The sequence below is a fragment of the Leptothrix mechoopdaensis (SeqCode) genome, from assembly GCF_053893855.1.
The window spans coordinates 3,921,835-4,034,426 of sequence record NZ_CM132699.1; the positions used below are offsets into that span (position 1 = coordinate 3,921,835).

98 protein-coding genes and 1 pseudogene (2 of these 99 only partly in view) are annotated in these 112,592 nt (G+C 70.4%); 47 read left to right on the forward strand and 52 right to left on the reverse strand.

The window, feature by feature from the left end; all coding sequences use genetic code 11:
* From ACWA7K_RS16975 to ACWA7K_RS16985, 3 genes are all read right to left on the reverse strand, one after another.
* Positions 1-580, reverse strand: partial view of an EAL domain-containing protein gene (locus tag ACWA7K_RS16975; RefSeq protein ID WP_456162581.1) — the beginning only. It extends 2,213 nt beyond the left edge of the window; 580 of the gene's 2,793 nt are visible here — the first part of the coding sequence; the start codon lies at positions 578-580; its stop codon lies off the left edge, out of view.
* A 97-nt stretch (positions 581-677) separates the two neighbouring features.
* Positions 678-1,091, reverse strand: coding sequence for a YkvA family protein (locus tag ACWA7K_RS16980; protein WP_456162582.1), 414 nt, complete (start codon positions 1,089-1,091; stop codon positions 678-680).
* A gap of 21 nt (positions 1,092-1,112) precedes the next feature.
* Complete coding sequence (locus ACWA7K_RS16985; RefSeq protein WP_456162583.1) at positions 1,113-1,700, reverse strand: DUF4337 domain-containing protein; 588 nt, start codon at positions 1,698-1,700, stop codon at positions 1,113-1,115.
* Between the two features lie 127 nt (positions 1,701-1,827).
* Between ACWA7K_RS16985 and ACWA7K_RS16990 the strand changes: the two genes are divergently transcribed.
* From ACWA7K_RS16990 to ACWA7K_RS17010, 5 genes are all read left to right on the forward strand, one after another.
* Positions 1,828-2,676 carry a M90 family metallopeptidase gene (locus ACWA7K_RS16990; RefSeq protein ID WP_456162584.1) on the forward strand — a complete coding sequence of 283 codons (849 nt, stop codon included), beginning with the start codon at positions 1,828-1,830 and terminating at the stop codon, positions 2,674-2,676.
* Positions 2,677-2,825: 149 nt separating this feature from the next.
* The gene (locus tag ACWA7K_RS16995) at positions 2,826-3,155 is read left to right on the forward strand and encodes a hypothetical protein (protein ID WP_456162585.1); all 330 of its coding nucleotides are present in this window, start codon (positions 2,826-2,828) and stop codon (positions 3,153-3,155) included.
* A gap of 858 nt (positions 3,156-4,013) precedes the next feature.
* A complete protein-coding gene (nirB, locus tag ACWA7K_RS17000) occupies positions 4,014-6,554 on the forward strand; it encodes a nitrite reductase large subunit NirB (protein ID WP_456162586.1) in 2,541 nt (846 codons plus the stop codon).
* A gap of 32 nt (positions 6,555-6,586) precedes the next feature.
* Positions 6,587-6,973: a nitrite reductase small subunit NirD gene (nirD, locus tag ACWA7K_RS17005; protein WP_456162587.1), complete on the forward strand. Its 387-nt coding sequence runs from the start codon at positions 6,587-6,589 to the stop codon at positions 6,971-6,973.
* A 93-nt stretch (positions 6,974-7,066) separates the two neighbouring features.
* Positions 7,067-8,410 carry a nitrate- and nitrite sensing domain-containing protein gene (locus ACWA7K_RS17010; RefSeq protein WP_456162588.1) on the forward strand — a complete coding sequence of 448 codons (1,344 nt, stop codon included), beginning with the start codon at positions 7,067-7,069 and terminating at the stop codon, positions 8,408-8,410.
* 38 nt (positions 8,411-8,448) lie between these two features.
* Here ACWA7K_RS17010 and ACWA7K_RS17015 read toward each other — a convergent pair whose 3' ends face one another.
* The 3 genes from ACWA7K_RS17015 to ACWA7K_RS17025 all read right to left on the reverse strand — a co-directional run bounded on the left by ACWA7K_RS17015 (position 8,449) and on the right by ACWA7K_RS17025 (position 11,447).
* Positions 8,449-9,666 (reverse strand): hypothetical protein, encoded by a 1,218-nt coding sequence (locus tag ACWA7K_RS17015; RefSeq protein ID WP_456162589.1) that lies wholly within the window; start codon positions 9,664-9,666, stop codon positions 8,449-8,451.
* A 96-nt stretch (positions 9,667-9,762) separates the two neighbouring features.
* Positions 9,763-10,215 carry an RbsD/FucU family protein gene (locus tag ACWA7K_RS17020; RefSeq protein ID WP_456162590.1) on the reverse strand — a complete coding sequence of 151 codons (453 nt, stop codon included), beginning with the start codon at positions 10,213-10,215 and terminating at the stop codon, positions 9,763-9,765.
* A 65-nt stretch (positions 10,216-10,280) separates the two neighbouring features.
* Positions 10,281-11,447 (reverse strand): DUF3883 domain-containing protein, encoded by a 1,167-nt coding sequence (locus ACWA7K_RS17025; protein WP_456162591.1) that lies wholly within the window; start codon positions 11,445-11,447, stop codon positions 10,281-10,283.
* Between the two features lie 185 nt (positions 11,448-11,632).
* Here ACWA7K_RS17025 and ACWA7K_RS17030 point away from each other — a divergent pair, with 185 nt between their 5' ends.
* Complete coding sequence (locus ACWA7K_RS17030; RefSeq protein WP_456162592.1) at positions 11,633-12,274, forward strand: DsbA family protein; 642 nt, start codon at positions 11,633-11,635, stop codon at positions 12,272-12,274.
* Between the two features lie 105 nt (positions 12,275-12,379).
* Here the strand turns inward: ACWA7K_RS17030 and gyrB are convergent, their stop codons facing one another.
* From gyrB to dnaA, 3 genes are all read right to left on the reverse strand, one after another.
* A complete protein-coding gene (gene gyrB, locus ACWA7K_RS17035) occupies positions 12,380-14,944 on the reverse strand; it encodes a DNA topoisomerase (ATP-hydrolyzing) subunit B (protein ID WP_456162593.1) in 2,565 nt (854 codons plus the stop codon).
* Positions 14,945-15,059: 115 nt separating this feature from the next.
* Positions 15,060-16,199 carry a DNA polymerase III subunit beta gene (dnaN, locus tag ACWA7K_RS17040; protein WP_456162594.1) on the reverse strand — a complete coding sequence of 380 codons (1,140 nt, stop codon included), beginning with the start codon at positions 16,197-16,199 and terminating at the stop codon, positions 15,060-15,062.
* A 138-nt stretch (positions 16,200-16,337) separates the two neighbouring features.
* Positions 16,338-17,936 carry a chromosomal replication initiator protein DnaA gene (gene dnaA, locus ACWA7K_RS17045; protein ID WP_456162595.1) on the reverse strand — a complete coding sequence of 533 codons (1,599 nt, stop codon included), beginning with the start codon at positions 17,934-17,936 and terminating at the stop codon, positions 16,338-16,340.
* 456 nt (positions 17,937-18,392) lie between these two features.
* Between dnaA and rpmH the strand changes: the two genes are divergently transcribed.
* The 5 genes from rpmH to mnmE all read left to right on the forward strand — a co-directional run bounded on the left by rpmH (position 18,393) and on the right by mnmE (position 22,867).
* Positions 18,393-18,527, forward strand: coding sequence for a 50S ribosomal protein L34 (rpmH, locus tag ACWA7K_RS17050; protein WP_305749678.1), 135 nt, complete (start codon positions 18,393-18,395; stop codon positions 18,525-18,527).
* Between the two features lie 56 nt (positions 18,528-18,583).
* Positions 18,584-19,021, forward strand: a complete 438-nt coding sequence (locus tag ACWA7K_RS17055; RefSeq protein WP_456162596.1) for a ribonuclease P protein component — start codon at positions 18,584-18,586, stop codon at positions 19,019-19,021.
* Positions 19,022-19,032: 11 nt separating this feature from the next.
* Positions 19,033-19,356, forward strand: a complete 324-nt coding sequence (gene yidD, locus ACWA7K_RS17060) for a membrane protein insertion efficiency factor YidD (RefSeq protein WP_456168850.1) — start codon at positions 19,033-19,035, stop codon at positions 19,354-19,356.
* A complete protein-coding gene (gene yidC, locus ACWA7K_RS17065) occupies positions 19,353-21,029 on the forward strand; it encodes a membrane protein insertase YidC (RefSeq protein WP_456162597.1) in 1,677 nt (558 codons plus the stop codon). Before yidD ends, yidC begins: the two co-directional genes overlap by 4 nt.
* 374 nt (positions 21,030-21,403) lie before the next feature.
* Complete coding sequence (gene mnmE / locus ACWA7K_RS17070) at positions 21,404-22,867, forward strand: tRNA uridine-5-carboxymethylaminomethyl(34) synthesis GTPase MnmE (protein ID WP_456162598.1); 1,464 nt, start codon at positions 21,404-21,406, stop codon at positions 22,865-22,867.
* Positions 22,868-23,144: 277 nt separating this feature from the next.
* Here the strand turns inward: mnmE and ACWA7K_RS17075 are convergent, their stop codons facing one another.
* Genes ACWA7K_RS17075 through cas3 form a run of 6 tightly spaced genes read right to left on the reverse strand, consistent with a single transcriptional unit; the run spans position 23,145 to position 30,854 of the window.
* A complete protein-coding gene (locus tag ACWA7K_RS17075; protein WP_456162599.1) occupies positions 23,145-23,978 on the reverse strand; it encodes a type I-E CRISPR-associated protein Cas6/Cse3/CasE in 834 nt (277 codons plus the stop codon).
* Entirely contained in the window at positions 23,975-24,697 is a 723-nt protein-coding gene (gene cas5e / locus ACWA7K_RS17080) for a type I-E CRISPR-associated protein Cas5/CasD (protein ID WP_456162600.1), read from the reverse strand. Before cas5e ends, ACWA7K_RS17075 begins: the two co-directional genes overlap by 4 nt.
* 1 nt (position 24,698) lies before the next feature.
* The gene (gene cas7e, locus ACWA7K_RS17085; RefSeq protein ID WP_456162601.1) at positions 24,699-25,892 is read right to left on the reverse strand and encodes a type I-E CRISPR-associated protein Cas7/Cse4/CasC; all 1,194 of its coding nucleotides are present in this window, start codon (positions 25,890-25,892) and stop codon (positions 24,699-24,701) included.
* A 54-nt stretch (positions 25,893-25,946) separates the two neighbouring features.
* Positions 25,947-26,489 (reverse strand): type I-E CRISPR-associated protein Cse2/CasB, encoded by a 543-nt coding sequence (locus ACWA7K_RS17090; RefSeq protein WP_456162602.1) that lies wholly within the window; start codon positions 26,487-26,489, stop codon positions 25,947-25,949.
* Positions 26,479-28,116, reverse strand: coding sequence for a type I-E CRISPR-associated protein Cse1/CasA (locus tag ACWA7K_RS17095; RefSeq protein ID WP_456162603.1), 1,638 nt, complete (start codon positions 28,114-28,116; stop codon positions 26,479-26,481). The genes ACWA7K_RS17090 and ACWA7K_RS17095 overlap by 11 nt, the downstream gene beginning before the upstream one ends.
* Positions 28,110-30,854, reverse strand: coding sequence for a CRISPR-associated helicase Cas3' (cas3, locus tag ACWA7K_RS17100; RefSeq protein ID WP_456162604.1), 2,745 nt, complete (start codon positions 30,852-30,854; stop codon positions 28,110-28,112). Before cas3 ends, ACWA7K_RS17095 begins: the two co-directional genes overlap by 7 nt.
* Before the next feature lie 210 nt (positions 30,855-31,064).
* On the opposite strand from cas3, the gene cas7g reads away from it, so the two are divergent.
* The 6 genes from cas7g (at position 31,065) to ACWA7K_RS17130 (ending at position 38,189) form a co-directional block, all read left to right on the forward strand.
* A complete protein-coding gene (gene cas7g, locus ACWA7K_RS17105; protein ID WP_456162605.1) occupies positions 31,065-32,246 on the forward strand; it encodes a type I-G CRISPR-associated RAMP protein Csb1/Cas7g in 1,182 nt (393 codons plus the stop codon).
* A gap of 7 nt (positions 32,247-32,253) precedes the next feature.
* The gene (gene csb2, locus ACWA7K_RS17110; RefSeq protein ID WP_456162606.1) at positions 32,254-33,663 is read left to right on the forward strand and encodes a type I-G CRISPR-associated protein Csb2; all 1,410 of its coding nucleotides are present in this window, start codon (positions 32,254-32,256) and stop codon (positions 33,661-33,663) included.
* Entirely contained in the window at positions 33,660-36,044 is a 2,385-nt protein-coding gene (locus ACWA7K_RS17115) for a hypothetical protein (protein WP_456162607.1), read from the forward strand. Before csb2 ends, ACWA7K_RS17115 begins: the two co-directional genes overlap by 4 nt.
* Positions 36,031-36,999, forward strand: a complete 969-nt coding sequence (locus tag ACWA7K_RS17120; RefSeq protein ID WP_456162608.1) for a type I-G CRISPR-associated protein, Cas3-extension family — start codon at positions 36,031-36,033, stop codon at positions 36,997-36,999. The genes ACWA7K_RS17115 and ACWA7K_RS17120 overlap by 14 nt, the downstream gene beginning before the upstream one ends.
* A 228-nt stretch (positions 37,000-37,227) precedes the next feature.
* On the forward strand, positions 37,228-37,695 hold the full coding sequence (locus tag ACWA7K_RS17125) for a Crp/Fnr family transcriptional regulator (protein WP_456162609.1): 468 nt from the start codon (positions 37,228-37,230) through the stop codon (positions 37,693-37,695).
* 107 nt (positions 37,696-37,802) lie between these two features.
* On the forward strand, positions 37,803-38,189 hold the full coding sequence (locus ACWA7K_RS17130; protein ID WP_456162610.1) for a 4a-hydroxytetrahydrobiopterin dehydratase: 387 nt from the start codon (positions 37,803-37,805) through the stop codon (positions 38,187-38,189).
* A 20-nt stretch (positions 38,190-38,209) separates the two neighbouring features.
* Here the strand turns inward: ACWA7K_RS17130 and ACWA7K_RS17135 are convergent, their stop codons facing one another.
* The gene (locus ACWA7K_RS17135; RefSeq protein WP_456162611.1) at positions 38,210-40,207 is read right to left on the reverse strand and encodes a monovalent cation:proton antiporter-2 (CPA2) family protein; all 1,998 of its coding nucleotides are present in this window, start codon (positions 40,205-40,207) and stop codon (positions 38,210-38,212) included.
* A gap of 134 nt (positions 40,208-40,341) precedes the next feature.
* Between ACWA7K_RS17135 and ACWA7K_RS17140 the strand changes: the two genes are divergently transcribed.
* The 4 genes from ACWA7K_RS17140 to ACWA7K_RS17155 all read left to right on the forward strand — a co-directional run bounded on the left by ACWA7K_RS17140 (position 40,342) and on the right by ACWA7K_RS17155 (position 43,446).
* On the forward strand, positions 40,342-41,289 hold the full coding sequence (locus ACWA7K_RS17140) for a KpsF/GutQ family sugar-phosphate isomerase (RefSeq protein ID WP_456168852.1): 948 nt from the start codon (positions 40,342-40,344) through the stop codon (positions 41,287-41,289).
* A gap of 116 nt (positions 41,290-41,405) precedes the next feature.
* On the forward strand, positions 41,406-41,936 hold the full coding sequence (locus tag ACWA7K_RS17145) for a KdsC family phosphatase (protein ID WP_456210471.1): 531 nt from the start codon (positions 41,406-41,408) through the stop codon (positions 41,934-41,936).
* 21 nt (positions 41,937-41,957) lie between these two features.
* Positions 41,958-42,662 carry an LPS export ABC transporter periplasmic protein LptC gene (gene lptC, locus ACWA7K_RS17150; protein WP_456162612.1) on the forward strand — a complete coding sequence of 235 codons (705 nt, stop codon included), beginning with the start codon at positions 41,958-41,960 and terminating at the stop codon, positions 42,660-42,662.
* On the forward strand, positions 42,634-43,446 hold the full coding sequence (locus ACWA7K_RS17155; protein WP_456162613.1) for an SDR family oxidoreductase: 813 nt from the start codon (positions 42,634-42,636) through the stop codon (positions 43,444-43,446). The genes lptC and ACWA7K_RS17155 overlap by 29 nt, the downstream gene beginning before the upstream one ends.
* A 106-nt stretch (positions 43,447-43,552) precedes the next feature.
* On the opposite strand, the gene ACWA7K_RS17160 is transcribed toward ACWA7K_RS17155, so the two are convergent.
* Positions 43,553-44,047: an RNA recognition motif domain-containing protein gene (locus ACWA7K_RS17160; RefSeq protein WP_456162614.1), complete on the reverse strand. Its 495-nt coding sequence runs from the start codon at positions 44,045-44,047 to the stop codon at positions 43,553-43,555.
* Positions 44,048-44,273: 226 nt separating this feature from the next.
* On the opposite strand from ACWA7K_RS17160, the gene ACWA7K_RS17165 reads away from it, so the two are divergent.
* From ACWA7K_RS17165 to ACWA7K_RS17175, 3 genes are all read left to right on the forward strand, one after another.
* Positions 44,274-44,915 (forward strand): MarC family protein, encoded by a 642-nt coding sequence (locus ACWA7K_RS17165; protein WP_456162615.1) that lies wholly within the window; start codon positions 44,274-44,276, stop codon positions 44,913-44,915.
* 41 nt (positions 44,916-44,956) lie between these two features.
* A complete protein-coding gene (locus ACWA7K_RS17170; protein WP_456162616.1) occupies positions 44,957-46,615 on the forward strand; it encodes a GMC family oxidoreductase in 1,659 nt (552 codons plus the stop codon).
* A gap of 342 nt (positions 46,616-46,957) precedes the next feature.
* Complete coding sequence (locus tag ACWA7K_RS17175; protein WP_456162617.1) at positions 46,958-47,719, forward strand: sulfite exporter TauE/SafE family protein; 762 nt, start codon at positions 46,958-46,960, stop codon at positions 47,717-47,719.
* Between the two features lie 21 nt (positions 47,720-47,740).
* Here ACWA7K_RS17175 and ACWA7K_RS17180 read toward each other — a convergent pair whose 3' ends face one another.
* From ACWA7K_RS17180 to ACWA7K_RS17200, 5 genes are all read right to left on the reverse strand, one after another.
* Positions 47,741-48,517 (reverse strand): MBL fold metallo-hydrolase, encoded by a 777-nt coding sequence (locus ACWA7K_RS17180; RefSeq protein ID WP_456162618.1) that lies wholly within the window; start codon positions 48,515-48,517, stop codon positions 47,741-47,743.
* A gap of 220 nt (positions 48,518-48,737) precedes the next feature.
* Positions 48,738-49,427 (reverse strand): FHA domain-containing protein, encoded by a 690-nt coding sequence (locus tag ACWA7K_RS17185; RefSeq protein WP_456162619.1) that lies wholly within the window; start codon positions 49,425-49,427, stop codon positions 48,738-48,740.
* A gap of 41 nt (positions 49,428-49,468) precedes the next feature.
* Complete coding sequence (locus ACWA7K_RS17190; protein WP_456162620.1) at positions 49,469-50,275, reverse strand: Stp1/IreP family PP2C-type Ser/Thr phosphatase; 807 nt, start codon at positions 50,273-50,275, stop codon at positions 49,469-49,471.
* 31 nt (positions 50,276-50,306) lie between these two features.
* Positions 50,307-51,296 (reverse strand): serine/threonine-protein kinase, encoded by a 990-nt coding sequence (locus tag ACWA7K_RS17195; RefSeq protein WP_456162621.1) that lies wholly within the window; start codon positions 51,294-51,296, stop codon positions 50,307-50,309.
* 27 nt (positions 51,297-51,323) lie between these two features.
* The gene (locus tag ACWA7K_RS17200) at positions 51,324-52,043 is read right to left on the reverse strand and encodes a TerC family protein (RefSeq protein WP_456162622.1); all 720 of its coding nucleotides are present in this window, start codon (positions 52,041-52,043) and stop codon (positions 51,324-51,326) included.
* Between the two features lie 361 nt (positions 52,044-52,404).
* Here ACWA7K_RS17200 and ACWA7K_RS17205 point away from each other — a divergent pair, with 361 nt between their 5' ends.
* Complete coding sequence (locus ACWA7K_RS17205; protein ID WP_456168856.1) at positions 52,405-52,785, forward strand: SWIB/MDM2 domain-containing protein; 381 nt, start codon at positions 52,405-52,407, stop codon at positions 52,783-52,785.
* Between the two features lie 89 nt (positions 52,786-52,874).
* Here ACWA7K_RS17205 and argC read toward each other — a convergent pair whose 3' ends face one another.
* The gene (gene argC, locus ACWA7K_RS17210) at positions 52,875-53,807 is read right to left on the reverse strand and encodes an N-acetyl-gamma-glutamyl-phosphate reductase (RefSeq protein ID WP_456162623.1); all 933 of its coding nucleotides are present in this window, start codon (positions 53,805-53,807) and stop codon (positions 52,875-52,877) included.
* A gap of 52 nt (positions 53,808-53,859) precedes the next feature.
* Between argC and ACWA7K_RS17215 the strand changes: the two genes are divergently transcribed.
* The 5 genes from ACWA7K_RS17215 to ACWA7K_RS17235 all read left to right on the forward strand — a co-directional run bounded on the left by ACWA7K_RS17215 (position 53,860) and on the right by ACWA7K_RS17235 (position 60,565).
* Entirely contained in the window at positions 53,860-54,453 is a 594-nt protein-coding gene (locus tag ACWA7K_RS17215) for an RBBP9/YdeN family alpha/beta hydrolase (protein ID WP_456162624.1), read from the forward strand.
* Positions 54,454-54,471: 18 nt separating this feature from the next.
* A complete protein-coding gene (locus ACWA7K_RS17220) occupies positions 54,472-55,380 on the forward strand; it encodes a ParB/RepB/Spo0J family partition protein (RefSeq protein WP_456162625.1) in 909 nt (302 codons plus the stop codon).
* A 332-nt stretch (positions 55,381-55,712) separates the two neighbouring features.
* Entirely contained in the window at positions 55,713-57,635 is a 1,923-nt protein-coding gene (locus tag ACWA7K_RS17225; protein ID WP_456162626.1) for a PrkA family serine protein kinase, read from the forward strand.
* A gap of 36 nt (positions 57,636-57,671) precedes the next feature.
* A complete protein-coding gene (locus ACWA7K_RS17230) occupies positions 57,672-58,961 on the forward strand; it encodes a YeaH/YhbH family protein (RefSeq protein ID WP_456162627.1) in 1,290 nt (429 codons plus the stop codon).
* A gap of 20 nt (positions 58,962-58,981) precedes the next feature.
* Positions 58,982-60,565: a SpoVR family protein gene (locus tag ACWA7K_RS17235; RefSeq protein WP_456168857.1), complete on the forward strand. Its 1,584-nt coding sequence runs from the start codon at positions 58,982-58,984 to the stop codon at positions 60,563-60,565.
* A gap of 13 nt (positions 60,566-60,578) precedes the next feature.
* On the opposite strand, the gene ACWA7K_RS17240 is transcribed toward ACWA7K_RS17235, so the two are convergent.
* Positions 60,579-62,000, reverse strand: a complete 1,422-nt coding sequence (locus ACWA7K_RS17240) for an FAD-binding oxidoreductase (RefSeq protein WP_456162628.1) — start codon at positions 61,998-62,000, stop codon at positions 60,579-60,581.
* Between the two features lie 87 nt (positions 62,001-62,087).
* Here ACWA7K_RS17240 and ACWA7K_RS17245 point away from each other — a divergent pair, with 87 nt between their 5' ends.
* Positions 62,088-62,786, forward strand: a complete 699-nt coding sequence (locus tag ACWA7K_RS17245) for a Crp/Fnr family transcriptional regulator (RefSeq protein WP_456162629.1) — start codon at positions 62,088-62,090, stop codon at positions 62,784-62,786.
* 23 nt (positions 62,787-62,809) lie between these two features.
* On the opposite strand, the gene fusA is transcribed toward ACWA7K_RS17245, so the two are convergent.
* Complete coding sequence (gene fusA / locus ACWA7K_RS17250) at positions 62,810-64,918, reverse strand: elongation factor G (protein ID WP_456162630.1); 2,109 nt, start codon at positions 64,916-64,918, stop codon at positions 62,810-62,812.
* A gap of 404 nt (positions 64,919-65,322) precedes the next feature.
* Here fusA and ACWA7K_RS17255 point away from each other — a divergent pair, with 404 nt between their 5' ends.
* From ACWA7K_RS17255 to ACWA7K_RS17270, 4 genes are all read left to right on the forward strand, one after another.
* Complete coding sequence (locus ACWA7K_RS17255; RefSeq protein WP_456162631.1) at positions 65,323-66,594, forward strand: efflux RND transporter periplasmic adaptor subunit; 1,272 nt, start codon at positions 65,323-65,325, stop codon at positions 66,592-66,594.
* A 15-nt stretch (positions 66,595-66,609) separates the two neighbouring features.
* Complete coding sequence (locus ACWA7K_RS17260) at positions 66,610-69,783, forward strand: efflux RND transporter permease subunit (RefSeq protein ID WP_456162632.1); 3,174 nt, start codon at positions 66,610-66,612, stop codon at positions 69,781-69,783.
* Between the two features lie 59 nt (positions 69,784-69,842).
* Positions 69,843-71,342 carry a TolC family protein gene (locus ACWA7K_RS17265; protein WP_456162633.1) on the forward strand — a complete coding sequence of 500 codons (1,500 nt, stop codon included), beginning with the start codon at positions 69,843-69,845 and terminating at the stop codon, positions 71,340-71,342.
* 204 nt (positions 71,343-71,546) lie between these two features.
* Positions 71,547-72,290 carry a M48 family metalloprotease gene (locus ACWA7K_RS17270; protein WP_456162634.1) on the forward strand — a complete coding sequence of 248 codons (744 nt, stop codon included), beginning with the start codon at positions 71,547-71,549 and terminating at the stop codon, positions 72,288-72,290.
* Between the two features lie 30 nt (positions 72,291-72,320).
* Here ACWA7K_RS17270 and ACWA7K_RS17275 read toward each other — a convergent pair whose 3' ends face one another.
* From ACWA7K_RS17275 to ACWA7K_RS17290, 4 genes are read right to left on the reverse strand one after another with little or no spacing between them, the layout of a single operon-like run.
* Positions 72,321-73,808, reverse strand: coding sequence for an AMP nucleosidase (locus tag ACWA7K_RS17275; protein WP_456162635.1), 1,488 nt, complete (start codon positions 73,806-73,808; stop codon positions 72,321-72,323).
* A gap of 37 nt (positions 73,809-73,845) precedes the next feature.
* Entirely contained in the window at positions 73,846-74,970 is a 1,125-nt protein-coding gene (locus ACWA7K_RS17280; RefSeq protein ID WP_456162636.1) for an endonuclease/exonuclease/phosphatase family protein, read from the reverse strand.
* 19 nt (positions 74,971-74,989) lie between these two features.
* Complete coding sequence (locus ACWA7K_RS17285) at positions 74,990-75,829, reverse strand: class III extradiol dioxygenase family protein (protein ID WP_456162637.1); 840 nt, start codon at positions 75,827-75,829, stop codon at positions 74,990-74,992.
* Positions 75,830-75,834: 5 nt separating this feature from the next.
* Positions 75,835-76,200: a protocatechuate 4,5-dioxygenase subunit alpha gene (locus ACWA7K_RS17290; protein ID WP_456162638.1), complete on the reverse strand. Its 366-nt coding sequence runs from the start codon at positions 76,198-76,200 to the stop codon at positions 75,835-75,837.
* Positions 76,201-76,282: 82 nt separating this feature from the next.
* Between ACWA7K_RS17290 and ACWA7K_RS17295 the strand changes: the two genes are divergently transcribed.
* Entirely contained in the window at positions 76,283-77,203 is a 921-nt protein-coding gene (locus ACWA7K_RS17295) for a LysR family transcriptional regulator (RefSeq protein ID WP_456162639.1), read from the forward strand.
* On the opposite strand, the gene ACWA7K_RS17300 is transcribed toward ACWA7K_RS17295, so the two are convergent.
* From ACWA7K_RS17300 to ACWA7K_RS17320, 5 genes are all read right to left on the reverse strand, one after another.
* Entirely contained in the window at positions 77,181-77,789 is a 609-nt protein-coding gene (locus tag ACWA7K_RS17300) for a hypothetical protein (RefSeq protein WP_456162640.1), read from the reverse strand. The genes ACWA7K_RS17295 and ACWA7K_RS17300 overlap by 23 nt on opposite strands.
* 130 nt (positions 77,790-77,919) lie before the next feature.
* Positions 77,920-78,531 carry a hypothetical protein gene (locus ACWA7K_RS17305; protein WP_456162641.1) on the reverse strand — a complete coding sequence of 204 codons (612 nt, stop codon included), beginning with the start codon at positions 78,529-78,531 and terminating at the stop codon, positions 77,920-77,922.
* Positions 78,532-79,476: 945 nt separating this feature from the next.
* Positions 79,477-80,463 carry an aldo/keto reductase gene (locus ACWA7K_RS17310; protein WP_456168858.1) on the reverse strand — a complete coding sequence of 329 codons (987 nt, stop codon included), beginning with the start codon at positions 80,461-80,463 and terminating at the stop codon, positions 79,477-79,479.
* Between the two features lie 60 nt (positions 80,464-80,523).
* Positions 80,524-81,201: an HAD family hydrolase gene (locus ACWA7K_RS17315; RefSeq protein WP_456162642.1), complete on the reverse strand. Its 678-nt coding sequence runs from the start codon at positions 81,199-81,201 to the stop codon at positions 80,524-80,526.
* Positions 81,202-81,246: 45 nt separating this feature from the next.
* Positions 81,247-82,494, reverse strand: a complete 1,248-nt coding sequence (locus tag ACWA7K_RS17320) for a nucleoside recognition domain-containing protein (RefSeq protein WP_456162643.1) — start codon at positions 82,492-82,494, stop codon at positions 81,247-81,249.
* A gap of 186 nt (positions 82,495-82,680) precedes the next feature.
* Between ACWA7K_RS17320 and ACWA7K_RS17325 the strand changes: the two genes are divergently transcribed.
* On the forward strand, positions 82,681-83,628 hold the full coding sequence (locus ACWA7K_RS17325; RefSeq protein WP_456162644.1) for a CysB family HTH-type transcriptional regulator: 948 nt from the start codon (positions 82,681-82,683) through the stop codon (positions 83,626-83,628).
* A 12-nt stretch (positions 83,629-83,640) separates the two neighbouring features.
* Here ACWA7K_RS17325 and ACWA7K_RS17330 read toward each other — a convergent pair whose 3' ends face one another.
* The 10 genes from ACWA7K_RS17330 to ACWA7K_RS17375 form a co-directional block, all read right to left on the reverse strand.
* Positions 83,641-84,144, reverse strand: a complete 504-nt coding sequence (locus ACWA7K_RS17330) for a GNAT family N-acetyltransferase (protein WP_456162645.1) — start codon at positions 84,142-84,144, stop codon at positions 83,641-83,643.
* Positions 84,141-84,425, reverse strand: coding sequence for a type II toxin-antitoxin system TacA family antitoxin (locus ACWA7K_RS17335; RefSeq protein WP_456162646.1), 285 nt, complete (start codon positions 84,423-84,425; stop codon positions 84,141-84,143). The genes ACWA7K_RS17330 and ACWA7K_RS17335 overlap by 4 nt, the downstream gene beginning before the upstream one ends.
* A 489-nt stretch (positions 84,426-84,914) precedes the next feature.
* On the reverse strand, positions 84,915-85,367 hold the full coding sequence (locus tag ACWA7K_RS17340; RefSeq protein WP_456162647.1) for a DUF3291 domain-containing protein: 453 nt from the start codon (positions 85,365-85,367) through the stop codon (positions 84,915-84,917).
* A gap of 48 nt (positions 85,368-85,415) precedes the next feature.
* A complete protein-coding gene (locus ACWA7K_RS17345; RefSeq protein ID WP_456162648.1) occupies positions 85,416-86,495 on the reverse strand; it encodes a sulfate/molybdate ABC transporter ATP-binding protein in 1,080 nt (359 codons plus the stop codon).
* Between the two features lie 7 nt (positions 86,496-86,502).
* Positions 86,503-87,405, reverse strand: coding sequence for a sulfate ABC transporter permease subunit CysW (gene cysW / locus ACWA7K_RS17350; RefSeq protein ID WP_456162649.1), 903 nt, complete (start codon positions 87,403-87,405; stop codon positions 86,503-86,505).
* Positions 87,406-87,506: 101 nt separating this feature from the next.
* On the reverse strand, positions 87,507-88,340 hold the full coding sequence (cysT, locus tag ACWA7K_RS17355; protein ID WP_456162650.1) for a sulfate ABC transporter permease subunit CysT: 834 nt from the start codon (positions 88,338-88,340) through the stop codon (positions 87,507-87,509).
* An 11-nt stretch (positions 88,341-88,351) separates the two neighbouring features.
* On the reverse strand, positions 88,352-89,377 hold the full coding sequence (locus ACWA7K_RS17360) for a sulfate ABC transporter substrate-binding protein (RefSeq protein WP_456162651.1): 1,026 nt from the start codon (positions 89,375-89,377) through the stop codon (positions 88,352-88,354).
* Between the two features lie 156 nt (positions 89,378-89,533).
* Positions 89,534-90,829 (reverse strand): FCSD flavin-binding domain-containing protein, encoded by a 1,296-nt coding sequence (locus tag ACWA7K_RS17365; protein WP_456162652.1) that lies wholly within the window; start codon positions 90,827-90,829, stop codon positions 89,534-89,536.
* 19 nt (positions 90,830-90,848) lie between these two features.
* The gene (locus tag ACWA7K_RS17370; RefSeq protein WP_456162653.1) at positions 90,849-91,196 is read right to left on the reverse strand and encodes a c-type cytochrome; all 348 of its coding nucleotides are present in this window, start codon (positions 91,194-91,196) and stop codon (positions 90,849-90,851) included.
* A 140-nt stretch (positions 91,197-91,336) separates the two neighbouring features.
* On the reverse strand, positions 91,337-92,041 hold the full coding sequence (locus ACWA7K_RS17375) for a hypothetical protein (protein WP_456162654.1): 705 nt from the start codon (positions 92,039-92,041) through the stop codon (positions 91,337-91,339).
* A 267-nt stretch (positions 92,042-92,308) separates the two neighbouring features.
* Between ACWA7K_RS17375 and ACWA7K_RS17380 the strand changes: the two are divergent.
* From ACWA7K_RS17380 to ACWA7K_RS17390, 3 genes and pseudogenes are all read left to right on the forward strand, one after another.
* Positions 92,309-92,782, forward strand: a pseudogene (locus tag ACWA7K_RS17380) (cysteine dioxygenase); the annotation flags it as partial.
* Positions 92,783-92,917: 135 nt separating this feature from the next.
* Complete coding sequence (locus ACWA7K_RS17385) at positions 92,918-94,225, forward strand: rhodanese-like domain-containing protein (protein WP_456168860.1); 1,308 nt, start codon at positions 92,918-92,920, stop codon at positions 94,223-94,225.
* A gap of 126 nt (positions 94,226-94,351) precedes the next feature.
* On the forward strand, positions 94,352-95,455 hold the full coding sequence (locus tag ACWA7K_RS17390) for an alkene reductase (protein WP_456162655.1): 1,104 nt from the start codon (positions 94,352-94,354) through the stop codon (positions 95,453-95,455).
* 251 nt (positions 95,456-95,706) lie between these two features.
* Here the strand turns inward: ACWA7K_RS17390 and pcaF are convergent, their stop codons facing one another.
* The 8 genes from pcaF to ACWA7K_RS17430 all read right to left on the reverse strand — a co-directional run bounded on the left by pcaF (position 95,707) and on the right by ACWA7K_RS17430 (position 105,627).
* A complete protein-coding gene (gene pcaF / locus ACWA7K_RS17395) occupies positions 95,707-96,909 on the reverse strand; it encodes a 3-oxoadipyl-CoA thiolase (protein ID WP_456162656.1) in 1,203 nt (400 codons plus the stop codon).
* Positions 96,910-96,936: 27 nt separating this feature from the next.
* The gene (locus ACWA7K_RS17400; protein ID WP_456162657.1) at positions 96,937-97,392 is read right to left on the reverse strand and encodes a MaoC family dehydratase; all 456 of its coding nucleotides are present in this window, start codon (positions 97,390-97,392) and stop codon (positions 96,937-96,939) included.
* Positions 97,389-98,933 (reverse strand): 3-hydroxyacyl-CoA dehydrogenase, encoded by a 1,545-nt coding sequence (locus tag ACWA7K_RS17405; protein WP_456162658.1) that lies wholly within the window; start codon positions 98,931-98,933, stop codon positions 97,389-97,391. Before ACWA7K_RS17405 ends, ACWA7K_RS17400 begins: the two co-directional genes overlap by 4 nt.
* A 45-nt stretch (positions 98,934-98,978) precedes the next feature.
* Complete coding sequence (locus ACWA7K_RS17410) at positions 98,979-99,788, reverse strand: enoyl-CoA hydratase-related protein (RefSeq protein WP_456162659.1); 810 nt, start codon at positions 99,786-99,788, stop codon at positions 98,979-98,981.
* Positions 99,789-99,980: 192 nt separating this feature from the next.
* Positions 99,981-101,285, reverse strand: coding sequence for a benzoyl-CoA 2,3-epoxidase subunit BoxA (gene boxA / locus ACWA7K_RS17415; RefSeq protein ID WP_456162660.1), 1,305 nt, complete (start codon positions 101,283-101,285; stop codon positions 99,981-99,983).
* A gap of 71 nt (positions 101,286-101,356) precedes the next feature.
* The gene (gene boxB / locus ACWA7K_RS17420) at positions 101,357-102,781 is read right to left on the reverse strand and encodes a benzoyl-CoA 2,3-epoxidase subunit BoxB (protein WP_456162661.1); all 1,425 of its coding nucleotides are present in this window, start codon (positions 102,779-102,781) and stop codon (positions 101,357-101,359) included.
* 51 nt (positions 102,782-102,832) lie between these two features.
* Positions 102,833-104,512, reverse strand: a complete 1,680-nt coding sequence (gene boxC, locus ACWA7K_RS17425; RefSeq protein ID WP_456162662.1) for a 2,3-epoxybenzoyl-CoA dihydrolase — start codon at positions 104,510-104,512, stop codon at positions 102,833-102,835.
* A 158-nt stretch (positions 104,513-104,670) separates the two neighbouring features.
* A complete protein-coding gene (locus tag ACWA7K_RS17430; protein ID WP_456162663.1) occupies positions 104,671-105,627 on the reverse strand; it encodes a helix-turn-helix transcriptional regulator in 957 nt (318 codons plus the stop codon).
* A 105-nt stretch (positions 105,628-105,732) separates the two neighbouring features.
* Here ACWA7K_RS17430 and ACWA7K_RS17435 point away from each other — a divergent pair, with 105 nt between their 5' ends.
* The 7 genes in view from ACWA7K_RS17435 to ACWA7K_RS17465 are tightly spaced (at most 39 nt apart) and all read left to right on the forward strand, a layout consistent with a single transcriptional unit that may run on beyond the window.
* Positions 105,733-106,209, forward strand: a complete 477-nt coding sequence (locus ACWA7K_RS17435) for a 4-hydroxylaminobenzoate lyase (RefSeq protein ID WP_456162664.1) — start codon at positions 105,733-105,735, stop codon at positions 106,207-106,209.
* Between the two features lie 39 nt (positions 106,210-106,248).
* Entirely contained in the window at positions 106,249-107,844 is a 1,596-nt protein-coding gene (locus ACWA7K_RS17440; RefSeq protein ID WP_456162665.1) for a benzoate-CoA ligase family protein, read from the forward strand.
* Positions 107,841-108,653, forward strand: coding sequence for an alpha/beta fold hydrolase (locus tag ACWA7K_RS17445; RefSeq protein ID WP_456162666.1), 813 nt, complete (start codon positions 107,841-107,843; stop codon positions 108,651-108,653). The genes ACWA7K_RS17440 and ACWA7K_RS17445 overlap by 4 nt, the downstream gene beginning before the upstream one ends.
* 35 nt (positions 108,654-108,688) lie before the next feature.
* Positions 108,689-109,885, forward strand: a complete 1,197-nt coding sequence (locus ACWA7K_RS17450; RefSeq protein ID WP_456162667.1) for an ABC transporter substrate-binding protein — start codon at positions 108,689-108,691, stop codon at positions 109,883-109,885.
* 10 nt (positions 109,886-109,895) lie between these two features.
* Complete coding sequence (locus ACWA7K_RS17455; protein ID WP_456162668.1) at positions 109,896-110,777, forward strand: branched-chain amino acid ABC transporter permease; 882 nt, start codon at positions 109,896-109,898, stop codon at positions 110,775-110,777.
* A 4-nt stretch (positions 110,778-110,781) separates the two neighbouring features.
* Positions 110,782-111,825, forward strand: a complete 1,044-nt coding sequence (locus ACWA7K_RS17460) for a branched-chain amino acid ABC transporter permease (protein WP_456162669.1) — start codon at positions 110,782-110,784, stop codon at positions 111,823-111,825.
* 14 nt (positions 111,826-111,839) lie between these two features.
* Positions 111,840-112,592, forward strand: partial view of an ABC transporter ATP-binding protein gene (locus ACWA7K_RS17465; protein WP_456168862.1) — the 5' portion only. The gene runs 15 nt beyond the window's last position; 753 of the gene's 768 nt are visible here — the first part of the coding sequence; its start codon is at positions 111,840-111,842; the stop codon falls past the right edge of the window.

The window sequence follows — 112,592 nt, forward strand, 5'->3', positions numbered from 1 at the left end:
CGACCGACGCGCCCGCACCGGCGACCACCATGCGCTGGCCGGCGCGCCGCTGCTCGTCGGTCCGGACCGCCAGCTGGCGGGTCTCCTCGGACTCCATCGCCTGCATCAGCTGCTGCATCCGGGTCCGGGTCTCGACCAGCGGTGCGGTCCTCGCGTAGGCATCGGCGGCCCCGGCGGCGCCGTCACGGCGCAGGCGTTCGACCGTGCGAGAGATGGCCAGGCGCTGATCGACCACCTCGCGCAGCTGCGACCAGCGCTGATGCTGTTCCGGCTGACCGGCCAGCAGCGTCTGCAGGTGCGCCAGCTGCTGTTCGCGCCGGGCGATGGCCTCGTCGCGCTCGGTCAGCCGGCCCAGGTCACCGGTGACGCGATAGGCCTGCGTGTTCAGCTCGACCAGCGCCGTGTCGACACGGACCTGCGCCAGACCCTGCAGCACGTCCTGCGTGTGCCGCACCCAGGCGCCGGCTTCGCCTGCCTGCTGGCCGATGCGCCAGGTGATCGCCGCCAGCGTCGACACGACCACGATCGACGCCACGAAGGCGGCGAGAACCTGGGTGCGGAATCGGGACGTGGACGGCATGGCGGCGGTCGCGATACAGGCTGCGGGGCCGGAAAAAGGTCTTGTCCATTCTGCGTCGAACCTGAATTCCCAACCGGCGGGCGGATCAACACAACGCTCAATTGCGCCACGAGCGCACGGCCAGCCACGCCAGCAACAGCCAGATCGCCACGATGACCCAGGCGCCGACGTGGCTACTCGGCTTCGCCTCACGGCGCGCCAGCCAGGCGTCGGCCTCCTGCCGACCGTGCGCGCGCACATGCGGCGGCAGCAGCCGCACCGCCAGCCAGATCAGCGCGGGCAGCAGCAGCACGTCGTCCAGCCAGCCCAGCACGGGGATGAAGTCGGGGATCAGGTCGATCGGGCTGAAGGCGTAGGCCACCACGAAGGCGGCCAGCAGCCGGGCCGACCACGGCGTGTCGGGGTGGGCGCGCACGAACCACAGCGTCAGGACATCCCGCTTGACCCCGCGCGCCCACGTCCGCGAGGCGATCAGCAGGTCGCGCGCGCGGCGCCAGGGGCTGCGGAACACGGTGTGCGCAGCCCGGCGCCGTCAGAGGTGCAGCAGGGCCGCGCCGCCGAGCACGAGACCCAGTCCGCTGGCCAGGAACATCGCCACCTCGACCCACTTGCGGCGCGTCAGCAGCGCGATGGCCGCCAGCGCGATCGAGATCTGCAGGGCGGTCGTCGCCTGGGCCCAGCGGTGATGGAGGTGCAACTCGGCCTCGCTCTTGTCGTCCCAGGCGGTGGCCTCGGCCTCCAGCTTCTCGGCGGCGGCCTTGATCTCGCCCTTTTCCTTCTTGTAGCGCTCGATCTCGGCCTGGTAGGTCGCCTGCTTGTCGGCCGGCAGCACGTTGACCATCACCTCGTAGAGGTTCTGCTTGCTGCTCTTGGCCTGGTAGTAGTTCCACTGGTTCGACGCCTCGGTCTTCTTGATCGCGGCGTTGTTCTTGTACAGGCCGGCATTGGCCTGCGTGGCCCCGCCCATGTAGGAGAACAGCGCGCCAACCGTGGCGAGGATGGCGGTGGTGACGGCGATGGTGCTGGCGAAGCCGTCCTTCTTGTCGCCGTGGCCGCCGTGGGCGGCGTGTTCGACCTCGTGGTCGTGCGGGCCGTGGACGTGGAAACCGTGACCGGACATGGTGGCTGTGCTTTCTGGGTTCGTGGGTGAATGACCGGCGGTGCGTGCCCGCCGAGGCCGCGATTATCCGAAGCCGGCCCCGGCCTGCAGGGCTTGAATCACGCCGGCCGGGGCGCATGTGGCCGTGATGCCTCTCGACAACCCTCTCGGCGCCCCGGTCGGCACCTGGCCGCTGCTCGCGCTGACCGGCGCCGGCCTGGCCGCCGTCGCCGCGCTGGCCAGCCAGACCTGGCGACGCGAGCGGCGCCGCGCGCGGCTGCGCGCCACGCCCTTCCCGCCCGCCTGGCGGCGCATCCTGAGGCGACGCGTGCCGCTGGTCGCGCGGCTGCCGGCCGACCTGCAGCTGCGGTTGAAGGGGCACATCCAGGTCTTCCTGGCCGAGAAGCCCTTCATCGGCTGCGAGGGCCAGCCCATCACCGACGAGGTCCGCGTGACCATCGCCGCGCACGCCTGCCTGCTGCTGCTGGGCGACGCCCGCGCGCAGGTCTACCCGCAGCTGCGGCAGGTGCTGGTCTACCCGGCCGCCTTCGCGGTCGAACGCGAACAGGCGCTCGGCGGCGGGCTGGTGCGCCAGCAGCGCATGACGATGTCGGGCGAGTCGTGGACCCACGGCCAGGTCGTGCTGTCCTGGCCCGACGTGCTGGCCGGCGCGGCCGATCCGGCCGACGGCCGCAACGTCGCGCTGCACGAGTTCGCCCACCAGATCGACCAGGACAAGGGCCACGCCGACGGCCAGCCCTGGCGCCCCGGCAAGCGCCGCCGCCGGGCCTGGGCGCAAGCGATGTCGGCGGGCCTGCACCGCCTGCGCAGCGAGCCGTCCGAGGTCATCGACGGCTACGGCGCGAGCGACCCCGCCGAGTACTTCGCCTGCGTCACCGAAGCCTTCTTCGAACGCCCGCGCGACCTCGCCGCCGAGGTCCCGGCCGTCTACCGCGAACTGGCCCTGCTGTACGGCGTCGCCCCGGCCGGGTGGTGAGCGGGCGAGCCGGTGATGACGTCCACGCCGAACGCCGGCCCGGCGTGACGGATGTGACATCCGCAACCCGCGCGACGCTTGAAAACCCCCGTGGCCACCGCATGTGTGGGGCATCCGTCAACCTTGACCCGTCCCCATCGGAGCCCCCCATGACCGCACCGTCCACCGAGTCCGTCCGCAGCCGCGCCCAGGCCCTGCTGGTGCTCGCCGGCCTGCTGGAACGGCTCGAACGCAGCCCCGTCCGCGTCGACCCGGCGCAATACCGCACGGTGGTCGACCGCCTGTCGGCCGCGCTGATGGAAGACTGGCCGCAAGACCTGATCGACGCCCTGCTGAAGGCCCACCCGTCGACCGCCGAGCTCTACGAGAACCTCCACTACGCCCACGCCGGCCTGTCACGCGCACCGCTGGAACGCTCGGTGGCATCGGAGCAGGCGGCCAGGGCGCTGCTGGCGCAGGTGGCGCGCGGCGTGCGTTGAAGCGGCAGTCCGTCGGACACGAAGAGACCGAGCGGGGGCGCGAACCCCCTCCCCCTGGCGGGGACTCCCCCTTGGCAGGGGGAGAGTCGACCGAGAACCGCCACGTCGACGAGCGCGCCGCCTTCAACTCTCCCCCAGCCAAGGGGGAGTACCCCGGTCCCCGGGGGAGGGGGTCAGCAGCCTCCCGAGCCACACCCACGCCACCCCCAACGCCCAAGCCATCGTCGCCCTCCGGCGACGCACTTGATTGGCGCCGCCGGATGGCGGCGGAACATGGCCCCTTGAACGTGCCTTGAATCCACTCGGTAGGTCGTGCACGAAGAGACCGAGCGCGGGCGCGAACCCCCTCCCCCTGGCGGGGACTCCCCCTTGGCAGGGGGAGAGTCGACCGAGCAGGACCACGTCGATGTGCGCTTGGCCATCAACTCTCCCCCTGCCAAGGGGGAGTACCCCGGTCCCCGGGGGAGGGGGTCAGCAGCCTCCCGATCCACACCCGCCCCACCACCCACGCACCAGCCATCGTCGCCCTCCGGCGACGCACTTGATGCGCCCCCGCGCCCCGACCTGGCCCATTCCGGGCACCGTTTCGAGGCGTCCCGATCGCCTGCAAGGCCGTTCAACACGGCCTTTCCCTCGTGAGACCCCCTGCGCCGGCTTCGGGCACGGCACTTGCGAATCACCGTGCGAGCCCGGCGGTATCGCAGCCGACGGGTGGATCCCAGCCTCCGCTAATGACGGCGGAACCTGACCGCGACACGCGCCTGCCGGGCGCTGTGCGCCGGTCGTTCCACATCCGGTTTTGTCCGTCATCCACGCGGGGGGCGCTTGTCGTGCGCCCGCACTTCAGCAGGATCAATCATGAAGATCGTCGTCGTCGGCCACGGCATGGTGGGCCACAAGTTCCTGGAAAGCCTTGTCGAGGCCGCCGGGCCGGGTGCGCCGGACCTGCACGTCACCGTCTTGTGCGAGGAACCCCGCGCCGCCTACGACCGGGTCCACCTGTCCGAATTCTTTGCCGGCAAGACGGCCGATGACCTGTCGCTGGTCGAGCCCGGTTTCTTCGAGCGCAGCGGCCACACGCTGAGGCTGGCGACGCGCGCGGCGAGCATCGACCGCACCGCGCGCACGGTCACCACGATGGACGGCGAGGTGCTGGGCTGGGACAAGCTGGTGCTGGCCACCGGCTCCTACCCCTTCGTGCCGCCGCTGCCCGGACGTGACCGGCCCGACTGCTTCGTCTACCGCACGATCGAGGACCTGGAGGCCATGAAGGCCTGCGGTGCGCGCAGCCGCACCGGCGTGGTCATCGGGGGCGGGCTGCTGGGGCTGGAATGTGGCAGGGCGCTGCGCGACATGGGCCTGGAGACACACGTCGTCGAGTTCGCGCCGCGCCTGATGGCCGTGCAGATCGACGACGGCGGCGGGCGCGTGCTGCGCCACAAGATCGAGGCGCTGGGCGTCAAGGTCCACACCCAGAAGAACACCCTGCAGATCGTCGACGGCGAGGGCGCCACGCACCGCATGGCATTCGCCGATGGCAGCGCGCTGGAGACCGACATGATCGTGTTCTCCGCCGGCATCCGGCCGCGTGACGAACTGGCCCGCGCGGCCGGCCTGGAGATCGGCCCGCGCGGCGGCGTCGCGATCGACAGCGCCTGCCGCAGCAGCGACGCCGACATCTACGCGATCGGCGAATGCGCGGCCTGGAACGGCCAGGTCTTCGGCCTGGTCGCCCCCGGCTACGAGATGGCCCGCGTGGCCGCGCGGCATCTGGTCGGCCAGGACGACGCGGCCTTCGTCGGCGCCGACATGAGCACCAAGCTCAAGCTGATGGGCGTGGACGTCGCCAGCATCGGCGATGCCCATGCGGCCACGCCGGGCGCGCGGTCCTACCAGTACACCGACGAACGCCGCCAGACCTACAAGAAGATCGTCGTCAGCGAGGACGGCCAGCGCCTGCTCGGCGCCGTGCTGGTCGGCGATGCGGCCGAATACGGCACGCTGCTGCAGATGGCGCTCAACGGCATCGCGCTGCCGGCCGAGCCGGAGTTCCTGATCCTGCCCAGCAGCGACGGCAAGGCCCGTCCGGCACTGGGCGTGGACGCGCTGCCCGACAGCGCGCAGATCTGCTCGTGCAACAACGTCAGCAAGGGCCGCCTGTGCGCGGCGGTCGGCGAAGGCGCCACGACCATCGGCGCGCTGAAGGCCTGCACCAAGGCCGGCGCGACCTGCGGCGGCTGCGTGCCGCTGGTCACGCAGGTCATGAAGGCCGAGATGGCGCGGCGCGGCATGGCCGTCAACAACCACGTCTGCGAGCACTTCGCGCACTCGCGCCAGGAGCTCTACCACCTGGTGCGCGTCGGCCAGATCCGCAGCTTCGACGAGCTGATCGCCCGACACGGCAAGGGCCTGGGCTGCGACATCTGCAAGCCGGTGGCGGCCAGCATCCTCGCGTCGGTCTGGAACGAGTTCGTGCTGAAGAAGGAACTCGCCGGCCTGCAGGACAGCAACGACTACTACCTGGGCAACATCCAGAAGGACGGCAGCTACTCGGTGGTGCCGCGCATGCCCGGTGGCGAGGTCACGCCCGAGGGGCTGATCGCGGTCGGCCAGGTCGCGAAGAAGTACGGCCTCTACACCAAGGTGACGGGCGGCCAGCGGGTCGACCTGTTCGGCGCGCGGGTCGAGCAGCTGCCGCTGATCTGGGAGGAACTCATCGCCGCCGGCTTCGAGAGCGGCCATGCCTACGGCAAGGCACTGCGCACGGTGAAGAGCTGCGTCGGCTCGACCTGGTGCCGCTACGGCGTGGGCGACAGCGTCGGCCTCGCGGTCGAGCTGGAGAACCGCTACAAGGGCCTGCGCGCGCCCCACAAGATCAAGTTCGGCGTCTCGGGCTGCACCCGCGAATGCGCCGAGGCCCAAGGCAAGGACGTCGGCGTGATCGCCACCGAGAAGGGCTGGAACCTCTACGTCTGCGGCAACGGCGGCATGAAGCCGCGCCACGCCGAGCTGCTGGCCAGCGACCTGAGCCGCGACGAGCTGGTCCGCCTGATCGACCGCTTCCTGATGTTCTACGTGCGCACCGCCGACCGGCTGCAGCGCACCAGCACCTGGCGCGACAACCTCGAAGGCGGGCTGGACTACCTCAAGGGCGTGGTGGTCGACGACCGCCTGGGCCTGGCCGCCGAGCTGGAGTCGCAGATGGCGCACGTCGTCGCCACCTACCAGTGCGAATGGAAGACCGCCGTGACCGACCCGGCCGTGCGGGCCCGCTTCCGCAGCTTCGTCAACAGCGAGCAGCCCGACGAACACATCGTGTTCATCGAGGAACGCGGCCAGATCCGCCCGGCGCGCGCGGACGAACGGCGCGGTCGCGTCATCCCCGTCGCATCGGCCTGAGCCGGCCCCATCCACCCAGCAAGGACATCGCCATGAACAGCGTTCAAAGCCCTGAAGCGTCGGCCGTCACCGCCGCGACCGGCAACACCGAATCGGCCCACTGGGTCGCCGTCTGCCGTCCCGACGACATCCTGCCGGGCACGGGGGTCTGCGCCCGCGTCGAGGGCCGCCATGTCGCGGTCTTCCGGCTTGGCGAGGACCAGTTCTATGCCATCGACAACGTCGACCCGCGCTCGCAGGCCAGCGTGCTGTCGCGCGGGCTGGTGGGCAACCTGGGCGACCGGCTGGTGGTGGCCTCGCCGCTCTACAAGAACCACTTCGACCTGCGTTCGGGCGAGTGCCTGGAGGCGCCGGAGCAGTCGGTCGGCGCGCACCACGTCCGCGTCGACGACGGCCGCGTGCTCGTCGCGCTGGGGTGACCGGCCGGGCGCGGGCCCGGGGCGTGCTTGGGATCGGGACGAGATTGCAGAGAATGCGAGCCTGATTCCCGACCCGTGACCCTGGAGTACCCCATGCCCGCAGCGACCGAGAGCCTGTCGGTGTCCGCCCTGGTGCTGCGCGCCAAGCAGCGCGACATCGACACGCTGCGCCACCTGGCCGACCGCGCCGAGCTGGTCGACGTGACCGGCCAGCTGATCCACGCGCTGCAGCGCGAACGCGGCGCGTCGAGCGTCTACCTGGCCTCGCGCGGGCTGCGATATGCCGACGTGCGCCAGCAGGCGATCACCGACGCGCAACCGGTCCAGCAGCGGCTGTGCGAGCTGTTCGCGGCGCAGCTGGGGCATGGCCGCGATGCGTCGTCCAAGCTGCTGTCGCTGATGGCCTGGGTGCTGCTCGGGCTGGAGGCGCTGGGCGAGCTGCGCGCCAAGGTCGAGGCCCACGGCCTGAGCGCGCAGGACTCGGTGCTGGCCTACAGCCGCGTCATCTCCGGCCTGGTCGAGCTGATCGTGCTGGTGGCCGATGCCAGCGCGCACCCGGCGATCTCGCGCCGGCTGGTCGCGCTGGTCCACCTGGTGCAGGGCAACGAGGCGGCCGGGCAGGAACGTGCGGTCGGCGCCGAGTTGTACGCCGGCGGCATCTGCCATGAGGCGCAGCAGCAGCGCGTCGTCCACCTGATCGAGGTGCAGGAGCGCAACCTGCAGGTCTACGCCGAGTTCGCCGACGCCGAGCTGCAGGCGCGCTGGGAACAGCAGCAGCTGTCGCCCGGCGTGGCGCGGCTGGAACGGCTGCGCCGCACGCTGTGCGCCGCGCGGCCGGGCGCGACGCTGGACAGCCAGCTGAGCGAGACCTGGTTCAGCGTCTGCAGCGAACGCATCACCGAGCTGTGGCAGGTGCAGGTCGAGCTGGTGCAGCGGCTGCGGCAGGACTGCCAGACCCAGATCGACGCGGCGCGCCAGGACCTGCAGGACTCCGAGCGCCTGCTGCGCGAGCTGCGCGACAACCCGCCGGCCCGCAGCCATGCGGTCGACCGCTTCCTGGACGTTGACGGCACGTCAGCCAACACGTCAGCCAGCAGCCCGGCCAGCCCGCTGTCGACACCGCCCGCCGCGCCTGCGACATCACCCGACCGGCCCGACGAGAACGCGCTGCTGGCCCTGCTGCAGGCCCAGCAGACGCGGCTGGCGCACATGGAATCCGAGCTGGAGGCGGCCCGCCGCGCGCTGCACGAACGCAAGATCATCGAGCGCGCCAAGGGCATGCTGATGGCCCGCCTGGGCATGACCGAGGACGTCGCCTTCCGCGCCTTGCAGAAGACCGCGATGGACCAGAACCGGCGTCTGCTGCAGGTCGCCGAGGCGACGCTGTCGCTGCCGGACTTCGCCTTCACGAAGCCCGGCGGCGGCGACAAGAGCTGAGCCACAAGGGCTGAGCCGGCGGCCGGCCCGCGCCAGGGTCAGCCGGTGACCAGGCCGTCCATCCGGATGACCTCGAAGTCGCTGCCCTTGACCTGGCCAAGCTGGCTGTTGATCGTCGACGGCCAGCGGTCGTCCGGCGCGCCGCTGATGAACCAGTTGCTGCCGTTGTCGGCCAGGATCATCCCGTAGGTCTTCAGCGCGGTCAGGATCGCCTTGACCTCCGGGCTGAAGGTCGACGGGATCACGTAGCTCGACTTCAGCCGCACCCGCATGCCCATCGGCGGCAGGTTGGCCGAGGTGCTGCTGGAGGCGAAGTGCGTGGCCGGCGGCACATAGGCGCGTCGCGTGACCGCCGCCGTGAAGCGCAGCGCATGGTGGATGCCGCCCGGGCCGAGGGCGGCCTCGTCCCAGCGCGCCAGGCCCGGGAAGATCGGCAGGCCGGCCGCGTCGGCGCTGGTCCAGCCCGGCTGGCCGCCCGGCCGCACGTTGTTGCTGGCCAGGTCGAACACCGCGCCGCAGGCCGCGTTCCAGCTGCCATCGGCCTGCAGATAGGCGACGGCCAGCTCGTAGAGCCGGTTGTGGTCCTTGTCGATCACCAGCACGTGGCGGTCACCGGTGCTGGCGTTGCCGCCCTCGACCGGCGCGGTGCGCGGCACCGGGTAGGGGCCCGGGTCGCTCTCGTCGCCATAGGCCGTGAAGCGCACCGTCACCGGCGCCTGCGTGCCCGAGACGACGACGTAGGGGATGCCGATCGGCGCACCGTCCCACAGCCCGGCACCGAAGTCCGGATGCAGGCCGGTGGTCAGGCCGATGCTGGAGAGGATCGCCTGCGAGTTCGGGTCGACCGGCGCGGCCGAGATGTCGGTGTTCCACGCGTTGTTCGACGGGAACGCGATCGCCCCGTTCAGCGCCGCGTTGTTGCCCAGGCTGGCCGACGCGAAGTTGCCGTAGGGCACGCCGCCCGGTGCGGGCGCGGGTGCCGGGGCCGGGCTGGGCGACGGTGCCGGAGCCGGCGTCGGCGAGGGGGTTGGTGAAGGTGTCGGGGAAGGCGTGGGCGACGGCGAAGGCGTCTGCCGCCGCCGCCGTTCCGCCTCGGCCAGCGCGGCCGCGTCGTCGGTGCCACCACCGCCGCAAGCGGCCAGCCAGAGGGCCGACAGACCCGCCAGCGTCAGCCGGCGGCGATCGGGCGACAAGGTGGCCGACTCACCGTGGGCGGTGGACTCGGGCGGCAGCGGGGCGGGGTTGGGGTACGTCATGCCGCCAGTCTGGGCGCACCCCGCGTGAGGTGCTGTGCCAGGGTGTCGGCGGGTGTCAGGACCGGTGACGAGGTGTATGGGCGGGGCGTGAAGATTTCACGCCGGATCGAACACGACGCCCTTGGTCAGGATGAAGCAGCCGTAGGGCCGCGATTCCGAGTTCTGCACGACCGCGAAACAGCCCGTCGCCGCCGCATAGAAGTCATGCCGCGCGATCACCCGATGCGCCACCGCGCGCCCCTCGGCCGCCCGGCAGGCCGCCAGCACGTCCGCATGCACCGGCAACACGGCACCCGGCGCATCGACCGGGTCCATCCACGCCACGGGCGCCTCGACAAAGGTGTCCAGCGGCAGCAGCTCCAGCACCCCCGCGACGGTCTGCGGCGCATCCATCCCCCCCAACGTCACCAGCCGCCCGCTGCGCGTCTGCTGCGCGATGGCATAGGCCGGAAAGTTGCGATCGACCACCGCCAGCTGATCCCCATGCCCCATCGCGGCGAGGATCCAGAGGAGGTCGGCGTCCATGAAGGGGGGGATGTGCTTGAGCATGGGGGTGGGGGTTGAGGGGGTTGAGGGGGTTGAGGGGGTTGGATGGCCGGTGGACGGCAGGTCGATCAGCCGAGACTGGCCTTGAAGGTGGCTGGATCCAGATGAAAGTGGCGCTCGACCGGACCGCGCACCTCGAAGAAGCGTGGCCCGTGGCGGAAGTCGAAGACGCGGCACAAGGCGAAGCGGTCGGGTTCGGTGCGGGCGAAATCGAGTTCATTGGCGGTCACGAAGAAGGGTGTTTCCTCGCTGAACGCGGTGGTCTTGACCTCGATGAATCGCTCGCTGCCATCGGACTCGAACGACAGCACGTCGTAGCCCAGCCCGTCACCTTCGGTCACAGACTTGTGTTCGACCCGGTCTGCCAGCTGGCCCAGTCCACCCTTGAGCAGACGCCAGCGTTCGAAGTCGACGATGAACTTCTCGCCGGCCAGCCCGAGCGAGCGATTGCGCGTCTCGCGCTCCAGGTAGTCCCGGCGAATCGGTCGGCGCAGATAGGGCTTCATGGGCTCTTCCACGCGCAGTTGGCGTTCCGGCACCCGGGCCTTGGCCAACGAGAAGTCCACCGGTTCGACCTCGACGGCCATACGCTCGACGGCCTGTTCGGCCGCTGCATCCAGTTGAGGCAACAACGCCATCTGCTGGGCCACGATCGTCTCGAGCATCTCGCCTTGTGCGTTCTCGGCAGGCAGGTAACCGCGCACATAGGGCAGGCCCAGACGCCCCATGACCGCGCTGACATTGCGCCGCTTGAACTCGATCGACGCCTCGGTCCGCCCATCGAGCAAGGGCAGGAGCGCTCGACGCCGCGCGGCCTTGTTGTAGGCCTGGCCGGTCAGTTCCAGCGTCAGCATCTGCAGGTAGTCGGCCACCAGCAGCTCGACTTCCTGACGCGACCAGACCCGCGTAGCGTTCGACGACTTCGTTTCCGATTCGGACGGCGGCACGCGAGTCAACTCGAAATCAAGAGATTGCAACAGCCTCGCCACCGTGGCCGCCCCACCCGAAAAGTCCTTCGCCTGCAGCGGGCCGCGCTCCGGAAACTGCACGCCAAATGCAGCGCCGACGATGGCCTTCGAGTCGCACGCCAGACCGCTGACCGGATGCAACACGAAGTAGTCGCGGGCCTCGCCGAAGCCATATCGCCGAAGGAAGGCCTCGCGCCCCAGCCGCTCGAATTCATCGAGTGCAACGAGGATGGCGTGGCGTGTGAGTTGGGAGAGCGCAGCGGTCATGCGGCGGAACGTGGCAACAGATCTGGAGAGTTTGCGGGACCGCGCGGCGCGGCGCAAACCACGCCGCGATTCCGCCGATCCGCTCAACAGTCATGCCGGGATCTGGCGTTTATCTGGACGGAACGGCCTCCTAGAGTGGCGCCTTCGCCGGCACCGTTGCCGGCGCCAAGGAACCCGAGATGTCCATGACTGCCCACACCCTGCCCACCCGCTCCGTCGTCTACGCGGTCGACGTCTACTGCGGCTGGTGCTGGGGCTTCGCCGAACGACTCGCCGAGTTCGAGGCCGCCAACCGCCACCGCGTGGCCTTCACCGCCGTCAGCGGCGGCCTGTTCGTCGGCGACCGCGTCGGGCCGATCGCCGGCTACCCGCACATCCCCGGGGCCAACGACCGCATCGCCCACCTGACCGGCGCCGTCTTCGGCGACGCCTACCAGGCCCTGCTGGCAGACGGCCGCTTCGAGATGAACTCCCTCGACGCCGCCGCCGGCCTGGCCGCCCTGCGCGCCCAGGCACCGGACAAGGCCATCCTGTGGGCCCACGAACTGCAGTCCGCCTTCTACGGCCGCGGCCTCAGCCTGTCCGACCCGCAGACCATCGCCGACATCGCCACCGCCCACGGCCTCGACGCCCCCCAGGTCCTCGCCGACCTCGCCAGCGGCGCAGGTGCATCACAAGCCAAGGCCGACTTCGCACTGGCCCGCCAACTGGGCGTGCGGTCGTATCCGACGTTGATGTTCGTGGACGGAAACCGGGTGCATGCGCTGCCGGCGACGGGGACGGCGTTGGGGGAGTTGAATGGGGAGCTGGGTCGGTTGATGGGGTGAGGTTGGAGACATGGCCGAGCGCCGTTCCCAACCCCCAAAAACACCAACGCCCGGCTTGACCGGGCGTTGGCACTTCAGCAACGGGCTTGAGCCCGTTGTGACACCTCACGCATCAATATTCGCCGCCCTCAACGCATTGCTCTCGATGAAGTCGCGGCGCGGTTCGACCTCGTCGCCCATGAGCATGGTGAAGACGCGGTCGGCCTCGATAGCGTCTTCGACCTGCACGCGCAGCAGGCGGCGGACGGTCGGGTCCATCGTCGTTTCCCAGAGCTGCGAGGGGTTCATCTCGCCGAGGCCCTTGTAGCGCTGGCGGCCGACGCTGGATTCGGCTTGTTGCATCAGCCAGGCCATGGCGACGCGGAAGTCGCCGGCCTTGGCGGTCTTCTGGCGTTCGCCTTCGCCGCGCTTGACGGTGGCGTCGTCGGCCAGCAGGCCCTTGAAGGTCAGGCCGGCGCGGCTCAGGGCTTCGTAGTCGCCGCCGTGGACGAAGTCCTGCGTGATGACGCTGCTCTTGATGTTGCCGTGGTGGCGGCGGCTGATGCGCAGGTGGTGCTTGTCGGTGCGGGCGTCGTATTCGGCGGCGACCTCGGCCTGGTGCAGCGCGGACTGCAGCGCGATGGCGCTGGCTTCGGCCTTGGCGGCGTCGTCGAGGTCGAGCACGAGGCCGTCGCTGATCGCGCGCAGGGCCTCGATGTCCATCCAGTTGCTCAGGCGGGAGATGACGTTGCTGGCCTGCACGTACTGGCGCGCGAGGTCTTCCAGCGCGGCACCGTCGATCGGGGCGCGGCCGGCGCCCGGGTCGATCACGGCGCCGTCGAGCGCGACGCGCATCAGGTAGGCGTCGAGCTCGGTGCCGTCCTTCAGGTACTGCTCCTGCTTGCCGTGCTTGACCTTGTAGAGCGGCGGCTGGGCGATGTAGATGTTGCCGCGCTCGACCAGGTCGGGCATCTGGCGGAAGAAGAAGGTCAGCAGCAGGGTGCGGATGTGGGCGCCGTCCACGTCCGCGTCGGTCATGATGATGATGCGGTGGTAGCGCAGCTTGTCGGGGTTGAAGTCGTCCCCGCCCATGCCCTTGCCGATGCCGGTGCCCAGCGCGGTGATCAGCGTGAGGATCTCGTTGCTGGTCAGCAGCTTCTCGTAGCGGGCCTTCTCGACGTTGAGGATCTTGCCGCGCAGCGGCAGGATGGCCTGGAACTTCCGGTCGCGACCCTGCTTGGCGGAGCCGCCGGCGGAGTCGCCCTCCACCAGGTAGATCTCGCACATCGCCGGATCCTTCTCCTGGCAGTCGGCGAGCTTGCCGGGCAGGCCCATGCCGTCGAGCACGCCCTTGCGGCGCGTCATCTCGCGGGCCTTGCGGGCGGCGTCGCGGGCGCGGGCGGCGTCGACGATCTTGCCGCAGATGGTCTTGGCGTCGATCGGGTTCTCGAGCAGCCAGTCGGTCAGCAGGCGGCTGACGATGTCCTCGACCGGCGCGCGGACCTCGCTGGAGACGAGCTTGTCCTTGGTCTGGCTGCTGAACTTCGGCTCGGGCACCTTGACGCTGACGACGCAGGCGAGACCTTCGCGCATGTCGTCACCGGTGATCTCGACCTTGGCCTTCTTGGCGATGTCGTTGTCGTCGATGTACTTGTTGATGACGCGGGTCATCGCCGCGCGCAGGCCAGTCAGGTGGGTGCCGCCGTCACGCTGCGGGATGTTGTTGGTGAAGCAGAGGACGTTCTCGTTGTAGCTCTCGTTCCACTGCATCGCGACCTCGACACCGACGTTGGTGTTGTTGTCGCTGACCTTGTCGCCGCGGGCGTGGAAGATGTTCGTGTGCAGGACCTTCTTGCCCTTGTTGACGAACTCGACGAAGCCCTTCACGCCGCCGGCATAGGCGAAGTTGTCTTCCTTCTGGTTGCGTTCGTCGACCAGGCGGATCTTGACGCCGTTGTTCAGGAAGCTCAGCTCGCGCAGCCGCTTGGCGAGCACGTCGTAGTGGAAGTCGACGCTGCTGAAGATGGTCGGGTCGGGCAGGAAGTGGACCTCGGTGCCGCGCTTGTCGGTCGGGCCGATGACACGCATCGGGCTGACGTCGAAGCCGTCGCGCTGCTCGATCTGGCGGTCCTGCGGGATGCCCTGGCGGAACTCCATGAAGTGGGCCTGACCGTCGCGGCGCACCGTCAGGCGCAGCCAGGTCGACAGGCCATTGACGCAGGACACGCCCACGCCGTGCAGGCCGCCCGAGACCTTGTAGCTGTTCTGGTTGAACTTGCCGCCGGCGTGCAGCTCGGTCAGCGCGATCTCGGCGGCCGAGCGCTTCGGCTCGTGCTTGTCGTCCATCTTCACGCCGGTCGGGATGCCGCGGCCGTTGTCGATGACGCTGATCGAGTTGTCGCTGTGGATGGTGACGATGATGTCGTCGCAGTGGCCGGCCAGGGCCTCGTCGATCGAGTTGTCGACGACCTCGAAGACGAGGTGGTGCAGGCCGGTGCCGTCGGACGTGTCGCCGATGTACATGCCCGGGCGCTTGCGCACGGCCTCCAGGCCTTCGAGGATCTGGATGCTGTCCGAGCCGTAGGCGGCCGATGCCTCAGCCCCGGTCGAGACCTGCTCGCCTTCGGCGGAAGGCAGCTCGCGGCGGATGACGCCGTCGGCACCCGGCTGGGACGGAAGTTGATCGGTCATGGACGGCTCTCAGAGGCCGCATCGCGGCCGGGTCAATACAAACTGGAACCCCCGCGTGGCGGGGGCAGGGGGTGCACCACGGATCGGCCTCGGCCGATGGGGAGCTGACCTCCGGTCAGATCCTCATGGGCATCACGACATACTTGAAGCCGGTGCGCTCGGGCACGGTCACGAGGGCCGAGCTGCTGGCGTCCTGCAGCGACAGGGTGACCATCTCCTCGGAGATGTTGGACAGCACGTCCATCAGGTAGGTCACGTTGAAGCCGATCTCGATGGCGTCGCCGCCGTAGTCGATCTCGAGCTCTTCCTTGGCCTCTTCCTGTTCGGCGTTGGAGCTGGCGATGCGCAGGTTGCCGGGCTCGAAGTTGACGCGCACGCCCTTGAACTTCTCGCTCGTCAGGATGGCAGCGCGCTGCAGGCTGGCCAGCAGCGGGGCGCGTCCCAGCGTCACGTGGTTCTTGTGGTTGCGCGGGATCACGCGGTTGTAGTCGGGGAACTTGCCCTCGACCAGCTTGGTGACGAACTCCATGCCACCGAACGAGAACTTGGCCTGGTTGTCGGCGAAGCGCATCTCGATGCGGGCTTCCTCGGCACCCTCGGGCGCGTTCTTGTCGTCCTTCTCGGACTTCAGCAGGCGCTGAAGTTCGAGCACGGTCTTGCGCGGCAGGATGACCTCCTGCTTCGGGATCTCGCTCTCCAGCGTGGCCTGCGCCAGCGCCAGGCGGTGGCCGTCGGTGGCGACCAGCGTGAGCGTTTTGCCTTCGGCGACGAACAGGATGCCGTTGAGGTAGTAGCGGATGTCGTGCACCGCCATCGCGAAGTGGACCTGGTCGATCAGGCCCTTGAGCGTCTTCTGCGGCACGCTGAAGGCGGGGCCGAACTCGGCGGCCTCCTGGACCAGCGGGAAATCGTCGGCCGGCAGGGTCTGCAGCGTGAAGCGGCTCTTGCCGCCCTGCAGCGTCAGCTTGTTCTGGGCCGCGCTGAGGGTCACGATCTGGTCGGACGGGAGGGTGCGCAGGATGTCGATCAGCTTGCGCGCGCCGACGGTGGTGGCGAAGGCGCTGTCGTCACCGCCGAGGTCGGCGCCGGTGCGGACCTGGATCTCCAGGTCGCTGGTGGTCAGCTCGGTGCGGCCACCCGACTTGCGGATCAGCACATTGGCCAGGATCGGCAGCGTGTGGCGCCGCTCGACGATGCCGGAGACCGCTTGCAGGGCTCCCAATACCTGTTCCTGTGCTGCTTTCAGGACGATCATGTGCTGTCTCACCCGTATCTTGATGGTGCGGAAGAGCTCCGCTGGTCGTGGCGTTTCGCGCGCGCGAAGCCGCCATTTTCGCCTGATTTCAAGGCCGCTCCGGCGCGGCCGCCGACCGGGCGGCCGGGACGGCCGGGCTCAGCCCTTCAGGGTCTGTTCGAGCACGTGCAGCTGCTGGTTCAGCTCGGTGTTCTTCTGGCGCTCGCCACCGATCTTGCGCACCGCGTGCAGCACCGTCGTGTGGTCGCGGCCGCCGAACAGCTCGCCGATCTCGGGCAGGCTCTTCTGGGTCATTTCCTTGGCCAGGTACATGGCGATCTGGCGCGGCCGGGCGATCGAGACCGGGCGCTTCTTGCTGTACATGTCGGCGACCTTGATCTTGTAGAAGTCCGCCACGGTCTTCTGGATGTTCTCGACCGAGATCTGGCGGTTCTGGATCGACAGCAGGTCCTTGAGCGCCTCGCGCGCCAGCGTGATGCTGATGTCCTTGTGCGAGAACTTTGCGTAGGCCAGCACCTTGCGCAGCGCGCCTTCGAGCTCGCGCACGTTGGCGCGCACGTTCTTGGCGATGAAGAAGGCGACGTCCTCGGGCATCGGGCTGCCCTCGGCGATGGCCTTCTTCATCAGGATGGCCACGCGCATCTCCAGCTCGGGCGGCTCGATGGCCACCGTCAGCCCGGCGTCGAAGCGGCTGGTCAGGCGCTCGTCGATGTCCACCAGCCCCTTGGGGTAGGTGTCGCTGGTCATGATGATGTGGGCGCGCTTGGCCAGCAGGGCCTCGAAGGCGTTGAAGAACTCCTCCTGCGTGCGGTCCTTGCCGGCGAAGAACTGGACGTCGTCGATCAGCAGCAGGTCCAGCGAGTGGTACTTCGCCTTCAGCTCGTCGAAGGTCTTGCGCTGGTAGTTGCGCACGACGTCGCTGATGAACTGCTCGGCGTGCAGGTAGAGCACGCGGGCGTCCGGGTTGTCGCGGATCAGGGCATTCCCCACCGCGTGGATGAGGTGGGTCTTGCCCAGGCCGACGCCGCCGTAGATGAACAGCGGGTTGTACATCTGGCCGGGTGCGCCGACGACGTGCAGCGCGGCGGTGCGGGCCATCTGGTTGGCACGGCCGGGCACGAGGGTGTCGAAGGTCAGCGCCGGGTTCAGGCGACCACGCTGGGCCACCGGGGCCGCCGGCAGCGTGCCGGTCGACGCGGGCTGGCCGTTGGCGCCGACGGGGCGATCACCCCGGGCACCGATCACGGCCGGCGCGACCGGGCGCAGGGCCTCGCGGGCGGTCTGGGAAGATGTCTGGGAAGACGCCTGCGAGGTGGACGATGCGTGGCGCGACGCCTCGTCCTGGCGGGCATCCGCCGAGCCGTCGCCACCGGCCGACGACTGGCCGCGCACCGGCACCGCCGCGACCGCTGCGGCGGCCGGCGCACGCAGGTGCATCGCCCCGGCGCTGTTGCCGGCGCTGGCCGGGCGGCCCTGGGCGTCGCGTTGCTGGACCGACAGTTCGAGCCGCACGGGCATGCCGGCGAGCTCGCTCAGCATGGTCTCGATGCGGGCGCTGTACTGGGAGCGGATCCAGTCGAGCTTGAACCGATTGGGCACACGCAGGCCGACCAGCACGCGGTCGCCGCCATCCGACACGTCGGCAGGCGGCAGGGGCTTGATCCAGGTGTTGAACTGCTGCTCCGGCATCTCGGCGGCCAGTCGCTCGCAACCTCGCTCCCACAGGTCTTTGTGCATCTTCTCGGAATGTGGATAACTCTCTTTGGGGGGCGCGATTGTAGACACAAGAACCGCCCCGAAGACGTGGTTATCCACAGTTTCCTGGCGGGGGTCAATCGGGCCCGATCCGATCGGTTGCAGGCCCCTCACGACCCGCTTCATTGACGGCCACCAGCCGATTTGTTGTAATGCCGGGTTTCCCGAGTCGGGGGGTCAACCCGCGCCTGCGTGGGCAAGGACGAGATCGGGCGAGCCGGTCCGGTTGCGCCAGACCAGGCATGCGTCGATCCCCAGGTCCCGACCGCCCTGCGGCGCACGGACCGTCCACGGCCGGGAACGCCGGCCCGCCCGGTGCAAGCCGAGCCAGACGCGTCATCCGTCCGGATGCCGTTCCGGCGCGGTCCCGTCGAACAACACTGTCCAAGCCTGACCGAGCGCAGCCCGCGCCGGCACGGGCGCAACCGAGGATCCAACATGAAGCGCACCTATCAGCCCTCGAAGGTCCGTCGTGCCCGCACGCACGGTTTCCTGGTCCGCATGAAGACCACCGGCGGCCGCAAGGTCATCGCCAACCGCCGCGCCAAGGGCCGCAAGCGCCTGGGTCTCTGATCCGGACAGCGGCGCGTCGCCGATCCGGCCACGGCCGCCACGCCTGACCTCGCGTCATGCTGTGCAGCCTCGACGGACCCGATCGCTTCCAGGCGGTGCTGGCGACGCGACCCTGTTCGCGAAGTGCACATTTCATGCTGCACTACCGGCCAGTGGACAAGTTGTCAACAGCCCGGCCCGACCCGCAGGCCCCATCTGTGGATGAGTCCGAAGCGCAAGCCCGGGTCAACCTGGGTCTGGTGGTGCCGAAGCGGCATGCGAAACGCGCGGTGACGCGCAACCTCGTGCGCCGCGAGGCCCGGGCGCAGATGACGCACAACGTCTGCCTGCTGCCGCCCGGTGACTGGGTGCTGCGGCTGCGCGCGCCCTTCGATCGCAACGCCTACAGCAGCGCCGCCTCGGCCGCGCTGCTGTCGGTCGTGCGCGAAGAGATGTCGCGCCTGATCGCCGACGGCGCTCGCGCCGCCGGCAAGCTGGTCGGAGCGGTGCGTTGAACACGTCGCCGATGCAGCGCCTGCTGCTGGCCCTCGTGCGCGGCTACCGCCTGCTGCTGAGCCCGTGGCTCGGCTCGGCCTGCCGCTTCGAGCCGACCTGCTCGGCCTACGCCCTCGAAGCCCTGAGCCGCCACGGCGCGGCCACCGGTGCGCGTCTGACGCTCTGGCGCCTGGCGCGCTGCCACCCGTTCTGCCACGGGGGCTGCGACCCGGTGCCGGACCAGCCTCGTCCGCTCTTTTCCTCGCTGCCGGGCCTGTCCCGGCTGTCTCCCGATCCGCGCGCCGCCCTGACGGCGGTCGACGGATCCTCGCCAGTACGAAAGAACTCGCCATGACCGATCTGCGGCGTGCGCTGCTATGGGGCATCTTCTCGGTGTCCCTCGTGATGTTGTGGGACGGCTGGAACCGGCACAACGGCCAGCCCTCGATGTTCGAGCCGGCCGTGGTGACCGCCCCGGCCGCGCCGCAGGCCGGCGCGTCGTCCGTCCCGGCACCGGCCGCGACGGCGACCGCCTCGGCCGCCAGTGCCGCAGCGCCGGGTGCGGTGCCCGCGACCGAGTCGGCCGCGCCGGCCGGCGAGCGCCTGGTCGTCACGACCGACCTGGTCAAGGCGACCTTCGACACCCGCGGCGGCTCGCTCGTCCGGATCGAGCTGCTGCAGCAGAAGCAGGGTGACGGCCACGTCGTCGTGCTGGACCAGTCGGCGCAGCGCCTCTACGTCGCCGAGACCGGCCTGGTCGCCGCCGGCATGGCCGGTGCGGTGCCCGACCACACGACGGTGATGAAGCCGACCTCCGACGCGCGTGCGCTCGCCGAGGGTCAGGACAGCCTGGTGCTGGGCTTCGAGGCCACCTCGGCCGCCGGCGTCAAGCTGGTCAAGACCTACACCTTCCAGCGTGGCAGCTACGCGATCGGCGTGCAGCACGAGGTCAGCAACGCCGGCACCGCCGCCGTCCAGCCGCAGCTCTACCTGCAGCTGGTCCGCGACGGCAACCCGCTGCCGGACGAATCGAGCTTCTACAGCACCTTCACCGGCCCGGCCGTCTACACCGACGCCGGCAAGTACCAGAAGGTCGAGTTCAAGAGCATCGAGAAGCGCAAGGCCGGCGAGAAGCCCTCGCACGAGACCGCCGCCGAGAACGGCTGGGTCGCGATGGTCCAGCACTACTTCGCCTCGGCCTGGCTGCCCACCGGCAACGCGCCGCGCGAGTTCTACACCCGCAAGGTGTCGGACAACCTCTACTCGGTCGGCATCCTGATGCCGCTGGGCGAGCTGGCCCCGGCGGCCAGCCGCAAGGTCGAGGCGCGCCTGTTCGTCGGCCCGCAGCAGGAGAAGGTCCTGGAGGCGCTCGCCCCCGGCCTGGAACTGGTCAAGGACTACGGCTGGCTGACCATCCTCGCCAAGCCGCTGTTCTGGCTGCTCGACAAGCTGCACGGCCTGCTCGGCAACTGGGGCTGGTCGATCGTCGCGCTGGTCGTGCTGCTGAAGATCGCCTTCTTCTGGCTGAACGCCAGCGCCTACCGCTCGATGGCCAAGATGAAGGCCATCAACCCGAAGGTCCAGGAGATGCGCGAGCGCCTCAAGGACAAGCCGCAGGAGATGCAGCAGGAGATGATGCGCATCTACCGCGAGGAGAAGGTCAACCCGATCGGCGGCTGCCTGCCGATCTTCGTGCAGATGCCGTTCTTCATCGCGCTGTACTGGGTGCTGCTGTCGAGCGTCGAGATGCGCGGCGCGCCGTGGCTGGGCTGGGTCACCGACCTGAGCGCCAAGGACCCGCTGTTCATCCTGCCGGTGTTGATGACCGCCACCTCGATGCTGCAGACCTGGCTGAACCCGACGCCGCCGGACCCGGTCCAGGCCAAGCTGATGTGGATCATGCCGCTGGCCTTCAGCGTGATGTTCTTCTTCTTCCCGGCCGGTCTGGTGCTGTACTGGTTCGTCAACAACCTGCTGTCGATCGCGCAGCAGTGGGCGATCAACCGCTCGCTCGGCCTCAACAAGTAGGCCGTCCACCGGGCCGCAGCGGCGGCCCCGGACAGCCATTTCGGGCGGTCTTCGGGCCGCCCGAATTGTTTCCGGCCGTACGCTCGTGACGGTCGTGCATTGCTGCCGAGACATGCGCCACATCCCGTCACCAACCGCCACGTTTGCGGGGTTGAGCACACGGCGGCGCGCTCGCACCATGGCGAAGCGGGGCCGACCCGAGGTCGTCGCTGCAGGCATCCGGTGCGAGAGAACACCGATCAGCACGTGTCTGCAGCGACGCCCTTGGCTCAGGGGGCCTTCAGCCTGACGGCCAGCCTCCCCCCGCTCGAACACCTCCTCCGGACGGGCCGCATCGATCCTGCGCCCGGCAGCGACGGGCGACAATTCCGCCCATGCTTGCCCGTCTCGACCAGCCCATCGTCGCCATCGCCACCGCCGCCGGACGCGGTGCCGTCGGCATCGTGCGGGTCTCCGGTCGTGGCCTGGAACGACTGGCCGTCGCGCTGACCGGCCGCGTCGGCAAGCCCCGCACCGCCCACTACGGCCCCTTCCTGGCCGCCGACGGCAGCGCCATCGACCACGGTCTGGCGCTGCACTTCCCGGCCCCGCACAGCTACACCGGCGAGGACGTGCTGGAGCTGCAGGCACACGGCGGACCGGTGGTCCTGCAACTGCTGCTCGCGCGTTGCCTGGAAGCCGCCGCCGAGCCCGATCCCGCCCAGCCCGGCCGACCGCGCCTGGCCGGCCTGCGGCTGGCACAGCCGGGCGAGTTCACCGAGCGTGCCTACCTCAACGACAAGCTCGATCTGGCCCAGGCCGAGGCCGTCGCCGACCTGATCGACGCCAGCACGGAAGCCGCCGCGCGTGGTGCGGCCCGTTCGCTGTCGGGCGCGCTGTCGCAGCCGGTGGGCCAGCTGCGCGACGCGCTGATCGAGCTGCGCGCGCTGGTCGAGGCCACGCTCGACTTCCCCGAGGAAGAGATCGATTTCCTGCAGAAGGCCGATGCGATCGGCCGTCTCGACCGCCTGGCCGCCCGGCTCGATGGCCTGCTGGCGACCGCGCGGCAGGGCGCGCTGCTGCGCGAGGGCCTGCAGGTCGTCATCGCCGGCCAGCCCAATGCCGGCAAGAGCTCGCTGCTGAACGCGCTGGCCGGGGCCGAGCTGGCGATCGTCACGCCGATCCCCGGGACGACCCGCGACAAGGTCAGCGAGACGCTGCAGATCGAGGGCGTGCCGGTCCACGTCACCGACACCGCCGGGCTGCGCGACGACGCCCAGGCCAGCGACGAGGTCGAACGCATCGGCATCGCCCGCAGCTGGCAGGCCATCGCGGACGCCGACGCGGTGCTGCTGCTGCACGACCTGACGCGGCTCGACCAGCCCGACTACCGCGCCGCCGAGGCGCAGATCGCCGCACGCCTGCCCGCCGGTGCGCGGCTGCTGCACGTCTTCAACAAGGCCGATGCGATCGGCCTTCCCGCCGAGCTGCTCGACGTCCGCATCACCGGGATCGTCGCCGCGACCGGTGACAGCGCCGACGGCATCGCGCCGATTCGCCTGAGCGCCCGCACCGGCGCCGGCCTGGACGCGCTGCGCCAGGCGCTGCTGCATCTGGCCGGCTGGCAGGCGGTCCCCGAAGGCGTCTTCATCGCCCGCGAACGCCACCTGCGCGCGATGCGCGAGGCCGCCACCCACCTCGCCGCCGCCCGCGCCTGGGCCGCCCAGGGCGATCACGCGCTCGACCTGCTGGCCGAGGAACTGCGCCTGTCCCACGACGCCCTGGGCGACGTCATCGGCGCCTACAGCAGCGACGAGCTGCTGGGCGACATCTTCGGGCGCTTCTGCATCGGCAAGTGAGGCCACCCGGCCACGATCCCCGCCGACACGGGGCAGTCGTCCGGCCCGTCGACCACGCTGAAGTCGGCCTCGGTCGATCCCCGCGTGCGCGGGGCAGTGTCCAAGCCGGGACGGTCGGCTCCTCGATGCCGGGACGATCCCCGCAAGCGCGGGGCTGGTGACTCACACGATCTCGACGCGGTCACTGCGAACGGTCGATCCCCGTCCGGACGGGGCACTCGGGACAAGGGGCGTGATCCGACCGCCTGCCTGGGGACCATCCCCGCTCACGGGGAAATCAGCGGCGGGCGGGCCGCAGCCGCAACATGCCGAAGCCGAAGGCGCGGTGACGTCCGACGCCGCGCGCCAGCAGGACCGCGAAGCCGGCCGGATCGACGACACGGAGGTGCCCGGACAGCTCGACGTCCGGGCCGGCGCTGAGGCTCAGCAGACGGGCGCCGTGCCCGTCCTCACGCTGCGTCTTGCGCATGACCTGCAGCCGCTGGTAGCGGGTCATGCGGATGTCTAGCAGCTCGACGGCCCCCTGCCAGGGCTCGATGCCACCGGTCTCCCGGACGGCGAGCTGCCGGCGCAACCACTGCGCGTAGACCTCGGCGCGGTCCGGCGGCGGGATGGCCTCCAGCGGGTCATCGGCTTCCCGGGCGTCGAGCGCGCTCAGGTAGGCGTCGCGCTCGCCCTTCGCGGTGCGCAGGATCGGACGCACCCGCACGTCGAAGCCCAGCACATGGCCAGCCGGCCACACGGCGGGGAAGGGGCGCAGGCTGTAGCCGGTGGCCGGTGTCGCTTGATCGGTCAGCGTCACCAGCCCGAGCGCGGCGGCGGCGTCCGGTTCGGCCAGCGCGACACATCGCGCCACGGCCTCGGGCGTGGCCAGCAGGTAGGCCAGCAGACCCTGTCCGTCGTCGCCGTGATGGAAGGGCCGAGGCGCCATCGCGCCGAAGACGGCGTGCAGCAGGGCATGCAGGGCATAACCCGCGTCGTCCACTGGCTGGACCAGCCCGTGTCGGATTGCCCAGGCCGCGAGATGCCGCAGATCGGGACGGGTGTGCAGCAGGTGCAGCGTGGCCATGTCCGGCGTCGTGGTCATGCTCATGGTCGTGGTCGTGTTCATGCCCGCAGCCCTGGCAGGTCGGCGTGGATCACGCCGCTGCGCACCGGCCGCCAGCCGCCGTGCAGGCCGGTGCGCCAGCGCCGTTCGTCGCCGAGATCCGAGGCTCGATCGCCGCTCAGGCGGCCCTCGCCGTCGGGCCACTGGGCCTGCAGCCCGCCGGACAGCGGCTCGTCATCGACCAGCTGGCGCAGCGCGGCCAGCACGTCGTCGGCCTCGACCCAGCGATCGACCAGTCGGCGCGCCGGGATGCAGGGCTTGCGGCCGATGAACAGCGGGCGCTGCGGTCGGTCCAGCGCGGCGGCGATGTCGTCCAGCGTCGGCGCCTCGTCGGCCGGATCGAGTCGCACGACGACCTGGGTGATGCGGTCGGCGTGGAAGTCGCGGTAGCGCAGGTGCGGTCCGAGGTAGGTGCCGGCGCCGCCAGCGCGTTCCTCGGGCACGCCGTGGGTCGTCCAGCCGCGGTCGTCGCCGTCGAGCTGGGCGGTCTGGAAGTCGCGCAGCGGTCTGCCGGGCCGGCGCAGCAGGCTGCCGATCGTCAGGCGGGCCTGCAGGCGCTCGTGGCGCGCCGCCTCGCTGCGGTCCCAGCCCAGCGCGTTGGCGAACAGGCCCGTGATCATCGACAGCGCCGGGAAGTCGCGGATGACGCCCAGGTTGTCGATCGTCTCGCCACCGAACGCGACCAGCGGCGCGTCCAGCACGAGGACCAGGTGGCGGGCCATGTCAGACCTCGACGGCGTGGGCCGCGCAGATGCTCTCGCGCACCCAGGCGCCCAGCTCGGCCAGCGACTGGCGCTTCGCGCCGGGCACCTCGACCGGATCGACGGCCAGGCAACGCCGGGCCTGCGGGGCACCGTAGGCCGCGTCCATGCCGGCGATCTCGTCGGCCAGCCGGGCGACGGCCTGCCGCCTCAGCTGCGGCGTGGTGCCGGGCATCGCGTTCTGGAACGCACCGGCCAGGCTGCGCGGCTGCCAGTCGCCGGCCTCGACCAGCATGAACTTCGCCCACTCGAACGGCGCGGTCGACCCGCGCTTGGCACCCGGGCTGACGGTGGCGATCAGGTGGACCAGGCTCTCGACCACCTGGCCGGCGAGCGCGCGCCGGTCTTCGGCAAGTTCGGCCCAGCAGCTGGCGGCCTCGCCTTCGAGGTTGGCGATCAGCTGCGGCACATCGACGACCACATAGCCGTAGTACAGGCCGGAGGCGAGCTCGGTGTCGAAGATGCCGGCCGAACCGGACTCGCCGGCATCGTGCCGCAGGTCGTCGACGACAGTGAAGTAGTCGTTCTCGACCTGCGCCTCGTGGACGGTGAAGGCATGGGCGACGTAGACGGCGGCGTCGCGGCTGGCCAGCACGTCGGAGGTCACCATGCGGCCGAACAGCGCCGACTCCAGGCCGCTGCCGTGCCGGATCTCGGCGATGTTCCGCTTCTCCTGTTTCAGGAACGCCGCGATGGCGGCCTTGTAGGTCTTCGGATCGGCCGCGTCGGCGGTCCTGGCCAGTTCGGCGCAGCGTCGCACGAGGTAGTCGATCTCGGCGCGGCCGAGCAGCACGGCCTGGCCGGTCTCCAGCGCATCCCGGCCCTTCAGGTCCTTGCCGTTGTCGAGCAGGCTGGCGGCGCGCAGCCCTTCGGCGGCGGTCTGGGCATCAGCTTCGCGCACGCCCTGGGCGATCAGCTCGCGGCGGATCAGGTCCAGCGTGACACGCGAGCGCACCGCCATCGGCACGCCGAGTCGGGCCAGCGCATGCGGGTCGTCGGCCGTGCGCCAGTGGCGCTTCAGGCATTGCGACGAGATGCGGGTGCGCACCGCGTCGCCATACGGCAGGCGCTTGGCCAGGCCGGCGTCGTCGCGGTTGAGCAGCGCGGCCGGGTAGTTGTGCAGGGTGTGGATCTGGATGAAGCGGGGCAGTGACAAGCGGGCTCCCTTGGTGTGTCGGGCAGATGGAACCGAAGGCTCGGGGCCGTCCGGTCAGGCGATCGCCGTGCGCCGCGCCAGGGTCGAGAAGTACGGTCCGGCGATGCGCAGTCGCAGCAGCTCGGCAGCGTCCGAGGACAGCGGGTCGGTGTTGCCATTGGCGTGGGCTGCGGCGTCATGCAGCACGAGCGGGCCGAGCTCGCGCCAGTTCGGCGCCACACCCTTGCTGGCCATCAGGCGCAGCAGGCTGGGCAACATCTGGCGGAAAGCGTCACCGCGTGCGGTCAACAGGCGGCTCACGCGCGACTCGGCAACGCCCGCTTGCACCAGCTGTTCACCGAGCCGGCCGCGCCCGTCGTGGCCGGCCAGTGCCATGCCGTGGGCGATCAGGGCCCAGCGTGACCACATCCGCGGATGCCAGCTCTCGGGCCCCAGCCCGGCCGCCAGCAAGGCCCGCGACAAGGGGCCCATCGCCTGCGGCTGCAGGGCCTCGGGATCCAGCCTTGCCAGCGCGGCACGTTCGCCCTTGCCGGCGTGGCGGATGTGGCTGGCCAACGTCGACCAGTGGCTGCGAGCCGGTGCGTCTTCAGGCGGCACGGGCTTCCTCCTTGCGATGTTCCTTCTCGATGCGCAGGTGCTGGCTCAGGGGCCTGAGCGCTGCGGGCACCTGGTCGCCGCGCAGGCCGCCATGCCAGCGCGCCAGCGCGGCCGTGCGGGCCCGGTAGCCCTGCAGACCGCTGCGCGGCCCGGCGATGAAGGTGTCGCGCAGCACGCCTTCACCGCGTTGCGCCAACCCGATCAGCCAGGCCAGCCGGGTGACGACCGTGTCGCCCGAGGCGAACTCCTGCTCCAGGTCGTCGAAGAAGCGCAGGTCCTCGGTGACCTCGAAGACGCGCGAGAACCGGGTGGCCCGATCCTTGACGACGTCGCCCGCCTCGCTGCCCGGCTTGCCGTTGCTGAACAGGACGACCATCGCGCCCCAGAGCAGCTTGCGGAACGCCGCGATCGCGTCGACCCGTTCCCGGGCGACGCGCGCCAGCCCGGCCGGACTGCCCTCGGCCAGCAGGCGCCGGACCCGCGGCGCGATCGGGACCTGTCGCTCGTGCAGGCCTTCGGTCTTGCCCTGGCCCCGGACCAGTCCGCGCATCGACAGGTGCAGCGGTTCGTCGTCGTTGACCGATGCCAGCGACGTCAGCCGCGACAGGTCCTGCGCGCAGCCACCCGCATACCGGCCGCCGAAGAGCAGTTCGGACGCCAGCCGGTAGTCGAAGCCGCGGCCATTGAGCGTGAGGGCCTTGCCGGCGGCGATGTCGATGGGCGTCCACGGGTCGCCGGTGCGGCCGTTCAGCGCCCCGGCGTCGATCCGGGCGGCCTGGCTGCCGGTCGAGACGGCCTGAAGCCGGCCGTCGACCAGCAGGCAACGGATCCTGCGGCACAGCTCGATGTAGTACGGGTCGAGGCTGGAGAAGGGCAACGAGACATCGCCGTCCCAGCGCCGCAGCCACACCAGGGCGTGGCCGCCTTCCGGCACCAGACCCATGTTCTCGACGATGGCCTCGCGGTGGCGCAGCATCGCGCCCACGTCGGCCCGCCAGCGCGAGCCCGGATGCCGCCCGACCGCGATGCCCACGCCGGGCCGGCTCGCGAAGCCGCCGTTCATGCGCGAGATGCCGTAGTTGAACTTGCCGGAGTAACCCTCCTGCGTCTGCCGGCTCACCAGCGCGAACAGCCAGTCCTGCGGCTCGGCGTCGCGGGCACGGCAGGCCTTCAGGTCGTGGTTCTTGGCGGTGATCAGCAGGTCCGCCTCGTCAGGCGTCTGCAGCGCGCCCTTCCAGGTCCGGAGGTCCGCCCGGGTCGGTGCCTGCAACAGGGCCGGCCGGGACGGCGGCGAAACGAGGCACCAGGGCGCGTCATCGGCGTGGCCGGGCGTCAGCGCACGCAGGCCCTCGCACCAGTCGGCCGCGTCGGCCCAGGGCACCTCCGTGCCGGCCTGGTGCAGCGCGATCGCGGCGAGCTGGCAGAGGAAGGCATGCCAAGGGTGACGTTGATGGGCCCGCAGCGCGGGGTAGTCGCGGACCTCGTCGCGACCCAGCGCGGCCAGCAGCTGCGGCAGCGTCGCGCGGACCTCGGCCGCGTCGCCGGTCCGGCGGTAGGCGATCAGGGGCTCGACCAGCAGGTTGAGCCACACCCCGTCCGGTGCCTGCGGGTCGGTCACGTTCAGCATGGATCGCCAGCCACGGCCACGGCCGTCCGCGTCAGACCCATGCGGTCGTAGCGGAAACGCAGGTCGCCCAGCGTGAAGGTGAAGCCGGGTTCGTCGACCAGCGGGGTCACGCCAGCAGCCTCGGCGCCAACGGCGAGGCCCGGCGCCTGGTGGTGACGCAACGTCAGCTCGCGCACCGGCGTGCCGAACGGACCGGTCACGGCCTGCGGCAGCACGATCAGCCGGTCATGCGCCCCCAGCCGGGTGGCGAGGGCTTCCTCGGCGTCCGGGAACATGAGGTCGGCATAGGGTCGGTCGTACGGCAACGCCTGCAGGCGCGCCAGGCTGGCGTGGGCACCGGTGCGGCCGTCGACCTCCTGACCGAAGGCCTGCCACGCGGCCCCCAGTTCAGCGCTGATCGCATCGAGCGCCTCCGGATGGGTGGCCCGCTCGACCAGTTCGCGGTTGTCGGCCGGGATGTCGCGGCTGGGCCGGGCATCGATCAGCCGTCGGGTGGCCTCCAGCATGCGCAGGTCGATGTAGACGCCATCGAGCCCATCCGGTCGACGGATCGGCCCGAGGCCATGGCGCGCGCCCTGCAGCAAAGGCGCCAGGTCGTGAGCGGCTGGTGTCAGCACCCAGGCCGCCGGCTGTTCGAAGCCGGCGGGGCGCGGGTCGACCGGATCGGCCTGCGACGGCCGCACATGCCGATGCAGGCGACCCACGCGCTGCAACAGCACGTCCATCGGGCACAGGTCGGTGATCAGCAGGTCGGCATCGATGTCCAGGCTCTGCTCCAGCGTCTGCGTGCCGATGACGATCAGGCCGGCGATCGGCTGTCGCACCTTGCCCATCCCGCGTTCGAGCGCGAGGTCCAGCAGCGGCCGGTCCTCGCGGCTGTAGCGGCTGTGGTGCGGCGTGCTGACGCCGGCGACACGGAACAGCAGGTCCGGCTGACCGGCCTGCTGCGAGGCCATCAGCGTCTCGACCGCCCGCAGCGTCGCGACGGCGGCCGGCACGGTGTTGCGCACGACCAGCACACGCGCGCCCCGGCGGGCCGCGTCGACGGCCAGCGCGGCGATGCGCACGGGATCGTCGATCGCATCGAGGGTCTGCCAGTGCACGGTCTTGCCCTGCCCTGCGCCGCCCACGCCGACGACCAGCGGCTCGCCGCCATAGGGGCGGTGACCGATCGACGGGTAGGGCACGGCCAGCGCCTGCGCCAGGGTCGGGCGCTGCTGGCGATGCCGCGCCCGTTCGATCTGCAGGTAGCGGCTGCGGGCGACGGCCCCCAGCGTGGCCGACAGCAGCAGCGCCGGGCCTCCGGTGGCGCCGTGCGCAGCCAGCAGGCGCACCAGCAGTTCGGTCATGTAGGCATCGGACGCATGCACCTCGTCGACCACCAGCAGGCTGCGCGCCAGCAGGCTCTGGCGCAGGTGGGCATGCCGGACCCGCAAGGCACCGAGCAGGGCCTGGTCGATCGTGCCGACCGCGATCGTCGCGGCCAGATGGCGCTTGGGCGATTCGGCCGCCCAGCGGCGTTCGGCCGTCAGGTCGTCGGGGCGGTCGGACCACAGCACCTCGTAGCCGACCAGGCGCTGCGGATGGGCCTCGTCGGCGGCGACATAGCCGGGCAGGGCGCGCACCGTGACGGGTGTCCCGGCGGGCCAGACGCGCCGCACCACCTCGCACACCCGGGCATGGATCTGCGTCGCCGCCGTGCGGGTCGGCAAGGCGAAGTAGAGGCTGTCGACCTCGCCTGCCCGGAACATCGTCAGGAAGCGCCACAGCGCGGCCTCGGTCTTGCCGCTGCCGGTCTCGGCTTCCAGCACGACGACGGGTCCGACGGGGAGGTCGGCCATGGCCGACTGGAGCGGACGCGGCGCCGACATGCCGAAGGCCGCCTCGAAGGTCGGCGGCCGGGTCTGCAAGGGCGTGCGCCAGGCCTGCACCTGCAGACCGATGGCCCGGACCGCCTGGGCGGCACGAACCGGCGCGCTCAGCGCGCGATCCTCGTCAGGCGAGGTGTACGGGAAGAAGTCGGGCCGCGTGTCCGAGGCCAGCCAATCGGCCAGCTGGACCAGTCCGGCATAGAGGTGGACGAAGGCCGGGCGGTCCGGCAGTGGCATCGGGTAGGGCGCGAAGGCCAGCGGGAACAGCCGGGTCATCGCCTGGCCGATCGTCTTGACGGTGCCCAGGGGGTCGTACAGGACCTCGCCATCCAGCTGCACCGGCTGCCATGCCAGCGGACCCGCCGTCGGTTCGTCCGACACCGGCCGGCCGTGGTGGCTGATGCTGGCGCGCAGCAGGTCGAAGGTGGCGTCGCCCCATCCGGCCATCGCGGCCTGCGGCAAGGCGGCCGCGATGCGCGCGACACCGCTGTCGTCCGGTTCGGCGAACAGCGCCCAGCCGTCGCTGCCATGCCCCCCGTGCGCCGGCCAGTGCGGCGGCACCTCGTGTTCCCGCCACCACTTGCCCTGGAATGCGGCCGTGGCCTTGCCGATGTCGTGCAGGAAGGCCAGTGCCGCCAGGCGCTTCAGGTCGGTCTCGGCCAGACGCCGGCCGGCGGCCTGCTCCAGCGAACGCCGGATGGCCTGACATCGCGCCAGGGCCACGAAGCAGCTGGACACGTCGACGAGGTGATCGAGCAGCGGATGCATGGCCACGACGGCGCCACTGACCGGATCGCGGGTGAGCTTGCCCCACGGCGCCATCGGCGGGTCGTGCGGGCTGGTTGGGGGCTGGTGGTGAAGGGGCATCCCGAGGGTCATGGCTGGAGAGGAGGACGAACAGTCTCCACACCGCCCCATCCACCACGTTCGCCATTGCGACGGGGACCGAATACCGACTCAGGTGACGCACGTACCCCGCAGAAGTGGTATCCGGCTGACTCAATCGCGCGACGACAAGCGCCATGCCTCGAAACTATCTTCGCGCTCCCTTGCGACACATCCATTCCGGGAGCGCCCTTGAACTTCGATCGCCTGCTGACGTCGGTCGCCAACCACTCGGTGATCCGGCTGAGCGTGGAGCTCGACAACCTCGCGGGCGACGGCCTGGTCTGCCCGCCGACCTATGCGGCGACCCGGCGCGGCGATCCGCCCTACATCGCCTTCCGCAAGGCCTACGTCGACGGCCGGCCCCGCGACGTGGTCGTGCTGGACTCGCCGCAGAGCCAGTCCAACCGCATCGAGGCGGCGCTGCTGGCGGCGTCCCGTGCCGGCCGCATCCCCTACCCCGACATCGAGATCGGTTTCCCGACCCTGCGCGACGAGCCGACCTACTCGGTGCTGCAGCTCTCGCATCGCATCTATGACGCCGTGATGCGGGCGGCCCGCACGGCCGAAGGCACGCCCTACTGCCTGACGCCGGACGGCCAGGCGGTGATGGCCTGCCGGCTCACCAACGCGCGTGCGCTGTTCACGCATGCACCGGTCACGCTGGTGCTGGGGGCCTGGGACAGCAACGGCGGCGGCGGCCCGCTGTCGGCCCGGATCCCGCGCCTGATGACGTCGGAAATCATCGGCCTGGACGCGCATCCGGCCGACCTGTCGGCGACCAAGTCCGACCCGATGGACGTGCGCAGCTCGGTGGCCGAGCTGCTGCCGACCGGCGATCCGGTCGAGCGCTTCCGCATCCGCACCGGCGGCAAGGAGAAGGGCCGCAAGCCCAGCGAGTTCGGCTTCGGCAGCGTGCCCGCCACGGCGGTGCCCTGCGCCGCCGTCATCAGCGGTGCGCGGCAGACCAGCGTGCTGTCGTGTTCCGGCCTGCGCCAGATCGCCTTCAGCCATGACCACGATGACGCCGCCGAGGCCCGCAACCAGGCCGGCCGGGCCGCGCTGGCGGCACTGGCGCTCTACGGCCTGCTGGCGCAGAACGAGACCGGCTACCGCCTGCGCTCGCGCTGCGAGCTGATGCCGCGCGACGCCGGCCGACTCGAGCTGATCGGCCGTTCGCTGCAGGACTGCACGCCGCTGTCGCTCGACGCCGAAGGCGCCCGCGAACTGCTGTTGCAGGCCCTGGCCCATGCGCGTGAACACGGCCTGGCGTTCCGGCCCGACCTGCTCCGCCTCGTCGCCGACGAGCGACTGACCGCGCTGGTGCGCAGCAGCCGCGACGCGGTCGCCGCCGGGGATGTGGCGGACGAGTGAGGCGGCCATGCTGCAGCTCCAGATCGGTTTCCCCTCCGGCCGCTATGGCGCCGCCCACCACGCCAACCCGCGCGAACCCGAGTGGCCGCCCCACCCGTCGCGGGTGTACTCGGCCCTGGTCGCCGCCGCCTGGCGCAGCAGCGGCGGCCTGTCCGGGCCGGAACGCCGGCTGCTCGATGCCCTGGCACAGGCAGGTCCGCCGGCAATGGCCTTTCCCGATGCCGACACCCGCGCGGCGCCCGACAGCTATGTGCCGGTCAACGACACCCGGTCCCGCTGGAGCGCCGAGCGGTCGCCCGGTGTGCTGGCCCCGAACCGGCAGGTGCGCCAGTTCCCGACCGCCTGTCTGCTCGGCCCGCCGGAGGTCAGCCTGTACTGGGACCTCGACCTGCCGGCCGAAGACCTGGCGGTGCTGGACCGGCTGGCCAGCCGCATGACCCATGTCGGCACCTCGCACGCCTTCGTGACCGCCCGGTTCCGGGCCGTGAGCGACCGTCCGGCCGTGCGCTGGGTCCCCGATGCAGACGGCCGCGAGCACCTGCGCGTTGCGCTGGCCGGCCGTCTCGACGAGCTCGAACGGCAGTTCGCGGATCGGGCAGACGACCACGCGGCCGCCCAGCCGCGGCGGCCGTTGCCGGCGTGCGAGACGCTGCAGGCCTACCGGCCGACCGACCGCCAGCCCATCGAGGTGACCCCGGCCGGGCATGACTGGATCGCGTTCCGGCTGGACGATGCCGCGTGGAGCGCCGACCGCGCGCACCTGCTGGCGCGGGCGGCGCGGGCCGCGCTGATGGCGCTGCTCGGTCACCACGCACCGGCGGCCCTGCACGGCCACGGCGATGACGTCGATCCGGCCGCGCCGGTCCGGCACGTCGCCTGGCTGCCGCTGCCCGATGTCGGCCACGCGCGCGCCTGGGGCCGCATCCACGGCCTCGCGGTGGGCTTGCCCCGGTCGCTGTCGCCGGACGAACGGGCGAGCCTGCTGGACGGCCTGCAGCGGCTGACGTGGCTGCACCTGCCCGACGGCCAGACCGCACGGCTGGCCCCGGTGATCGAGACGCTCGACACGCCGCACGCGCTGCGCCGGGCCACCTGGTGCCGGGCCAGTGCCACGTGGACCAGCGTCACGCCGGTCCTGCTGGACCGCCCGCCGAAACGCGCCGAGGCCGACCTGCTGCTGCGGGCCCTGGTCGGCTCGCTGACCACCGCCGGCCTGCCGCTGCCGGTCGAGGCGACGCTGGCACGCACCAGCGCCTTCCACGGCGCGCCGGCCGCCCTGGACATCCCCACCCGACTGCCGCGTTACCACGCCACCGTGCGCTTCGCCGGTCCGGTCGAAGGCCCGGTCATCGCCGGGCGCTGGCGCCACTTCGGCATCGGGCTGTTCCGGCCCGCCGGCGCGAAGGATCCGGCATGACGGACCTGTCGATGGCCACGTTCGAGGCCTTCCACGCGGCGGTGCAGGGCCACGCGCCCTCGCCGTGGCTGGTGCAGGTCGCCGGTCGTCTGGCGCGGCGCGAGGCCGGGGCGGTCGACCTGCCGGCCGATCTCGGCCCGGCCGCCTTGCTGGAGGCCGCCGTCTGGGCGGCCGGGCACGGCGCCTGGCGGCGCATCGTCCACGTGCGCGACCGGCATCTGGCGGTCGACCCGGTGCAGGCGCATGCGCAACACCTGCAGGCGGTGCTGCCCGACGAACTGCAGGTCGCGGACCTGCGCGGCAGCGTGCACGGCGACGACGACTGGGTGCTGTACCCGGAGCGGCTGACCGTCGCGCTGGCCACCGTCGATGCGCTGGGTTCGAGGCTGATGTTCCGCGGCCTGGGCGTCAGCCCGTCGCGCTGGCCGCTGCATGCGGCCTTCTTCAGCGACGACACGCTGGTGCTGGTCGACGCGGCCGATCGCACGGCACCGTTCGTGCAGACGCTCGGCGCGCTGCGCGAAGCCGGCGCCGGCATCGACGTGCTGTCGTACGCGTCGACCGAGCTGGCCCACGAGCCGGCGCAGGCGCCCGCCGCACGCCCCTGCCGCCGGATCAGCCTCGACGGCGTCGGTGCCGCCGCCGTCAAGGCGGTCTGCGGACGCGCCCGCGAGGCCCTGGCCAGCGACGACGCGCGCCGTGTCGCGCTGGTCGTCGACCGCCTCGCGCTCGCCCGGCAGTGTGTCGACCGGCTGACCCGGGAGGGCGTGCGCTGCGCGCTGCTCACCGGGCGTTCACGACCGGCGGCGCGGGATGCCGCCTGGACCGCGTCGGTGAACGAGGCGGCGGTGATCGTGACCACGCAGGGCATCGCGGTCGACGCCGATCTGGCGATCGTTCTCGCGTCCGAGACACGTTCCACCGCTGCGGCAACCGACGCCACCGAGGCGGCCAGCCTGTTGCCGATCCACCTGGAACTGCTGGCGCAGACCGGTGTGGGCGCGCCCGAGCTGGACCTCACGGCCTTCCTGCACGGCCCCGTCGACCGGGCGTCGGAGGTGTCGCTGGTGTGGCGCGACGACCTGTTGCCCCACGCCGCCGACACGTGGTCCCGCGCCGCGCAACTGCTGCCGCCGATGCAGCGCGAGAGCCTGTCGCTGCCGACCGCGACCGTGCGGCGCTGGCTGGCCGGTCGACCGGACCCGGACCTGGACGACCGCGACGGCCAGGCGCGCGACGAATCCGGCGTCGACGAGACCGGCGTGGACGACCCCGACGCCGCACCGGATCGGCCGACCGCACGACTGGTGTTGCGCTGGCGCGGTCCGCAGGCGTGCGAACCGGTCACCGCCCGCCAGATCCGCCCGGGCGACACCCTGATGGTTCCGGCGGCCTATGGCGGCTGCGATCGCTGGGGCTGGGCGCCCGGATCGGCCGAGCCGGTCGAGGACCTGGCCGATCGGGTGATGCTGGAACCCGGCACGCGGCACCGGACCGTCGCCCGCCTGGTCGATGGTCATGGGGCGGCCTGGGGTCTGCATGGCGCTGCGCTGGCGCAACGGACGCACACGCTGCGGGCGCTCGAACACCGGGCCGACGCACCCGGCGCGGATGTTGGCGACGCGCTCGTCGCCACCCGCCAGGCCCTGCTGGCCGCTGCCCGGGCCTCGGGCCATCCGCTGCTGGATCGGACGAACGAGGTCCAGATCGAGCCACATCCGCACGGCATCGTGCTGCGCGGCCCCGGCGTCGACGACATCGAGGGCGCGTTCGAGACCGGCCGGGCCACCACGCTCGACCAGCACCACCGCGACGTCGCCCGCTGCGCCGCGCGTCTGGCGCATCGCCATCCACAACGCGACGCGATCGTGCAGGCCGCCGCGCTGCATGACGCCGGCAAGGCGGAGCCGCGCCTGCAGCAGCTGCTGCACGGTCACCCGCTGGCGGCTGCGGCCGGCCCGGCACGGGCCCGGTCGGCGCGGCGACGGCGGGCGGACCAGCTCGCGGCCTGGCGCGACGCGCCGCTGCCTCGGGGCTTCCGGCACGAGTTCGCCAGCCTGCCGCCGGGAACCCCGGCGAGCCCGGCCGCCGGTCCCGACAGCCGGCTGGTGCGGCACCTCGTCGCCAGCCACCACGGCCACGCCCGCCCCTGGGGCCCGCGCTGCGAGGACGCGGCGGCGCCAGGCGCCGACCTGGTCAGCCTGGGCCGCCACAGGGCACGCGAATGGGCCGGGCTGCTCGACGCCTTCGGCCCCTGGCGGCTGGCGCAGATGGAGTGGCTGCTGCGGGCTGCCGATGCGCGCGCGGCGATCGACGAGGTGGCGACACCAGGTCCGGCCGGACCTGACGCGGCAGGAGGCATCGCCGATGAGCCACGTTGACCTGACCGGCCTGCCGATCGGCTCGCCGATCGGCTTCATGGCCGCGCTGGGCCTGCTGCGGGTCTGTGCCCAGGACCACCGGCAGGCGGTCACGCTGTCATGGACCGGCACCTGCGCGCGGCTGCAGGGCATCACGCGCGACGCGCTGGTCGACCTGCTGGACCTGCACCTGCGCGGCCGCAGCCTGGCGCCCGAGTTCAACCTGGAGGTGCCGCTGAAGGGCGGCCTGCGCGGTCCTGTGGCGCACCTGCGCGAGATCCCGGCGGCGGACTACCGGGCGGCCGCGCGGGCCTGGCGGGGCGACGCGCGGGCGCTCGGTTTCCTGGCCGGCTTCGGCACCGATGCGGTCGTGAACGACAAGGGCCATGTCGCCCGTACCCGCTTCGACTTCTCGTCCGGCCAGCAGCGTCTGGCGCAGGAGTTCCGCCAGCTGGCGCTGTCGCTCGATCCGTCGGAGCAGCGGGCGCGCGGTCAGGACCCGAACCGGCATCACCAACGCCTGGCCAACGGCCTGTTCGGCGGCCCGTTCGAGCCTCAGCACAGCCTGGGCTGGGACCCGGCGACGCTGCTGGCCCATGCGCATCAGGCCCAGGCACCGACCGACACGAGGCCGCCCGGGCAACCGCTGCTGATCTGGCTGGCCGTCGAGTCGCTGCCGCTGCACCCGGTCGTGCCGGTCGGCCGGCGCGCCGTCACGACCGGCTTCGTCGGTGCGCGGACCTATGTCTGGCCCCAATGGGCCGAGCCGCTCGACCTGGCCGAGGTCCGGCTGCTGCGCCAGCGCACGGTCGGCACGCAAGACGGTCTCGATGGCATCGACGGCCTTGGCGGCCTGGTCGGCATCACCGCGCTCTGGTCATCGGGCATCACCTCGGTCGGCCAATACGGTTTCTTCCTGCCCGCGACACGCCTGCCGCGCGGCGCTCACCCGGCCAGTCCGGCCGGGCCTCGTTGAAGTCCACTGCTGCCGCGTGACACAGGACACGTCACCCGCGCCTCACCCGGCCCCTCGGGGCCGGGCCTCGTTATGCCCCCCCGAATCGGGCGGTGCCGGCCCACAAGCACGTCCGCGCCGACGATTCCGTCGCGGACCGGTTGCAACGGGTCACCTTGCAGCGCTGGTGCCATCGGCAAGCCTGCCCGAACATCACGCCCCACAGCCTGCGCCAAGACGGAGCCCGCGATGGACCTGGAAGACCTGATCACGGTGGTCAGATCGTTGAAGACGGAAGACGCGTTCCAGACCCGCCTGGATCCGTTCCAGTGGCGCACGCTCGGGTCCTACCTGGCGGCCTACGAGATGCGGGCCGGCGACCTGCTGATCCGGCAAGGCGACGCCGACCGCACCGCCTACTTCATCGCCGCCGGCTCGCTGCAGGTCTACCGCACCGGGCCGACCGCCGCGCAGGCCCGCATCGCGCTGCTGCGGCCGGGCGCGCTGGTCGGCGAGACGGGGCTGTTCAGCGACCAGCCGCACTCGGCCAACATCGAGGCGATGACGCCGACCCAGGTCTGGGCCATGCACCTGCCGCGCTTCGAGGAACTGGCCGCCCGCGCACCCGGCATCGCGATCGAGTTCCTGCGCGCCGCCGGTGCGGTGATGGCCGCGCGGCTGCGCGCCAACATGGTCCACCAGATCGCGGTGGCCTGAACACGCGGGCAAGGCCTGACGCGCATCGCAGTCATCGGGCCGGGCGCTGCGCGACCGCGCCGTCTGCGGCACGCTGCGCCCTTCGTCACCGCCCGCCTGGAGTCACCATGAAGCCCACCGATGCCGTCCTGAGCGAGGCGCAGATCCGCGACCGCCTGGCCGCCGAGCTGCCGCACTGGACCCTGGAAGACGGCCTGCTGCGCCGCCGCTACCGCACCGGCGGCTGGAAGGCCACGCTGATGGTCGTCAACGTGATCGGCCACCTGGCCGAAGCCGGCTGGCATCACCCGGACCTGACGGTGACCTATGCGGTGGTCGGCGTGAAGCTGACGACCCACTCGGCCGGCGGCATCACCGAGAAGGACTTCGCGCTGGCCCGCAAGATCGAGGAAGTGGTCGCCTGGCGGCCCCAGCAGGAGCCCGGCAACCCGCTCGAAGGCACGCCGCAGGACGACCCGCGGGTGCGCTACATCAAGTTCGACGACGAAGGTTGAGGCCGGCCGCTGCGGCGGTCTCAGCCGTGCAGCAGCTTGCCTTCGGCCAGCGCCAGCGCCTCGGGCAGGCCGCGCAGCACCAGCACGTCGCCGCCGCGCAGCCGGGTGTCCTCGCGGACCCGCTCGACCTGGCCGCTGGCGCGGCGGATCGAGATGACCACCACGCCGATCGCCTCCAGCGCCAGCTCGTCGAGCGCCTGGCCGATCGTCGGTGCGGCGGCCGGCACGCTGACGCTGCTCAGGCGCTCCTGCTCCAGCTCCTGCACGGTGTCGTCGTCGACACCGTGGAAGTAGCCGCGCAGCAGGCTGTAGCGGGCGTCGCGCGCTTCCTGGGTGATGCGCAGCACGCGCCGCATCGGCACGCCCACCAGCGCCAGCGCATGGTTGGCCAGCATCAGCGAACCCTCGATGGCCTCGGGCACGACCTCGGTGGCGCCGGCCGCGCGCAGCTTCTCGAGGTCGGTGTCGTCGATGGTCCGCACGACCACCGGCACCTGCGGCGCATGTTCGTGGACGTGGTGCAGCACCTTCAGCGACGACGGCGTGTCGTGGTAGCTGATGACCACCGCGCTGGCGCGTGCCAGGCCGGCGGCCATCAGGCTCTGCAGCCGCGCGGCATCGCCGAACACGACGCTCTGGCCGGCGGCGGCGGCCTGCCGGACCCGGTCGGGGTCGAGGTCCAGCGCCATGTAGGGGATGTGTTCCTTGTCGAGCAGCCGGGCCAGGTTCTGGCCGGCGCGGCCGTAGCCGCAGATGATCACGTGCGCCTCGGTCCGGATCGCCTTCTTGGCGATGCTGGTCAGCGCCACCGACTGCAGCAGCCAGTCGCTGGCCGCCAGCCGCATCACGATGCGGTCGCTGTGCATGATCAGGAAGGGCGTGGCCAGCATCGAGATCACCATCGAGGCCAGCACCGGGCTGAGCCAGCGGTCGGCGATCAGCGCGTGTTCGGTGCCCAGGCTCAGCAGCACGAAGCCGAACTCGCCGGCCTGCGCCAGGTACAGGCCGGTGCGGATCGCCACGCCCGCCGGCGCCCCGGTGGCGCGCGCCAGGCAGGCCACCAGCACGCCCTTGGCCAGCACCGGCGCGGTGCTGAGCATCAGCACGAGGTGCCAGCGTTCGAGCACCGGGTGCAGGTCCAGCTTCATGCCGATGGTGATGAAGAACAGGCCCAGCAGCACGTCGTGGAAGGGCCGGATGTCGGTCTCGACCTGGTGCTTGTATTCGGTCTCGGCGATCAGCATGCCGGCGACGAAGGCGCCCAGCGCCAGCGACAGGCCCGCGTGTTCGGTCAGCCAGGCCAGCCCCAGCGTGATCAGCAGCAGGTTGAGGATGAACAGTTCCTCGCTCTTGCGCTTGGCCACGCGGGTGAGCCACCAGCGCATCAGGCGCTGGCCGCCCCAGAACAGCACGGCCAGCAGCACGGCGGCCTTCAGCACGGCCACGCCGAGCGTCCGGGCGATGTCGTCGCCGCCCTGCGCCAGCGCCGGGATCAGCACCAGCAGCGGCACCACCGCGATGTCCTGGAACAGCAGCACGCCCATGACGCGGCGGCCGTGTTCGCTCTCCAGCTCGATGCGCTCGGCCATCATCTTGGCGACGATGGCCGTGCTGGACATCGCCAGCGCCGCGCCCAGCGCCATCGCGCCGGTCCAGTGCAATTCCCACGGCCGTGCCAGCCACGCGAAGACCGCCGTCAGGAAGACGTTGCCGAGCACCGCGCCGACGATGGTCAGCACCACCTGGCCCATGCCGAGTCCGAACACCAGCCGCCACATGCTGCGCAGCTTGGGCAGGTTGAACTCGAGCCCGATGACGAACATCAGGAAGACCACGCCGAACTCGGCCAGGTAGCGGATGCCGGCCGAATCTCGCGCCAGGGCCAGCGCATGCGGGCCGATCAGCACGCCGACGATCAGGTAGCCCAGCATCGCGGGCAGCTTGAGCAGGCGGCAGATCACCACGCCGGTCACGGCGGCCAGCAGGTAGAGCAGCGCAAGGTCGAGCGAGGTGGCCATCGGAGCGGGGGACCGGAGGCAAGGGGCAAAAAGGGTGCCGCCTAGAATCGCCGGATCGTAAGACATGGCGCCGGCAAGACCGGCGCAAGCGCGCCGTGAACTCCCCCGCCTTCGACCCCGCACGCGCCATCGCGATGGCCCGCCAGACCCTCCAGATCGAGGCCGATGCACTGGTCGCGCTGCAGGCCCAGCAGGGCGAGGCCTTCGCCGAGGCGGTGCGCCGCACGCTGGCCTGCAGCGGTCGCGTGGTGGTCATGGGCATGGGCAAGAGCGGCCACGTCGGCCGCAAGATCGCCGCGACGCTCGCCTCCACCGGCACGCCCGCGCTGTTCGTGCATCCGGCCGAGGCCAGCCACGGCGATCTCGGCATGGTCCAGCCCGGCGATGTCGTGCTGGCGATCTCCAACTCGGGCGAGAGCGACGAGCTCGCCGCGATCCTGCCGGCGCTCAAGCGCGTGGGCATCACGCTCATCGCGATGACCGGCCGGGCCGAGTCGACGCTGGCCGCGCATGCCGATCTGGTGCTGTCCAACCAGGTCGAGCAGGAGGCCTGCCCGCTGAACCTCGCGCCCACCGCGAGCACCACCGCGCAACTCGCGCTGGGTGATGCCTTCGCGGTCGCGCTGCTCGATGCCCGCGGCTTCCGCGCCGAGGACTTCGCCCGCTCGCACCCCGGCGGCGCGCTCGGACGCAAGCTGCTGACCCATGTGCGCGACATCATGCGCAAGGGCGACGCGGTGCCGCGCGTGGCGCCGGAGACGCCCTTCCTGGAGGTCATGCGCGAGATGAGCAGCAAGGGCCTGGGCGCGACCGCCGTGGTCGACGCCGAGGGCCGCGCGATCGGCATCTTCACCGACGGCGACCTGCGCCGCGCGATCGAGGGCGGCCTGGACCTGCGTGGCCTGGATGCCCGCGCCGTCATGCGGCCGAACCCGCGCAGCGTGCCGCAGGACGCGCTGGCGGTCGAGGCCGCGACGCGCATGGAGGACGCCCGCGTCAACGCGCTGCTGGTCAGCGATGCCGAAGGCCGGCTGGTCGGCGCGGTCAACACGCACGACCTGATGCGCGCGAAGGTGATCTGAGGATGGCGACGCCCAAGCCCGAGCCCACGCCCACTTCCTCGTCCACAGTGGCTCATCCCGTGATCCCGCCCGGCCGCCCGGTGCAGCCGACGCTGCGTGTCGACCCGGCGCTGCTGATGCAGGCGCAAGGCGTGCGGCTGGCGATCTTCGACGTCGACGGCTGCCTGACCGATGGCCGCATCGCGATCGGCGCCGGTGGCGAGGGCGAGAAGACCTTCAACACGCTCGACGGCCACGGCATCAAGCTACTGGCGCGCGGCGGCATCCAGCCGGTCATCCTGACCGGTCGCGACTCGCCCGGCGTACGCCGGCGCTGCGCCGACCTGGGCGTGACCGAGGCGCTGTTCGGCGTGCACGACAAGCTCGCGGCCGCCGCCGCGTTGCTGGCGCGACTGGGCGTCGGCTGGTCCGAGCTGGCCGTGATCGGCGACGACTGGCCCGACCTGCCGCTGATGACGCGCTGCGCCTTCGCCTGCGCGCCGGCCAACGCGCATGCCGAGGTCCGCGCCATCGCCCACCACGTCACCTCGGTGCCCGGCGGTCATGGCGCAGCACGCGAGTTCTGCGACGTCCTGCTGATGGCGGCCGGCCGCTACGCCGAGCTGCTGCACGGTCACCTGACCACGCTGGACGGCGCATCGGCCTGAGGCCGAGCCGACCCGATCCACATGGACGACGATTCCGGCCCGCTGCCGCTCCCCCTTCCGCTGCCGCCGCTGACCACCGCGACCGAGCCGGAGCGCCAGCTGCCCTGGACCGTCCGGCTGCGCCACAAGCTGCCGCAGTACCTGCCGGTGCTGCTGCTCGCCACGATCGCCGCCGCCACCGGCTGGCTGGTGCGCCAGACGCCGTCGGGTGACGCGCCCGTCAGCGCAGCCCTCGCGGCCAGCGAGCCCGACTACGAGATGCTCGGCTTCTCGGTCCAGCACTACACCCGCACCGGTCCGGCCCAGGGCGTCATCGAGGGCGACCGGGTGCGCCATTTCCCGGCCACCGACCAGCTCGTCATCGACGGTGCACGGGTGCGCTGGACCGACCTGGCAGGCCACCAGCTGCGCGCCGCCGCACCGCGGGCCGTGGCCGAAGGCGACGGCAGCCAGGTCCGGCTCGAAGGCGGTGCGCGCGTCGAGCGCGAGGCCATCCCCGGCGAGGCCGGGCCGCTGGTCTTCACCAGCGAGGTGATGGTCTTCGACGTGCGTGCCGGGCGGGTGCGCAGCGACCTGCCGGTGCGGCTGAGCCTGGGCGCCAGCCGCTTCGATGCCGGCAAGCTCGACTACGACCACACCACGCGGGTGGTGGTGCTCGATGGCGGCGTGCGCGGCCTGATCGACCCGACACCCGGCGATGGCATGGGCGGTCGTGCCGAACGCTGAACGCATCGCCCCGCTGGTGGTCATCACCGGCGCCTCCAGCGGCATCGGTCTGGCGCTGGCGACGGCCTGTGCGAGGCGCGGCTGGCGTCTGGCGCTGATCGCACGGCGGGTCGAAGCCCTGCAGGACTGGGCCCGCGAACACGCCCCCGAAGCCGGCCGCGTGTTGTGCGTGCGCGCCGACGTGCGGGTGGTCGACGAGATCGTCGCGGCCGGCCGGCAGGTCATCGCGGCGATGGGCGTGCCGGACGTCGTCATCGCCAATGCGGGCATCAGCATCGGCATCGACACGGCCGAGCGGGGTGATCTCGACGTGCTGGCCGATCTGTACGCGACCAACGTCATCGGCATGGCCGCGACCTTCCAGCCCTACCTGGCACCGATGCAGCAAGCCCGGCGCGGCACGCTCGTGGGCATCGGCAGCGTCGGCGGGATCCGCGGACTGCCCGGCCACGGCGGCTATTGCGCCAGCAAGGCGGCGGTCATCAGCTACTGCGAGAGCCTGCGGATCGAGCAGCGCACGCACGGGCTCCAGGTCGTCACGCTGATGCCGGGCTTCATCGCCACGCCGCTGACGCAGGCCAATCCCTACCCGATGCCGTTCCTGATGCAGCCGGAGGCCTTCGCCGAACGGGCGCTGAAGGCGATCGAACGCGGCGAGCGACGGCGGGTCATCCCGTGGCAGATGGGGCTCGTCGCCACGCTGCTGCGCTGGATGCCCGATGCGCTCTTCGACCGGCTGATGTCCGGCCGTCCGCGCAAGCCCAGGCGCCCGTCGCCCGGCTGAGACTGCGGAATCGCAGGGCGCGCAGACATCCAGACGTCCAGACGTGAAAAAGCCGACCCGAGGGTCGGCTTTCTGTCATCGCGAGCTTGCGCTGCGACGGAGGGGATCAGTAGCCGTAGCCGCCGCCACCACCGTAGCCACCGCCGCCGCCACCGCTGCGGCCACCGCCGCCGCCGCTGCGACCACCACCGCCGCCGCCACCGCCGTACGGGCTGCGGAAGCCACCGCCACCGCCGCCACCACCACCGCCGTAACCACCGCCGCCGCCGCCACCACCGTAGCCGCCGCCACCGCCGCCGCCGCTGCGGTTGCCACCGCCGCCGTACGGGCTGCGGAAGCCGCCCGGCTTCTCTTCACGGGGGCGAGCCTCGTTCACGACCACGGCGCGGCCACTGATGGCCTGGCCGTTCAGACCGTTGATGGCTGCCTGGGCTTCGGCGTCCGAGCCCATTTCCACGAAGCCGAAGCCCTTGGAGCGGCCGGTTTCACGGTCCATCATGACCTTGGCGGACTGGACCGCACCGAACTGGGAGAACGCGTCGTTCAGATCTTCGTCGCGAACGCTGTAGGCGAGATTGCCCACATAGAGTTTGTTGCCCATGGAAGAGCGCCTTTCAACAATCAAGTACCGGTCGAGCCGGGGAGCCAGTGGCGGAGCTACAGCCAGCACTCATTCCAGGGAACAGAGAAGGCGCACGCATCCAGACACGAAGAACCATTATGCGCGACAGTCAAGAGCTTGAAAGGGGCGCGTGTCAACAAGTGTTGTGCGCAGGCCAGCGAGTGGCGCAATTCACACCGGCGCGACCCCGCGAGAATCGCCCGCCATGGATCTCCTCAAGCCCCTGATCGCGTTGCTCGCGATCGTGAACCCGATCGGCGTCGTGCCGTTCTTCATCCACTTCACGCAGGGCCTGGACGCCGCGCAGCGCCGCCACACCATCCGCGTGTCCAGCTTCACCGCCTTCTGCGTGATCTCGATCAGCGCGCTGGCCGGCCTGCAGGTGATCGAGTTCTTCGGCATCTCGCTGGCCTCGTTCCAGGTTGGCGGCGGCACGTTGCTGCTGATCAGCGCGCTGCAGATGCTCAACGCACAACCGGCCGAGGGCCGTCGCGAGGACGTCAGCGAAGGCGAGCAGAAGGTCGACGCCGGCGCCAGCATCGCGGTCGTGCCGCTGACCATCCCGCTGCTGACCGGTCCGGCCACCATCTCGACGATGGTGATCTACGCCGACCAGACCCGCCACTGGACCCAGCGCGCCGCCCTCGTCGGCTATGGCGTGGTGGTCGGACTGGCGACCTACGCGAGCTTCTCGGCCGCCGGCCGCATCGCGCGCTGGCTGGGTCGCACCGGCATCAACGTGATGACGCGGCTGATGGGCCTGATCCTGGCGGCGCTGGCCGTCGAGATCATGGCCGAGGGCCTGATCAAGCTGTTCCCCGTCCTGGCGACCGGGCTCGTCCACTGAGCCTGCGATCCGCCACCGATCTCTCCCCCGACCAGAACGACATGCCCACCTTCGACCACATCATCATCGGCGCCGGCACCGCCGGCAGCCTGCTGGCCAACCGGCTGTCGGCCGACCCGAGGCGGCGCGTGCTGCTGCTGGAAGCGGGCGGCCACGACGACTACCACTGGATCCACATCCCGGTCGGCTACCTGCACTGCATCGGCAACCCGCGCACCGACTGGCTCTACCGCACCGAACCCGATCCGGGCCTGAACGGCCGCGCGCTGCGCTACCCGCGCGGCAAGGTGCTCGGCGGCTGCTCCAGCATCAACGGGATGATCTACATGCGCGGTCAGGCGCGCGACTACGAACAATGGGCCGCTCTGACCGGTGACGACGCCTGGCGCTGGGACGCCTGCCTGGCCGCCTTCAAGCGCCACGAGAACCACTGGCGGCTGGACGCCGGCGCGGCCGAGCCGCCCGACGCGGCCTTTGCCGCCGCGCATGGTCATGGCGGCGAGTGGCGGGTCGAGAAGCAGCGGCTGCGCTGGGACATCCTGGACGCCTTCGCCGAAGCGGCCGTGCAGGCCGGCATCCCGGCGACGAAGGACTTCAACCAGGGCGACAACACGGGGGTCGGCTACTTCGAGGTCAACCAGCGCAAGGGCCTGCGCTGGAACACCGCCCGCGCCTTCCTGCGGCCGACCTGCTTCGGTCGCCCCAACTTCGAGCTGTGGACCGGCGTGCAGGTCCAGCGCCTGCTGCTGGAACGCCAGCCTGACGGCCAGCAGCGCTGCACCGGCGTCGAGGTCCGGACGCCGCACGGCGTCGAGACCGTGCATGCCAGCGGCGAGGTGCTGCTGAGCGCCGGCAGCATCGGCAGCGTGCAGGTGCTGCAGCTCTCGGGCATCGGCCCGGGCGACCTGCTGCACGGGCTGGGCGTGCAGCCGCATCACGAACTGCCGGGCGTCGGCCAGAACCTGCAGGATCACCTGCAGATCCGGGCGGTCTACGGCGTTCAGGGCACGCGCACGCTCAACACGATGACGCGCAGCTGGTGGGGCAAGGCCAAGATCGGTCTGGAATACGCGCTGCGGCGCAGCGGGCCGATGAGCATGGCGCCGTCGCAGCTCGGCGCCTTCGCGCGCTCGTCGCCGGGTCGGGCCCACGCCAACCTGCAGTACCACGTGCAGCCGCTGTCGCTGGAAGCCTTCGGCGAGCCGCTGCACGGCTTCGATGCCTTCACCGCCAGCGTCTGCAACCTCAACCCCAGCTCGCGCGGGACCGTGCAGATCCGCAGCCACAAGCCCGAGGACGCACCGCTGATCGCCCCCAACTACCTGTCGACCGACGAGGACCGGCGCGTGGCCGCGCAGTCGCTGCGGCTGACGCGGCGCATCGTTGCCCAGCCGGCGCTGGCGGCCTACCAGCCCCAGGAGGTCAAGCCCGGTCCCGGCCCGGACACCGACGAGGACCTGGCGCGGCTGGCCGGCGACATCGGCACGACCATCTTCCACCCCGTCGGCACCTGCCGGATGGGCGCGGCGGACGACCCCGGCGCGGTGGTCGACAGCCGCCTGCGGGTGCGCGGCGTGCGCGGCCTGCGGGTGGTCGACGCCAGCGTCATGCCGACCATCACCAGCGGCAACACCAACTCGCCGACGCTGATGCTGGCCGAGCGGGCGGCCGAGTGGATCCTGGCCGACGCGGCGACCTGATCCACCTCGCCGGTGCGGGTTCTCCCCGATGCTGGCCGCGAGGGGCCGTCGATACAGTCCAGCGACTCGCAAGCGGAGCCCAAGCGACTCCTTGCCGGAGCGAGGTGCTGAGGAGACAGACTCAAAAGAACCGGCGATCCCGCAGAACAACGACACCGCGGGACGTCGAGCAGACAGCGAACAAGGCCGCCAACGAGCGAGCCCGGATCCGATGGGTGCAGGTGCTGCCTCCTCATCACACCAGAGACAATTCGAAGGCGCCGGACAACCCGGCGCCTTTTCTTTTTCCGGAACACCCCACGGACTCACGATGCACGACTGCCCCGACGCAGCGCCTGGCGCATGACCGAATGGATCTGGGTCACGCTGGCCTCGGCGCTGGCCGGTTTTGTCGACGCGATCGTCGGTGGCGGCGGACTGGTGCTGGTGCCGGCGCTGTTCGCGGCCTACCCGGGCGCGGCACCCGCCACGCTGTTCGGCACCAACAAGAGCGCCTCGGTCTGGGGCACTGCCTGGGCGGCACGGCTCTACGCCCGGCGGGTGCGGCTGAACTGGCACTCGCTCGGTCCGGCGGTCGCCACCGCGTTCGCGGGCGCCGCCTTCGGTGCCTGGCTGGTGACCCAGGTCAGCGCGGGCAGCCTGCGCAAGGCGCTGCCCTTCATCCTGGCCGCCGTGCTGGTGTACACGCTGCGCCGCAAGGACCTCGGGCGCGAGCACGCGCCGCACCGCAGCGCCTCGTCTGAACGGCTGATCGCCGCGCTGATCGGGCTCTCGATCGGCTTCTACGACGGCTTCTTCGGCCCGGGCACCGGCAGCTTCTTCGTCTTCCTGCTGGTCCGTGCGCTCGGCTACGACTTCCTGCATGCCTCGGCCAGCGCGAAGCTGCTGAACGTCGCCACCAACGTCGCCGCACTGGCGTGGTTCCTGTGGACCGGCCATGTGATGCCGCAGGTCGCGGCGACCATGGCCGTCGCCAATGTCGCGGGCAGCTACGTCGGCACGCACCTCGCGCTGAAGCGCGGCGCCGGCTTCGTGCGCGGCGTCTTCATCGTGGTGGTCAGCCTGCTGATCCTGCGCACCGGCTGGGACGCCTGGCGGCTGTGAGCCGCCAGCGGCTTCGAGGCATCAGAAGCGGAAGGTCTCGCCGCGCGACAGCGACGTGATCGTGCGGCCCAGCCCCATCGCGGCGAGCTGGCCGGTCACCGCCGCCATCTCGCCCGGCTTGACGTGGGTGATCGCCACCCGCGTGTGTTCTTCCAGCTGCTCCAGTTCCGCTGCCAGCATGCTGGGCGACAGGTGCTTGCTGACCTCGGCCAGCGCGCGCTCGTCGTCGCTGAAGGCGGTCTCGATCACCAGCTGGGCGATGCGACGGCCACGTAGCGTGCGCCACAAGGCCGGATTGGGGCCCGTATCACCCGTGTAGACCCACCAGCCGCTCGGCGTCGCGACACCGAAGCCGCAGGCCGGCACGGTGTGCGCGGCGGGCAGCACCTCGATGGGAAGCTCGGCCAGCGTCAGCTGCTGACCGATCTCGATCGGGTGCAGTTCCAGGATCGGCTGATGCGGCCGGGGCAGACGGGTGAAGTCCGGCCAGATGACGTTGTTGAACACATGCCGCCGCAGCGCTTCCAGGGTCTCGGGCAAGGCATGCACCCGGATCGGCCGGCACTGCTCGCCCGACATGCGCCGGTGCATCACGCTGTCGGCGATCAGCGCGATGCCGAGCACGTGGTCGAGATGGGAGTGCGAGATCAGGATGTGATCGATCGCCGCCATCTCGTCGAGCGTGAGGTCGCCCACGCCGGTGCCCGCGTCGATCAGGATGCTGTCGTTGAGCAGGAAGGAGGTGGTTCGGCAGTCCTGGGCAATCGAGCCCGAACAGCCGAGGACGCGCAAGTTCATTCGAATTCCAGGTCAGGCCCGCAGGACGGCCGTCGAGACGAGGGCCGGACCGGGAGCGATCAAGGCGCGAATGCTGCCCGCCGATGGTGCGCGGGGCAAGCGCCCGGTTGCGTACAAACGCACTCGACCCGGCAACCGACGACCTGGAAATGTGTCCGACGTGAACAAGGCCACGCGAGACGGAGCCCGTTGAGGACGGGTATCGCGCTTCCGTTCAGCCTCAGGGCTGCACGAACTGCATCTGGGTGCCGGCCAGCTCGATGACGTCACCGTCCTTGAGGTGGACTGGATCACCTTGCACCGCAGAGCCATTGACGGTCGGGCGGGTGCTGCCTTCGACGTGCGCGAAGACGTAACCGCCGGGACGCTTGGTGATCGACGCGACTTGCACGCCAGGCTTGCCGACGGTGGTCACGACCTTGGTGAGCGCGACCTCGCGGCCTGCTGCGGCGCCCGACAGGACCTTGATGGAGGCTTGCGTGACGGTCGAGATGCCGAGGCTGCCGAAGTTCGACGGCGGCGGCAGATGGCCTGGTGCGGTCGGCGTCTGCGGCCGCGCACCACCGATGCCCGGCGGCATCTGGCCAGGCTTGAGGATCATCGTCTTCTCGTAGTCGGCGCTGTCCTCGACCAGATACTTGATCTTGTACTTGCCGATCTCGACGGTGTCGTTGTGCTGGAGCAGCTGCTTCTTGACGGCGCGACCGTTGATGTAGGTGCCGTTGGTGCTGTTCTGGTCCTCGATGTAGACGTCCTGTCCGACCATCTGGAGCACCGCGTGCTCGCCGCTGACAGCGAGGTTGTCGATCACGATGTCGTTGTAGGGCCGACGACCCAGCGTCGTCTTGTCCTTGGTGAGCTGGACTTCCTTGATGACGACACCGTCCAACGAAACGACAAGCTTAGGCATGCGCGACCTCTGAGCTGGGGGTCTTTCTGGTTCCGGAGCCCTCACCGCCGGAAAGGCCACCAGGCGCGCCCCGCAGAGGAAGCGGCGCGCACGGCAACCAGTATCACGGCGATGTTATCGCGTCCGCCTGCCTCATTGGCTGCTTCTACGAGGGCGTGTGCGGCATCTGCCACCTGGTTGTGGCTGCTCAGGACCTCGGCGATGCGGGCATCGTCGAGCATGTCCGACAGGCCGTCGGAACACATCAGGATCCAGTCGTCGGCCGCCAGCGCGTGGTTGTGAACCTCGAGCAGGACGATGTCCTCGACGCCCACGGCGCGCGTCACCAGATTCTTGTTGAGGCTCAGGGCAGCCTGCTCGGGCGACAGCAGGCCGGCATCGATCTGCTCCTGCAGCAGCGAGTGGTCACGCGTGAGCTGGACCAGCTGCCCTTCGCGCCAGCGGTAGCCGCGCGAGTCACCGATGTGGCCCAGCAGCAGCTGGGTCCCGCGCAACACGGCCACGACCAGCGTGGTGCCCATCCCGGCGTACTGCGGGTTGGAATTCGCGGCGTTGAAGATCGCGCGGTTGGCGTTGTCGACGCAGACGTCCATCGCGCGGCGCACGTCGTGGTCGCTGACCTCGCCCGAGGCCTCGACCAGCCAGCGCCCCAGCTCGGAGCTGATGAAGGCGGTGGCCATGCCGCTGGCGACCTCGCCGGCGTTGTAGCCGCCCATGCCGTCGGCCAGGACGGCCAGCGCCGCATCCTCGGCGATCGCCACCGAGTCTTCGTTGTTGGCGCGTACCCGGCCGCGATCGGTCACGGCATGGAACTCGTAGCTGAGGAGCGCGGGGCTGGATCTGTCCATGTTCACGCAAACCATTGTGCCCGCATCGCCCTCAGCCCGGGAGGGCCTGCGCGTCGCCAACCGGTCCGTCTTCGCGAGGACGGCGCCGGGCGTGTCGTCCGCCGGAGACGGTGGACAGCACGGGCTCGCCGTCGACAGCGTCCGGATCGCGCGGGCGCATCCGCGTGGCGACCAGGCGCAGGTCGCCGGCCAGGCTGTGACCATCGGCGTAACGCAGCTCGGGGCGCTTCTCGAGCAGGATGGTCACGACGTCGGCCAGCGCATCGGGCAGGCCGGGCCGGAGCTGCCGGGCGTCCGGCGCCGGCTGGTGCGCCACGGCGCTCATCAGTTCGGTCATGGTCGAGCCGCTGCACGGCAACCGGGCCGTCAGGAGCTGGAACAGGACGACGCCCAGTGAATACAGGTCGCTGCGGCCATCGATCGCCCGGCCAGCGAGCTGTTCAGGCGACATGTAGGACGGCGAGCCGAGCACCAGCCCGGTCCGGGTGCGGCTGGCATCGAGCAGCCGCGCCACGCCGAAGTCGGTGACCTTCACCTGGTCGAGCGCCGGGTCGATCATGACGTTGGCCGGCTTGATGTCGCGATGCACCACGCCATGGTCATGCGCATGGGCCAGCGCATCGGCCACGCGCGCACCGATGGCGATGACGCTGGTGACCGGCAACAGCGTGGCGGGCCGGGTGTGGACCGACAGGTCGCGGCCGGTCAGCAGTTCCATCACCAGATAGGCCAGCGTGTCGGTGTTGCCGCAGGCCACGACCTCGACGATGTCGGGATGACGCAAGCGGCTGGCGGCCTGGGCCTCGCGCTCGAAGCGGGTGCGGGCCTCGTCGAGCTCATAGCCGTGGAATTCCTGACCGAGCGCCAGCGTCTTGATGGCGACGCTGCGCCCGTCGCGGCGGTCATGGGCACGCCAGACCCGCCCCATCGTGCCGCGCCCCAGCTCGTGATCGAGCACGTACGGGCCGAGCAGCGCCTCGCCGTCAGGGGCGTCGTCGGGGTGGTCGGCGTCGGTCGACATGACGCCCGTCAGGTCATCCGCGACCGATCAGCCAGCGGCAGGCTCGGCGGCCTGGCGCGAGGCCAGCCAGCGGCCGACCACCAGCACCAGCAGCGCACCGATCACGCCCGCCGCGTAACGCACCGGCGCCGAGACCTCGACACCTGCGGTGATCCAGCGCGCGACGGCCGGATCGGTGACGGCCATCGTGCCGGCGATCCAGCCCAGCAGCATGCCGCCCAGGGTGATGATCAGCGGGAAACGGTCCATCAGCTTGATCACCAGCTGGCTGCCCCAGACGATGATCGGGATGCTGACCAGCAGGCCGAAGATGACCAGCGGCATGCGGTGGTCGCCACCGGTGGCCTCGGCCGCACCGGCAATCGCGATGACGTTGTCCAGGCTCATCACGAAGTCGGCCACGATGACGGTCTTCACGGCGGCCCACAGCTTGTCGCTGGCCTGGATGCCGTCGTGCTCGTCATCGTCCTCGGGCGACAGCAGCTTGATGCCGATCCACAGCAGCAGCACGCCGCCGATGATCTTCAGCAGGGGCAGTTGCAGCAGCGTCAGCGCGAAGAAGATCAGCACGACGCGCAGCACGATCGCGCCGACGGTGCCCCAGAGGATGCCGGCATTGCGCTGGGCATCGGGCAGCTTGCGACAGGCCAGCGCGATCACGACCGCGTTGTCGCCGCCGAGCAGGATGTCGATCATGATGATCTGGCCGACGGCTAGCCAGAACTCGGGGGACAGAAGCATTTCCATGGTGGGACCGGGTGTCTTGGGGATGGCACGGCACGGGGCCGGCAAGGCGCGGCGACCCGCGCGGCGCTCGGGCTTCGCAGTGTATGGGGCGGTTTGGCGGCTGCCGATGCGTAGCTCCACGAACGTGGCCGGATGCGTCCGGGTCGGGAACGGGCTTGGGTCATATGGCCGGATCGGGATCGAACGTCCGGTTTCAAGGGGAAATCCAGGGGGTTTTCAGAGGGAAACCGGCCCATCACGCCTTCTCAACGGGCCATTCGAGGCAGTACCATTCACCGGCGCGATGCGAGTCGGAGTAAGCGTGCTCATGCGGCACGTGCCCGCCGCCGGCACATCACATACCTTGATGGAGAGAACACACATGGCAACTGCGAAGAAGGCGGCCGCGAAGAAGGCCCCGGCAAAGAAGGCCGTGGCGGCCAAGGCTCCGGCCACCACGGCAGCCGAGGCACCTGCGAAGAAGGCCGCCACGAAGACGGTCGCCGCCGCCAAGCGCACGCCCAACGCGGCGTTCATGAAGGCAATGACCCCGTCGGCCGCCCTGGCCGCCGTGATCGGCGCCACCCCGGCACCCCGCACCGAAGTGACGAAGAAGGTCTGGGAATACATCAAGAAGCACAAGCTTCAGGATGCAGCCAACAAGCGCATGATCAATGCGGACGCCAAGCTCAAGGCGATCTTCAAGAAGGATCAGGTCTCGATGTTCGAGATGACCAAGCTGATCAGCGACCAGCTGTCCTGAGCCCCGTCGATCGGCTCACGCTGACGTCCAGCAACCCGGCCTCGGCCGGGTTGTTTCGTTTCAGGGGCCGATGCCCGTGGTGCCTGGCCTCAGAGGCCCAGGCCCTCGTCGCAACCCAGGTGCAGGTTCATGCACTGCACGGCGGCACCGCTGGCACCCTTGCCGAGGTTGTCCAGCCGCGCCATCAGCAGCGCCTGAGACCCGTTGCGGAACACGAACAGGTCGACCCGGTTGGTGTCGTTGCAGGCCTGGACGTCGAAGAAGCCATCGGCCAGCGTGGCCGCATCGTCCAGCGGCATGACGCGCACGAAGCGCTCGCCCTCGTAGCGCCGGGCATAGGCCGCATGGATCCGCTCGGCGTCGCCGGCATCGCGCAGATGCAGCGGGATCGTCACCGCCAGCCCCTTGTAGAAGCTCGACACGATCGGCATGAACACCGGCTTGGTGCGCAGGCCCGACTGCACCATCATCTCCGGGATGTGCTTGTGCGCCAGGCCCAGGCCATAGGGCCGGGGCGACTGCAGCTTCGCGTCGCCGCCAGCCTCGTACTGCTCGATCATCTTCTTGCCACCGCCTGAGTAGCCGGTGATCGACGTCGCCGTCAGCGCCTGCTCCGGCGCGATCAGGCCGGCATCGACCAGCGGACGTGCCAGCAGGATGAAGGCGCTGGCGTGGCAGCCCGGGTTGGCGATGCGCTTGCTCGCGCGCAGTTCGTCGCGCTGGCCGGGCGCCAGTTCGGGCAGGCCGAAACGCCAGTCGGGGTGGATGCGGTGGGCGGTGCTGGCGTCGATCAGGCAGGTGCGCGGGTTCGTGACCAGCGCGGCCGCCTCGATCGCGGCGGCGTCGGGCAGGCAGAGGAAGGCGACATCGGCGGCGTTGAGCAGGCGGGCGCGCTCGGCGCTGTCCTTGCGCAGTTCGGGCGCGATGCGCAGCACCTCGATGTCGGAGCGGGCGGCGAGGTACTCGTGGATGCGCAGGCCGGTCGTGCCTTCCTGGCCGTCGACGAAGACGGTGTGCTTCATGGGGGGGATCCGCAGCGGTTGGGAACAGGAAACGAAGGCGCAAGAATACGGCATGGTCATGACCGCTCACGCCTCTCCCGCCCCCCTGCCGACGGCCCGCGTGCTGGTGCTGCCGGGCTGGTTGAACTCCGATGCCGCGCACTGGCAGAGCCGCTGGATTGCCCGCCACGGCTACAGCCGCGTCGAGCAGGACGACTGGACCTGGCCGCGTCGCGGCGACTGGATGGCACGCCTGGACGAGGTGCTCATCGCCACCGCCGGGCCGGTCGTGCTGGTCGCCCATAGCCTGGGCTGCCAGCTGGTCGCCGCCTGGGCCGAGCACAGCCGGCTGACCGGTCGCGTGCAGGCCGCCCTGCTGGTCGCCCCACCCGACACCGAGCGCGAGGACATGCCGCCGCAGCTGCACAACTGGCGTCCGGTGCGACGCGGCCGGCTGCCGTTCGCGGCGCTGGCGGTGGTGTCGTCCGACGACCCGTACTGCAGGCCCGATCGGGCACGCGGCTTCTGTGCCGACTGGGGCGCCGTCGTGCACGACGCCGGTCCGCGCGGCCACCTCAACGGCGAGTCCGGTCTGGGCGACTGGGACGAGGGCCATGCGCTGCTGCGTGCACTGGCCGCCGGGGTGCGTCTGGCCGTGCCGGGCTGATCGCCGACAATCGCGCCCATGGTCACCAAGAAGCCCAAAGGTCTCGGTCGTGGTCTGGAAGCCCTGCTCGGGCCCCAGGTCGGCACCGACAGCGACAGCGCCGGGAGCGCGCCGCAACCCTCCGCCGTCAAGCTCGATCAGCTGCGGCCCGGCAAGTACCAGCCGCGCACGCGCATGGACGAGGGCTCGCTGGTCGAGCTCGCCGAGAGCATCAAGACCCAGGGCGTGATGCAGCCCGTGCTGGTGCGCCCGGTGGCCGCCGCAGACGGCCTGCCGATGTACGAGATCATCGCCGGCGAGCGCCGCACCCGCGCCGCCCGCATGGCCGGTCTCGACGAGGTCCCGGTGCTGGTGCGCGAGGTGCCCGACCAGGCCGCCGCCGCGATGGCGCTGATCGAGAACATCCAGCGCGAGGACCTCAACCCGCTGGAAGAGGCCCAGGGCGTGCAGCGCCTGATCGACGAGTTCGGCCTGACCCACGAGGAAGCCGCCCAGGCGATCGGCCGCAGCCGCAGCGCCACGTCCAACCTGCTGCGCCTGATCAACCTGGCCGAGCCGGTCCAGCAGCTGCTGATGGCCGGCGACCTCGACATGGGCCACGCCCGCGCGCTGCTGCCGCTGGACAAGGCGCACCAGATCACGCAAGCCCACGAGATCGTCGCGCGCAAGCTGTCGGTGCGCGAGGCCGAGAAGCTCGTCGCCCGCCACGAGGGTGGCCGCCAGCAGCCGCTGCTGCGCGTCAAGACCGAGAAGTCGCGCGACATCGCGCGCATCGAGGAACAGCTCGCCGATGCGCTGACCGCCGCCGTCGAGATCCGCGTCAAGAAGCGTGGCAAGCGCGGCGAACAGGGCGAGGTGGCGATCGCCTTCGGCTCGCTCGACGAGCTCAACGGCCTGCTCGAGAAGCTCGGCCTGCGCGACACCTGAACGGCCGCCCCGGCACAGGGCTTGCATCGTCAACCGCACGTGCGGCTCGGCCGTGATGTGGGACAGGCGCTGTTGCAACCGTGATGGCGTCGACCGGTAAAGATCCCTGTCTTCTCCGGGTTTGTTCGATCGATGCGACGCATCGATTTGAACGAAGCTGACATCATCGGGTCACACGCAAGGACACGCGCAAGACGTCTGCAGAGCGACGGAAAGCTCTGATGGAGCCTCGCACCGTTCAACACGAACGCGGTGCACGGACTCCATCAGATCTTCCCTGGACCGGCGGCCATGATCAGTCCGTCGGTTCCCCTGAACCTCAGGAGGCCTGCATGGACGTGATCAGCAAGTTCGCCGCGCGCTACGAGCGCACCCGCGAGGAAGAACTCTCGTTGGAGGACTACCTCAACGAGTGCAAGCGCAACCCGCTCGCCTACGCGACCGCGCCGGAGCGCATGCTCAAGGCGATCGGCGAGCCGCAGATGATCGACACGCGCAACGACCCGCGCCTGTCGCGGCTGTTCGCCAACAAGGTCATCAAGATCTACCCCGCCTTCGCCGAGTTCTACGGCATGGAAGACGCCATCGAGCAGGTGGTGTCCTACTTCCGCCATGCGGCGCAGGGGCTGGAGGAGAAGAAGCAGATCCTCTACCTGCTGGGCCCCGTCGGCGGCGGCAAGAGCTCGATCGCCGAGCGCCTGAAGCAGCTGATGCAGGAGGTGCCGTTCTACGCCATCAAGGACTCGCCGGTGAACGAGTCGCCGCTCGGCCTGTTCGATGCGGCCGAGGACGGCCCGATCCTGGAGAGCGAGTACGGCATCCCGCGGCGCTACCTCAACCGCATCATGAGCCCGTGGGCGGTCAAGCGGCTGGAGGAGTTCGGCGGCGACATCCGGCGCTTCAAGGTGGTCAAGCGCTACCCCAGCGTGCTCAAGCAGCTGGGCATCGCCAAGACCGAGCCGGGTGACGAGAACAACCAGGACATCAGCTCGCTGGTCGGCAAGGTCGACATCCGCAAGCTCGAGACCTATGCCCAGGACGACCCCGACGCCTACAGCTACTCCGGCGGCCTGTGCCTGGCCAACCAGGGCCTGCTGGAATTCGTCGAGATGTTCAAGGCGCCGATCAAGGTGCTGCACCCGCTGCTGACCGCGACCCAGGAAAGCAACTTCAAGGGCACCGAGGGCTTCGGCGCCATCCCCTTCGACGGCATCGTGCTGGCGCACAGCAACGAGAGCGAGTGGAAGGCCTTCCGCAACAACAAGAACAACGAGGCCTTCCTCGACCGCATCTACATCGTCAAGGTGCCCTACTGCCTGCGCGTCAGCGAGGAAGTGAAGATCTACGAGAAGCTGCTCAAGGGCAGCTCGCTGGCCGGGGCGACGTGTGCGCCGGGCACCCTGAAGATGATGAGCCAGTTCGCCATCCTGACCCGCCTGAAGGAGCCCGAGAACTCGAGCCTCTACAGCAAGATGATGGTCTACGACGGCGAGAACCTGAAGGACACCGACCCGCGCGCCAAGAGCTACCAGGAGTACCGCGACTACGCCGGCGTCGACGAGGGCATGAGCGGCATCAGCACGCGCTTCGCCTACAAGATCATCTCCAAGGTCTTCAACTTCGACAGCCAGGAGGTGGCCGCCAACCCGGTTCACCTGATGTATGTGCTGGAGCAGCAGATCGAGCGCGAGCAGTTCCCCGCCGAGGTCGAGCAGAAGTACGTCGCCTACATCAAGGAACTGCTGGCGCCGCGTTACGCGGAGTTCATCGGCAAGGAGATCCAGACCGCCTACCTCGAGAGCTACAGCGAGTACGGCCAGAACATCTTCGACCGCTACGTGACCTATGCCGACTACTGGATCCAGGACCAGGAGTACCGCGACACCGACACCGGCGAGGTGTTCGACCGGGCCAGCCTGAACGCCGAGCTCGAGAAGATCGAGAAGCCGGCGGGCATCGCCAACCCGAAGGACTTCCGCAACGAGATCGTCAACTTCGTGCTGCGCGCGCGGGCCAACAACCAGGGCAAGAACCCGGTCTGGACCAGCTACGAGAAGCTGCGCGCGGTGATCGAGAAGAAGATGTTCTCGAACACCGAGGAGCTGCTGCCGGTCATCAGCTTCAACGCCAAGGCCAGCGCCGACGAGGCCAAGAAGCACGAGGACTTCGTCAACCGCATGGTCAACAAGGGCTACACGGGCAAGCAGGTCCGCCTGCTGTGCGAGTGGTATTTGAGAGTGCGCAAGAGCAGCTGATCGGTCCGTTCCCACCGCGTCATTTCGAAGGGCGTCATGCAGCAGATCATCGACCGCCGACTCGCCGGCAAGAACAAGTCGATCGGCAACCGCGAACGCTTCCTGCGCCGATACAAGACGCAGATCAAGGACGCGGTGCGCCGGGCGATCGACGGCCGGGGCATCCGCGACCTCGAACGCGGCGAGGACGTGCACATCCCGAAGAAGGACATCAGCGAGCCGGTCTTCCACCACGGCAGCGGCGGCAAGCGCGAGATGGTCCACCCGGGCAACCAGGAATACCTGGCCGGTGACCGCATCAAGCGCCCGCCCGGTGGCGGCGGTGGGGGCGGCAGCGGGCAAGGGCAGGCGAGCGATTCCGGCGAGGGCGAGGACGACTTCGTCTTCAGCCTGAGCAAGGAAGAGTTCATGCAGGTCTTCTTCGAGGACCTGGCCCTGCCCCACCTGATCCGCACCCAGCTGGCCGAGACGCCCGAGTGGAAGAGCCACCGCGCCGGCTACGTCAGCGACGGCAATCCGAGCAACCTGCACGTGGTGCGCTCGATGCGCGGTGCGCTCGGCCGGCGCATCGCGCTGGGCATGACCAGCCGGCGCGAGCTGCACGAGCTGGAGGCCGAACTGGCGCAGCTGCAGGCCGATGCCAGGCCCGGTGACAGCCTGGCGCTGGCCCGCATCGTCGAGCTGGAGGCGGCCATCGTGGCGCTGAAGAAGCGGCTCGGCGCGATCCCCTTCCTCGACCCGATCGACCTGCGCTTCCGCAACCGCGTGCGCGTGCCGGTGCCCACCAGCAAGGCGGTGATGTTCTGCCTGATGGACGTCTCGGGCTCGATGGACGAGGGGCGCAAGGAGCTGTCCAAGCGCTTCTTCATCCTGCTCTACCTGTTCCTGACGCGGCACTACGAGAAGATTGAGATCGTCTTCATCCGCCACCACACCCAGGCGCAGGAGGTCGACGAACAGGGCTTCTTCCACTCGACCGAGACCGGCGGCACCGTCGTCTCCAGCGCCCTCGTGCTGATGGAGGAGATCGTGCGGGCGCGCTACCCGTCGGACCAGTGGAACATCTACGGCGCCCAGGCCAGCGACGGCGACAACTGGCACCACGACAGCGGCCGCTGCCGCGAGATCCTCGAGCAGAAGATCCTGCCCCTGTGCCGCTACTACGCCTACGTGCAGGTGGCCGAGCCCGAGCAGAACCTCTGGGAGGAGTACAGCCGCCTGGCCGAGACCACCGGCCCGCACTTCGCGATGCGCAAGGTCACCGAGGCCTCGCAGATCTACCCGGTCTTCCGCGACCTCTTCAAGAAGGAAGGCGCCAGCGCATGAACCAGCCGCTTGATTCGATGATGCCGGTGGCGCCCGATCCGGTCGCGACGCCGCTGGCGCGCAGCGGTCCGTTGCGCCAGCCGCTGCCCGCGCCGGCACGTCCGGCCGAGCCCTTGCCGTCGCCGAGCGACTGGACCTTCGAGCTGGTCGAGCGCTACCACACGGTCATCCGCCAGACCGCCGAACGCTTCGGGCTGGACACCTACCCGAACCAGCTCGAGATCATCACCGCCGAGCAGATGATGGACGCCTACGCCAGCGTGGGCATGCCGGTGAACTACCGCCACTGGAGCTACGGCAAGGAGTTCATCTCGACCGAGAAGAACTACAAGCGCGGCGCGATGGGGCTGGCCTACGAGATCGTCATCAACAGCAACCCCTGCATCAGCTACCTGATGGAGGAGAACACGATGGCCATGCAGGCCCTCGTGATCGCGCATGCGGCCTACGGCCACAACAGCTTCTTCAAGGGCAACTACCTGTTCCGGATGTGGACCGATGCGTCGTCGATCATCGACTACCTCGTCTACGCCAAGAACTACGTGACCGCCTGCGAGGAGAAGCACGGCCTGGACACCGTCGAAGCCTTCATCGACAGCTGCCACGCGCTGCAGAACCACGGCGTCGACCGCTACCGCCGGCCGAGCAAGAAGTCGCTGGCCCAGGAGCTGGCCGACCGCCAGGACCGCGAGGCCTATGCGCAGCAGCAGGTCAACGACCTCTGGCGCACGCTGCCGCGCCGGGCCGACAAGGCCGAGGCCGCCGCCGAGAGCCGCCGCTTCCCCGAGGAGCCGCAGGAGAACCTGCTGTACTTCATCGAGAAGAACGCGCCGCTGCTGGAGCCGTGGCAACGCGAGGTCGTGCGCATCGTGCGCAAGATCGCGCAGTACTTCTACCCGCAGCGCCAGACGCAGGTGATGAACGAGGGCTGGGCCACCTTCTGGCACCACCGGCTGCTCAACACGATGTACGACGACGGCTACCTGAGCGACGGGATGATGATCGAGTGGCTCAAGTCGCACACCAACGTCGTCTACCAGCCGCGCGTCGGCGAGCGCGGCTACAGCGGCCTGAACCCGTATGCGCTGGGATTCGCGATGTACACGGACATCCAGCGCGTCTGCGAGTCACCGACCGAGGAAGACCGGCGCTGGTTCCCCGACATCGCCGGCTCGGACTGGCTGCCCACGCTCGACCACGCGATGCGCAACTTCAAGGACGAGAGCTTCGTCGGCCAGTACCTGAGCCCGAAGCTGATGCGTGACCTGCGGCTGTTCCACATCGTCGACGACGACAAGCAGCCCGAGATCGAGGTCGCCGCGATCCACGACGACAGCGGCTACCGCAGCGTGCGCGAGGCCCTGTCGCGCCAGTACGACCTGGGTCAGCGCGAGCCCAACATCCAGGTCTGGAACGTCAACCTGCGCGGCGACCGCTCGCTGACGCTGCGCCATTTCCAGCACAACGACCGGCCGCTGGCCGACACGGCGCAGGAGGTGCTCAAGCACGTCGCCCGGCTGTGGGGCTTCGCGGTCCACCTCGAGAGCACCAACGGCCGGGGCGACATCACCAAGCGCTGGACCGTCCCGGCGCCGTCGAACTGAGCCGCTGCGCGCCTCACCAGCGGAAGATCTTCCCCGGGTTGAGGATGTTGTCCGGGTCGAGCGCGTGCTTGACCTGGCGCATCAGCGCGACGGCGGCCGGGCCGGCCTCGTCGAGCAGGAAGCCCATCTTGTGCAGGCCCACGCCGTGTTCGCCGCTGCAGGTGCCTTCCATCGCCAGCGCGCGCGCCACCAGCTTCTGGTTGAGTGCCTCGGCCAGCGCCCGTTCGGCCGGCAGGGCCGGGTCGATCAGGTAGCCGACGTGGAAGTTGCCGTCGCCGACATGGCCGACGATGAAGTAGGGCAGGCCCGCCGCATCGGCCTCTTCCACGGTCGCGTTGATGCACTCGGCCAACCGCGAGATCGGCACGCAGGTGTCGGTGGTGACCGCCCTGCAGCCCGGCCGCGTCTGCAGCGCGGCGAAGTAGGCGTGGTGGCGGGCCGTCCACAGGCGCGTGCGTTCCTCGGGCGTGCTGGCCCATTCGAAGTCGCGGCCGCCGTGATCGGCCGCCAGCTCCTGCACCGTGGCGGCCTGTTCGGCCACGCCGGCCGGGCTGCCGTGGAACTCCATCAGCAGCATCGGCACCTCGGCCAGCGTGAGCTTGTCGTGGCGGTTGACGGCACGCACCGCGTTGGCGTCGAGCAGCTCGCAGCGGGCGATCGGCACGCCCATCTGGATCAGCGCGATCGTGGTCTGCACCGCCGCGTCGACGCTCGGGAACTGGCAGACCGCCGCCGTCACCGCCTCGGGCAGGGGGTAGAGCTTGAGCGTGATCTCGGTCATGACGCCCAGCGTGCCTTCGCTGCCGACGAACAGCCGCGTCAGGTCGTAGCCGGCGCTGGACTTGCGCGCCCGGGTGCCGGTCCGCACCCATTCGCCGGTCGCGCTGACGACGCCCAGGCCCAGCACGTTCTCGCGCATGGTGCCGTAGCGCACGGCATTGGTGCCCGACGCACGGGTCGCGCACATGCCGCCGAGCGTGGCGTCCGCGCCCGGGTCGATCGGGAAGAACAGGCCGCTGTGTCGGATCTGGTCGTTCAGCTGGGTGCGGGTGATGCCGGCCTGCACCGTCACCGTCAGGTCCTCGGGGTTCAGGCGCAGGATCCTGTTCATGCGGCCCAGGTCCAGGCTCAGGCCGCCCTGCACCGCCAGCAGATGCCCTTCCAGCGACGAGCCGACGCCGAACGGGATCACCGGCACGCGGTGCTGCGCGGCGATCTTCACGGCGTCCATCACGTCCTCGTTGGACTCGCAGAACACCACCGCGTCGGGCGGCGGCACGTCGAACGGCGACTCGTCGCGGCCGTGCTGCTCACGCACCGCGCGGGCGGTCGAACACTGCGCGCCAAAGCGCGTGCGCAGCGCGTCGAGCATCGCCTCGGGCATCGGCCGGGGTGACAGCTGCGGGGCGCCGGCGGGCGCGTGGGGGGCGTTCATGCGGGTCTCCTGGGGGATGGCGGGACGCGGTGCAACCCGGGTGAAAAACGATTCTAGGCAGGCGGTCCGCGGCGCAAGATCACGGGCATGAATGCCGCCACCGACCCGCCGGGCACCCAGGCCATGCCGGACACGCTCGAGACACTCGCCGCGCTCTACCCCGACTTCATCGCCGCCGCGCCACCCGGCTGGCGCGACGACCTCGGCCCCGGCTGCGGCCCGATCGACGTGCCCGCCGGCACCGTGCTGTTCGACGAGGGCTCGCCCTGCCGCGGCTTCCCGCTGGTGCTCGACGGCGCCGTGCGGGTGGCGCGCGGCGCGCCGCAGGGCCGGGCGATCGAGCTGTACCGGGTCTCGCCGGGGGAGATCTGCATCGTCTCGTCGGCCTGCCTGTTCGGTGATGCGCCGCTGACGGCGCACGGCATCACGCTGGCGCCGACCCGGCTGCTGCTGCTGCCGCCGTCGACCTTCATGGCCTGGAACGCGCACGAGCCCTTCCGCCGCCACGTCTTCGGCCAGTTCGCCGGCCGCATGAGCGACCTGATCCTGCTGGCCGAGGCGGTCGCCTTCCAGCGCCTGGACCAGCGCCTGGCCGGTGCGCTGCTCGGGCGCGGCACGACGCTGCACGTCACCCACCAGGCGCTCGCCGACGAGCTGGGCACCGTGCGCGAGATGGTCACGCGCCTGCTCAAGCGCTTCGAGCAGTCCGGCTGGGTCAGGCTCGGCCGCGAGCGGGTCGAGATCACCGACCCGGCCGCGCTGCGCCAGCTGGCGGCGCAGCGCTAGCCGGCGGCCGGCGCCCGCCTTCCTCAGTCGTCGTCGCGCAGCTGCCAGCCTTTCATCAGCTCGGCCTGCACGTTCGGCGGCACCGCGTCATGGTGGGCGTAGGCGATGGTGTAGCGGCCGGCACCACGCGTCAGCGCGTTCAGGCGCAGCTGGTAGCCGGCCAGTTCCGACAGCGGCGCGCGGGCCCGCACGCAGGCCAGGCCGGTGCCCAGGCTGTCGGTGCCGCGGACCTCGCCACGGCGGCTGGCCAGGTCGCCGGTGATGTCGCCGATCAGCGGCTCGGGCGCGTGGATCTCCACGTCCACGACCGGTTCGAGCACCGCCGGCCCGGCCTCGCGCATCGCGATCACGAAGGCCTTCTTGGCGGCCGTGACGAAGGCGATCTCCTTGCTGTCGACGCTGTGGTGCTTGCCGTCCAGCACGGTCACGCGCACGTCGACGACCGGATGGCCGCTGATCACGCCGGCCTCCATCGCCAGCCGCACGCCCTTCTCGACCGCCGGAATGAAGGCGCCCGGGATCGCGCCGCCCTTGACCAGGTCGACGAACTCGAAGCCCGCGCCGCGTGGCAGCGGGTCGACCTGCAGGTGGACCTCGCCGAACTGGCCCGCGCCGCCGGTCTGCTTCTTGTGGCGGTACTGGGCCTGCGCGGTGCGCGTCAGCGTCTCGCGGTAGGCGATGCGCGGCGGGGCGGTGTCGACCTCGACGCGGTAGGTCTCGCGCAGCCGCTCCAGCAGCACCCGCAGGTGCAGCTCGCCCAGGCCGTAGACGACGGTCTCGTGCGTGCTGGCGACCTGCTCGATGCGCAGGCACGGGTCCTCGGCGGCCAGCTTGGCCAGCACCTCGGCCAGGCGCTGCTCGTCTCCGTGGCGGCGCGGCTTGAGCGCCAGGCCATGCACCGGATGCGGAAACTTCAGCGGCCGCAGGTGGATGTGGTCGTCCTCGGGCGCGTCGTGCAGCACCGCGTCGTAGGCGACCTCGTCGACCTTGGCGACCGCGACGATGTCGCCCGGCCCGGCGCGCTGGACCTCGACATGCTCCTTGCCCTGCAGCATGAACAGGTGGCCGACCTTGAACGGCTTGCGCGCGTCGCCCACCACCAGCAGGCTGTTGGGCGTGACGCTGCCCTGGTGGATGCGGAACACGCCGAGCTTGCCGACGTAGGGATCGATCGCGACCTTGAAGACATGCGCCAGCACATGCGCCGCCGGGTCGACGGCGGCGTGCATCAGCGTCGCGGACTCGCCCTCGCCGCGCAGGAAGTCGGGCGGGTTGCCTTCGGTCGGATCGGGCAGCAGCTGGGTGATGACGTCCAGCAGCTGGGCCACGCCCGCGCCCGTCTTCGCCGACACGAACACGACGGGGATCAGGTGGCCCTCGCGCAGCGCCTGTTCGAGCGGCGCGTGCAGCTCGCGGGCGTCGACGTCGCCCTCTTCAAGGTAGCGCTCGACGAAGGCCGCGTCGACCTCGACGACCTGCTCGACCAGCGCCCGGTGCGCGGCGGCGACGCTGGAGAAGTCGGCTTCGTGGCCGGCTTCGGCTTCGGGCCGGAACCAGCAGTCGACCACCTCGCGCCCGCCGTTGGCCGGCAGGTTCAGCGGCAGGCACTCGCGGCCGAAGGCGGCCTGGATCTCCGCCAGCAGCTCGGCCGGCTTCACGCCGGGGGCGTCGATGCGGTTGACGATGACGATGCGGTCGAGCGCGCGTTCGGCCGCCCAGGCCATCATCTGGCGGGCCATCGGCTCGATGCCGGCGGTCGCGTTGACGACGATCGCGGCGGTCTCGACCGCCTCCAGCGCCGGCAGCGACTGGCCGAGGAAGTCGGCATTGCCGGGCGTGTCCAGCAGGTGGATGCGCACGTCGCCGTGCAGCAGGTTCAGCACGCTGGTCTGCAGCGAATGCTGCATCCGGCGCTCGATCGGATCCCAGTCGCTGACGGTGCTGCCGCGCTCGACGTTGCCGACCGCGCCGATCGCCCCGCTGGCCTGCAGCAGGGCCTCGCTCAAGGTGGTCTTGCCGGCGGCGGCGGGCCCGACCAGCGCCAGGGTGCGGATGTGGTGGACGGCCGCGAGGCCATCGGCCGTGACGTTCGAGGGCTGGACGGCGCGGCCGCCCGGTGCTGGGCTCGACATGAGGCTGTCTCCTTCGCACCCGGCCACCGATTGCGGCGGGCGCCTGGGGGTGGATCGTCGGGCCAGCGTACGCCGATCGGGGGGGCCCCACAAGCCAGGAAAGCCGTTGCGCCCGGTCGCGCCCGTCCGGATCCGCCGATCGTGTACACAGATCCGGAAACCGTGTCGACCTGTGCCATTCAGCACGAAAAGTGAACGACCGTTAGACTGCGCCGCTCGGGTTTGTCCCAGTCCTGTCCAGCCGGTCCGCACCGGCACCAGGACGGCCCCGAAACCTCGTTCGCGGTCCCCTGTAGCCGTCTCCAGCCGCACCGACGAACCCTCCTCGAACCCGCCGATCGCCGCGCCAGCCGCCGCCAGCGTGCGCTCCCCGGGCAGACCCCGTCGCTGATCGATCCTCTGCCATGCCTGACCAATTCCTGAGCTCCATCCCCCTGCGCCGCACCGGCCTCGCCGCTGCGGCGCTGGCTTGTCTGCTGGCCCTGTCCGCCTGTGGTGGCGGATCGGCCGCCCCGGGCGGCCCCGGCGGCGCAGGCGGCATGCCACCGCCGCCGCAGGTCGGCGTGGTGACCGTCGAGCCCGCCAGCGTCGAGATGCTGACCGAGCTGCCCGGCCGCCTCGAAGCCTGGCGCACCGCCCAGGTGCGCGCCCGCATCCCCGGCATCGTCACGAAGCGCCTGTACACCGAAGGCGCGGTCGTCAAGGCCGGCCAGCCGCTGTTCGAGATCGACCCGGCGCCGTTCCAGGCCGCGCTCGAGAGCGCCCAGGCCAACGTGGCCCGCGCCGAAGCCTCGGTCGCGCAGGCCCAGTCGGTGGTCGACCGCAACCGCCCGCTGGCCGCCGCCCAGGTCGTCAGCGACGCCGAATGGGTCGCCAACCAGAACGCGCTGAAGCAGGCGCAGGCCGATCTGGCCTCGGCCCGGGCCGCCGTCACCACCGCCCGCATCAACCTCGGCCACGCCTCGGTGCAGGCGCCGATCGCCGGCTTCATCGGCCGCGCCCAGGTGACCGAGGGCGCGCTGGTCGGCCAGGGCGATGCGACGCTGCTGGCGACGATCCAGCAGACCCAGTCGATGTACGTCAACTTCACCCAGTCGGCCAGCGAGGCGATGCGCCTGCGCAAGGCCTTCGAGGCCGGCCAGTTCAAGCGCATCGGCGGGGCGGGCGCCGAGGTCCGGCTGGTGCTGGACGACGGCAGCGTCTACCCGCGACCGGGCAAGCTGCTGTTCTCGGACCTGAGCGTCGACGCCGGCACCGGCCAGGTCACGCTGCGCGCCGAGGTGCCCAACCCGGACGGCCTGCTGCTGCCCGGCCTGTACGTGAAGGTCCGGCTGGCCCAGGCCCGTGCCGAAGGCGGCATGCGCGTGCCGCAGCAGGCGGTGACCCGCGGCGGCGCCGGCGGTGCCGACATGCTGATGGTGGTCGGCGAGGGCAACATGCCCGCCCCGCGCCCGGTGAAGATCGGCGGCGCCAACGGCCAGGACTGGGTCGTGCTGGACGGCCTGAAGGCCGGCGAGCAGGTCATCGTCGACGGCTTCCAGAAGATGCGCCCGAACTCGCCGGTGACGCCGGTGCCGTGGACGCCCGGTGGTGCCAAGCCTGCGGCGGCACCTGCCGCCCCGGCCGCATCGGCTGCTGCTGCGGCTCCGGCCGCTTCGGCCGCCTCGGCCCGCTGATCCAGGGGCCGACGCATGAACTCACGGTTCTTCATCGACCGACCCATCTTCGCGTGGGTCATCGCCCTCTTCATCCTCGTGCTCGGCGCGGCGGCGATCACCCGCCTGCCGGTGGCGCAGTACCCGACGGTGGCGCCGCCTTCCATCGTCATCAACACCGCCTACCCGGGCGCCTCGGCCCAGGTGCTCGAGGACAGCGTGCTGGCCGTCATCGAGCAGGAGCTCAACGGCGCGCCCAACCTGATCTACCTGGAATCGAGCGCCGATGCCAACGGCGGCGGCCAGATCACCGCCACCTTCGAGCCGGGCACCGACGTGTCGATCGCCCAGATCGAGGTGCAGAACCGCCTCAGCCGCGCCACGCCGCGGCTGCCGGCCGCCGTGGTGCAGCAAGGCGTGCGCGTCGACAAGGCGCGTTCGAACTTCCTGCTGTTCGTGATGATCACGTCGACCAACCCGGCCTACGACCCGGTGGCGCTGGGTGACTACGCGGCCCGCAACATCCAGCCCGAGCTGCTGCGCGTGCCCGGCGTCGGCCAGGCCCAGCTGTTCGGCACCGAGCGGGCGATGCGGGTCTGGCTCGATCCGGCCAAGCTGGTCGGCCTGGGTCTGGGCAGCACCGAGGTCGTCAACGCAATCCGCGCCCAGAACGTGCAGGTCTCGGCCGGCACGGTCGGCGGCACGCCCAACCCGCGCGCGCAGACGGTCTATGCGACGGTCAACGTGTCCGGCCAGTTCAGCACGCCGGCCGAGTTCGGCCAGATCCTGCTGCGCGCCAACCCCGACGGCTCGACCGTGCGGCTCAAGGACGTCGCCCGCATCGAGATCGGCGGCGCGGCCTACGCCACCAGCTCGCGGCTGAACGGCGTCACCGCCACCGGCCTGGGCATCCAGCTCGCGCCCAGCGGCAACGCGCTGGCCACGGCCACGGCCATCAAGGCCCGCATGGCCGAGCTCAAGCAGTTCTTCCCGCAGGGCGTGTCCTACGAGGTGCCCTACGACAGCTCGAAGTTCGTCCGCATCTCGATCGAGGAAGTGGTCAAGACGCTGGCCGAGGCGATCGCGCTGGTCTTCATCGTCATGCTGGTGTTCCTGCAGAACATCCGCTACACGCTGATCCCGACCATCGTCGTGCCGGTCTCGCTGATGGGCACCTTCGCGGTCATGCTGACGATGGGCTACTCGATCAACGTGCTGACGCTGTTCGGCATGGTGCTGGCCATCGGCATCCTGGTCGACGACGCGATCGTGGTGGTCGAGAACGTCGAGCGCATCATGGCCGAGGAGGGCCTGGGCCCGGTCGAGGCCACGCGCAAGGCCATGGGCCAGATCACCGGCGCGATCATCGGCATCACCGTGGTGCTGGTCTCGGTGTTCGTGCCGATGGCCTTCTTCGCCGGCTCGGTGGGCAACATCTACCGGCAGTTCTCGCTGTCGATGGTCGCCTCGATGCTGTTCTCGGCGCTGATGGCGCTGTCGCTGACGCCGGCCCTGTGTGCCACGCTGCTCAAGCCCGTCCCGGCCGGCCACCACGAGAAGCGCGGTCCGTTCGGCTGGTTCAACCGCGCCTTCAAGCGCACCACCCACGGCTACGAGAGCCTGGTGGCGCGCATCATCCGCAAGGCCGGCCGCTACCTGCTGATCTACGCGGCGGTGCTGGTGTGCGTCGGCTGGCTCTACAGCCGGCTGCCGACATCCTTCCTGCCCAACGAGGACCAGGGCTACCTGATCGTCAACGTGCAGCTGCCCCCGGGCGCGGCCATCAGCCGCACCGAGGCGGCGGTCAGCCAGGTCGAGCAGTTCTTCCTGGCCCAGCCCGAGGTCGACAAGGTCGTGGGCGTGATCGGCTTCAGCTTCTCCGGCGCCGGCCAGAACGCCGCGCTGGTGTTCGTGCCGCTGAAGGACTGGGCCGAGCGCAAGGGCCCGCAGCACAGCGCCCAGGCGCTGGCGGGCCGCGCCTTCGGTGCGCTGATGGGCGTGCGCGACGCCTTCATCTTCCCGCTGTCGCCGCCGCCGATCCCCGAGCTGGGCACCGCCACCGGCTTCAACCTGCGGCTGCAGGACCGCTCCGGCCAGGGCCATGACGCGCTGGTCGCCGCGCGCAACCAGCTGCTGGGCATGGCCAGCCAGAGCAAGGTGCTGCAGGGCGTGCGACCCGACGGGCTGGAGGACGCCCCGCAGGTCAAGCTCGACATCGACCGCGAGAAGGCCGCCGCGCTGGGCGTGTCCTACGACAGCATCGCGGCGGTGCTGGCGGTGCAGTTCGGCTCGGCCTACGTCAACGACTTCCCCAATGCCGGGCGCCTGCAGCGCGTCATCGTGCAGGCCGACGCGTCGGCACGCATGCAGCCCGAGGACCTGCTCAAGCTCTACGTCAGCAATGCCCGCGGCCAGCAGGTGCCGTTCTCGGCCTTCGCCAGCACGCGCTGGGTCAAGGGCCCGGTGCAGACCGTGCGCTACAACGGCTACCCGGCGATGAAGCTCGGCGGCGACGCCGCGCCCGGCCACAGCACCGGCGAGGCGATGGCCGAAATGGAGCGCCTGGTCGGCCAGCTGCCGCCGGGCTTCGCCTACGAGTGGACCGGCCAGTCGCGCGAGGAGAAGCTGTCGGGCTCGCAGGCCATGATCCTGCTGGGCTTCTCGATGCTGGCGGTGTTCCTGTGCCTGTCGGCCCTGTACGAGAGCTGGAGCATCCCGGTCGCCGTGCTGCTGGTCGTGCCGCTGGGCGTGCTGGGTTCGCTGACCGGCGTGTGGCTGCGCGGCATGCCCAACGACGTCTACTTCAAGGTCGGCCTGATCACCATCATCGGCCTGTCAGCGAAGAACGCGATCCTGATCATCGAGTTCGCCAAGGACCTGCAGGCCGAGGGCAAGGGCCTGCTGGAGGCCACGCTGGAGGCCTGCCACCTGCGCTTCCGCCCGATCATCATGACCAGCTTCGCCTTCATCCTGGGCGTGCTGCCGCTGGCCATCGCCAGTGGCGCGGGCTCGGCCAGCCAGCGTGCCATCGGCACCGGCGTGATGGGCGGCATGATCACCGCGACCGTGCTGGCGGTGTTCCTCGTGCCGGTCTTCTTCGTGGTCGTGCGCCGGCTGTTCCCGGGCACGCGGCTGGTCCACCTCGGTGGCACCATCGCGTCGCCCGCGTCCGACGCGGCCACGGCCGAGGCCCTGGGCGGCAAGCACTGACCGGACGCGCCATGACAGCCCCTTCCGGAACCCTCCGAACCCGCAAGAAGATGACCACGATGCGTGCTGATTCCTTCCCCGTCCTGCGCCCGCTCGCCCTGGCCGTCGCCGCGCTGGTGCTGGCCGGCTGCGCCGACCTGGCGCCGACCTACCAGCGCCCGGCGCTGCCGGTGCCCGGCCAGTTCGTGCTGCCCTCGGCGGCGGCGGCATCCGATGCCGCGGCCGCCGCCGCTGCGCTGCCGGCCTCCGCGCCGGCCGAACCGCTGGCCTGGGGCGACTGGGTGCGCGACCCCGGCCTGCGCCGCCAGATCGAGGCCGCGCTGGCCAACAACCGCGACCTGCGGGTCGCCGCGCTGAACGTCGAGCGCGCCCGGGCCCAGCTTGATGTCTCGCTGGCCGACCGCTACCCGACGCTCGGCGCCGGCATCGCCGTCAACTCGACGCCCAACGTGTCGACCGGCCGGCAGACCGAGACCTACACCGCCGGCCTGCTGCAGGCCAGCTGGGAGGTCGACTTCCTCGGCCGCATCCGCACCCTCAACGACGCCGCCCGCGCCCAGCTGCTGGCCACCGAGGCCGGCCGCCGCAGCGCCGAGCTGAGCATCGTCGCGGCGGTCACGCAGACCTGGCTGGCGCTGCTGGCCGACCGTCAGGCGATCGACCTGGCCCAGCGCAGCCTGGCCAGCCGCGAGCAGACGCTGGCGCTGACCCAGCTGCAGGCCAAGGCCGGCGCCACCTCGCTGCTGGCGCTGCAGGGCAACGTCAACCTGGTCGCCCAGGCCCGCGTGACGCTGCAGCAGGCGCTGCGCCAGCGCGCCCAGGACCTGTCGACGCTGACGCTGCTGACGGGCACCCAGCCGGCCGCCGACGCGGTGCCCGGCCTGCCGCCGCCACCGCCCGCCGCCGCCGCACCGAACGCCAACGTGGCAGCCGCCGACACGACCGCCGCCGTGCTGCTGGACGACCCGCTGGCCGGCGTGCTGACCGACGTCCCGGCCGGGCTGGACGCGAGCGTGCTGCTGCGCCGCCCCGACGTGGTGCAGGCCGAGCGCCAGCTGGAGGCGGCCAACGCCAACATTGGCGCCGCCCGCGCCGCGATGTTCCCGCGCGTGACCCTGACCGGCAGCGCCGGCCAGGCCTCGACCCAGTTCAGCAACCTGTTCCAGGGCGGCCATTTCGCGTGGACGCTGGGCGCCCAGGCGCTGATGACGGTGTTCGACGCCGGCCGCAACCAGGCCAACGTCAACGCGACGACGGTCGGCCGCGACATCGCCGTGGCGCAGTACGAACGCGCGATCCAGGCCGCCTTCAAGGACACCGCCGACGCGCTCGACGGCCTGTCGACGTGGAAGGCGCAGCGCGAGGCCCAGGCCGACCAGTCGGCCAGCGCCCGCGAGATTGCCCGCCTGACCGACCTGCGCGTGCGCGCCGGTGCCGCCAGCGAGCTGGACCGCCTCGACGCCCAGCGCAGCCTGCTGCAGGCCGAACAGGCGCTGCTGCAGACGCGGCTGGCCGAGCAGCTCAACCGCGTCGCGCTGTGGAAGGCGCTCGGCGGCTGATCCGCAGGGGGCCGGCCGACGCGCTGGCCCCGGTCTTGCTGCGCCGGACCTGACATCGGGCAAGGCTCACGTGCAGAGTTGGCGCGAGCGGCCCTGTCATCGGTTCTGGCGATGCGGTGCGGGCGTGCCTTCGATCATGCTTGCGGCTGCGGTCGACCGGCCGCCGCCCTGATCGCCCAGACCCTCGCCCGGAGCCCGTCGACCATGCCGAACCTCGTCCGAACCGCACGCCCGGCCCGCCGGCCGAGCCCGAACCGGCCGGTCCGGCAGCTGCTGCTGGCGTGGACGTTGTCCGGCCTGGCGCTGGCCTGCGGCGCGGCCGACCCGCCGGCGCCCGCAGCCGTGCCGCCGATCCTGCAGGTGCTCGACCGCTCGGCGCAGCAGCGGCTGGCCGATTTCGCCCGCCAACGTGTCGATCCGGCGCTGGCCGCCAGCCTGCAGGCCGACGTCGACCGCATCCTGAACCAGCTGGCGATCCGGCCCGAGATCGAGCTGATGGTGGTCGACGGCCCCTTCCACGCCGAGACGCTGGGCGGCCGCGTGCTGGTCGTCAGCGCCAGCCTCGCGCTGTTGCCCGAAGGCGAACGGCTCTTCATCCTGGCCCACGAGGTCGGCCACGCCTCGATGGGCCACTGGGCCGAACTGGGCGCGCTCTATGGCCGGCTGATCCCCGGCGAGGTGCGCCAGGACCTGACCGACGCCGTCGCCCCGGAACTCGGCCGCGCCGCCTCCGAACTGGTGCACGGCCATGAATACGCCGCCGACGCCTACAGCTGGCAGATCCTGCGCAGCCTCGGCTTCGGCATGGAGAGCGTCATGGCCGCCCTGCAGGTCGTTCCGGGCATGGGCGACACGCCGACCCACCCGGCCACCCGCAAGCGCTATGCGCGGCTGCGCATGCTCGGCGAGAACGACCTGCGCAGCGCGGCGCTGAGGTCGCCGGACTGAATCAGCGCCCGGCCCCCGGGCGCCTGACGATCACTGGAACGCCACCTCGGCGAAGCTGCGCAGCTTGCGGCTGTGCAGGTGGTCCAGCCCCTGGTGCCGCAGGATCTCGATCGCGCGGATGCCGATGCGCAGGTGCTGGTCGACCCGTTCGCGGTAGAACTGGTTGGCCATGCCGGGCAGCTTGATCTCGCCGTGCAGCGGCTTGTCGGACACGCACAGCAGCGTGCCGTAGGGGACGCGGAAGCGGAAGCCGTTGGCCGCGATCGTGGCGCTCTCCATGTCCAGCGCGACCGCGCGGCTCTGGCTGAAGCGGCGCTCGGGGCCCGGGTGCGGCAGCAGCTCCCAGTTGCGGTTGTCGGTGCTGGCGACCGTGCCGGTGCGCATGATCTTCTTGAGCTCGTAGCCCGACAGCTGCGTCACCTCGGCGACCGCTTCCTCCAGCGCCAGCTGGACCTCGGCCAGCGGCGGGATCGGCACCCACAGCGGCAGTTCCTCGTCCAGCACGTGGTCCTCGCGGACGTAGCCGTGCGCCAGCACGTAGTCGCCGAGCTGCTGCGTGTTGCGCAGGCCGGCGCAGTGGCCGAGCATCAGCCAGGCGTGCGGGCGCAGCACGGCGATGTGGTCGGTGATGGTCTTGGCGTTGCTCGGGCCGACGCCGATGTTGACCATCGTGATGCCGCTGTGCCCGTGCCGCTTCAGGTGATAGGCCGGCATCTGCGGCAGACGCGGCGGCGGCGCGCCGAGCTCGTCGCCGGCCTCGCCGGGCAGGCCGGTGCGGCGCGTCACGACGTTGCCGGGCTCGACGAAGGCGACGTACTCGCTGGTCTCGTCGGCCATCAGCTCATGGCCCAGGCGCACGAACTCGTCGATGTAGAACTGGTAGTTCGTGAACAGCACGTAGTTCTGGAAGTGCTCGGGCATCGTGCCGGTGTAGTGGCGCAGCCGGTGCAGCGAGTAGTCCACCCGCGGCGCGGTGAACAGCGACAGCGGGTGCCGCACGATGCCGTCCGGGCCGGGCTGCGGGTCGAGCGTGCCGTTGGCGATGCCGTCGTCCATCGCGGCCAGGTCGGGCAGGTCGAACAGGTCGCGCAGACGCTGGCGGCGCTCGGGCGGCAGCGCGCCTTCCAGGTGGTCGTGTTCGGCCAGGCTGAAGTGGACGGGGATGGGCTGGTTCGACAAGCCGACCTCCAGCGCCACGCCGTGGTTCTTCAGCAGCAGGTCGAACTGCTCGCGGTAGTAGTGGCGGAACAGCTCCGGCCGGGTCAGCGTGGTCTCGTAGACGCCCGGTCCGGCGACGAAGCCGTAGGCCAGCCGCGAATCGGCCCGCGCCACGGTGTCGACCCGCACCCGCACGAACGGGTAGCAGGCGCGCACATGACCGCCGTCGTCGCGCCCGGCGACGAACTCGCGCAGGGCCTGGCGCAGGTGGGCGATGCCGCTGTCGTAGATCGTCCGGGCATGGGCCAGCGCCGCGCTGGCATCGGTGAACGACTGGGTGGTGATGACGGTAGGACTCATGGGGAACCTGGGCAGGCCTTGCGGGGCGGGGTGATCGTCAGTTGCGGTTGAGCCAGACATCGGCGATCAGCGGGCGGTGCTCGCTGGCCTCGGCGCCGCCGACGGCCACTTCGGCCAGGCCCAGCGTCGGGCTGACCAGGATGTGGTCGATGCGCAGGAAGCTCAGGTGCGGCCGCAGCGAATGGCCGTGCGTGTAGCCCCAGCCGGTGCCCGCCGACGACCAGGCGTCGCGCAGGCCCAGCGCCAGCAGCGACTGCACCACCGGCGAGTCCTCCGGCGCGTTCAGGTCACCGGCGATCAGCAGCGGCAGCGGGCGCTTGTCCTTGCCCAGCGTGCGGGTGCGGGCCAGGTCCTCGGCCAGATGACGGGCCTGACCCAGTCGCAGGCCGAAGTTGATGCGCCAGTCGTCCAGGCCGCCCAGCCGTTCCTTGCGCGCCGCGTTCAGTCCCTCGCGCGGCGACAGCAGGTGGACGTTGACCAGCTCCAGCGGCTGACCGTTCACGTCGACGATGCAGCGCAGGTACTCGCCCAGCCCCGGATCAGGCGACAGCGGCGCGACCCGGCAGTTGCGCAGCGGCAGCTTGCTGGCGATCACGTACTGGCCGTCGACCTTCAGGTGGCGCTGCGCCAGCAGGTCCTTCAACACGTCGGGCACACGCTCCTTGTGCTCGCTGAGCGACTGCGCGTCCTGCATCAGCAGCACGTCCGGATCGTGGCGGCGGACTTCCTCGGCAATCGCGTCGTAGCCACCCGATCGGATCTCGGCCTTGTACGACTTGATGTTGAAGCTCATCACGCGCAGCCGGTTGCTGCCGTTCTCGGGGTGACCGCGGACCCAGCCCATCAGCGGGAAGGCGACCACCAGCGCGACCGCCAGGGCCGCCGCGCGCCAGGCCCAGCCGACCGTCCACGACAGCGCCAGCGCCAGCGCGGCGGGCACCGCCAGCAGCAGGTAGGGGGTGTAGCGCAGCAGCTCGACCCACCAGGCCATCGGATCGCCCAGCCGCTCCAGCGCCCACATCCCGCCGATGCCCAGCACCGTCAGGCCGATGATGAAACGGGCGAGCGACTGCAGCGGATGCGAGCCGACCTGTGCCAGACGGGCATCGCGGGCGGCTCGGGCGTCGAGGGGGGTACGGGGGCGGGTGGGGCGAGTGGGCATGGGCGGGCGTCAGCCTACCTCAAGCCAGCGTCTCCAGCACCATCAGGCCGGCGGCGGTATTCGAGATCGGAATGTGATAGTTCCGGCTCACCTCGCGAACCTTCTCGCCCAGCGCGCCGCGCATCGCCAGCCACATCACCAGCTCGACGCCCTGCGTGCCGGTCTTCTCCACCAGCTCGGGGATCGAGAAGCGCGTCGCCCAGGTCGGGTCGTCGACCAGGCTCTGCATGAACTGCTGGTCGAAGCTCTTGTTGATGAAGCCGGCGCGCTGGCCGTCGAGCTGGTGCGACAGCCCGCCGGTGCCCAGCACCATCACGCGGGCGTCGCTGTCCCAGCTGCGCACCGCGCGGCCGACCGCCTCGCCCAGGCGCCAGCAGCGCTGCGCGGAAGGAAGCGGGAACTGGACCGTGTTGATGCACACCGGCACCACCGTGACCGGCCACTTCTGGTCCGGCCAGCACAGCGCCATCGGCAGCGTGAAAGCGTGGTCGACGAGCATCTCCTGGCAGGTCGTCAGGTCGAAGTCCTCGGCCACCAGGCTGTTGATCAGGTGCCAGGACAGCTCGCGCTGGCCGGTGAACGGCGGCACCTCCGGGATGCCCCAGCCTTCGTCCGCGTTGCGGTAGGTCTCGGCCGCACCGACCGCGAAGGTCGGCATCTTGTCGAGGAAGAAGTTCAGCCCGTGGTCGTTGTAGAACACCACGACGACATCCGGCCGGGCCTGCGCCAGCCAGCGGTGCAGCGGCGCGTAGCCCTCGAAGAACGGCGCCCAGTACGGGTCGTCCTGCAGTTCCTTCGCAATGGCACGGCCAATGGCGGGGACGTGGGAAGTGGCGACGCCACCGATGATCTTCGCCATGGCGTTCAACCCCTTGCGGCCACGAGCATGGCCTTGAATGCGTCCTTGCTCATGCCCGTCTGCTGGGCCCCGATGTCCTGCACGTCCAGCCCGAAGATGCCGGCGAACTTGGCCAGGTAGTACACGTTGCCGCCGGCCTCGATCAGCTGCAGCACGTTGCGCGCGCGGATCGCCTCGCGCTGCTGCGCGTTCAGGCCGTAGCGGGCGCAGTAGCCGTCCTCGTCGGCCTTGAAGGCGGCGCGGTTGGCGGCGTCGTTGAAGGAAAAGCACATCTTGTTGAGCGCATAGCCCTTCATCGCCTGCACGCCGTCGAACAGCGTCGTGCCGGGGATGTCGATGTGGCCGTGGCCCGGCCTCTTCGGATCGTTCATGGGTCTCCTCGTGCGGTGAACGTGTGGCGTCAGTATTCGCCCCGAGGCGCGCCCGAACAACGCACGGATACTCATGCGACCCATGAGCGAACCCGATCATCTGGACCTCGACGGCCGCCTGCTCCAGCTGCTGGTGACCGTGCTGGACACCGGCAGCGTGACCGCGGCGGCGCAGCGCCTGGGCGTGACCCAGTCGGCCGTCAGCCACGGCCTGGAGCGGCTGCGCGCCATCGTCGGCGACGCCCTGTTCGTCAAGGCCGGACGCGGCATCGCCCCGACCGAACGGGCCCGCGCGCTGGCCGGCCAGGCCCGCGAGCTGCTCGCCGGCCTGCAGCGGCTGGCCGAGCCCGAACGGTTCGATCCGGCCAGCCTGCGCGCCGAGATCACCATCGCCGCCAACGAGCTGCAATGCCACCTGCTGCTGCCGCCGCTGCTGCTGCGGCTGCGCCAGCAGGCGCCCGGGCTGGTGCTGCGCATCCTGCCCTCACGGGTGCCCGGCCTCGAACTGCTGCGCGACGAAAGCTGCCAGCTGGTCATCTCGCCGCGCCCGCCCGACAGCCACGACGTGCTGCAGAAGCGCCTGTTCGCCGACCGCTACCGCGTCCACTACGACCCGGCCCAGCGCGAGGCGCCGCGTTGCCTCGACGACTACCTCGCCGCCGAACACGTCAGCATCCGCTACGAGGACCGCCGCCGCCTCGACATCGACGAATGGTTCCTGCAGCACGGGCTCGACCGCCGCATCGTCGTCACCGTGCCCGGCTTCTCGGGCATCGCCCCGTTCCTGCGTGGCACCCCTCGCCTCGCGACCCTGCCCAGCCTGCTCGGCACCGGCCTGCTGCAAGGCCTGGCCCAGTGCGACGTCCCCCTGCCCGAATCCCTGCAGACCCCGCCGATGCCGATGTACCTGCTGTGGCACCGGCGGCATCAGGATGACCCCGTGCAGCGGTGGGTGCGGGCAGAGGTGGAGGGCGTGGTGATCAGCGCGGTGCGACCGCCTTGATCTGCGCCTGCGCCACCCGCAGGATCTCCTGGGCGTAGTGGCGCTGGACGCCTTCGGTCCCGACCGTCATCGAGCCGGAGGTCGTCGGCTCCGTCATCCGGATGGCCCAGACGGCCTTGCCGGTGATCCGGAGTTCGAGCACCACGTCGTTCTTGATGTTGCACGGCGAACAGAACACCCGACCGCCCGACGGCACGACGAACAGGACCGGCCAGTCCGGCTGCTCGTTGATCAGCCAGTCGATCGCCTCGGGCGGGATCGTGGCCATCTTGTCGGTCGTCACATGCAGCGCCCGGGTCGGCACGCCGCCGGCCGTGAAGCCGGGTGGCACCACCGCCATGACCGCCCGCCCCAGTTCCGCGACCGACTCGTTGAGGTGGGCGTCGTTGAAGATCGGATGGGTCGAGTTGATCGACGCTTCCCGCTGGAGATAGAGCACCCGCAGGCCCTCGACCTCGAACACCTGTTCGGGCGGGAGCAGCGTCTGGACCGTGGCGGTCGAACTGCATCCGGCCAGTGCCACGACCCAGAGCAGGGCCATCCACATCGTCCGGTACCAGGGGCGTGTCGTGCGTGTCGTGTTCATCAGGTCATCCTCCGTTGATCGCGCACCCTTTCATGCGCCGACCCACGATGGCACGCCCGGCGCGCAGAAACCCACGGAACCCAGGCGTGCAATTGCGCCAGCGCAAGCTTCGCCACCGCCGCCGGCGGGGTCAGGCCGGCTTGCCCGGTCCCCTGACCTGCTGGCTCAACGCGCGCATCACCTCCCGCGCGAACTGTTCCTGGGCGGCTTCCTCGCCGAGGGTCAGCGAGCCGGTGAAGGTCGGTTGCCGGAACGAGGCCGACCAGTGGATCCGGGCCTCGTCGGTCAGCTGCAGCTGCACCGAGGCATGCAGCGAGCAGGGTGCGCACTGCAGCCGCGCGCCGTTGGGAATGATGAAGAGCACCGGCCATCTCGGCTTCTCGCTGCGCAGCCAGACCTCCACGGCCGCCGGCACTTCGCTCTCGCCGCTCGCCAGCACCGCCGACGTCGAGATCGATTCGATCCCCTGCGTCTTCAGCCCATCGCCCAGCACCGTCCGGAAGGTCTTGCCCAGGTTCTGGATGGTGCGGCTGACATAGGCCGCGTTGAAGCGCGGATCGGTGGTCTCGAAGTCGAACTGCCGCTCAAGGAAGACGATCCGCACCCCGCGCACGGCCAGCGGACCTTCGGACTGGATCAGCACCTTCGAGGTCGGCGTCGAACTGCAGCCGGCCAGCCAGCCCATGCCGATCAGCAAAAGGCCCGCGAGCATCCGGCGGGTGAGTCGGGGATTCAGGTTCAAGACGGTCTCCTTGGAACGAAACGGGCAGGCAACCCCATCTTTTAGCGAATGCCGCCGCCCGTGGCGAGCCGGTGCCGGGGTGGTGCGTCCTCAGGATGAGGGAGAGCCGCTACAGCGCCACCGCCATCCCGCCCGCCATCGGCGCCCTCCGGCGACGGACCTGATGCGCGTTGAGGCACCAGCCCGTCGGACACGGGGGCGTGTCCGACCTACCGGGTCGGCGCCGCCGGAGGGCGGCGGGGAATGGCTCGTTGGGCATGCCTCGTTGGACATGGGCTGACGGGACAAGATGGGCTCGTTGGTCGTACCTTGAATCCCACCGGTAGGTCGGACACCTGCGGTGTCCGACGGGGTCTTGCACGAAGAGACCGAGCGGGGGCACGAACCCCCTCCCCCTGGCGGGGACTCCCCCTTGGCAGGGGGAGAGTTGGTTGCGCACTGCCACGTCGACAAGCGCCTCGCCTTCAACTCTCCCCCTGCCAAGGGGGAGTACCCCGGTCCCCGGGGGGAGGGGGTCAGCAGCCTCCCGATCCACACCCACGCCACCCCCACCGCGCCAGCCATCGTCGCCCTCCGGCGACGCACTTGATTGGCGCCGCCGGAGGGCGGCGGAACATGGCGCCATGAACGTGCCTTGAATGCCACCGGTAGGTCGGACACCTGCGGTGTCCGACGGGGTCGTGCGCGAAGAAGAGACCGGGCGGGGGCGCGAACCCCCTCCCCCTGGCGGGGACTCCCCCTTGGCAGGGGGAGAGTCGACCGAGCAGGTCCACGTCGATGAGCGCGCCGCATTCAACTCTCCCCCTGCCAAGGGGGAGTCCCCCGGTCCCCGGGGGGAGGGGGTCAGCGTCCTGTCCAACCACACCCACGCCACTACCGACGCGCCAGCCATCGTCGCCCTTCGGCGACGCACTCACGAAGCAAACGAGCGCGGCAACGCCCCCCTCAAAACTCCTCCGTATCCACCTCCCCCTGGTTCTGCACGCTGTACCGCCCGCCGCGTGCGGCGCCGGGGGGCATCAGCTGGTCGAGGTGGGTCATCTGGGCCTGGGTCAGCGAGACACGCAGGGCGCCGAGGTTGTCTTCGAGGTGGGGGATGGAGGCCGTGCCGGGGATCGGGACGATGTGGTCGGCGCGGGCCAGCAGCCAGGCCAGGGCGAGCTGGGCGAGCGTGCATCCTGCTTCGGCGGCGATCGGGCGCAGGGCGTCGAGCAGGGCGGTGTTGGCGGCCAGGTGCTCCGGCATGAAGCGGGGCATCGCGCGGCGGATGTCCTTGGCGTCGAAGGTCGATGCATCCAGCGTGACGTCGGTCAGGAAGCCGCGGCCGACCGGGCTGAAGGCGATGAAGGCGGCACCGATCTCGCGGCAGGCTTCCAGCACGGCGATCTCGGGGTTGCGCGTCCACAGCGAGTATTCCGACTGCACCGCCGCGATCGGGTGGACGGCGTGGGCGCGGCGCAGCGTCGCGGCCGAGACCTCGCTCAGGCCGATGCTGCGGACCTTGCCGGCGCGCACCAGGTCGGCCATCGCGCCGACCGAGTCCTCGATCGGCACGCGCTGGTCCCAGCGGTGCAGCTGGTAGAGGTCGATCACGTCGGTGCGCAGGCGCTGCAGCGACGCTTCGCAGGTGGCGCGGATCGTCTCGGGGCGGCCGTCGATCACGCGCGCGCCGTCGACGCCGGTCATGCCGCACTTGCTGGCCAGCACGTAGCGGTCACGCTCGCCGGCCAGCAGCTCGCCGACCAGCGACTCGTTGGCGCCGAAGCCGTAGAGCGCGGCGGTGTCGAGCAGCGTCACGCCCAGGTCGAGCGCACGGTGCAGCAGTGCCGCCGCGTGTTCACGGGCGGGCGGCTGGCCGTAGGCGTGGCTCAGGTTCATGCAGCCCAGGCCGATGGCGCTGACCTCGAACGGGCCGATGCGGCGGGTCGGCAGGTGGGTGTGGGGACGTGCCAGGTTCTTCGTGTTCATCGGGGTTCTCGTCGATTCGCGGGATCAGCGCGGCAGCGTGCGGTGGCGCGCCAGCCAGTCGGTCGCGGCGACCAGGTCGGGGCAGACGGCGGCGGCGCGGCGGAAGTCGTGGTCGGCCGAGATCGGCGTCGGGATCGCGATGGCGGTGACGCCGGCCGCGACGGCCGCCGCCAGGCCGTGCTGCGAATCCTCGAACGCGGCGGCCTCGTCGGGCTGCAGGCCGAAACGGCGCAGCGCCAGCTGGTAGCAGTCGGGGAAGGGCTTGTTGCGCGGCACGTCGTCCAGGCCGACGAGGGTGTCGAAGCGGTCGAGCAGGCCGTGCGGGCCGAGCACCGCATGGATCGCCTCCTGCGACGCGCCGGTGACGACCGCGCAGCGCAGGCCGCGGGCCTGGCACCAGTCGAGCGTCGCGATCGTGGCGGGCTGCAGCGGATAGCCCTCGCGCGCGAGATGGGCGCGGGTCTCGTCGGTCTTGGCCTGCACCAGCTCGTCGACCGTGGCCGACAGGCCGTAGCGGCGCTGCACGTCGATGGCGTTGTCCAGCGTCGGCATGCCGGCGTGGTGGGTGCGGTAGGTGGTCTCGTCCAGCTCGGCGCCGTGGCGCCGCAGCACGCGGACCCAGGCCTGCCAGTGCGCGCCTTCGGAGTCGACCAGCGTGCCGTCCATGTCGAACAGCACGGCCTTCAAGGTGGGGTGGGTCATCGGATGAGCCAGTGAAGCAAAGAGGTGGACAGGGGGTTGAAACGGTCAGTGATAGAAGGCATAGGCGACCGCGATGGCGCCCACCAGCCCGACCGCGTCGGCGAACAGGCCGCAGGCCAGCGCGTAGCGGGTCTTGCGGATGTTGACGCTGCCGAAGTACACGGCCAGCACGTAGAAGGTGGTCTCGGTCGAGCCCTGGATGATGGCCGCCACGCGCGACGGGAAGGCGTCCACGCCGTGGGTCTTCATGACGTCGACCATCAGCCCGCGCGCGCCGCTGCCCGACAGCGTCTTCATCAGGCCGACCGGCAGGGCGGGCACGAAGTCGGTGTCGATGCCGAGTGCGCCGATCAGGCCCGCCAGGCCGCGCATCAGCAGGTCCATGCAGCCGCTGGTGCGGAACACCGAGATCGCCACCAGCATGGCGATCAGGTAGGGAATGATCTGCACGGCGACGCCGAAGCCGTCCTTGGCACCGTCGACGAAGGCCTCGTAGACATTGACGCGCCGCAGCGCCCCGGCGGCCACGAACAGCGCCACGATGCCCAGGATGGTCAGGCTGCCGATCAGGCCGACGCGCTGGGCCATGACGTCCGGCGGCAGGCCGCGCAGGCCCAGGTAGAGGGCTGCCATCAGGCCGATGAAGCCGCCGTAGAAGGCCAGCACCGGCAGGCACAGCAGGCGGATGCGCTGCATCCACGCGACCGCCAGCAGGCCGGCCGTGAACGAGATGAAGGTGCCGATCAGCGTGGGCAGGAAGATGTCGGCGGCGTTGAAGCCGACGAGGCCCTGCTCGACCGCGAGGGTCTGCCGGATCGCGATGACGCCGGTCGGGATCAGCGTCAGCCCGGCGGTGTTGAGCACCAGGAACATGATCATCGGATCGCTGGCCACCGCCGGCTGCGGGTTGACCTCCTGCAGCTCGCGCATCGCCTTCAGGCCCAGCGGCGTGGCGGCGTTGTCCAGGCCCAGCAGGTTGGCGCTGAAGTTCATGACGATGCTGCCGCCGGCCGGGTGACCGGGCGGAATGCCCGGGAACAGCCGGCGGAAGAACGGCCCGGCCGCGCGGGCGAACAGCCCGATCACGCCGGCCTGCTCGCCGATGCGCATGAGGCCCAGCCACAGGCTCATGACGCCGACCAGGCCGATGCTGATGTCGAAGCCGGTCCTGGCGGTGTCGAACAGGCCCGTCAGCATCTTCGGGAACACGCCCAGGTCGCCGCCGAGGAGCTGGCCGAGGGCGGCCGCGAAGCCGATCAGGATGAAGGCGATCCAGACGATGTTCAGGGCCATGGCGCGTGCGGGTTCCGGGGGCAGGCCGGGAGCATACCGGCGGCCTGCCGGGCGACGCCTTGTGGGCCGCCGCTCGGCTTATGCGCCTGAAGCAGATCGATCCGCGTTTTCAGTCGTTTGATGTTGTCTGCGTCGATTCCATAATTTGTTTTTCGAATAAGGATGGCCCCAGAGCCACCGCGCACCGTGAACTTCCAGCAGCTGCGATCCGTCCGTGAAACCGTCCGACAGGGCTTCAACCTGACCTCGGTCGCGCAGTCGCTGCACACCTCGCAGCCGGGCGTGAGCCGCCAGATCCGCGAACTGGAGGACGAGCTGGGCGTCGAGATCTTCGTGCGCGCCGGCAAGCGCCTGACCGGCCTGACCGCGCCGGGCGAGGCCGTGCTGCCGATCGTCGAGCGGCTGCTGACCGAGGCGCAGAACCTCGGCCGCGTCGGCGACGACTATGCCGAGCGCGACACCGGCCGGCTGTCGATCGCCGCCACCCACTCGCAGGCCCGCTACGCGCTGCCGGCGGTGGTGCGCGACTTCCGCCAGCTCTACCCGCGCGTGACGCTGAACCTGCACCAGGGCTCGCCGCGCCAGGTCGCGCAGATGCTGCTGGACGGCGAGGCCGACGTGGGCGTCGCCACCGAGGCGCTGGCGCACTACGACCAGCTCGTCGCGCTGCCCTGCTACCGCTGGACCCACAGCGTGGTCGTGCCGGCCGGCCATGCACTGCTGGACAACCCGGGCCCGCTGACGCTGCAGCAGATCGCGGCCGAGCCGGTCATCACCTACGACGTCGGCTACACCGGCCGCACCCACATCGACGAGGCCTTCGCCCGCGCCGGCGTGCAGCCGGAGGTGGTGCTGACCGCGATGGACGCGGACGTCATCAAGACCTACGTCGAGCTGGGCCTGGGCATCGGCATCGTCGCCTCGATCGCCTTTGACCCCGACCGCGACCGCAACCTGCGCGCGATCGACGCCCGCCACCTGTTCGCCACCAACCTGACCCGCCTGGCCGTGCGCCGCGGCACCTACCTGCGCGCCTACGTCTACGACTTCATCCAGGCCTTCGCCTCACCGCTGACGCGCGAGGTGGTCGAGAAGGCGCAGGCCGAGGCGCCGGGGGCGGATTTCGGGATCTGAGCCGGCACGCCGTCAGGTGCCCTCGGCCAGCACGCGACGCACGGCGGCCATCGGCAGGCACAGCGTCATCGCCTGCAAGGGCGATTCGACGAAACCGCGAGACAGGTAGTAGCGACGGGCGTTCTCCGAGATCGCGTGGACCAGCAGAGCCGAGATGCCAACGAGTTCGGCGGCCTGCAGCGTGCGCAGGATCGCGTCCTGGAGCAGGGCAGTGCCGATGCCCTTCTGCTGCAGGTTCCGATGAATGGCCAGCCGTCCCAGCACCATCACCGGGATCGGATCCGGCCGGTTGCGCTGCAGGGCCTTGGGGGCATCCTCCCGCCCGATCGCACCCGCAGACAGACAGTAGTAGCCGACGACCGATGTGTCGTCGCAGATGACGTAGGTGCGGGATGCATCGCTCAGCTGGTTGGCGCGAGCCCGGCGCTTGAGCCAATCGTCCAGCGCGACTTCGCCGCTGAAGAAGTCATCGAGCCGGTGCGATTCGGCCAGCCGCTCAGGCGGCGTGAGCGTCAAGCCTTGCCCCAGGGGCGCTCAGCCTGAAGCGTGCGCCGCAGCCGATCCGTCGACACCGGCGGCGCATCCAGCAGGGCCTGGAACGCGGCGAACTGCTCAGCGGAGGCCACGAAGTAGGTCTGGTTCAGCAGCACGTCCTCGGCCTGCCGGCAGGCTGCCTCCAGCATGAAGTCCGACCGGCTGCGCCCGAGCCGATCGGCGGCCTGGTCGATCAGGTCGCGCTGACGGGTCCTGGCGCGGATGCTGATCGTCACGGCATCGGAGAGTTCGACGGGGGGCATGGACAAATCCTTCGTCGCAGCTGTTGTGTGACGATCAGCATACGTGTGTGTATGTCATTTGTCCATACAAATGGCCGCTGGCTGTTGCCTCGACGCTCACCGAGTTCGCCGGAGGGCGACGATGGTTTGGGCGTTGGCAGTGGCGTGGGTGTGGCTCGGGAGGTCGCTGACCCCCTCCCCCCGGTGGCCGGGGTACTCCCCCTTGGCAGGGGGAGAGTTGAAGGCGAGGCGCTCATTGACGTGGCCGCCCTCGGCCGACTCTCCCCCTGCCAAGGGGGAGTCCCCGCCAGGAGGAGGGGGTTCGCGCCCGCGATCGGTCTTCTCTTCGTTCACGACCCCGTCGGACACCGCAGGTGTCCGACCTACCGGTGGGATTCAAGGCACGTTCAAGGCGCCATGTTCCGCCGCCATCCGGCGGCGCCAACACGGTAGGTCGGACACGGGACGTGTCCGACGGGGTCGTGCCAATGGGCCTCCGGGCCGGATCGGTCAGGCCGACGGGGCGGCGAAGGCCTTGGCAAACGTGAAGGCCTCCGCCGTGGGGCCTTGCGTGCGAAGCAGCTCCAGGCGGGCCTTCGCTTCCTGCGTGTCGGGCACATGGCCGGCCGGGATCCACCACAGGGCCTGGTGCGCGGCGGTCATCTTGTTGAACCAGGCGTCCCGGTCGCGGATCAGCTCGACGTGCATCGAGCGGTAGACAAAGGCCTTGAGCGATTCGAGGTCGCGCCAGACGCTCATGTTCACGAGCATCAGCGGATCGTCGAAGACGCGGATCGCGGTCGCGTCGTTGGCCTCGTCCTTCAGGCGCCAGACGAAGCCGGGCGCCTGTTCGGCCAGGCCGTTGATCTCGTCCAGCCGCGCGACGAAATCGCGCATGACGTCCGAGTCCATTTCCGCTTTCGCGCGGGCGATGTTGATCTGGGCAAGGTGAAAGGCCGGCATCCGTGGCTCCCTGGGTGTTGTCGCCCGGATGCTATCGGCAGCCCAGCCTCAGATCGCCGCAGCCGGATCCTCTGCCGTGTCCTGGCGGACGTCGCCGCCGGCGACGAAGCGGGTGACGCGGCGGGCCTTGAGCCAGACGCGGCTGCCGGTGGCCAGCGAGAGCTCGTCGCGCAGCAGGTGCCAGCGGGCACGCGGCAGTTCGACGTCGACGTAGCTGCCGTCCTCGCGCTTGAACTCCAGGCGCGTGCTCGGGCCGACCGTCAGGGCCTGGCTGAGCGTGACGGCGATCGTGTCATGGGCACCACCGGGCTGCGGCGCGCCGACGACCTCCAGCTCATGCGGACGCACGTAGCTGACCTCGCCCTCGCTGCCGCCGGGCGCGTGCCCCAGGCGGCCGTGGAACAGGTTCACGTCGCCCAGGAACTGCAGCACGAACGGCGTGGCCGGGCGGTCGTAGACCTCGTCGGGCGTGCCGACCTGCTCGATGCGGCCCTCGTTCATGACGACGATGCGGTCGGCGACCTCCATCGCCTCTTCCTGGTCGTGGGTGACGAACACGCTGGTGACATGCACCTCGTCGTGCAGCCGGCGCAGCCAGCGGCGCAGTTCCTTGCGGACCTTGGCGTCGAGCGCGCCGAACGGCTCGTCGAGCAGCAGCACCTTGGGCTCCACGGCCAGCGCGCGGGCCAGCGCGATGCGCTGGCGCTGGCCGCCGGAGAGCTGGTGCGGGTAGCGGTCGGCGATCCAGTCGAGCTGCACGAGCTTCAGCAGGTCGGTGACCTTGCGGCGGATCGTGGCCTCGTCCGGGCGCGTGGCCTTGGGCCGCACGCGCAGGCCGAAGGCGACGTTCTCGAAGATCGTCATGTGCGCGAACAGCGCGTAGTGCTGGAACACGAAGCCGACCTGGCGATCACGCACGTCGGTGTGGGTCGTGTCCTCGCCGTGGAACAGCACGCTGCCGCTGTCGGGCACTTCCAGCCCCGCGATGATGCGCAGCAGGCTGGTCTTGCCCGAGCCCGAGGGCCCGAGCAGCGCGACGAGTTCGCCCGACGGGATGTCGAGGTTCAGGCCGTCGCAGACGACGGTCTTGCCAAAGCGCTTGTTGAGATTGCGGACTTCGATGCTCATGTCGTGCTCACTCGCTTCTGTCGTTGGCGACGCGCTTCTCGGCCTTCACGCGCTGTTCGACGATGTATTTGAGGACCAAGGTGACCAGCGCCAGGCCGGCCAGCAGGGAGGCCACCGCGAAGGCGGCCGCGAACTGGTATTCGTTGTAGAGGATCTCGATGTGCAGCGGCATCGTGTTCGTGTAGCCGCGGATGTGGCCCGAGACCACGCTGACCGCGCCGAACTCGCCCATCGCCCGGGCGTTGCACAGGATCACGCCGTACAGCAGCGCCCACTTGATGTTGGGCAGCGTGACGCGGCTGAAGATCTGCCAGCCGCTGGCACCCAGCACGCGCGCGGCTTCCTCCTGCTCGCTGCCCTGGGCCTGCATCAGCGGGATCAGCTCGCGGGCGACGAAGGGGAAGGTCACGAACACGGTGGCCAGCACGATGCCCGGCACCGCGAAGATGACCTTCAGGTCGTGGTCGCGCAGCCATTCGCCGAACCAGCCCTGCAGGCCGAACACCAGCACGTAGATCAGGCCGGAGATGACCGGGCTGACCGAGAACGGCAGGTCGATCAGCGTCAGCAGCACGTTCTTGCCGCGGAACTCGAACTTGGCGATGCACCAGGCCGCCGCGACGCCGAACACCAGGTTCAGCGGCACGGCGATGGCGGCGGCCAGCAGCGTCAGCCGCACGGCGGCCAGCGCGTCGCTGTCGACGATCGAGGCGAGGTAGACGTCGACGCCCTTCTTGAAGGCCTCGACGAACACCAGCGTCAGCGGCACGAACAGGAAGAAGGTCAGGAAGGCCAGCGCGACGCCGATCAGCAGCCAGCGCACCAGCGGCGATTCGGTCGTCGCCGCACGGATCGGGCGCGGCGCGCGGGTGGTGCCGATGGCCGGCGATGGAAGTGTGGTCGTGGTCATGTCAGTGTTCCTGGCCAGCAACCACGGTGGAGCCGGCTTTGCCGGTCCACCCGTGGTGCCCCCTTGAGGGGGCGCGCGTAGCGCGTAGGGGGTGGGTCACGTCAGCGGCCTTGCTTGGCGCGGGTCCAGGCCTGCAGCGCGTTGATCGCCAGCAGCATCGCGAAGGCCGCCAGCAGCATCACCACGGCGATGGCGGTGGCGCCGGCGTAGTCGTACTGCTCCAGCTTGGTGATGATCAGCAGCGGCGTGATCTCGCTGACCATCGGCATGTTGCCGGCGATGAAGATGACGCTGCCGTATTCGCCCAGCGCCCGCGCGAAGGCCAGCGCGAAGCCGGTCAGCAGCGCGGGGGTCAGGATCGGGAAGATCACGTGCGAGAAGGTCTGCCAGCGGTTGGCGCCCAGCGTCGCGGCCGCTTCCTCGATCTCCTTGTGGACGTCCTCCAGCACCGGCTGCAGCGTGCGCACGACGAAGGGCAGGCCGATGAAGGTCAGCGCCACGAACACGCCCAGCGGCGTGAAGGCGACCTTGACCGGCAGCCAGCGGCCGATCCAGCCGTTCTCGGCATACAGCGCCGTCAGCGCGATGCCGGCGACCGCCGTGGGCAGCGCGAAGGGCAGGTCGACCAGCGCGTCGACGATGCGCTTGAACGGGAACTCGTAGCGCACCAGCACCCAGGCCACGATCAGCCCGAACAGCGCATTGAGCGCGGCCGCAGCCAGCGAGGCGCCAAAGGTCAGCCGGTACGACGCGACCACGCGCGGCGAGGCGACGGCCTCCCAGAACGCCGGCCAGGTCATCGTGAAGGTCTTCAGGAAAGCGGCGCTCAGCGGGATCAGCACGATCAGGCCGAGATAGAACAGCGTGAAGCCCAGCGCCAGGTCGAAGCCGGGCAGGACCGAGTGCCGCTTGAGCAGCGTGCGGGAGAAGAGCATCGTCGGCCCGCTTATTTCTTCAGGTAGATCTGGTCAAAGACCCCGCCGTCGGCGAAGTGCTTCTGCTGGGCCTTGCTCCAGCCGCCGAAGACCTCATCAATCGTGAACAGCTTGACCGGGGCGAAGGCCTTGGCGAACTTGGCCGCGACCTTCGGGTCGATCGGGCGGTAGTGGTTCTCCGCCGCGATGGTCTGGCCTTCGGTCGAGTACAGGTACTCCAGGTAGGCGGTGGCGACCTCGCGGGTGCCCTTGCGGTCAACCGTCTTGTCGACCACCGCCACCGGCGGCTCGGCCAGGATCGACAGACTCGGCGTGACGATCTCGAACTTGTCCGGACCCAGTTCCTTGGTGGCCAGGTAGGCCTCGTTCTCCCACGAGATCAGCACGTCGCCGACGCCGCGTTCGGTGAAGGTCGTCAGCGAGCCGCGGGCGCCGGAGTCGAGCACCGGCACGTTGCGGAACAGCGCGGCGACGAACTCCTGCGCCTTCTTCTCGTCGTTGCCGAACTTCTTCAGCGCGTGGCCCCAGGCGGCCAGGTAGTTCCAGCGCGCGCCGCCCGAGGTCTTCGGGTTCGGCGAGATCACGCTGATGCCGGGCTTGACCAGGTCATCCCAGTCCTTGATGCCCTTGGGGTTGCCCTTGCGCACCAGGAACACGATGGTCGAGGTGTAGGGCGAGCTGTTGTGCTTGAAGCGCTTCTGCCAGTCGGCCGGGATCAGCTTGGCCTTGGCGTTCAGCTCGTCGATGTCGTAGGCCAGGGCCAGCGTGACGACGTCGGCGTCCAGGCCGTCGATGACCGAGCGGGCCTGCTTGCCCGAACCGCCGTGCGACTGCTTGACGATGACGTTGTCGCCCGTCTTGCCCTTCCAGTAGGTGGCAAAGGCCTTGTTGAAGTCGACGTACAGCTCGCGGGTCGGGTCGTACGAGACGTTCAGCAGCGTGATGTCCTTGGCCCACGCGCCGATCGGGGCGGCCAGGGCGCTGGCGCCCAGGGCCAGCGAGAGCAGCGTGTTCTTCAGGAAGCGGGTGGAACGCATGGTCGTTCGGGCCGGAGCCCCGTCAGTGATCGATGGGATCGATGCTAGGGACGGGCTCTCGTTCAAAGAACGAAGCGATCGGCGCATCCTTGTGCGGAAAACAGATAAGACCGGCATGCAGCGCCTGCATGCCGATCCGTCAGGAATGGCCCCGCGTCAAGACAGCGCGTCGGCCCAGATGCTGCGCGCCCAGCCATCGGCGTACAGCGCCTCCTGGGCATTGCGCGCGCTCGACAGGCCACCGGCGCCCTGCACCGCCACAAGCGTCTTCTGGGCCGGATCCCACTTGTGCACGCTGGCCACGTGGACCACCGACTGGTCGGAGACGAAGCTGTAGCAGGTGTTGGCGATGATGGGCGTCTCGTTGATCGGCGCACCGGTGATGCGCGCGATCACCGCATCGGCCACGACCTTGGCCTGGTTGTTGGCCATGAAGCCGCTCTTGGGCATGCCCGGTGCCGCCGCGATGGCGTCGCCGATGACGTGCACGCCCGGCGCCTTGAGCGACTCGAAGGTCTGGAACTCGACGCCCACCCACTGGTTGTTGACGCTGATGAAGGGCTGCGCGATGCCGCCCGCGCGCTGCGGCGGGATGACGTTGAACAGGTCGGCGCGCACGTCCTCGACGGTCAGCTTGGCGAGCTTGCCGGCGGCATCGAACTCCAGCAGCTCGCTGTTCGGGCGGTACTCGATCAGGCCGGGGTAGAGCTCCTTCCAGGCCTTCTCGAACAGGCCCTTCTTCGAGACGATGTCCGGGTTGGCGTCCAGCACCAGCACCTTCGAGCGCGGCTTGTGCTGCTGGAAGTACTGCGCGACCACGCTGGCGCGTTCATACGGTCCGGGCGGGCAGCGGTAGGGCGCCTTCGGGATCGTGATCGCGAACACGCCGCCATCGGGCAGGGCCTCCAGCTGGCGCCGCAGCGCGACGGTCTGCGGGCCGGCCTTCCACGCGTGCAGCACGGTGCCGGCGGCATCGGCGGCGGCCAGGCCGGGCACCTGGTCGAACTGGAAGTCCACGCCGGGCGCGACGATCAGGCGGTCCCACGGCAGCACCGTGCCGTCCTGCAGCCGGACCTCGCGGCGTTCGACGTCGATCGCGGTGGCCTCGCCGCGCACGCGCCTGACGCCGTGCCGGTCGAGTCCCTCGTAGCCACGGGTGACGTCCTCGATGCGGCGCGCACCGGACAGCACCAGGTTGCTGATCGGGCACGAGACGAACCGCTCGTTGCGCTCGACCAGCGTGACCTCGATGCGCGGCTCCCACTGGCGGATGTACTTCGCCGCCGTGGCACCGCCGAAGCCGGCGCCGATGACGACGACGCGGCCGATCGGCTTCTGGCCGAACAGCGGCGTGGCGCAGCCGGACAGGCCGCCGAGGCCGCCGACGCCGAGCACCGTCAGCGCACCGGTGGCCAGCACATGCCGGCGCTGGAGTCCTGGGGTCTTGTTCATGGGTGGAGCTCCGTCGGGTTCATCGGCTGGCCGGCGCGGCCAGCGCCTGGGCGATGCGGCGCAGCTCGTCGTCGCTGTAGCCCTTGGCGTGCTGGTGCATCACGGTCGCGGCGGGGCGCTGGCCGTTCTTGAATTCCAGCAGCGTGCGGTAGAGCGTCTCGGCGTCGCGTCCGGCGATCAGCGGGATCGCGCCGGGCGCGCGCTGGTCGTTGCTGTGGCAGGTCAGGCAGGTGGCGGCCCAGGTGCGGGCGGCGCGGTCGGGGCTGCCCCCCGGTGCAGGGGCCTGGGCCGACACCAGCGTCGGCAAGGCCGCCAGCAGCAGCGTCGCCCGCCGCAGCGGATGCGGGGATGTGCGTCGTGGGTTCATGTTCAAGGGTTCCTCGGCAGGCGGGCCGGTCTGGATGCCGGCCCTTCGTGGGTGACTCTGCAACGGCCGTCCGGTTCCGCCAACCCAGGGAAAGACCAGGGCCCGTCGAGGATGGAAGGGCCGAAGCGTCTTGCGTCAGTTCATGCGGCCGGCGCATGTCCCGCGCCGTCGCGGTCGCGGTTCTTGACCTGCGCCAGACCGGCGCGGCGCAGGCTCGGCGAGAACCAGCAATGCAGCCGGCCGCCGCGCAGCCCGAAGACCCAGATCGAGCCGATGCGGCGGAAGCCGCTGCGGCGCTGGCCGCGACGCGACGAGAAGTTGATGCTGCGCACGTAGCTCAGCAGGCCGGTGCGGTCGGCCCATTCCGGCTGCGCCAGCACCGCCGCATGGCGCAGCGACTGCAGGCCGTGGCCGCGGCCCTCGGGCAGCGTCAGGCCGGCGTAGACATACAGCAGGTGATCGGGCACGCGCAGCACCAGGCCGGGCAGCAGCTCGACCTCGCCGTGTTCGTGGACCCACAGGTAGCCCATCGGCTGGCCGTCGAGCAGGCTCAGCATGCAGCGGTCGCCCCGGGCCGCCAGCGCCATCTGCTCGGGCGACAGGTCCCAGGCCGGATCGGCCTGCATCCGGGCCAGGTCGTCGGCATCGGCCAGCCGGGCGGCGCCGCGCCGGGCGGCATCGGTGTCCTGCGGCTTGAGGCGCTCGCGCGGCAGCCATTTCAGGTGCAGGCGCTCGACCCGCACGACGCGGTTGATCAGGTGGTGCGCCAGGTGGCGCAGCGCCGCGCGACGACCGTGGTGGCGGCGCACCAGCTGGCAGCTGCGGCAGACGTCGGCCAGGCTCATCCGCGCCCCGCTCGGCTCGGCGCCGACATGCGGTCGGCGGCAGGGGAACGGGTGGACATCGGCATCGGGATCGCGACGGGCTGGCGTAGGAAGGGCGGCAGTGTAGGAGCGCCCACCTTCGGCGACGATGAACCGGAGATGCGAAAAATGGCAAGACTCGCATCCCCGGCAGACGAGTGCCGCCGGCCTGCGACTTCCATCACGCGGGCGTCGCGGCACGCGGCATCGCACTAAGCTCGCGGCTCTTCCGATCGACCTGGAGACCCCATGACCCTGGCCCCGCTGCGCGACTTCGTCACCACCGTCACCCGCCTGGTCGAACAGACCGCCGACGAGGCCCGCCTGCTGCCGCCGGTGCGCGAGGCGCTGGCCCGGCTGGTCGGCCGCGACGACTGGCTGCCGGCCGAGCTGGCCGAGCCGCATCCGCAGTTCTATCGCCAGTACCTGCTGCATGCCGACCCGCTCGGGCGCTACTCGGTCGTCAGCTTCGTCTGGGGCCCGGGCCAGGCCACGCCGATCCACGACCACACCGTCTGGGGCCTGATCGGCCTGCTGCGCGGCGCCGAGACCTCGCAGGCCTGGGCCCGCAGCGCCGACGGCCGGCTGCATCCGCAAGGCGAGCCGGTGACGCTGCGGCCCGGCCAGGTCGAGGCGGTGTCGCCGACGCTGGGCGACATCCACCGCGTCGCCAATGCGCTGGACGACCGCGTGTCGATCAGCATCCACGTCTACGGCGCCAACATCGGCACGGTGCAGCGTGGCGTCTACGCCGAGGACGGCACGCGCAAGCCCTTCCTCTCGGGCTACGCCAACGCGTGGCTGCCCAACCTGTGGACCGGGCCGGCGCCCTTGACGGCGTCGACCGAGCTGCCCCGCATGAGCGCCGAGGCCGTGCGCACCGCGCTGCGCGAGCGCCGCGAGATCGCGCTGGTCGACGTGCGCGACGAGGACCCGTTCGCGCAGGCCCACCCGCTGTTCGCGGTGCAGATGTCGCCCGACCGCATCGACGCCGACGCGCCGTGGCGATTGCCGCGCCGCGACGTCCCGGTGGTCGTGTACGACGATGGCGAAGGCCGGGCCGATGCGGCGGCACGGCGACTGCAGCAACTCGGCTGGACGGCGGTGTTCCGGCTGGCCGGCGACCTGGCCGGCTGGCGCGACGGCGGCGGTGAACTCTTTCGCGACGTCAACGTGCCCAGCAAGGCCTTCGGCGAGCTGGTCGAACACGAGGCCGGCACGCCATCGCTGCCGGCCGATGAGGTCAAGGCGCTGCTCGATGCGCAGGCCGATGTCGTCGTGCTCGACGCGCGCCGCTGGGACGAGTACCAGACCATGAACATCCCCGGCGGCATCAGCGTGCCCGGCGCCGAACTGGTGCTGCGCGTGCGCGAGCTGGCGCCGGACCCGTCGACCCGCGTGATCGTCAACTGCGCCGGCCGCACCCGCAGCCTGATCGGCGCGCAGTCGCTGGTCAACGCCGGCATCCCCAACCCGGTCGCCGCGCTGCGCAACGGCACGATCGGCTGGACGCTGGCCGGCCATGCGCTCGAACGCGGCCAGTCACGCCGCCATCCGGATGCGGTGACGCCGGCCAGCCGTGCAGCGGCTCGGGCATCGGCCCAGTCGCTGGCCGAACGCGCCGGCGCGGTCCGGCTGGATGCAGCCGGTCTGGCCGCATGGCTGCAGGGCGCGAACGAGGCGGGCGGCCGCACGGTCTACCTGTGGGACGTGCGCACACCGGCCGAATACGCCGCCGGCCACCTCGCCGGCTTCGGCCACGCGCCGGGCGGGCAACTGGTCCAGGAGACCGATGTCTACGCGGCTGTGCGGGGCGCGCGCATCGTGTTGACGGACATCGGTGGGCCGGGCGAGTCTGGCGACCACATCGGCATCCGCTCGGCCATGACCGCGCACTGGCTGGCCCAGATGGGCTGGCAGGTCGCCTGGCTCGCCGAGGTCGCCCCGGATGCCGCCGTGGCCACCGGCCCCTGGCAACCCAGCCCCCTGCAGCCCCCCGTCACCGAACGCCTGCCCCTGCCCGCCGCCAACCGCTACCGCCGCCCTTACGAGGGCACCGACAACCCGCAGGCCGCCATGCAGGCCTACCTTGACTGGGAGTTCGGCCTGGTCGCACAACTGGCGCGCGACGGCACGCACGGGTTCAAGGTGTTGAAGCCGGCTTGAGGCGGCGCGCCTGCGTTAGCGCCATCCGCAAGGCCTTGCCGCAGCCGTCGTCATCGCGCTGCGTGGCAGCATGAACGCTTCGGGTCGACCTTCCTGTCGACCCGCTTCATTTCCGAGTGGCCCCGCATGAGCAACCTGTTCGAACCCGTCAGCGCCGGTGCGCTGCAACTGTCCAACCGCATCGTGATGGCACCGCTGACACGCAACCGCTCGCCGCGCGCCGTGCCCGGCGAACTGGGCGTCACGTACTACACGCAGCGCGCCAGTGCCGGTCTGATCATCACCGAGGCCACCGCGATCTCGCACCAGGGCCAGGGCTACGCGGACGTGCCGGGCCTCTACGGCGCCGACCAGCTGGCCGGCTGGCGCCGCATCACGGATGCCGTCCATGCGGCGGGCGGGCGCATCGTCACGCAGCTGTGGCACGTCGGCCGCGTCTCGCATGTCGACCTGCAGCCCGGCGGCGGTGCGCCGGTCGCACCGTCGGCCATTGCCGCCAAGACCAAGACGGTGCTGATCCAGGACGGCGTGCCGACCTTCGTCAACACCTCCGAGCCGCGTGCGCTGCGGCTGGACGAGTTGCCCGGCATCGTCGACGACTACCGCCGTGCGGCGCATGCGGCTGTCCACGAGGCCGGCTTCGACGGCGTCGAGATCCACGCCGCCAACGGCTACCTGATCGACCAGTTCCTGAAGACCGGCAGCAACCACCGCGACGACGCCTACGGCGGCTCGATCGAGAACCGCGCCCGCCTGCTGCTGGAGGTCACCCGCACCGTGGTCGAGGCCATCGGCGGCGACCGGGTCGGCATCCGCCTGTCACCGGTGACACCCGCCAACGACGTGGTCGACGCCGACCCGCAACCGCTGTTCGAGCATGTGCTGCGCGAGCTGGGGCCCCTGGGCCTGGCCTACGTTCACGTGATCGAAGGCGCCACGGGCGGTGCGCGTGACCTGCCCGACCGCCCCTTCGACTACACCGCCGCCCGCGCCGTCTACCGCGCCGCCGGTGGGCAGGGCCGGTGGATGGTCAACAACGGCTACACCCGCGAGCTGGCCGAACAGGCCCTGGCCAACGGCGCGGACCTGGTGGCCTTCGGCAAGCCCTTCATCGCCAACCCCGACCTGGTCCGCCGCCTGCGCGAGAACGCCCCGCTGAACGAACCGGATCGGAGCACGTTCTATGGGGGTGGGGCGAAGGGGTATGTGGACTATCCGGTGATGGGGTGAGTGGGTTGGGGGGGGGCTGGCGCGTCGGGCGGAGAGACCCCTCACCCTCGGTCCCTCTCCCGCAAGGGGAGAGGGAGGACTCGGTTGGAAGGGTGTCGCGTTGACGAGGCATCGCAGCGGAGTCACTGGCTCATTGAATGAGCCACCGCCAACAACACCGATCAACACGTGGCAAGACTCCCTCTCCCCTTGCGGGAGAGGGATCAAGGGTGAGGGGTATCCCACCACACCGCACCCACCCCCCGCCGCGCTCACACCCGCTCGACGATCACCGCAATCCCCTGCCCGACGCCGATGCACATCGTGCACAGCGCATACCGCCCACCGGTGCGGTGCAGCTGGTTGACGGCCGTCGTCACCAGCCGCGCACCACTCGCGCCCAGCGGATGTCCCAGCGCGATGGCGCCGCCATTCGGGTTCACGCGCGCATCGTCATCGGCCAGCCCGAGCCCGCGCAGCACCGCCAGGCCCTGCGCGGCGAAGGCCTCGTTCAGCTCGATGACATCGATCTGATCGAGCCTCAGCCCCGTCTGCGCCAGCACCTTCAGCGTCGCCGGTGCCGGGCCGTAACCCATGATGCGCGGGGCCAAGCCGGCCGTCGCCATGCCGACCACACGGGCGCGTGGCGTCAGGCTGTAGCGCGCGGCGTGGGCCTCATCAGCGAGCAGCAAGGCACAGGCGCCGTCGTTGACGCCACTGGCGTTGCCGGCCGTCACGGTGCCATCGGGGCGGACCACGCCCTTGAGCTTGGCGAGTGCCTCAAGACTCGTCTCGCGCGGGTGTTCGTCCTTGCTGACGACCACCGCATCGCCCTTCTTCTGCGGGATCGTCACCGGCACGATCTCGGCATCGAAGACACCGGCCTTCTGCGCCGCCACGGCCTTCTGCTGCGAGGCCAGCGCCATGCGGTCCTGCGCCTCGCGCTCGATGCCGAAGTCGGTGGCGACGTTCTCGGCCGTCTCGGGCATCGAGTCGACGCCGTACTGGGCCTTCATCAGCTTGTTGACGAAGCGCCAGCCGATCGTCGTGTCGTACACGGCGTTCGCACGCGAGAAGGCCGATTCAGCCTTGGGCATGACGAAGGGCGCGCGGCTCATGCTCTCGACGCCGCCGGCAATCATCAGACCCGCTTCGCCCGACTTAATCGCGCGGGCGGCCGACCCGATCGCGTCCATGCCGGAGCCGCACAGGCGGTTGATCGTCGCGCCGGGCACGTCCATCGGCAGGCCGGCCAGCAGCGCGCTCATGCGGGCGACGTTGCGGTTGTCCTCGCCGGCCTGATTGGCGCAGCCGTACAGCACGTCGACCACCGCCGCCCAGTCGACCTGCGGGTTGCGGTCCATCAGGGCCTTGAGCGGGATCGCGCCCAGGTCGTCGGCACGCACCGATGACAGGGCACCGCCGTAGCGGCCGAAGGGGGTGCGGATGGCGTCGCAGATGTAGGCGTGGGTCATGGTGTTCGGGGACGAAGGAGGTTGGATTCAGACCGGTGGGTTGGCGTTGCGCACCGTGTCGAACAGGCTGGTCGCGTCGATGCTCAGCACCTCGGCGTCGTTCTGGTTGAACAGCTGCCAGCGCCAGGTCAGGATCCCCAGCTGCGGCTGGCTGCGCGAGCGGCGCACGTCCTGGACGGTGCAGCGCAGCCGCAGCGTGTCGCCGGGGCGGACCGGCGCGGGCCAGCGGATCTTGTCGAGGCCGGGTGACGCGAACGATTCGGAGCCCTTCAGGAAGGCGTCCGCCGCCAGCCGCATCGCGATGCCGCAGGTGTGCCAGCCGCTGGCGATCAGGCCGTTGAACGGGCCGCTGGCAGCGGCCTCGGGCTGGGTGTGGAACCACTGCGGATCCCATTGCGTCGCGAAGGCGAGCACCTCGTCCTGCGTGACGGACCAGGGGCCGGCTTCGAGGACCTGGCCGGCGTGGAACTCGGCGAACTTCATGGCTGGCCCTCCAGGCGCGGCGCGGCCTGCCAGGCCTGCTGGCGCAGCCACGGGCTGACGCGGTAGCGCTCGCCGCGATAGCCGGCGTCCAGGCCCTCGATCAGGCGCACGACCGAGGCGGCGTCCCAGCGGGCCAGCCACTCGAACGGGCCGGCCGGGTAGTTGACGCCCAGCTTCATCGCGGCATCGGCACCTTCGGGCGTGCAGACGCCCTGCTGCACGGCATCGGCCGCCTCGTTGATCAGCATGGCCAGCGTGCGGGCGACGACCAGGCCGGGCGTGTCGGCCACGCGCTGCGGGTGGAAGCCCAGCGCCATCAGCCAGCGCGGTGCCGTCTCGGCCCAGGCGTCGGATGCACGGCCCGACAGCGCCCAGGCCAGCGGCTGGCCGGGCTCGGCGTGGGCCGGCGTCATCGGCAGGTCGAACACCGCCACGTTGACGCCGATCTCGCTGGCGCAGCGGCCGTCGGTCAGGCGCAGCTGCGCGTCGTCGATGTCCAGGCCGACCCAGTCGCTGCGTTCCTTGCGCTGGAAGACGCGGCCGAGCTGCGTCAGCGCCGCGACCAGGCGGTCGGCCACCGGGCCGTGGCCCATCACGCGCAGCAGGCCGCCGACCGGCACGGCGGCGCTCTCGAACGGCGGCAGCGCGGGGTTGGCCGCGCCGGGGCGGTGGTCGTAGAAGCCGCGTCCGCTCTTGCGGCCCAGCAGGCCGCCGTCGACCAGCTCGCGCTGCACGCCCGAGGGCTGGTAGCGCTTGTCGTAGAAGTTGGCCTCGTAGACCGACTGCGTGACCGAGAAGTTGGTGTCGTGGCCGATCAGGTCCATCAGCTCGCACGGGCCCATGCGGAAGCCGACCGCGCGCAGGCAGGCGTCCAGCACGGCGGGCGTCGACGCGCGTTCGTGCAGCAGCGCCAGCGTCTCGGCGTAGTAGGGCCGGGCGATGCGGTTGACGATGAAGCCGGGCGTCGAACGTGCGTGCACCGGCGTCTTGCCCCAGTGTTGGCTGAGCGCAAAGATGGCCTCGGCAACGGCCGCATCGGTGTGCAGGCCCGAGACGACCTCGACCAGCTTCATCAGCGGCACCGGGTTGAAGAAGTGCATGCCGACCAGGCGCTCGGGCTTCTTCATGCCGTTGGCGATGGCGGTGACCGAGATCGACGAGGTGTTGGTGGCCAGCACCGCCGCATCGCCCAGCAGGGCTTCGAGCTGCTGGAACAGCGCGCGCTTGGCGTCGAGCTTCTCGACGATCGCCTCGACCACCAGCGTCGCGCCGGCCGCGTCGGCCAGGGCCTCGATCGGGGTGATGCGCGCGAGCGCCTGCGCGACCGCGTCGGCGCCCAGCTTGCCCTTGGCGACCAGGGCTTCCAGGCTCGCGGCCAGCTTGGACTTGGCCTCGGCCGCCGCGCCGGCACGGGCGTCGTGCAGCCAGACGGCATGGCCGGCCTGGGCGGCGATCTGGGCGATGCCGGCGCCCATGATGCCGGCGCCGACGACCAGCAGCGGCGCGCCGCGCAGGTCGATCGTGGGGGTGGTGGTCGTCATGTGCGGCTCCGGTGTGGGGGCGTCTGGAAGGGTCAGGCGCCCGGATCAGTCTTGCGGGATCCACGCCGCCGGGCGCTTGGCGAGGAAGGCGGCAAAACCTTCCTTCGCCTCGTCGCTGCCGCGCACGCGGGTGATGGTCTGGGCGGTCAGCTCGCGCACGTCGTCGGTGATCGGGCCGACCGACAGTTGCGCGAACAGCGCCTTGATCTCGCGCTGCGCGTTGGGGCCGCCGGCCAGCAGGTCCTTGACGGTGGCGTCGACCGCCGCGTCCAGGCCGTCGAGCGTCGTCACCTGATGGACCAGGCCGATGCGCAGGGCCTCGTCGGCGCCGATGCGGGTGGTCGTCAGCGCCAGACGTCGGGCGTGGCGCTTGCCCACCGCATTGGTCACGTAGGGGCCGATGACCGAGGGCAGGATGCCGAACTTGGCCTCGCTGACCGAGAAGCTCGCGTTGTCCGCCGCGATGGCGACGTCGCAGGCGCAGGCCAGCCCGACGCCGCCGCCGAGTGCCGCGCCCTGGATGCGCGCGACCACCGGCTTGCTGCAGCGCTCGATCTGCGCGTAGACACCGGCGAAGCGGCGCGAGTCCTGCAGGTTCCACTCCGGCGTGGCCTGGCTGGCGCGCTGCATCCACTGCAGGTCGGCACCGGCGCTGAAGTGCTTGCCGGCACCGGCCAGCACGATCACGCGCACGGCGGGGTCGGCTTCCAGCGCGGCGAAGGCGGTGGACAGCTCGCCGATCATGGTCTCGTCGAAGGCGTTGAAGACGGCCTCGCGCGACATGGTCACCTGCGCCACGCCGCTCTGGCGCTGGCTCAGCTTCAGGGTCTGGTAGCTGGGGGTCGGGTCGGACATCGCGGGGCCTCGTCGGGGTGCAGGGAAGGCGGGGGTGACAGCAGAGGTGACGGCAGTCGGCTTATTTTTGACCGACCGGTCGGTTAATCAATCCGGAGTTTGCCGCATGTCAAGCGACGGCAACGCACGGCCGGATGTGCAACGCCCCGGACGGGCCGGGGCGTTCGGGGCATGCGGACAGCCTCGCAGGCCTCAGTAGGTTTCCAGGTGCAGGCGGCCTTCGCGCTTCATCGCGGCGCCGACGGTGTCCCAGTCCAGGCCGGCCTTCTGCACGATGTCGCGCAGCGCCAGCACGACGCCCTCTTCCATCGCCTTCAGGCCGCAGACGTAGAAACACGCGTTCGGATCGGTCAGCAGCGGCAGCAGGTCGGCGGCACGTTCGCGCAGGGCGTCCTGCACGTAGCGCTTGGGCTGGCCGTTGTGGCCCACGTTCATGCGGCTGAAGCAGAACTCGATGTCGATGAAGTCCTTCGGCAGGTTCTGCAGCGGGCCGAAGTAGGGCAGTTCCTCCTTCGTGCGGGCACCGAAGAACAGCATCAGCTTGCCGCCCTCGAACTTGCCGGACTGGCGCAGGCGCCGACGCCATTCGGTCATCGCCCGCATCGGCGCGCTGCCGGTGCCGGTGCAGATCATCACGATGTGGCTGCGCGGGTGGTTGGGCATCAGGAAGCTGGCGCCGAACGGGCCGATCACCTGCACCTTGTCGCCGACCTGCAGGTCGCACATGTAGTTGCTGCCGACGCCGCGCACGGGCTTGCCCTGGTGGTCTTCCAGCACGCGCTTGATGGTCAGCGACAGGTTGTTGTAGCCGGGCCGCTCGCCGTTGCGGGGGCTGGCGATCGAGTACTGGCGGGCGTGATGCGGCCGGCCCTGGGCATCGGTGCCGGGCGGGATGATGCCGATCGACTGGCCTTCCAGCACCGGGAACGGCATCGCGCCGAAGTCCAGCACGATGTGGTGGGTGTCGTAGTCGCTGCCGGCCGTGCGGCCGACCTCGGTGACGCGGACGTTGCCGGTCACCGTCGCGGTGATGGTCTTCTCGGCGGCCTTGGGGCCGTAGAGGTTGGTGTAGGCGTGCGCGGCGGACCAGGGCGGCAGCGTCGCGCCGTACTGCGCGCTGTTGAAGGCGGTCTCGCCGCTGGCGGCGGCGGGCAGCGACGGCATGACCGGCTCGACCGCTGCGGGCGCATCGGCGGCCACGCCGGCCTCGGCCAGCTCGTCGGCCGACAGCTCGGCGGGCAGCACGTCCCAGCCGAGCTGGTCCTCGATCGTCCAGGCGCGCACGCGCGGCATCGTGCGCCAGTTGTCGATCGAGCCGGTCGGGCAAGGCGAGATGCAGTCCATGCACAGGTTGCACTTGCCGGCGTCGACCACGTAGTTGCGCGAGTCGTGCGTGATCGCCCCGACCGGGCAGATCGCTTCGCAGGTGTTGCAGCGGATGCAGATCTCGGGATCGATCAGGTGCTGCTTGATGACGGCGGCGTCGCTCATGTCCATGGCCTTGTCTCGTTCTTGCCTTGTTCATCGCGCCCCTCGTGGTCGAGGGGCGCTGGGTCGCTCAGGGTCGATCAGGCAAACCGGATGTACTCGAAGTCCACCGGCTGGCGGTTGATGCCCATGACCGGCGGGGCAATCCAGTTCGCGAACTTGCCCGGCTCGACGACGCGGCCCATCAGGCTGGCGACGTAGGCGCGGTCTTCGGCGCTGGGCAGCCAGTCGTTGAACTTCGACGCCCATTCGGCCTCGCTCACCACGCGGCCTTCCGGGCTCACCTTGACGCCCTTGAGCGCGCCGATGTTGCGGTGGAAGGCCTTGTGCGGCGTGGTCAGGCGGAACGGGATGCCGGCCTTCTCGATGACCTTGTTCCAGCGTTCGACACCGGCGATCGAGTCCTTGATGTAGTCGTCGCGCAGCACCTCGTTGAGGGCGTTGAGCATCGGCACCTCGCGCTCGACCAGCTGGCCGTTCTGGACCGCCAGCACGCGGTAGGTCTGGCCGCGCAGCTGGTGGTCGTCCATGCGCTTGCCTTCCTCGTAGCGACCCTTCAGGCCGGTCGAGTAGAAGGTCGCGGCATTGCTGGACTCGTCCGCGCCGAACAGGTCGATCGTCACCGAGAAGTGGAAGTTCAGGTAGCGCTGGATCGTCGGCAGGTCGATCACGCCGGCGGCGCGCAGCTTCTGCGGGTCGTCGGTCTTCAGCTCGTTCATCGCCTGGCAGGTGCGGTTGATGACCCGCGACACGCCCGACTCGCCCACGAACATGTGGTGCGCCTCTTCGGTCAGCATGAACTTGGTCGTGCGGGCCAGCGGGTCGAAGCTCGACTCGGCCAGCGCGCACAGCTGGAACTTGCCGTCGCGATCGGTGAAGTACGTGAACATGAAGAACGACAGCCAGTCGGGCGTCGGCTCGTTGAACGCCTCCAGGATGCGCGGGTTGTCGGTCTGGCCCGAACGGCGTTCGAGCAGCGCCTCGCCTTCCTCGCGGCCGTCACGGCCGAAGTACTTGTGCAGCAGGTAGACCATCGCCCACAGGTGACGGCCTTCCTCGACGTTGACCTGGAACAGGTTGCGCAGGTCGTACTGGCTCGGCGCGGTCAGGCCGAGGTGGCGCTGCTGCTCGACCGATGCCGGCTCGGTGTCGCCCTGGGTCACGATGATGCGGCGCAGGTTGGCGCGGTACTCGCCGGGGACGTCCTGCCAGGCGTCCTCGCCCTTGTGGTCGCCGAAGTGGATCTTGCGGTCCTTCTCGGCCGGGTTCAGGAAGATGCCCCAGCGGTAGTCGGGCATCTTGACGTGGCCGAACTGGGCCCAGCCCTGCGGGTCGACGCTGACGGCGGTGCGCAGGTAGACGTCGAAGTTCTGCGAGCCGTCCGGGCCCATGTCGTCCCACCAGCTCAGGAAGTTGGGCTGCCACTGTTCGAGCGCGCGCTTGAGCGTGCGGTCCTCGGCCAGGTTCACGTTGTTCGGGATCTTCTCGCTGTAGTCGATGGTCATGAAGTTCTCCGTCAGGGGTTCAGTGTTGTCCGTTGAGACCGAGGTGGGGGGTCAGACGCGGTTCCAGTCGAAGGCGGCCTTGTCGCCCTTGCCGTAGACCTTCAGGGCGCCCTTTTCGCCGACGGCGTTGGGGCGCTGGAAGATCCAGTTCTGCCAGGCGGTCAGGCGGCCGAAGACGCGGGTGAACATGTTCTCGGGGCCGTTGAAGCGCAGGTTCGCTTCCATGCCGGTCAGCGCATCGGGCGACATCGCCACGCGTTCCTCGATGGCGATGCGGGTCTCGTCGGACCAGTCGATGTCATCGGGGTTGCTGGTGACCAGGCCGAGCGCGAAGGCGGCGTCGGCATCGAGCGGCTGGCCGATCGCGGCGCGCACGGCGGCCATCGGGGCGGCCTCGTCGTAGAAGCGGCGGGCCAGGCGGCTCTGGCCGGTGGCCATCGGGTAGCGGCCGAAGTTGCTGGCGGTGACGGTGATGCGCGGCGCGTTGGCCTCGTCGTCCGGCAGGGCCAGGTGGTAGCTGCGGTCGCAGGCCAGGGCCAGTTCCAGCAGCGGGCCGGCGAAGCACGATCCCGGCTCGATCAGCGCGAACAGGCTGCGCGAGCTGACGTCCAGACGGCTGAAGGTGCGGCGCAGCAGGCCCAGCGTCTCGCGCACCAGCCAGTGGTCGGCGTGGGCTTCCAGCACGGCGTCGGTGGCGACCAGCGCGGCGCTGTCGCCGGCGGTCTTGATCAGCCACGTGCCGATGTCGAGCTCGTTGGTGCGCATCGACAGGATCGCGTCCTCCAGCTCACGCGCCATCTGCAGCGGATACCAGGCCGAGCCGGCCGCCTCGATGCCGGCGACGTCGCTCGGCTGCGCGCCCTGCGGGCCCTTCACGGTGAAGGTCGCCGTGCGCTTGGCGCGGTCGATCTCGACGGTGACGAAGGGGTAGCGCAGCGCATCGGCCTCGATCGTGCGGTCGACCGGCGGCAGCGCCACGCCACGGCCGTTGGCCGGACGGTCGCTCTGCGCGGCCAGTTCCAGCGCACGTTCCTGCACCTTGGCCGCGAACTGGGCCGGCTTGGCGATGTCGTCGACCAGGCGCCAGTCCTTGGCCTTCTGGCCACGCACGCCTTCGGTCGTGGTGCAGAAGATGTCGGCCAGGTCGTGGCGAACCTTGCGCTTGTCGGTCACGCGGGTCAGGCCGCCGGTGCCCGGCAGCACGCCCAGCAGCGGCACCTCGGGCAGGCTGACGGCGCTGCTGCGGTCGTCGACCAGGATGATCTCGTCGCAGGCCAGGGCCAGCTCGTAGCCACCGCCGGCGCAGGCGCCGTTGACGGCGGCCAGGAACTTCAGGCCGCTGTGGGCCGACGAGTCTTCCAGGCCGTTGCGGGTCTCGTTGGTGAACTTGCAGAAGTTCACCTTCCAGGCGTGGCTGGAGACACCCAGCATGAAGATGTTGGCGCCGGAGCAGAACACCTTCTCCTTGGCGCTGGTGACGACCACCGTGCGGACTTCCGGATGCTCGAAGCGGATGCGGTTGATCGCGTCGTTCAGCTCGATGTCCACGCCCAGGTCATAGCTGTTGAGCTTGAGCTTGTAGCCCGGACGCAGACCGGCGTTCTCGTCGAAGTCGGCCGCCAGCGTGGCGACGGGGCCCTCGAAGCTCAGCTTCCAGTGGCGGTATTGGCTCGGGTGGGTCTGGTAGTCGACACGGGGGGCGGCGACGGGGGTGCTGGTCTCGGTGCTCATGGGTATCTCCTGGGTGGGAAGCGCCCTGCACGATGTTGCAACGACGCTGGATGGCATGATGTGCATTTTGCTGCATCTGACGTGAGCGTCAAGCACTTTTGTGCATGTTTGGCGCCGAGCCCGGGTTTGCACTGACGTTTCAGCCGCGCCGTCCGACCTCACTCCGGCATCTGCAGCGCCTGCCGGACCAGCGAACGCAGCGCCTCGAAGGTGGGTTGCAGCGGTCGGTCGCTGGTGTTGAGGTGGAACTCGGCCTTCGAGTAGAACGCCGCCCGCCCGGCCAGGATGCGACGAAGGTCATCCATCGCCTCGCGGCTGGCCGCCATCGGCCGCAGGTCGCCCTGGGCCTGCACGCGGCCCATGTGGTCCTCGGCGTCGGCCTGCAGCCAGACGGTGGTGCAGTGGGCCAGCAGCAGGTTGAAGGTGGCCGGGTCCGACACCAGTCCGCCGGGCGTGGCGATGATGGCCTCGGGGTAGATCTGGATCGCCTCCTCGAGCGCGCGGCGCTCGTAGCGGCGGTAGGCGTTCTGGCCGTAGAGCGCCTGGATCTCGCTGATGCTGCAGCCGGCGAACTTCTCGATCTCGCGGCTCAGCTCGACGAACGGGAAGCCCAGGTCGTCGGCCAGCATCTGGCCCAGCGTCGACTTGCCGGCGCCGCGCAGCCCCACCAGCGCGACGCGCGGGCTGCGCGCCACGGCGCTGCCGCCGACCTGGCCGTTGCTGCCGCCGGTGCCCAGCATCTGGCCGATGGCCTCGCGGGCGCGCCGCAGCGTGGCCTCGTCGCGGTCCTGCAGCAGCTCGCGGATCAGCAGCCATTCGGGGCTCGACGCGGTGACGTCGCCGATCAGCTCGGCCAGCGAGCACTGCAGCGCGCTGGCCACCTGCAGCAGCACCAGGATCGAGGCATTGCCGGTGCCGTATTCCAGGTTGGCGAGATGGCGCTCGGACACGTCCGCCGCCGTCGCGACGGCCTTGCGCGTCATGCCCCGGCGGGCCCGCAGCGAGCGCACCCGCTCGCCCAGCGCGACCAGGAAGGGGTTCTTTTCCTCGCCGGGGGCGTCGTCCGGCGAGGGCATCGGGGTTATCCCGGGAGCATGCAATATAGTGCTTGACATGGGTAGGAGGCGGGCCTAAGGTGCCGACACGCACAATAATTCATCCGCCCTGGACCCGCAAGCCGGGGCGTCAAACGAGTCTTCCGAGACTGCTGGAGTTGCCCCGTGACCCTCGAAGCCTTCCGCCACGAGATCGCCGCCGTCGCCACCGAGATCGCCGCCGAGCTGGCCGGCCGCACGCCCGATGCGGCGCTGGACGACTGGCTCAACGCCCGCCACGGCGCCGGCAGCGCCACCTTTGCCCGCCTGGACGCGCTGTGCCGCCAGGGCGCCGCCGAAGGCTGGCTGTGCCAGCGCGAGGGCGGTGGCATCCGCTACGGCCGCGTCTTCAAGCCCGATGACGCGCTGGCGCGCTTCTCGGTCGACGTGGTCGACATGACCGACATCGCCGGACCGCACCACGTCCACCCGAACGGCGAGATCGACCTGATCCTGCCGATCGACCCCGAGGCCCGCTTCGACGGCCGCCCGGCCGGCTGGCTGGTCTGCCCGCCCGGCAGCGCCCACCGACCGACCGTCAGCGGTGGCCGGGCGCTGGTGCTGTACCTGCTGCCCGAAGGCAGCATCGAGTTCACGCGCTGAATCAGGTCACACCGAACACCGACCCGCAGGAGACACGACATGAGCATCCACCCGACGACCCCGGCGGTCGAGCCGCCGCCCGAGCGCTTCAACTTCGCCGCCCACCTGATCGCGACCAACGCCGGCCGCGCCGACAAGACCGCCTACATCGACGACCACGGCTCGCTGAGCTACGGCGCGCTGGCCGAGCGCATCGCCCGCACCGCCGCCGCCTTGCTGGCCGCCGGCGTGCGGCGCGAGGAACGGGTGCTGCTGCTGATGCACGACAACAGCGACTGGCCCGTCAGCTTCCTCGGCGCGATGTACGCCGGCATCGTCCCGGTGGCCGTCAACACGCTGCTGACCGCCGACGACTACGCCTACATGCTGCGCCACAGCCGCGCGCAGGCGGTGCTGGCATCCGCCGCGCTGCTGCCGGTGGTGCAGGGCGCGCTGGAGCAGTGCGCGGCCGACGGTGGGCACGAGGTGCGCCAGGTGTTCGTGTCGCGCCCGACCGGCGCGCTGGCCGCCGGCCAGATCGCCCTGGATGACGCGCTCGAAGCCGTCGCCCCGCTGGCCCGCGCGGCCGACACCGGCGCGGACGACCCGGGCTTCTGGCTCTACTCGTCGGGCTCGACCGGCCGCCCCAAGGGCACGCTGCACAGCCACGCCAACCCCTACTGGACGGCCGAGCTGTACGGCAAGCCGCTGCTGGGCCTGACCGAGCGCGACGTGTGTTTCTCGGCCGCCAAGCTGTTCTTCGCCTACGGCCTGGGCAACGCGCTGAGCTTCCCGCTCAGCGTGGGCGCCACGACCATCCTGATGGCCGAACGGCCGACCCCGGCGGCCACCTTCAAGCGCTGGACCGGCGCGGTGCGGCCGACCGTCTTCTTCGGCGCGCCGACCGGCTTCGCGGGGATGCTGGCCTCGCCCGAGCTGCCGGCCCGCTCGGACGTGTCGCTGCGCATGTGCTCGTCGGCCGGCGAGGCCCTGCCGGCCGAGCTGGGCCAGCGCTTCCGGGCCCACTTCGGCTGCGACATCGTCGACGGCATCGGCTCGACCGAGATGCTGCACATCTACCTGTCCAACCGCCCCGGCGACGTGCGCTACGGCACCACCGGCTGGCCGGTGCCGGGCTACGACATCGAGCTGCGCACGGAAGACGGCCGCGCGGTGCCGGACGGCGAGGCCGGCGACCTCTACATCCGCGGCCCCTCGTCGGCGCTGATGTACTGGGGCAACCGGGCCAAGTCGCGCGCCACCTTCCAGGGCGAATGGACCCAGTCGGGCGACAAGTACGTGCACAACGCCGACGGCACCTACACCTACGCCGGCCGCAGCGACGACATGCTCAAGGTCAGCGGCATCTACGTCTCGCCGTTCGAGGTCGAGTCGACGCTGGTCCAGCACCCGGCCGTGCTGGAAGCCGCCGTGATCGGCGTCAACGACGCCGACGGCCTGACCAAGACCAAGGCCTATGTCGTGCTCAAGAACGGCGCGCAGGCCGACGAGGCCGAGCTGAAGGCCTTCGTCAAGGACCGCCTCGCGCCCTACAAGTACCCGCGCGCGATCGAGTTCGTCACCGATCTGCCGAAGACCGCCACCGGCAAGATCCAGCGCTTCAAGCTGCGCGAGAAAGAACGGGCCGGCTCGTGAGCGTCGCGTTCGTCGAGATCCCGTGGCGCGAGCGGGTCGTCCGCATCGAGCACGAGTTCCTGCAGCCTGCGGCCAATGTGGCCCATGACCTGCCGCTGATCGTCTTCCTGCACGAAGGCCTGGGCTCGCGCTCGATGTGGCGCGACTTCCCGCAGCGGCTGTGTGATGCGGTGGGCGCGCGCGGGCTGGTCTGGTCGCGCCCCGGGTATGGCCGTTCGACGCCGCGTGCGGCCGATGAACGCTGGGGTCTGGACTTCATGCACCGCCAGGCCGACGAGGTGCTGCCCGCGCTGCTGGACGCGCTGGACATCACCCGCCCGGTCTGGCTGTTCGGCCACAGCGACGGTGGCTCGATCTCGCTGCTGCACGCCGCGCACCATCCGCAGCGCGTGGCCGGTGCGGTCGTGCTGGCGCCGCACATCCTCGTCGAGGAGTTCGGGCTCGTCAGCATCCGCAAGGCCCGCGTGGCCTACGAGACCACCGACCTGCGCAGCCGGCTGGCGCGTCATCACGACGATGTCGACTCGGCCTTCCGGGGCTGGAACGACATCTGGCTGCACCCCGATTTCCCGACCTGGACGATCGAGTCCGAACTGCCCGCCATCGCCTGCCCGCTGCTGGCGGTGCAAGGGCTGGACGACCCCTACGGCACGCTCGAACAGATCCGCGGCATCGCGCGGGCCCGGCCGTCCACGCCGACCGCACCGACCGAACTGCTGGAGCTGCCCGCCTGCGGCCACGACCCGCAACGCGACCAGCCCGACACCCTGATCGCGGCGGTGCAGGCCTTCATGGCCCGCTGCCGCTGAACCCCCCGCCCCGATACGAACGAAGGAGACAACCGATGAACACGACCCATTCGATGACCCGTCGCGCGCTGGCGCTGGCTGCTGCGAGCGCCTGTGCCAGCCTCTGTGTCGGCCTGGCCGCGCTGCCCGCGCAGGCGCAGACCGCCAAGCTCAAGGTCGGCCTGATGCTGCCCTACACCGGCACCTTCGCCGCGCTCGGCACGGCCATCGAGAACGGCTTCCGGCTGCACGTGAGCGAACAGGGCGGCAAGCTCGGTGGCCGCGAGGTCGAGTTCTTCAAGGTCGACGACGAGTCCGATCCGGCCAAGGCCACCGACAACGTCAACAAGCTGATCAAGCGCGACAACGTCGACGTGCTGATCGGCACGGTCCACTCGGGCGTCGCGATGGCGATGGCCAAGGCCGCCAAGGACAGCGGCACGCTGCTGATCGTGCCCAACGCCGGGGCCGACGCGGTGACCGGCCCGATGTGCGCACAGAACATCTTCCGCAGCAGCTTCAGCAACTGGCAGCCGGGCTATGCGATGGGCGACGTGGTGGCCAAGAAGGGCCACAAGAAGGTCGTCACCATCACCTGGAAATACGCCGCCGGCGACGAGTCGGTGCGCGGCTTCAAGGAAGGCTTCGAGAAGGCCGGCGGCACGGTCGTCAAGGAGCTGAACCTGCCCTTCCCGAACGTCGAGTTCCAGGCCCTGCTGACGGAGATCGCCGCGCTCAAGCCCGATGCCGTCTACACCTTCTTCGCCGGTGGCGGCGCGGTCAAGTTCGTCAAGGACTACGCGGCGGCCGGCCTGAAGAAGAGCATCCCGCTGTACGGCGCCGGCTTCCTGACCGACGGCACGCTGGACGCGCAAGGCGCCGATGCCGACGGCCTGTACACCACGCTGCACTACGCCGACGGCCTGGGCACCCCGCGTGACCAGTCCTTCCGCAAGGCCTATGCGCTGACCTTCAAGCTGCAGCCCGACGTCTACGCCGTGCAGGGCTACGACGCCGCGCAGATGCTGGCCACCGGCCTGAAGGCGGTCGGCGGCGACGTGTCCAAGAAGGCCGAGTTCGCCGCCGCGCTGCGCGCCGCGAAGATCGACAGCCCGCGCGGCGCCTTCACGCTGAGCGCCGCGCACAACCCGGTGCAGGACATCTACCTGCGTCAGGTCAAGGGCAAGGAGAACGTCTCCGCCGGCATCGCCACCAAGGCCCTCGCCGATCCGGCCCGCGGCTGCCGGATGTGATGATTCCGCCATGGACCTCGCCACCTTCCTCATCCAGTGCCTGAACTCGTTGCAGTACGGGCTGCTGCTGTTCCTGGTCGCCTCGGGGCTGACGCTGATCTTCGGGATCATGGGCGTCATCAACCTGGCGCACGGCAGCTTCTACATGATCGGCGCCTACATGGCCTATGCGCTGGCGCCGATCGTCGAGCGCACCTTCGGCGGCGGCTTCTTCGCCACGCTGGTGTGTGGCCTGGTGCTGTCGGTGCTGCTGGGCTATCTGCTGGAGTGGGTCTTCTTCAGCTACCTCTACGAACGCGAGCATCTGCAGCAGGTGCTGATGACCTACGGCCTGATCCTGGTGTTCGAGGAACTGCGCAGCCTGACCGTCGGTGACGACGTGCACGGCGTGCAGCCGCCCGAGCTGCTGGCGGGCACCCTGCCGCTGGGCGAGCTGATGACCTACCCGGTCTACCGGCTCTTCATCTCGGCGGTCTGCCTGCTGCTGGCGCTGGGCATGTACCTCGTGTTCACGCGCACCCGGCTGGGCATGATGATCCGCGCGGGCAGCAGCAACCGCGAGATGGTGCAGTCGCTGGGCATCGACATCCAGTTCCTCTACCGCGTCGTGTTCGCCGCCGGTGTCGCGATTGCCGTGCTGGCCGGCATGGTGGCCGCGCCGGTGTCGTCGGTCTACCCGGGCATGGGCAACTCGGTGCTGATCATCTGCTTCGTGGTCGTCGTGATCGGCGGCATCGGCTCGATCCGCGGCGCGCTGCTGGCGTCGCTGCTGATCGGCGTGGTCGACACCTTCGGCAAGGTGGTGTTCCCGCAGGCGGCCGGCGTGCTGGTCTACGTGCTGATGGCGCTGATCCTGCTGTGGAAACCCAGCGGTCTCTTCAAGGCGGGCTGACCCCATGAACGACACGATTCAACAAGCCGGGCCGTCGCGCCCGCGTGCGGCGATCGGCTTCGAGCTGCTGGCCTATGCGCTGCTGGCGGCCTATCCGCTGGTGGCCGGGGGCTATGGCATCGACCTGGTCACCAAGATCATGGTGTATGCCGTGCTGGCACTGAGCCTGGAGCTGCTGGTCGGCTCGACCGGCCTGGTGTGTTTCGGGCAGGCCGCGTTCTTCGGCATCGGCGCCTATGCGGCCGTGCTGGCGGCGCCGCAGGGCGACACGCCGGCGCTGCTCGCGCTGCTGCCGCTGAGCCTGCTGGCGGCCGGTGCCTATGCGCTGGCCGTGGGTGCGCTGTCGCTGCGCACGCAGGGCGTGTACTTCATCATGGTCACGCTGGCCTTCGCGCAGATGGCCTACTACATCGTGCACGACACGCCGCTGGGCGGCGGCACCGACGGCATCTACCTCTACATCAAGCCGGTGCTGGCGGTCGGGGGTTCGGTCTGGCTGGACCTCGACAAGCCCAAGGCCTTCTACGGCTTCACGCTGGCCTGCCTGCTGGCCGTGCATGTCTTCCTGGCCGTGCTGCTGCGCTCGCGCTTCGGCCGGGCGCTGGCGGGCATCAAGGTCAACGAGCAGCGCATGCGCGCGACCGGCTACGCGACCTACCCGTACAAGCTCGCCGCCTTCGGCGTGTCGGGCGCGATGGCCGGCCTGGCCGGCTTCCTCTTCGGCGTCAAGGACGGCTACGTCAACCCCGAGCTGCTGAGCTGGCACATGTCCGGCGCGGTGCTGATCATGATCATCCTCGGCGGCCTGGGCCGGTTGCGCGGCGCGCTGATCGGCGCCTTCGCCTTCGCGCTGCTGCAGGAGTTCTTCAAGTCCGAGGCCATCTTCGGCGCCTACGCCAAGCACTGGCACCTGGGCCTGGGGCTGACCATCATCGCCAGCGTCGCGCTGCTGCCGCGTGGCCTGGTGGGCGTGCCGGCACAGATCCGCGAACGCCTGGACGGACGCCTGAGCGGCGCCCGCCGAGTCGAAGGAGGGGCTGCGCGATGAGCACGCCTGCAAGCATGAACGACGACACGCGCGCGCCCGGCGAGGTGCTGCTGCGCGGCCTGAAGCTGACCCGCCGCTGGGGTGGCCTGGTGGCCGTAGACGGCGTCTCGCTGGACCTGCGCCGCGGCCAGGTGCATGCGGTGATCGGCACCAACGGCGCGGGCAAGTCCACGCTGATCAACCTGCTGTCGGGCGAGATCCCGCCGTCCGATGGCGGCGTCGAGCTGCTCGGCCAGGACGTGACACGCTGGAGCCAGCCGCGCCGCGCGCGGGCCGGCCTGGGCCGCAGCTACCAGCGCAACACGATCTACCCGACCTTCAGCGTGTTCGAGAACTGCCGCCTCGCTGCGCAGGCCCGCACGCCGAAGCCGTGGGCCTGGTGGCAGGACGCGCAGGCCTGCCGGCCCAGCCGCGAGGCCGCGCTGGCCGCCGCCGAACAGGCCGGCCTGTCGGGCCTGCTGGACCGCACCGCCGGCCTGCTCTCGCACGGCCAGAAGCGCCAGCTGGAGATCGCCATGTGTCTGGCCACGGGGCCGCAGGTGCTGCTGCTCGACGAGCCGCTGGCGGGCATGGGCGCCGAGGAGACCGAACGCATGCTGGCGCTGCTGGCCGCGCTGCGGCCGGGCCACGCGATCCTGCTGGTCGAACACGACATGGACGCGGTGTTCCGCATCGCCGACCGCATCACCGTGATGGTCAACGGCGCGGTCATCGCCAGCGACACGCCCGATGCGGTGCGCGCCGATGCCGGCGTGCAGGCGGCCTAT

Coding starts and splice junctions, on each gene's coding strand:
- ACWA7K_RS17450 (WP_456162667.1), top strand. CDS start 108,689: ATGAACACGACCCATTCGATGACCCGTCGCGCGCTGGCGCTGGCTGCT.
- boxC (WP_456162662.1), bottom strand. CDS start 104,512: ATGAGCACCGAGACCAGCACCCCCGTCGCCGCCCCCCGTGTCGACTAC.
- ACWA7K_RS17440 (WP_456162665.1), top strand. CDS start 106,249: ATGAGCATCCACCCGACGACCCCGGCGGTCGAGCCGCCGCCCGAGCGC.
- nirD (WP_456162587.1), top strand. CDS start 6,587: ATGAACAGCGTTCAAAGCCCTGAAGCGTCGGCCGTCACCGCCGCGACC.
- ACWA7K_RS17385 (WP_456168860.1), top strand. CDS start 92,918: ATGAGCGCCGAGGCCGTGCGCACCGCGCTGCGCGAGCGCCGCGAGATC.
- ACWA7K_RS17375 (WP_456162654.1), bottom strand. CDS start 92,041: ATGAGCCTGGCCGACGTCTGCCGCAGCTGCCAGCTGGTGCGCCGCCAC.
- ACWA7K_RS17365 (WP_456162652.1), bottom strand. CDS start 90,829: ATGAACAAGACCCCAGGACTCCAGCGCCGGCATGTGCTGGCCACCGGT.
- ACWA7K_RS17160 (WP_456162614.1), bottom strand. CDS start 44,047: ATGGGCAACAAACTCTATGTGGGCAATCTCGCCTACAGCGTTCGCGAC.
- ACWA7K_RS17190 (WP_456162620.1), bottom strand. CDS start 50,275: ATGGACAGATCCAGCCCCGCGCTCCTCAGCTACGAGTTCCATGCCGTG.
- ACWA7K_RS17320 (WP_456162643.1), bottom strand. CDS start 82,494: ATGGCCCTGAACATCGTCTGGATCGCCTTCATCCTGATCGGCTTCGCG.
- ACWA7K_RS17295 (WP_456162639.1), top strand. CDS start 76,283: ATGAGCGAACCCGATCATCTGGACCTCGACGGCCGCCTGCTCCAGCTG.
- ACWA7K_RS17285 (WP_456162637.1), bottom strand. CDS start 75,829: ATGGCGAAGATCATCGGTGGCGTCGCCACTTCCCACGTCCCCGCCATT.
- ACWA7K_RS17165 (WP_456162615.1), top strand. CDS start 44,274: ATGGATCTCCTCAAGCCCCTGATCGCGTTGCTCGCGATCGTGAACCCG.
- ACWA7K_RS17145 (WP_456210471.1), top strand. CDS start 41,406: ATGCAGGCGCAAGGCGTGCGGCTGGCGATCTTCGACGTCGACGGCTGC.
- lptC (WP_456162612.1), top strand. CDS start 41,958: ATGGACGACGATTCCGGCCCGCTGCCGCTCCCCCTTCCGCTGCCGCCG.
- ACWA7K_RS17260 (WP_456162632.1), top strand. CDS start 66,610: ATGAACTCACGGTTCTTCATCGACCGACCCATCTTCGCGTGGGTCATC.
- ACWA7K_RS17460 (WP_456162669.1), top strand. CDS start 110,782: ATGAACGACACGATTCAACAAGCCGGGCCGTCGCGCCCGCGTGCGGCG.
- ACWA7K_RS17135 (WP_456162611.1), bottom strand. CDS start 40,207: ATGGCCACCTCGCTCGACCTTGCGCTGCTCTACCTGCTGGCCGCCGTG.
- ACWA7K_RS17275 (WP_456162635.1), bottom strand. CDS start 73,808: ATGAGTCCTACCGTCATCACCACCCAGTCGTTCACCGATGCCAGCGCG.
- ACWA7K_RS17175 (WP_456162617.1), top strand. CDS start 46,958: ATGACCGAATGGATCTGGGTCACGCTGGCCTCGGCGCTGGCCGGTTTT.
- ACWA7K_RS17290 (WP_456162638.1), bottom strand. CDS start 76,200: ATGAACGATCCGAAGAGGCCGGGCCACGGCCACATCGACATCCCCGGC.
- ACWA7K_RS17130 (WP_456162610.1), top strand. CDS start 37,803: ATGAAGCCCACCGATGCCGTCCTGAGCGAGGCGCAGATCCGCGACCGC.
- cysT (WP_456162650.1), bottom strand. CDS start 88,340: ATGCTCTTCTCCCGCACGCTGCTCAAGCGGCACTCGGTCCTGCCCGGC.
- cysW (WP_456162649.1), bottom strand. CDS start 87,405: ATGACCACGACCACACTTCCATCGCCGGCCATCGGCACCACCCGCGCG.
- ACWA7K_RS17235 (WP_456168857.1), top strand. CDS start 58,982: ATGCCGGTGGCGCCCGATCCGGTCGCGACGCCGCTGGCGCGCAGCGGT.
- ACWA7K_RS17170 (WP_456162616.1), top strand. CDS start 44,957: ATGCCCACCTTCGACCACATCATCATCGGCGCCGGCACCGCCGGCAGC.
- ACWA7K_RS17265 (WP_456162633.1), top strand. CDS start 69,843: ATGCGTGCTGATTCCTTCCCCGTCCTGCGCCCGCTCGCCCTGGCCGTC.
- ACWA7K_RS17300 (WP_456162640.1), bottom strand. CDS start 77,789: ATGAACACGACACGCACGACACGCCCCTGGTACCGGACGATGTGGATG.
- ACWA7K_RS17205 (WP_456168856.1), top strand. CDS start 52,405: ATGGCAACTGCGAAGAAGGCGGCCGCGAAGAAGGCCCCGGCAAAGAAG.
- fusA (WP_456162630.1), bottom strand. CDS start 64,918: ATGTCGAGCCCAGCACCGGGCGGCCGCGCCGTCCAGCCCTCGAACGTC.
- dnaA (WP_456162595.1), bottom strand. CDS start 17,936: ATGCACAAAGACCTGTGGGAGCGAGGTTGCGAGCGACTGGCCGCCGAG.
- nirB (WP_456162586.1), top strand. CDS start 4,014: ATGAAGATCGTCGTCGTCGGCCACGGCATGGTGGGCCACAAGTTCCTG.
- argC (WP_456162623.1), bottom strand. CDS start 53,807: ATGAAGCACACCGTCTTCGTCGACGGCCAGGAAGGCACGACCGGCCTG.
- ACWA7K_RS17125 (WP_456162609.1), top strand. CDS start 37,228: ATGGACCTGGAAGACCTGATCACGGTGGTCAGATCGTTGAAGACGGAA.
- ACWA7K_RS17345 (WP_456162648.1), bottom strand. CDS start 86,495: ATGAGCATCGAAGTCCGCAATCTCAACAAGCGCTTTGGCAAGACCGTC.
- ACWA7K_RS17220 (WP_456162625.1), top strand. CDS start 54,472: ATGGTCACCAAGAAGCCCAAAGGTCTCGGTCGTGGTCTGGAAGCCCTG.
- ACWA7K_RS17245 (WP_456162629.1), top strand. CDS start 62,088: ATGAATGCCGCCACCGACCCGCCGGGCACCCAGGCCATGCCGGACACG.
- ACWA7K_RS17360 (WP_456162651.1), bottom strand. CDS start 89,377: ATGCGTTCCACCCGCTTCCTGAAGAACACGCTGCTCTCGCTGGCCCTG.
- ACWA7K_RS17115 (WP_456162607.1), top strand. CDS start 33,660: ATGACGGACCTGTCGATGGCCACGTTCGAGGCCTTCCACGCGGCGGTG.
- ACWA7K_RS17185 (WP_456162619.1), bottom strand. CDS start 49,427: ATGCCTAAGCTTGTCGTTTCGTTGGACGGTGTCGTCATCAAGGAAGTC.
- ACWA7K_RS17370 (WP_456162653.1), bottom strand. CDS start 91,196: ATGAACCCACGACGCACATCCCCGCATCCGCTGCGGCGGGCGACGCTG.
- ACWA7K_RS17315 (WP_456162642.1), bottom strand. CDS start 81,201: ATGACCCACCCCACCTTGAAGGCCGTGCTGTTCGACATGGACGGCACG.
- ACWA7K_RS17155 (WP_456162613.1), top strand. CDS start 42,634: ATGGCATGGGCGGTCGTGCCGAACGCTGAACGCATCGCCCCGCTGGTG.
- pcaF (WP_456162656.1), bottom strand. CDS start 96,909: ATGACCCACGCCTACATCTGCGACGCCATCCGCACCCCCTTCGGCCGC.
- ACWA7K_RS17240 (WP_456162628.1), bottom strand. CDS start 62,000: ATGAACGCCCCCCACGCGCCCGCCGGCGCCCCGCAGCTGTCACCCCGG.
- ACWA7K_RS17405 (WP_456162658.1), bottom strand. CDS start 98,933: ATGACGACCACCACCCCCACGATCGACCTGCGCGGCGCGCCGCTGCTG.
- ACWA7K_RS16985 (WP_456162583.1), bottom strand. CDS start 1,700: ATGTCCGGTCACGGTTTCCACGTCCACGGCCCGCACGACCACGAGGTC.
- mnmE (WP_456162598.1), top strand. CDS start 21,404: ATGCTTGCCCGTCTCGACCAGCCCATCGTCGCCATCGCCACCGCCGCC.
- ACWA7K_RS17095 (WP_456162603.1), bottom strand. CDS start 28,116: ATGCTGAACGTGACCGACCCGCAGGCACCGGACGGGGTGTGGCTCAAC.
- boxA (WP_456162660.1), bottom strand. CDS start 101,285: ATGGACATGAGCGACGCCGCCGTCATCAAGCAGCACCTGATCGATCCC.
- ACWA7K_RS17270 (WP_456162634.1), top strand. CDS start 71,547: ATGCCGAACCTCGTCCGAACCGCACGCCCGGCCCGCCGGCCGAGCCCG.
- ACWA7K_RS17340 (WP_456162647.1), bottom strand. CDS start 85,367: ATGCCGGCCTTTCACCTTGCCCAGATCAACATCGCCCGCGCGAAAGCG.
- ACWA7K_RS17400 (WP_456162657.1), bottom strand. CDS start 97,392: ATGAAGTTCGCCGAGTTCCACGCCGGCCAGGTCCTCGAAGCCGGCCCC.
- cas5e (WP_456162600.1), bottom strand. CDS start 24,697: ATGGCCCGCCACCTGGTCCTCGTGCTGGACGCGCCGCTGGTCGCGTTC.
- ACWA7K_RS17010 (WP_456162588.1), top strand. CDS start 7,067: ATGCCCGCAGCGACCGAGAGCCTGTCGGTGTCCGCCCTGGTGCTGCGC.
- ACWA7K_RS17140 (WP_456168852.1), top strand. CDS start 40,342: ATGGCCCGCCAGACCCTCCAGATCGAGGCCGATGCACTGGTCGCGCTG.
- ACWA7K_RS17195 (WP_456162621.1), bottom strand. CDS start 51,296: ATGTCGACCGACGCCGACCACCCCGACGACGCCCCTGACGGCGAGGCG.
- rpmH (WP_305749678.1), top strand. CDS start 18,393: ATGAAGCGCACCTATCAGCCCTCGAAGGTCCGTCGTGCCCGCACGCAC.
- ACWA7K_RS17015 (WP_456162589.1), bottom strand. CDS start 9,666: ATGACGTACCCCAACCCCGCCCCGCTGCCGCCCGAGTCCACCGCCCAC.
- ACWA7K_RS17280 (WP_456162636.1), bottom strand. CDS start 74,970: ATGCCCACTCGCCCCACCCGCCCCCGTACCCCCCTCGACGCCCGAGCC.
- yidD (WP_456168850.1), top strand. CDS start 19,033: ATGCAGCGCCTGCTGCTGGCCCTCGTGCGCGGCTACCGCCTGCTGCTG.
- ACWA7K_RS16990 (WP_456162584.1), top strand. CDS start 1,828: ATGCCTCTCGACAACCCTCTCGGCGCCCCGGTCGGCACCTGGCCGCTG.
- ACWA7K_RS17410 (WP_456162659.1), bottom strand. CDS start 99,788: ATGTCCGACCCGACCCCCAGCTACCAGACCCTGAAGCTGAGCCAGCGC.
- ACWA7K_RS17430 (WP_456162663.1), bottom strand. CDS start 105,627: ATGTCAAGCACTATATTGCATGCTCCCGGGATAACCCCGATGCCCTCG.
- ACWA7K_RS17200 (WP_456162622.1), bottom strand. CDS start 52,043: ATGGAAATGCTTCTGTCCCCCGAGTTCTGGCTAGCCGTCGGCCAGATC.
- ACWA7K_RS17225 (WP_456162626.1), top strand. CDS start 55,713: ATGGACGTGATCAGCAAGTTCGCCGCGCGCTACGAGCGCACCCGCGAG.
- ACWA7K_RS17020 (WP_456162590.1), bottom strand. CDS start 10,215: ATGCTCAAGCACATCCCCCCCTTCATGGACGCCGACCTCCTCTGGATC.
- csb2 (WP_456162606.1), top strand. CDS start 32,254: ATGCTGCAGCTCCAGATCGGTTTCCCCTCCGGCCGCTATGGCGCCGCC.
- ACWA7K_RS17120 (WP_456162608.1), top strand. CDS start 36,031: ATGAGCCACGTTGACCTGACCGGCCTGCCGATCGGCTCGCCGATCGGC.
- ACWA7K_RS17335 (WP_456162646.1), bottom strand. CDS start 84,425: ATGCCCCCCGTCGAACTCTCCGATGCCGTGACGATCAGCATCCGCGCC.
- dnaN (WP_456162594.1), bottom strand. CDS start 16,199: ATGATCGTCCTGAAAGCAGCACAGGAACAGGTATTGGGAGCCCTGCAA.
- boxB (WP_456162661.1), bottom strand. CDS start 102,781: ATGACCATCGACTACAGCGAGAAGATCCCGAACAACGTGAACCTGGCC.
- ACWA7K_RS17075 (WP_456162599.1), bottom strand. CDS start 23,978: ATGAACACGACCACGACCATGAGCATGACCACGACGCCGGACATGGCC.
- ACWA7K_RS17455 (WP_456162668.1), top strand. CDS start 109,896: ATGGACCTCGCCACCTTCCTCATCCAGTGCCTGAACTCGTTGCAGTAC.
- ACWA7K_RS17255 (WP_456162631.1), top strand. CDS start 65,323: ATGCCTGACCAATTCCTGAGCTCCATCCCCCTGCGCCGCACCGGCCTC.
- ACWA7K_RS17390 (WP_456162655.1), top strand. CDS start 94,352: ATGAGCAACCTGTTCGAACCCGTCAGCGCCGGTGCGCTGCAACTGTCC.
- gyrB (WP_456162593.1), bottom strand. CDS start 14,944: ATGACCGATCAACTTCCGTCCCAGCCGGGTGCCGACGGCGTCATCCGC.
- ACWA7K_RS17180 (WP_456162618.1), bottom strand. CDS start 48,517: ATGAACTTGCGCGTCCTCGGCTGTTCGGGCTCGATTGCCCAGGACTGC.
- ACWA7K_RS17025 (WP_456162591.1), bottom strand. CDS start 11,447: ATGACCGCTGCGCTCTCCCAACTCACACGCCACGCCATCCTCGTTGCA.
- yidC (WP_456162597.1), top strand. CDS start 19,353: ATGACCGATCTGCGGCGTGCGCTGCTATGGGGCATCTTCTCGGTGTCC.
- ACWA7K_RS16995 (WP_456162585.1), top strand. CDS start 2,826: ATGACCGCACCGTCCACCGAGTCCGTCCGCAGCCGCGCCCAGGCCCTG.
- cas3 (WP_456162604.1), bottom strand. CDS start 30,854: ATGCCCCTTCACCACCAGCCCCCAACCAGCCCGCACGACCCGCCGATG.
- ACWA7K_RS17055 (WP_456162596.1), top strand. CDS start 18,584: ATGCTGTGCAGCCTCGACGGACCCGATCGCTTCCAGGCGGTGCTGGCG.
- ACWA7K_RS17230 (WP_456162627.1), top strand. CDS start 57,672: ATGCAGCAGATCATCGACCGCCGACTCGCCGGCAAGAACAAGTCGATC.
- ACWA7K_RS17030 (WP_456162592.1), top strand. CDS start 11,633: ATGACTGCCCACACCCTGCCCACCCGCTCCGTCGTCTACGCGGTCGAC.
- ACWA7K_RS17215 (WP_456162624.1), top strand. CDS start 53,860: ATGGTCATGACCGCTCACGCCTCTCCCGCCCCCCTGCCGACGGCCCGC.